The sequence below is a fragment of the Devosia sp. genome (assembly GCF_036563435.1).
Lineage (GTDB): Bacteria > Pseudomonadota > Alphaproteobacteria > Rhizobiales > Devosiaceae > Devosia.
On sequence record NZ_DATCMJ010000014.1, the window covers coordinates 110,255 to 220,739 of the forward strand.

115 protein-coding genes and 1 tRNA gene (2 of these 116 cut by a window edge) are annotated in these 110,485 nt (G+C 64.3%); 60 read left to right on the top strand and 56 right to left on the bottom strand.

Annotation, left to right across the window (positions count from 1 at the left end):
* The 16 genes from VIL88_RS08740 to VIL88_RS08815 form a co-directional block, all read left to right on the top strand.
* A protein-coding gene (locus tag VIL88_RS08740; protein ID WP_331987842.1) for an MBL fold metallo-hydrolase crosses the window boundary here: on the top strand, nucleotides 1-86 show its final stretch. The gene continues 688 nt to the left of window position 1, outside the view; only the last 86 of its 774 coding nucleotides appear in the window; its start codon lies beyond the left edge, outside the window; it ends in the stop codon at nucleotides 84-86.
* A gap of 232 nt (nucleotides 87-318) precedes the next feature.
* A complete protein-coding gene (rplU, locus tag VIL88_RS08745) occupies nucleotides 319-876 on the top strand; it encodes a 50S ribosomal protein L21 (protein WP_331987843.1) in 558 nt (185 codons plus the stop codon).
* 12 nt (nucleotides 877-888) lie between these two features.
* On the top strand, nucleotides 889-1,155 hold the full coding sequence (gene rpmA / locus VIL88_RS08750) for a 50S ribosomal protein L27 (RefSeq protein WP_331987845.1): 267 nt from the start codon (nucleotides 889-891) through the stop codon (nucleotides 1,153-1,155).
* Nucleotides 1,156-1,283: 128 nt separating this feature from the next.
* Entirely contained in the window at nucleotides 1,284-1,811 is a 528-nt protein-coding gene (locus tag VIL88_RS08755; protein ID WP_331987846.1) for a GNAT family N-acetyltransferase, read from the top strand.
* A complete protein-coding gene (locus VIL88_RS08760; RefSeq protein ID WP_331987848.1) occupies nucleotides 1,808-2,344 on the top strand; it encodes a GNAT family N-acetyltransferase in 537 nt (178 codons plus the stop codon). Before VIL88_RS08755 ends, VIL88_RS08760 begins: the two co-directional genes overlap by 4 nt.
* Entirely contained in the window at nucleotides 2,341-3,384 is a 1,044-nt protein-coding gene (obgE, locus tag VIL88_RS08765; RefSeq protein ID WP_331987849.1) for a GTPase ObgE, read from the top strand. The genes VIL88_RS08760 and obgE overlap by 4 nt, the downstream gene beginning before the upstream one ends.
* Nucleotides 3,372-4,523: a glutamate 5-kinase gene (gene proB, locus VIL88_RS08770; RefSeq protein WP_414650120.1), complete on the top strand. Its 1,152-nt coding sequence runs from the start codon at nucleotides 3,372-3,374 to the stop codon at nucleotides 4,521-4,523. Before obgE ends, proB begins: the two co-directional genes overlap by 13 nt.
* A complete protein-coding gene (locus VIL88_RS08775) occupies nucleotides 4,510-5,790 on the top strand; it encodes a glutamate-5-semialdehyde dehydrogenase (RefSeq protein WP_331987850.1) in 1,281 nt (426 codons plus the stop codon). Before proB ends, VIL88_RS08775 begins: the two co-directional genes overlap by 14 nt.
* Nucleotides 5,791-5,953: 163 nt before the next feature.
* A complete protein-coding gene (locus VIL88_RS08780; RefSeq protein ID WP_331987852.1) occupies nucleotides 5,954-6,595 on the top strand; it encodes a nicotinate-nucleotide adenylyltransferase in 642 nt (213 codons plus the stop codon).
* Between the two features lie 178 nt (nucleotides 6,596-6,773).
* Entirely contained in the window at nucleotides 6,774-7,166 is a 393-nt protein-coding gene (rsfS, locus tag VIL88_RS08785; RefSeq protein WP_414650121.1) for a ribosome silencing factor, read from the top strand.
* Nucleotides 7,167-7,174: 8 nt separating this feature from the next.
* On the top strand, nucleotides 7,175-7,657 hold the full coding sequence (rlmH, locus tag VIL88_RS08790) for a 23S rRNA (pseudouridine(1915)-N(3))-methyltransferase RlmH (RefSeq protein ID WP_331987853.1): 483 nt from the start codon (nucleotides 7,175-7,177) through the stop codon (nucleotides 7,655-7,657).
* Between the two features lie 112 nt (nucleotides 7,658-7,769).
* Complete coding sequence (locus tag VIL88_RS08795; RefSeq protein ID WP_331987855.1) at nucleotides 7,770-9,221, top strand: murein hydrolase activator EnvC family protein; 1,452 nt, start codon at nucleotides 7,770-7,772, stop codon at nucleotides 9,219-9,221.
* 7 nt (nucleotides 9,222-9,228) lie between these two features.
* Nucleotides 9,229-10,686 (top strand): S41 family peptidase, encoded by a 1,458-nt coding sequence (locus tag VIL88_RS08800; protein WP_331987856.1) that lies wholly within the window; start codon nucleotides 9,229-9,231, stop codon nucleotides 10,684-10,686.
* Between the two features lie 89 nt (nucleotides 10,687-10,775).
* Nucleotides 10,776-11,900, top strand: a complete 1,125-nt coding sequence (locus VIL88_RS08805; RefSeq protein WP_331987857.1) for a divergent polysaccharide deacetylase family protein — start codon at nucleotides 10,776-10,778, stop codon at nucleotides 11,898-11,900.
* Nucleotides 11,901-11,909: 9 nt separating this feature from the next.
* On the top strand, nucleotides 11,910-12,446 hold the full coding sequence (locus VIL88_RS08810) for an RNA pyrophosphohydrolase (protein WP_331987859.1): 537 nt from the start codon (nucleotides 11,910-11,912) through the stop codon (nucleotides 12,444-12,446).
* A 3-nt stretch (nucleotides 12,447-12,449) separates the two neighbouring features.
* On the top strand, nucleotides 12,450-13,136 hold the full coding sequence (locus tag VIL88_RS08815) for an aspartate/glutamate racemase family protein (protein ID WP_331987860.1): 687 nt from the start codon (nucleotides 12,450-12,452) through the stop codon (nucleotides 13,134-13,136).
* A gap of 74 nt (nucleotides 13,137-13,210) precedes the next feature.
* Here the strand turns inward: VIL88_RS08815 and VIL88_RS08820 are convergent, their stop codons facing one another.
* The 6 genes from VIL88_RS08820 to VIL88_RS08845 form a co-directional block, all read right to left on the bottom strand.
* Entirely contained in the window at nucleotides 13,211-13,636 is a 426-nt protein-coding gene (locus VIL88_RS08820) for a F0F1 ATP synthase subunit epsilon (protein ID WP_331987862.1), read from the bottom strand.
* 58 nt (nucleotides 13,637-13,694) lie between these two features.
* On the bottom strand, nucleotides 13,695-15,134 hold the full coding sequence (atpD, locus tag VIL88_RS08825; RefSeq protein ID WP_331987863.1) for a F0F1 ATP synthase subunit beta: 1,440 nt from the start codon (nucleotides 15,132-15,134) through the stop codon (nucleotides 13,695-13,697).
* Between the two features lie 21 nt (nucleotides 15,135-15,155).
* Nucleotides 15,156-16,043, bottom strand: a complete 888-nt coding sequence (locus VIL88_RS08830) for a F0F1 ATP synthase subunit gamma (RefSeq protein ID WP_331987865.1) — start codon at nucleotides 16,041-16,043, stop codon at nucleotides 15,156-15,158.
* A 24-nt stretch (nucleotides 16,044-16,067) separates the two neighbouring features.
* Nucleotides 16,068-17,603 (bottom strand): F0F1 ATP synthase subunit alpha, encoded by a 1,536-nt coding sequence (atpA, locus tag VIL88_RS08835; RefSeq protein WP_331987866.1) that lies wholly within the window; start codon nucleotides 17,601-17,603, stop codon nucleotides 16,068-16,070.
* Nucleotides 17,603-18,199, bottom strand: a complete 597-nt coding sequence (locus VIL88_RS08840) for a F0F1 ATP synthase subunit delta (protein ID WP_331987867.1) — start codon at nucleotides 18,197-18,199, stop codon at nucleotides 17,603-17,605. The genes atpA and VIL88_RS08840 overlap by 1 nt, the downstream gene beginning before the upstream one ends.
* 174 nt (nucleotides 18,200-18,373) lie before the next feature.
* Nucleotides 18,374-20,542, bottom strand: coding sequence for a primosomal protein N' (locus VIL88_RS08845; protein ID WP_331987869.1), 2,169 nt, complete (start codon nucleotides 20,540-20,542; stop codon nucleotides 18,374-18,376).
* A 115-nt stretch (nucleotides 20,543-20,657) separates the two neighbouring features.
* On the opposite strand from VIL88_RS08845, the gene VIL88_RS08850 reads away from it, so the two are divergent.
* The 3 genes from VIL88_RS08850 (at nucleotide 20,658) to VIL88_RS08860 (ending at nucleotide 23,904) form a co-directional block, all read left to right on the top strand.
* On the top strand, nucleotides 20,658-21,587 hold the full coding sequence (locus VIL88_RS08850) for a tyrosine recombinase XerC (protein WP_331987871.1): 930 nt from the start codon (nucleotides 20,658-20,660) through the stop codon (nucleotides 21,585-21,587).
* A 107-nt stretch (nucleotides 21,588-21,694) separates the two neighbouring features.
* Nucleotides 21,695-22,633 (top strand): DMT family transporter, encoded by a 939-nt coding sequence (locus tag VIL88_RS08855; RefSeq protein WP_331987873.1) that lies wholly within the window; start codon nucleotides 21,695-21,697, stop codon nucleotides 22,631-22,633.
* Between the two features lie 98 nt (nucleotides 22,634-22,731).
* On the top strand, nucleotides 22,732-23,904 hold the full coding sequence (locus tag VIL88_RS08860; protein WP_331987875.1) for a hypothetical protein: 1,173 nt from the start codon (nucleotides 22,732-22,734) through the stop codon (nucleotides 23,902-23,904).
* Nucleotides 23,905-24,342: 438 nt separating this feature from the next.
* On the opposite strand, the gene VIL88_RS08865 is transcribed toward VIL88_RS08860, so the two are convergent.
* The 8 genes from VIL88_RS08865 to VIL88_RS08900 form a co-directional block, all read right to left on the bottom strand.
* The gene (locus VIL88_RS08865) at nucleotides 24,343-25,125 is read right to left on the bottom strand and encodes a succinate dehydrogenase iron-sulfur subunit (protein WP_331987878.1); all 783 of its coding nucleotides are present in this window, start codon (nucleotides 25,123-25,125) and stop codon (nucleotides 24,343-24,345) included.
* A gap of 148 nt (nucleotides 25,126-25,273) precedes the next feature.
* Nucleotides 25,274-25,570 carry a hypothetical protein gene (locus tag VIL88_RS08870; protein ID WP_331987880.1) on the bottom strand — a complete coding sequence of 99 codons (297 nt, stop codon included), beginning with the start codon at nucleotides 25,568-25,570 and terminating at the stop codon, nucleotides 25,274-25,276.
* The gene (locus VIL88_RS08875; protein WP_331987882.1) at nucleotides 25,567-25,980 is read right to left on the bottom strand and encodes a type II toxin-antitoxin system VapC family toxin; all 414 of its coding nucleotides are present in this window, start codon (nucleotides 25,978-25,980) and stop codon (nucleotides 25,567-25,569) included. The genes VIL88_RS08870 and VIL88_RS08875 overlap by 4 nt, the downstream gene beginning before the upstream one ends.
* Nucleotides 25,981-25,982: 2 nt before the next feature.
* Nucleotides 25,983-26,225: a hypothetical protein gene (locus tag VIL88_RS08880; protein WP_331987884.1), complete on the bottom strand. Its 243-nt coding sequence runs from the start codon at nucleotides 26,223-26,225 to the stop codon at nucleotides 25,983-25,985.
* A 26-nt stretch (nucleotides 26,226-26,251) separates the two neighbouring features.
* On the bottom strand, nucleotides 26,252-28,063 hold the full coding sequence (sdhA, locus tag VIL88_RS08885; RefSeq protein WP_331987886.1) for a succinate dehydrogenase flavoprotein subunit: 1,812 nt from the start codon (nucleotides 28,061-28,063) through the stop codon (nucleotides 26,252-26,254).
* 4 nt (nucleotides 28,064-28,067) lie between these two features.
* The gene (sdhD, locus tag VIL88_RS08890; RefSeq protein WP_331987888.1) at nucleotides 28,068-28,460 is read right to left on the bottom strand and encodes a succinate dehydrogenase, hydrophobic membrane anchor protein; all 393 of its coding nucleotides are present in this window, start codon (nucleotides 28,458-28,460) and stop codon (nucleotides 28,068-28,070) included.
* Nucleotides 28,460-28,846 (bottom strand): succinate dehydrogenase, cytochrome b556 subunit, encoded by a 387-nt coding sequence (gene sdhC / locus VIL88_RS08895; RefSeq protein ID WP_331987890.1) that lies wholly within the window; start codon nucleotides 28,844-28,846, stop codon nucleotides 28,460-28,462. The genes sdhD and sdhC overlap by 1 nt, the downstream gene beginning before the upstream one ends.
* Nucleotides 28,847-29,013: 167 nt before the next feature.
* Nucleotides 29,014-29,370 carry a hypothetical protein gene (locus VIL88_RS08900; RefSeq protein WP_331987892.1) on the bottom strand — a complete coding sequence of 119 codons (357 nt, stop codon included), beginning with the start codon at nucleotides 29,368-29,370 and terminating at the stop codon, nucleotides 29,014-29,016.
* Between the two features lie 75 nt (nucleotides 29,371-29,445).
* On the opposite strand from VIL88_RS08900, the gene VIL88_RS08905 reads away from it, so the two are divergent.
* On the top strand, nucleotides 29,446-30,027 hold the full coding sequence (locus VIL88_RS08905; RefSeq protein ID WP_331987894.1) for an NUDIX domain-containing protein: 582 nt from the start codon (nucleotides 29,446-29,448) through the stop codon (nucleotides 30,025-30,027).
* Here VIL88_RS08905 and VIL88_RS08910 read toward each other — a convergent pair.
* Nucleotides 30,024-30,230 (bottom strand): DUF1737 domain-containing protein, encoded by a 207-nt coding sequence (locus VIL88_RS08910; protein ID WP_331987895.1) that lies wholly within the window; start codon nucleotides 30,228-30,230, stop codon nucleotides 30,024-30,026. The genes VIL88_RS08905 and VIL88_RS08910 overlap by 4 nt on opposite strands.
* Nucleotides 30,231-30,299: 69 nt before the next feature.
* Here VIL88_RS08910 and VIL88_RS08915 point away from each other — a divergent pair, with 69 nt between their 5' ends.
* Both VIL88_RS08915 and VIL88_RS08920 read left to right on the top strand, forming a co-directional pair.
* Nucleotides 30,300-30,941 (top strand): carbonic anhydrase, encoded by a 642-nt coding sequence (locus tag VIL88_RS08915; protein ID WP_331987896.1) that lies wholly within the window; start codon nucleotides 30,300-30,302, stop codon nucleotides 30,939-30,941.
* A 171-nt stretch (nucleotides 30,942-31,112) separates the two neighbouring features.
* Entirely contained in the window at nucleotides 31,113-31,403 is a 291-nt protein-coding gene (locus tag VIL88_RS08920) for a hypothetical protein (RefSeq protein ID WP_331987897.1), read from the top strand.
* 34 nt (nucleotides 31,404-31,437) lie between these two features.
* Here the strand turns inward: VIL88_RS08920 and VIL88_RS08925 are convergent, their stop codons facing one another.
* Genes VIL88_RS08925 through VIL88_RS08940 form a run of 4 tightly spaced genes read right to left on the bottom strand, consistent with a single transcriptional unit; the run spans nucleotide 31,438 to nucleotide 34,720 of the window.
* Complete coding sequence (locus VIL88_RS08925) at nucleotides 31,438-32,295, bottom strand: EamA family transporter (protein ID WP_331987899.1); 858 nt, start codon at nucleotides 32,293-32,295, stop codon at nucleotides 31,438-31,440.
* Nucleotides 32,295-33,170 carry an EamA family transporter gene (locus VIL88_RS08930; RefSeq protein ID WP_331987900.1) on the bottom strand — a complete coding sequence of 292 codons (876 nt, stop codon included), beginning with the start codon at nucleotides 33,168-33,170 and terminating at the stop codon, nucleotides 32,295-32,297. Before VIL88_RS08930 ends, VIL88_RS08925 begins: the two co-directional genes overlap by 1 nt.
* 8 nt (nucleotides 33,171-33,178) lie before the next feature.
* Complete coding sequence (locus tag VIL88_RS08935) at nucleotides 33,179-33,622, bottom strand: GNAT family N-acetyltransferase (protein WP_331987902.1); 444 nt, start codon at nucleotides 33,620-33,622, stop codon at nucleotides 33,179-33,181.
* 57 nt (nucleotides 33,623-33,679) lie between these two features.
* Nucleotides 33,680-34,720, bottom strand: coding sequence for an aspartate-semialdehyde dehydrogenase (locus VIL88_RS08940; protein ID WP_331987903.1), 1,041 nt, complete (start codon nucleotides 34,718-34,720; stop codon nucleotides 33,680-33,682).
* A gap of 389 nt (nucleotides 34,721-35,109) precedes the next feature.
* Here VIL88_RS08940 and VIL88_RS08945 point away from each other — a divergent pair, with 389 nt between their 5' ends.
* The 4 genes from VIL88_RS08945 (at nucleotide 35,110) to VIL88_RS08960 (ending at nucleotide 40,042) form a co-directional block, all read left to right on the top strand.
* Nucleotides 35,110-36,189: a hypothetical protein gene (locus tag VIL88_RS08945; protein ID WP_331987905.1), complete on the top strand. Its 1,080-nt coding sequence runs from the start codon at nucleotides 35,110-35,112 to the stop codon at nucleotides 36,187-36,189.
* Nucleotides 36,190-36,409: 220 nt separating this feature from the next.
* Entirely contained in the window at nucleotides 36,410-37,606 is a 1,197-nt protein-coding gene (locus VIL88_RS08950; RefSeq protein WP_331987907.1) for an NAD(P)/FAD-dependent oxidoreductase, read from the top strand.
* A gap of 86 nt (nucleotides 37,607-37,692) precedes the next feature.
* Nucleotides 37,693-38,703, top strand: a complete 1,011-nt coding sequence (locus VIL88_RS08955) for an LLM class flavin-dependent oxidoreductase (protein WP_331987908.1) — start codon at nucleotides 37,693-37,695, stop codon at nucleotides 38,701-38,703.
* A 157-nt stretch (nucleotides 38,704-38,860) separates the two neighbouring features.
* Nucleotides 38,861-40,042, top strand: a complete 1,182-nt coding sequence (locus VIL88_RS08960) for a GGDEF domain-containing protein (RefSeq protein WP_331987910.1) — start codon at nucleotides 38,861-38,863, stop codon at nucleotides 40,040-40,042.
* 2 nt (nucleotides 40,043-40,044) lie between these two features.
* Here VIL88_RS08960 and VIL88_RS08965 read toward each other — a convergent pair whose 3' ends face one another.
* The 3 genes from VIL88_RS08965 to argC form a co-directional block, all read right to left on the bottom strand.
* Nucleotides 40,045-40,434, bottom strand: coding sequence for a RidA family protein (locus tag VIL88_RS08965; RefSeq protein WP_331987911.1), 390 nt, complete (start codon nucleotides 40,432-40,434; stop codon nucleotides 40,045-40,047).
* Between the two features lie 9 nt (nucleotides 40,435-40,443).
* Complete coding sequence (leuD, locus tag VIL88_RS08970) at nucleotides 40,444-41,049, bottom strand: 3-isopropylmalate dehydratase small subunit (protein ID WP_331987912.1); 606 nt, start codon at nucleotides 41,047-41,049, stop codon at nucleotides 40,444-40,446.
* A gap of 230 nt (nucleotides 41,050-41,279) precedes the next feature.
* Entirely contained in the window at nucleotides 41,280-42,233 is a 954-nt protein-coding gene (gene argC / locus VIL88_RS08975; protein WP_331987914.1) for an N-acetyl-gamma-glutamyl-phosphate reductase, read from the bottom strand.
* Nucleotides 42,234-42,264: 31 nt separating this feature from the next.
* On the opposite strand from argC, the gene deoD reads away from it, so the two are divergent.
* The 5 genes from deoD (at nucleotide 42,265) to leuB (ending at nucleotide 47,450) form a co-directional block, all read left to right on the top strand.
* Nucleotides 42,265-43,071: a purine-nucleoside phosphorylase gene (gene deoD / locus VIL88_RS08980; protein ID WP_331987916.1), complete on the top strand. Its 807-nt coding sequence runs from the start codon at nucleotides 42,265-42,267 to the stop codon at nucleotides 43,069-43,071.
* A gap of 621 nt (nucleotides 43,072-43,692) precedes the next feature.
* Nucleotides 43,693-45,033: a hypothetical protein gene (locus VIL88_RS08985; RefSeq protein ID WP_331987917.1), complete on the top strand. Its 1,341-nt coding sequence runs from the start codon at nucleotides 43,693-43,695 to the stop codon at nucleotides 45,031-45,033.
* On the top strand, nucleotides 45,030-45,842 hold the full coding sequence (locus VIL88_RS08990) for a hypothetical protein (protein WP_331987919.1): 813 nt from the start codon (nucleotides 45,030-45,032) through the stop codon (nucleotides 45,840-45,842). Before VIL88_RS08985 ends, VIL88_RS08990 begins: the two co-directional genes overlap by 4 nt.
* Before the next feature lie 75 nt (nucleotides 45,843-45,917).
* Nucleotides 45,918-46,199, top strand: a complete 282-nt coding sequence (locus tag VIL88_RS08995; RefSeq protein ID WP_331987920.1) for a hypothetical protein — start codon at nucleotides 45,918-45,920, stop codon at nucleotides 46,197-46,199.
* 150 nt (nucleotides 46,200-46,349) lie between these two features.
* Nucleotides 46,350-47,450, top strand: a complete 1,101-nt coding sequence (leuB, locus tag VIL88_RS09000; protein WP_331987922.1) for a 3-isopropylmalate dehydrogenase — start codon at nucleotides 46,350-46,352, stop codon at nucleotides 47,448-47,450.
* A gap of 194 nt (nucleotides 47,451-47,644) precedes the next feature.
* On the opposite strand, the gene rpsP is transcribed toward leuB, so the two are convergent.
* The 3 genes from rpsP to VIL88_RS09015 all read right to left on the bottom strand — a co-directional run bounded on the left by rpsP (nucleotide 47,645) and on the right by VIL88_RS09015 (nucleotide 50,305).
* A complete protein-coding gene (gene rpsP, locus VIL88_RS09005) occupies nucleotides 47,645-48,031 on the bottom strand; it encodes a 30S ribosomal protein S16 (protein WP_331987924.1) in 387 nt (128 codons plus the stop codon).
* Nucleotides 48,032-48,060: 29 nt separating this feature from the next.
* Nucleotides 48,061-49,650, bottom strand: coding sequence for a signal recognition particle protein (gene ffh / locus VIL88_RS09010; protein ID WP_331987926.1), 1,590 nt, complete (start codon nucleotides 49,648-49,650; stop codon nucleotides 48,061-48,063).
* 235 nt (nucleotides 49,651-49,885) lie between these two features.
* On the bottom strand, nucleotides 49,886-50,305 hold the full coding sequence (locus VIL88_RS09015; protein WP_331987928.1) for a class I SAM-dependent methyltransferase: 420 nt from the start codon (nucleotides 50,303-50,305) through the stop codon (nucleotides 49,886-49,888).
* 1,126 nt (nucleotides 50,306-51,431) lie between these two features.
* Here VIL88_RS09015 and dapF point away from each other — a divergent pair.
* From dapF to VIL88_RS09035, 4 genes are all read left to right on the top strand, one after another.
* The gene (gene dapF, locus VIL88_RS09020; RefSeq protein ID WP_331988656.1) at nucleotides 51,432-52,283 is read left to right on the top strand and encodes a diaminopimelate epimerase; all 852 of its coding nucleotides are present in this window, start codon (nucleotides 51,432-51,434) and stop codon (nucleotides 52,281-52,283) included.
* Complete coding sequence (gene mtaB, locus VIL88_RS09025) at nucleotides 52,283-53,548, top strand: tRNA (N(6)-L-threonylcarbamoyladenosine(37)-C(2))-methylthiotransferase MtaB (RefSeq protein WP_331987930.1); 1,266 nt, start codon at nucleotides 52,283-52,285, stop codon at nucleotides 53,546-53,548. Before dapF ends, mtaB begins: the two co-directional genes overlap by 1 nt.
* A 25-nt stretch (nucleotides 53,549-53,573) precedes the next feature.
* Nucleotides 53,574-54,776: a signal recognition particle-docking protein FtsY gene (ftsY, locus tag VIL88_RS09030; RefSeq protein WP_331987932.1), complete on the top strand. Its 1,203-nt coding sequence runs from the start codon at nucleotides 53,574-53,576 to the stop codon at nucleotides 54,774-54,776.
* Nucleotides 54,777-54,869: 93 nt separating this feature from the next.
* Complete coding sequence (locus tag VIL88_RS09035; protein WP_331987935.1) at nucleotides 54,870-55,520, top strand: septation protein A; 651 nt, start codon at nucleotides 54,870-54,872, stop codon at nucleotides 55,518-55,520.
* 1 nt (nucleotide 55,521) lies between these two features.
* Here the strand turns inward: VIL88_RS09035 and VIL88_RS09040 are convergent, their stop codons facing one another.
* Genes VIL88_RS09040 through tsaD form a run of 4 tightly spaced genes read right to left on the bottom strand, consistent with a single transcriptional unit; the run spans nucleotide 55,522 to nucleotide 58,291 of the window.
* The gene (locus tag VIL88_RS09040) at nucleotides 55,522-55,956 is read right to left on the bottom strand and encodes an EVE domain-containing protein (RefSeq protein WP_331987937.1); all 435 of its coding nucleotides are present in this window, start codon (nucleotides 55,954-55,956) and stop codon (nucleotides 55,522-55,524) included.
* 3 nt (nucleotides 55,957-55,959) lie between these two features.
* Nucleotides 55,960-56,253, bottom strand: a complete 294-nt coding sequence (locus tag VIL88_RS09045; protein ID WP_331987939.1) for a YciI family protein — start codon at nucleotides 56,251-56,253, stop codon at nucleotides 55,960-55,962.
* 6 nt (nucleotides 56,254-56,259) lie between these two features.
* The gene (locus VIL88_RS09050) at nucleotides 56,260-57,246 is read right to left on the bottom strand and encodes an NAD(P)H-dependent glycerol-3-phosphate dehydrogenase (protein ID WP_331987941.1); all 987 of its coding nucleotides are present in this window, start codon (nucleotides 57,244-57,246) and stop codon (nucleotides 56,260-56,262) included.
* Nucleotides 57,236-58,291, bottom strand: a complete 1,056-nt coding sequence (tsaD, locus tag VIL88_RS09055) for a tRNA (adenosine(37)-N6)-threonylcarbamoyltransferase complex transferase subunit TsaD (protein WP_331988658.1) — start codon at nucleotides 58,289-58,291, stop codon at nucleotides 57,236-57,238. The genes VIL88_RS09050 and tsaD overlap by 11 nt, the downstream gene beginning before the upstream one ends.
* A gap of 119 nt (nucleotides 58,292-58,410) precedes the next feature.
* On the opposite strand from tsaD, the gene hemC reads away from it, so the two are divergent.
* The 5 genes from hemC to VIL88_RS09080 all read left to right on the top strand — a co-directional run bounded on the left by hemC (nucleotide 58,411) and on the right by VIL88_RS09080 (nucleotide 62,802).
* Complete coding sequence (gene hemC, locus VIL88_RS09060) at nucleotides 58,411-59,355, top strand: hydroxymethylbilane synthase (RefSeq protein ID WP_331987943.1); 945 nt, start codon at nucleotides 58,411-58,413, stop codon at nucleotides 59,353-59,355.
* Nucleotides 59,325-60,080, top strand: coding sequence for a uroporphyrinogen-III synthase (locus VIL88_RS09065; RefSeq protein WP_331987946.1), 756 nt, complete (start codon nucleotides 59,325-59,327; stop codon nucleotides 60,078-60,080). Before hemC ends, VIL88_RS09065 begins: the two co-directional genes overlap by 31 nt.
* 27 nt (nucleotides 60,081-60,107) lie before the next feature.
* A complete protein-coding gene (locus VIL88_RS09070) occupies nucleotides 60,108-61,349 on the top strand; it encodes a hypothetical protein (protein WP_331987948.1) in 1,242 nt (413 codons plus the stop codon).
* Nucleotides 61,346-62,713, top strand: coding sequence for a heme biosynthesis protein HemY (locus tag VIL88_RS09075; protein ID WP_331987950.1), 1,368 nt, complete (start codon nucleotides 61,346-61,348; stop codon nucleotides 62,711-62,713). The genes VIL88_RS09070 and VIL88_RS09075 overlap by 4 nt, the downstream gene beginning before the upstream one ends.
* 13 nt (nucleotides 62,714-62,726) lie before the next feature.
* Nucleotides 62,727-62,802: transfer RNA gene (locus VIL88_RS09080), tRNA-Thr, on the top strand.
* Between the two features lie 9 nt (nucleotides 62,803-62,811).
* Here VIL88_RS09080 and VIL88_RS09085 read toward each other — a convergent pair.
* The 5 genes from VIL88_RS09085 to VIL88_RS09105 all read right to left on the bottom strand — a co-directional run bounded on the left by VIL88_RS09085 (nucleotide 62,812) and on the right by VIL88_RS09105 (nucleotide 71,963).
* The gene (locus VIL88_RS09085; RefSeq protein WP_331987952.1) at nucleotides 62,812-63,576 is read right to left on the bottom strand and encodes an N-acyl amino acid synthase FeeM domain-containing protein; all 765 of its coding nucleotides are present in this window, start codon (nucleotides 63,574-63,576) and stop codon (nucleotides 62,812-62,814) included.
* Nucleotides 63,577-63,709: 133 nt separating this feature from the next.
* Nucleotides 63,710-65,992: a putative bifunctional diguanylate cyclase/phosphodiesterase gene (locus VIL88_RS09090; protein WP_331987954.1), complete on the bottom strand. Its 2,283-nt coding sequence runs from the start codon at nucleotides 65,990-65,992 to the stop codon at nucleotides 63,710-63,712.
* A gap of 166 nt (nucleotides 65,993-66,158) precedes the next feature.
* Nucleotides 66,159-69,614: an error-prone DNA polymerase gene (locus VIL88_RS09095; protein WP_331987956.1), complete on the bottom strand. Its 3,456-nt coding sequence runs from the start codon at nucleotides 69,612-69,614 to the stop codon at nucleotides 66,159-66,161.
* Nucleotides 69,611-71,275: a DNA polymerase Y family protein gene (locus VIL88_RS09100; protein ID WP_331987958.1), complete on the bottom strand. Its 1,665-nt coding sequence runs from the start codon at nucleotides 71,273-71,275 to the stop codon at nucleotides 69,611-69,613. The genes VIL88_RS09095 and VIL88_RS09100 overlap by 4 nt, the downstream gene beginning before the upstream one ends.
* Nucleotides 71,166-71,963, bottom strand: coding sequence for a hypothetical protein (locus VIL88_RS09105; protein WP_331987960.1), 798 nt, complete (start codon nucleotides 71,961-71,963; stop codon nucleotides 71,166-71,168). Before VIL88_RS09105 ends, VIL88_RS09100 begins: the two co-directional genes overlap by 110 nt.
* Before the next feature lie 248 nt (nucleotides 71,964-72,211).
* Between VIL88_RS09105 and VIL88_RS09110 the strand changes: the two genes are divergently transcribed.
* Complete coding sequence (locus VIL88_RS09110) at nucleotides 72,212-72,652, top strand: TerB family tellurite resistance protein (RefSeq protein ID WP_331987962.1); 441 nt, start codon at nucleotides 72,212-72,214, stop codon at nucleotides 72,650-72,652.
* Here the strand turns inward: VIL88_RS09110 and VIL88_RS09115 are convergent, their stop codons facing one another.
* Nucleotides 72,653-73,195, bottom strand: coding sequence for a hypothetical protein (locus tag VIL88_RS09115; protein ID WP_331987964.1), 543 nt, complete (start codon nucleotides 73,193-73,195; stop codon nucleotides 72,653-72,655).
* Nucleotides 73,196-73,305: 110 nt separating this feature from the next.
* Here VIL88_RS09115 and ppa point away from each other — a divergent pair, with 110 nt between their 5' ends.
* Nucleotides 73,306-73,839 (top strand): inorganic diphosphatase, encoded by a 534-nt coding sequence (gene ppa / locus VIL88_RS09120; protein ID WP_331987966.1) that lies wholly within the window; start codon nucleotides 73,306-73,308, stop codon nucleotides 73,837-73,839.
* A 61-nt stretch (nucleotides 73,840-73,900) separates the two neighbouring features.
* Nucleotides 73,901-75,280 carry a serine hydrolase gene (locus VIL88_RS09125; RefSeq protein ID WP_331987968.1) on the top strand — a complete coding sequence of 460 codons (1,380 nt, stop codon included), beginning with the start codon at nucleotides 73,901-73,903 and terminating at the stop codon, nucleotides 75,278-75,280.
* Here the strand turns inward: VIL88_RS09125 and VIL88_RS09130 are convergent.
* Nucleotides 75,277-75,813, bottom strand: a complete 537-nt coding sequence (locus VIL88_RS09130) for a cytochrome b (RefSeq protein WP_331987970.1) — start codon at nucleotides 75,811-75,813, stop codon at nucleotides 75,277-75,279. The genes VIL88_RS09125 and VIL88_RS09130 overlap by 4 nt on opposite strands.
* Before the next feature lie 76 nt (nucleotides 75,814-75,889).
* Between VIL88_RS09130 and VIL88_RS09135 the strand changes: the two genes are divergently transcribed.
* A complete protein-coding gene (locus VIL88_RS09135; RefSeq protein WP_331987972.1) occupies nucleotides 75,890-76,336 on the top strand; it encodes a MarR family transcriptional regulator in 447 nt (148 codons plus the stop codon).
* Here VIL88_RS09135 and VIL88_RS09140 read toward each other — a convergent pair.
* From VIL88_RS09140 to VIL88_RS09170, 7 genes are all read right to left on the bottom strand, one after another.
* A complete protein-coding gene (locus VIL88_RS09140; RefSeq protein WP_331987974.1) occupies nucleotides 76,326-76,691 on the bottom strand; it encodes a VOC family protein in 366 nt (121 codons plus the stop codon). The two genes, VIL88_RS09135 and VIL88_RS09140, sit on opposite strands and share 11 nt — an antisense overlap.
* 1,274 nt (nucleotides 76,692-77,965) lie before the next feature.
* Nucleotides 77,966-80,110 (bottom strand): sodium-translocating pyrophosphatase, encoded by a 2,145-nt coding sequence (locus tag VIL88_RS09145; protein ID WP_331987976.1) that lies wholly within the window; start codon nucleotides 80,108-80,110, stop codon nucleotides 77,966-77,968.
* Between the two features lie 269 nt (nucleotides 80,111-80,379).
* Entirely contained in the window at nucleotides 80,380-80,682 is a 303-nt protein-coding gene (locus tag VIL88_RS09150; protein WP_331987978.1) for a YggT family protein, read from the bottom strand.
* Nucleotides 80,683-80,960: 278 nt separating this feature from the next.
* Nucleotides 80,961-81,569, bottom strand: a complete 609-nt coding sequence (locus tag VIL88_RS09155; RefSeq protein WP_331987980.1) for a DedA family protein — start codon at nucleotides 81,567-81,569, stop codon at nucleotides 80,961-80,963.
* 138 nt (nucleotides 81,570-81,707) lie between these two features.
* A complete protein-coding gene (gene typA, locus VIL88_RS09160; RefSeq protein WP_331987982.1) occupies nucleotides 81,708-83,525 on the bottom strand; it encodes a translational GTPase TypA in 1,818 nt (605 codons plus the stop codon).
* Between the two features lie 332 nt (nucleotides 83,526-83,857).
* Entirely contained in the window at nucleotides 83,858-85,987 is a 2,130-nt protein-coding gene (locus VIL88_RS09165; protein ID WP_331987984.1) for a putative bifunctional diguanylate cyclase/phosphodiesterase, read from the bottom strand.
* Nucleotides 85,988-86,143: 156 nt separating this feature from the next.
* Nucleotides 86,144-87,367: an argininosuccinate synthase gene (locus VIL88_RS09170; protein WP_331987986.1), complete on the bottom strand. Its 1,224-nt coding sequence runs from the start codon at nucleotides 87,365-87,367 to the stop codon at nucleotides 86,144-86,146.
* A gap of 124 nt (nucleotides 87,368-87,491) precedes the next feature.
* On the opposite strand from VIL88_RS09170, the gene VIL88_RS09175 reads away from it, so the two are divergent.
* Nucleotides 87,492-87,956, top strand: a complete 465-nt coding sequence (locus tag VIL88_RS09175) for an Lrp/AsnC family transcriptional regulator (protein ID WP_331987988.1) — start codon at nucleotides 87,492-87,494, stop codon at nucleotides 87,954-87,956.
* Nucleotides 87,957-88,015: 59 nt separating this feature from the next.
* Nucleotides 88,016-88,663, top strand: coding sequence for a LysE family translocator (locus tag VIL88_RS09180; protein ID WP_331987990.1), 648 nt, complete (start codon nucleotides 88,016-88,018; stop codon nucleotides 88,661-88,663).
* Here VIL88_RS09180 and VIL88_RS09185 read toward each other — a convergent pair whose 3' ends face one another.
* The 7 genes from VIL88_RS09185 to thpR form a co-directional block, all read right to left on the bottom strand.
* A complete protein-coding gene (locus VIL88_RS09185; RefSeq protein WP_331987992.1) occupies nucleotides 88,664-89,041 on the bottom strand; it encodes a restriction endonuclease in 378 nt (125 codons plus the stop codon). It lies immediately after the preceding gene.
* Nucleotides 89,038-90,246, bottom strand: coding sequence for a 23S rRNA (adenine(2503)-C(2))-methyltransferase RlmN (gene rlmN / locus VIL88_RS09190; RefSeq protein WP_331987994.1), 1,209 nt, complete (start codon nucleotides 90,244-90,246; stop codon nucleotides 89,038-89,040). The genes VIL88_RS09185 and rlmN overlap by 4 nt, the downstream gene beginning before the upstream one ends.
* 89 nt (nucleotides 90,247-90,335) lie before the next feature.
* Entirely contained in the window at nucleotides 90,336-90,464 is a 129-nt protein-coding gene (locus VIL88_RS09195; RefSeq protein WP_331987996.1) for a hypothetical protein, read from the bottom strand.
* Nucleotides 90,461-90,685: an amino acid transporter gene (locus tag VIL88_RS09200; protein WP_331987998.1), complete on the bottom strand. Its 225-nt coding sequence runs from the start codon at nucleotides 90,683-90,685 to the stop codon at nucleotides 90,461-90,463. The genes VIL88_RS09195 and VIL88_RS09200 overlap by 4 nt, the downstream gene beginning before the upstream one ends.
* 85 nt (nucleotides 90,686-90,770) lie before the next feature.
* A complete protein-coding gene (locus VIL88_RS09205; protein ID WP_331988000.1) occupies nucleotides 90,771-91,274 on the bottom strand; it encodes an invasion associated locus B family protein in 504 nt (167 codons plus the stop codon).
* A gap of 88 nt (nucleotides 91,275-91,362) precedes the next feature.
* Nucleotides 91,363-91,884: an invasion associated locus B family protein gene (locus VIL88_RS09210; protein WP_331988002.1), complete on the bottom strand. Its 522-nt coding sequence runs from the start codon at nucleotides 91,882-91,884 to the stop codon at nucleotides 91,363-91,365.
* A gap of 209 nt (nucleotides 91,885-92,093) precedes the next feature.
* Nucleotides 92,094-92,633 carry an RNA 2',3'-cyclic phosphodiesterase gene (thpR, locus tag VIL88_RS09215; RefSeq protein ID WP_331988004.1) on the bottom strand — a complete coding sequence of 180 codons (540 nt, stop codon included), beginning with the start codon at nucleotides 92,631-92,633 and terminating at the stop codon, nucleotides 92,094-92,096.
* 204 nt (nucleotides 92,634-92,837) lie between these two features.
* On the opposite strand from thpR, the gene VIL88_RS09220 reads away from it, so the two are divergent.
* Entirely contained in the window at nucleotides 92,838-93,608 is a 771-nt protein-coding gene (locus VIL88_RS09220) for a Bax inhibitor-1/YccA family protein (protein WP_331988006.1), read from the top strand.
* A gap of 78 nt (nucleotides 93,609-93,686) precedes the next feature.
* Nucleotides 93,687-94,184: an N-acetyltransferase family protein gene (locus VIL88_RS09225; RefSeq protein WP_331988008.1), complete on the top strand. Its 498-nt coding sequence runs from the start codon at nucleotides 93,687-93,689 to the stop codon at nucleotides 94,182-94,184.
* Here the strand turns inward: VIL88_RS09225 and VIL88_RS09230 are convergent.
* The 5 genes from VIL88_RS09230 to acnA all read right to left on the bottom strand — a co-directional run bounded on the left by VIL88_RS09230 (nucleotide 94,179) and on the right by acnA (nucleotide 99,308).
* Entirely contained in the window at nucleotides 94,179-94,634 is a 456-nt protein-coding gene (locus VIL88_RS09230; protein ID WP_331988010.1) for a GNAT family N-acetyltransferase, read from the bottom strand. The two genes, VIL88_RS09225 and VIL88_RS09230, sit on opposite strands and share 6 nt — an antisense overlap.
* Nucleotides 94,631-95,107, bottom strand: a complete 477-nt coding sequence (locus VIL88_RS09235) for a hypothetical protein (protein ID WP_331988012.1) — start codon at nucleotides 95,105-95,107, stop codon at nucleotides 94,631-94,633. The genes VIL88_RS09230 and VIL88_RS09235 overlap by 4 nt, the downstream gene beginning before the upstream one ends.
* Entirely contained in the window at nucleotides 95,104-95,505 is a 402-nt protein-coding gene (locus VIL88_RS09240; RefSeq protein WP_331988014.1) for a DUF2794 domain-containing protein, read from the bottom strand. The genes VIL88_RS09235 and VIL88_RS09240 overlap by 4 nt, the downstream gene beginning before the upstream one ends.
* A gap of 256 nt (nucleotides 95,506-95,761) precedes the next feature.
* Nucleotides 95,762-96,496, bottom strand: coding sequence for a DUF1223 domain-containing protein (locus VIL88_RS09245; RefSeq protein WP_331988016.1), 735 nt, complete (start codon nucleotides 96,494-96,496; stop codon nucleotides 95,762-95,764).
* Nucleotides 96,497-96,635: 139 nt separating this feature from the next.
* Nucleotides 96,636-99,308 (bottom strand): aconitate hydratase AcnA, encoded by a 2,673-nt coding sequence (gene acnA, locus VIL88_RS09250; protein ID WP_331988018.1) that lies wholly within the window; start codon nucleotides 99,306-99,308, stop codon nucleotides 96,636-96,638.
* 170 nt (nucleotides 99,309-99,478) lie between these two features.
* Between acnA and ccmA the strand changes: the two genes are divergently transcribed.
* The 6 genes from ccmA to VIL88_RS09280 all read left to right on the top strand — a co-directional run bounded on the left by ccmA (nucleotide 99,479) and on the right by VIL88_RS09280 (nucleotide 102,532).
* A complete protein-coding gene (gene ccmA / locus VIL88_RS09255; RefSeq protein ID WP_331988020.1) occupies nucleotides 99,479-100,111 on the top strand; it encodes a heme ABC exporter ATP-binding protein CcmA in 633 nt (210 codons plus the stop codon).
* On the top strand, nucleotides 100,108-100,761 hold the full coding sequence (gene ccmB / locus VIL88_RS09260; protein WP_331988022.1) for a heme exporter protein CcmB: 654 nt from the start codon (nucleotides 100,108-100,110) through the stop codon (nucleotides 100,759-100,761). Before ccmA ends, ccmB begins: the two co-directional genes overlap by 4 nt.
* Nucleotides 100,762-100,880: 119 nt before the next feature.
* Complete coding sequence (locus VIL88_RS09265; RefSeq protein WP_331988024.1) at nucleotides 100,881-101,642, top strand: heme ABC transporter permease; 762 nt, start codon at nucleotides 100,881-100,883, stop codon at nucleotides 101,640-101,642.
* Complete coding sequence (gene ccmD, locus VIL88_RS09270; protein WP_331988026.1) at nucleotides 101,639-101,788, top strand: heme exporter protein CcmD; 150 nt, start codon at nucleotides 101,639-101,641, stop codon at nucleotides 101,786-101,788. The genes VIL88_RS09265 and ccmD overlap by 4 nt, the downstream gene beginning before the upstream one ends.
* A complete protein-coding gene (locus VIL88_RS09275) occupies nucleotides 101,788-102,321 on the top strand; it encodes a DsbE family thiol:disulfide interchange protein (RefSeq protein ID WP_331988028.1) in 534 nt (177 codons plus the stop codon). The genes ccmD and VIL88_RS09275 overlap by 1 nt, the downstream gene beginning before the upstream one ends.
* A gap of 67 nt (nucleotides 102,322-102,388) precedes the next feature.
* The gene (locus VIL88_RS09280; RefSeq protein WP_331988030.1) at nucleotides 102,389-102,532 is read left to right on the top strand and encodes a Flp family type IVb pilin; all 144 of its coding nucleotides are present in this window, start codon (nucleotides 102,389-102,391) and stop codon (nucleotides 102,530-102,532) included.
* Here the strand turns inward: VIL88_RS09280 and VIL88_RS09285 are convergent.
* Nucleotides 102,529-102,732, bottom strand: coding sequence for a DUF1674 domain-containing protein (locus tag VIL88_RS09285; RefSeq protein WP_331988032.1), 204 nt, complete (start codon nucleotides 102,730-102,732; stop codon nucleotides 102,529-102,531). The genes VIL88_RS09280 and VIL88_RS09285 overlap by 4 nt on opposite strands.
* A gap of 89 nt (nucleotides 102,733-102,821) precedes the next feature.
* On the opposite strand from VIL88_RS09285, the gene htpX reads away from it, so the two are divergent.
* The 6 genes from htpX to leuC form a co-directional block, all read left to right on the top strand.
* Nucleotides 102,822-103,802, top strand: a complete 981-nt coding sequence (htpX, locus tag VIL88_RS09290) for a zinc metalloprotease HtpX (protein ID WP_331988034.1) — start codon at nucleotides 102,822-102,824, stop codon at nucleotides 103,800-103,802.
* An 8-nt stretch (nucleotides 103,803-103,810) separates the two neighbouring features.
* On the top strand, nucleotides 103,811-105,112 hold the full coding sequence (locus tag VIL88_RS09295; protein ID WP_331988036.1) for an RsmB/NOP family class I SAM-dependent RNA methyltransferase: 1,302 nt from the start codon (nucleotides 103,811-103,813) through the stop codon (nucleotides 105,110-105,112).
* An 86-nt stretch (nucleotides 105,113-105,198) separates the two neighbouring features.
* Entirely contained in the window at nucleotides 105,199-106,797 is a 1,599-nt protein-coding gene (locus VIL88_RS09300) for a heparinase II/III family protein (RefSeq protein WP_331988038.1), read from the top strand.
* Between the two features lie 75 nt (nucleotides 106,798-106,872).
* Nucleotides 106,873-108,456: a bifunctional phosphoribosylaminoimidazolecarboxamide formyltransferase/IMP cyclohydrolase gene (gene purH / locus VIL88_RS09305; RefSeq protein ID WP_331988040.1), complete on the top strand. Its 1,584-nt coding sequence runs from the start codon at nucleotides 106,873-106,875 to the stop codon at nucleotides 108,454-108,456.
* A 106-nt stretch (nucleotides 108,457-108,562) separates the two neighbouring features.
* Nucleotides 108,563-109,921: a lipopolysaccharide biosynthesis protein gene (locus VIL88_RS09310; protein ID WP_331988042.1), complete on the top strand. Its 1,359-nt coding sequence runs from the start codon at nucleotides 108,563-108,565 to the stop codon at nucleotides 109,919-109,921.
* Nucleotides 109,922-110,007: 86 nt separating this feature from the next.
* Nucleotides 110,008-110,485: the 5' end (the start) of a 3-isopropylmalate dehydratase large subunit gene (leuC, locus tag VIL88_RS09315; RefSeq protein WP_331988044.1), read on the top strand. The gene runs 929 nt beyond the window's last position; only the first 478 of its 1,407 coding nucleotides appear in the window; the start codon lies at nucleotides 110,008-110,010; its stop codon lies off the right edge, out of view.

Below are 110,485 nucleotides of genomic sequence, written 5' to 3' on the forward strand. Positions count from 1 at the left end.
ATAGCGACCTCTCCGTGCTCGAGACGGAGGTCGGTCCCGACAGCGAAGTGCGGCTGCGCAACTGGTATCCCAACGGCCAAGGCTGAGCCATAAGCGCCTAGGCAAGGCTTGACTCCGAGCCTGTTTCCGCCGATAAGCGCCACCTGAAACACGCGCCGGCTTGCTGGCGCGCTTTTCTTTGTTGAAAACGCTGTTCGAGGCTGCCTGCCGGTTTGATCTCCGGCTGACTGTTCGAAGACCGCAGGGCTCAAGGCTTTGCCTGCGGCGCCACAGAGCGCGACAAAATGGGACCGGACGTTTGACGCGTTCAGGTAAGCAATGAATTTCGCCGTGATCAAGACCGGTGGCAAGCAGTACAAGGTTGCCGCCAACGACGTTCTCAAGATTGAAAAGCTCGATGCCGAAGCCGGCACCATCGTCACCTTCGACCAGGTTCTGATGGTCGATGGCGAAGTGGGCGCTCCGCTGGTTGAAGGCGCGCTTGTCGCCGCCGAACTGCTCGAGACCCGCAAGCAGAAGACGGTCATCATCTTCAAGAAGAACCGTCGCCACAACTACCGTCGCCGCAACGGCCACCGCCAGCTCCTTTCGACCGTGCGCATCACCGAGATCCTGACCGGCGGCGCCCAGCCGACCATCAAGGCCGCCGGCGTTGCCCAGTCGACTGAAAGCGTGAGCGAAGCCGCTCCGGCCAAGAAGGGCGCCAAGGCCCCCAAGGCTGAAGCTGCTTCCGCCGAAGCGACCGAAGCCAAGGCACCGGCAAAGAAGGCTTCGTCCAAGAAGGCCGCTGCCGAAACCAACGAAGACACCGCCGCTGAAAAGCCGGCGAAGAAGGCCCCGGCCAAGAAGGCCGCACCCAAGGCCGACCAGGAATAAGGAGCTCGATAGATGGCACACAAAAAAGCAGGCGGTTCATCCCGCAACGGTCGTGATACCGCTGGCCGTCGTCTTGGCGTGAAGAAGTTCGGTGGCGAAGCTGTCGTTGCCGGCAACATCATCATCCGCCAGCGCGGCACCAAGTGGCACCCCGGCACCGGCGTTGGCCTGGGCAAGGATCACACCATCTACGCACTCGTCGATGGCGCGGTGACCTTCCGCACCCGTGCAAATTCCAAGGTGTTCGTATCCGTCACCCCGGCAGAGGCCGCCGAATAACCCGGCAGGTCTAGCAACCCGGCCGGTGACCCGTTCCCCGGCTCGTGTTTTGCAAATGCAAGATTGATCAAGGGGAACCGGTCCGCCGGTTCCCCTTTTTCGTCTTTGGCCCATGTGGATGAATGCAGATGAGCAGCATGAGGGATCGCCTGCCGGCTGAATTGGTGACCGAGCGACTGGTGCTGGCCACGCCCACTCTGACCCACGTGCCGGAGATGGCGGTGCTTGCCAACAACAGGGCCATCTACGAAGTGCTGGCGCGCCTGCCCCATCCCTATGGCGAAAGCGACGGCCAATTCTTCGTGGAGCACATCGCCCGCGGACCAGAGGAGTTCGCTTGGTCGATCCTCCATGAGAACCGTTTCATCGGTGTGGTCGGCTTGAACATCTTGCCCGATGCGCTGCCCGAGCTCGGCTATTGGCTAGGCAAGCCTCATTGGGGGCAGGGCTTTGCCACCGAGGCCTCAACTGCAGTAGTCGCGGCTGCTCGCCAAGCTGGCTATCCCGCCCTCCGCTCCCGTGCGCTCTTGAGCAACCATGGTTCGCGTGGGGTCCTGCGCAAGCTCGGCTTTATCGAGACGGGTGAAGCCATAGATCAGGCCGGCACGCTTGAAGGCCGGACGTTGATGACCATGCGCCTGGACTTCGTCCGATGAATGTCACCCTGCAGACCGCCGGCTTCCTCCTGCGCCCCGCACAGGTGGGCGATGCCGAGCCCATTGCGCGCTACCTCAATGATCTCGACGTGTCCGGCAACTTGGCCCGGGTGCCTTTTCCCTACCACCTTGCCGATGCCAAGGCCTGGCTGCGCAGCCGCGTACCTGGTCTTCCGGCCGAGGAAACCAACCTCACCATCGAGCTGCCTGGGGAGGGGCTGGCGGGCCATGTCGGCTTTCACCGCGGCCCGCAGGGCCCGATCATCGGCTATTGGCTCGGCAAGCCCTTCTGGGGGCGGGGCATCATGACGGCAGCGGTGACGGCAAGCCTCGACTGGTTCTTTGACGCCACCAGCCACGACACCATCTATTCCGGCGTCTTTCACTTCAATGCCGCGTCCCTCGCCATCCAGCGCAAGCTTGGCTTCACCGAAACTGGACGCTCCCAGCTGCTCTGCCTTGCGCGCAACGCCGAGGTGGAGCATATCGACACAAAACTGACGCGCAGCGTCTGGAAGGCCAGAGCACAATGAAATTTCTTGATCAGGCCAAGGTCTATATCCGCTCGGGCGATGGCGGCGCTGGCGCCGTGTCGTTTCTGCGCGAAAAATTCGTCGAGTTCGGCGGCCCCAATGGCGGCAATGGCGGCCGCGGCGGCGACATCATCGTCGAATGCGTCGATGGGCTCAACACGCTGATCGACTACCGTTACCAGCAGCACTTCAAGGCCAAGACCGGCACCCACGGCATGGGCAAGCTGCGGACTGGTGCCGACGGCGCCGACGTGGTCATGCGCGTGCCGGTGGGCACCCAAGTCTTCGAGGACGACAACGAAACCCTGATCGCCGACCTCACCGAAGTCGGCCAGCGCGTCGTGCTGCTGTCCGGCGGCAATGGCGGCTTTGGCAATGCCCATTTCAAGACCTCGTCCAACCAGGCGCCACGCCATGCCAATCCGGGCTTGCCGGGCACGGAAAAGTGGGTCTGGCTTCGGCTCAAGCTCATCGCCGATGCCGGCCTCGTGGGCCTGCCCAATGCCGGCAAGTCGACCTTTCTCGCCGCCGTTTCTGCCGCCAAGCCCAAGATCGCCGATTATCCCTTCACCACGCTCCATCCCAACCTCGGCGTCGTATCGATTGGCGAGCGCGACTTCGTCCTGGCCGATATTCCCGGCCTGATCGAGGGCGCCAGCGAAGGCGCGGGTATCGGGGACCGGTTCCTGGGCCATATCGAGCGTTGCGGCGTCCTGATCCACCTGATCGATGGCACGCAGGACGATGTCAAGACCGCCTACCAGACCATCCGCAACGAGCTCGTCGCCTATGACGAGCGCTTAGGCGAAAAGCCGGAGATCGTGGTGCTCAACAAGGTCGACGCCATGGAGCCCGACGACATCAAGGAAAAGGTCAAGCTGCTCAAGAAGCTCAGCAAGGCCGATGTCCTTCAGGTCTCGGGCGTGACCGGCAAGGGCACCGACATGGTGCTTTATGGGGTCATCGAGACGCTGGACGCCGAAAAGGCAGCGCGGCTCGAAGCCGAACGGCGCAAGGTGGAACCCAATTGGACGCCGTGAACGCCCTCGCTTCCTATCGTCGTTTAACCATCAAGATCGGCTCGGCCCTTCTGGTCGACAGGACTGGCAAGTTGCGCGCTGAGTGGCTGGCGGGCCTTGCCGAAGACATCGCCGGGCTCAAGGCGGGTGGCTGCGAGGTGGTGATCGTCTCTTCGGGTGCCATCGCCCTGGGCCGCGGACTGCTGGGCCTGTCGGCAGTTGCATTGACGCTGGAGCAGTCGCAGGCGGCCGCCAGTGCCGGCCAGATCGCCCTGTCGCAGGCCTGGGCGGAAGCCCTCGGGCGGCACGGCATCGTCACTGGGCAAATCCTCATCACCCCCAACATCACCGAAGAGCGGCGCTACTATCTCAATGCCCGCACCACCATCGCGACGCTTCTGGGGCTCGGCGCCGTGCCGATCATCAACGAGAATGACAGCGTTGCCACCGCCGAGATCCGCTATGGCGACAATGACCGGCTTTCGGCGCGCGTCGCCACCATGATCGAGGCCGATTGCCTGGTGCTGCTGAGCGATGTCGACGGGCTCTATACTGCTCCGCCGGCGAAAGATCCCGATGCCCAGCATTTGCCGGTGGTCCGCCAGATCACCCCTGCCATCGAAGCCATGGCGGGAGGCGCTGCCAGCCACCTGTCGCGCGGCGGCATGACCACCAAGGTCGAGGCGGGCAAGATCGCAACGCAGGCAGGCACCGCCATGATCATCGCCAAGGGGACCGAAGACCACCCGCTGCGCGCGCTGACCGAGGGCACGAGGCACACCCTGTTCCACCCGGCTCAGACAAGGGCGCAGGCGCGCAAACGCTGGATCATGGGCAGCCTCGCCGTTGCCGGCACCGTGCAGGTCGATGCCGGTGCTGCCCGGGCCCTGCTCCAGGGCAAGTCATTGCTGCCGATAGGCGTTACCAAGGTCATAGGCGAGTTCGAGCGCGGCGACGCCATCGCCATCTGCAACCCGGATGGGCTGGAGATCGCCCGAGCCCTTGTCGGGCTCGACAGCGACGAGGCGCGGCTGGTCATGGGCAAGCGGAGCGATGCCGTGGTCGAACTGCTCGGCACCGGAAACCGGGCGGCCCTCGTGCATCGCGACAATCTGGTGCTGGTGGGCGCCAAGGAGGAAATGGCAGATGAGCTTGGCTGAAGTACAAGGCTCCATCAGCGACATCATGAACGCGATCGGTCGCAATGCCCGTCTCGGTGCCCGGGCGCTGGCGCTTGCCACCGCCCAGCAGAAGCAGATGGCGCTCACCGTCGCAGCGGGCGCCATCAACGCTCACCGCAAGGCCATTCTCCAGGCCAACAGCAAGGACATGGCCCTGGCCGAAGCCAAGGGCATTTCCAAGGCCTTCCTTGACCGGCTCCTGCTGACGGACGCCCGCATCGACGGCATCGTGGCGGCAGTCAAAACCATCGCCGAATTGCCCGATCCCGTTGGTGCCACCATCGCCGAATGGGACCGCCCCAACGGTCTCCATATCGAGCGCGTGCGCACACCGCTGGGTGTCATCGGCGTGATCTTTGAATCACGCCCCAATGTCACCGCCGATGCCGGCGCCCTCTGCATCAAGTCCGGCAATGCCGTCATCCTGCGCGGCGGCAGCGATAGCTTCCACTCCAGCAAGGCCATCGTCGACTGCATGCTGGACGGTCTCCATGCCGCTGGCCTGCCGGTGGAATGCATTCAGCTGGTGCCCACCACAGATCGCGCCGCGGTTGGCGAAATGCTGGGCGGCCTCGGCGGCAATATCGACGTCATCGTGCCGCGTGGCGGCAAGACCCTCGTTGCGCGCGTCCAGGAAGAAGCCCGCGTCCCGGTTTTCGCCCATCTCGAGGGCCTGGTGCATGTCTATATCGACAAGAGCGCCGACCTCGAGAAGGCGGTAAATGTTACCGTCAATGCCAAGATGCGCCGCACCGGCATCTGCGGCGCCGCCGAAACCCTCCTTGTGCACCGGGACGTCGCGGCCACGCACCTCAAGCCGGTCGTCGACGCGCTCGTCGCCAAAGGCTGCGAAATCCGCGGTGACGCGGCGGTGATGGCGCTGTTCCCCGAGGCCAGGCCAGCCGTCGAAGAGGACTGGAAGACCGAATACGAGGACGCCATCATCTCGGTGAAGGTGGTCGATAGCCTCCATGCGGCCATCGCCCATATCGAGCACTATTCGAGCCACCACACCGAGGCGATCATCGCCGAAGATCCGGCAGCGGTAGAAAAGTTCTTCAACCAGATCGACTCGGCAATCCTCGTCCACAACGCCTCCACCCAGTTCGCCGATGGCGGCGAGTTCGGCTTCGGCGGCGAGATCGGCATCGCCACCGGCAAGATGCATGCCCGCGGCCCGGTCGGCGTCGAGCAATTGACCAGCTTCAAATACCACGTGCGCGGCAACGGCCAGACACGGCCATAATGAAGGATTTGGGAGCACTAGGGCATCAGTCGTCTCCCTCCCCCTTGAGGGGAGGGATCAAGGGTGGGGGTTCTGGCCTTCCCACTCGCTCGACATTCAAAACTCCCACCCCAACTCCTCCCCTCAAGGGGGAGGGCGCGACAACCGTCCGCCCTGGTGCCGATTGACCCTGCGCCACCCCATCCGCATCCCCGGCATCACCGAACTGCCCCTTTCCAGCGCCGGCATGCGGATTGGCCTGTTCGGCGGCAGCTTCAATCCCGTCCATGAAGGCCACCGGCTCGTGGTCGAAGAAACTTTGCGCCGCCTCCGGCTCGACGCGCTCTGGATCCTGGTCACCCCCGGCAATCCGCTCAAGGACCACCGGGAACTCGCGCCCTTGGCCGATCGCGTCAGCGCCGCCCGAGCCATGCTCGATAATCCCCGGGTCCGCGTGACCGGTTTCGAGGCGGCACAGGGCTTTACCTATTCCTGGCAGACGGTGCGCTTCCTGACCCAGACCCTGCCCGACAGGCACTTTGTCTGGATCATGGGGGCCGACAACCTCGCCGACTTTCACCGTTGGGAGCGCTGGCGCAATATTGCCGCCATGGTGCCGATTGCGGTCTATGTCCGGCCCGGTTCGCAGCGCCGCGCGCCGGCCTCCATCGCGGCTCACTACCTCTCGCGCTGGCGCATCGACGAAGAAGAGGCACCGCGCCTCGCCACCACCAGGCCACGCGCCTGGGTCTATCTCCATGGCCGCCAGTCGGCGCTGTCGTCTTCGGCCATTCGGGCGCAACACCATCATGTTAAGGCAAAGTGAAGCACCAATCTTGCGAAACTGTCATGGAGAGCGCATATTGTTCCCGTGTGATACTAGTCACCGGAACAGGAACTGACTGCTTGCCGTTTCATCAAACGCCTGCGCATTCCGATCAACAACCAAGGATGCTGAACCCACGCATGACCCATGCTCTGGCATGGGCGGAAGGCCATTGCTGATGGCCACGCTGCCCGAGAACACCGTTTCCACGCCTGACGCCGTCAAGGCCAATCCGGAACGCCCCATGATCGATGTGATCCTCGAATGCCTTGACGATGCCAAGGCCGAGGAAATCGTTGCCGTCGACATCACCGGCAAATCCTCGCTGGCAGACCACATGGTGGTCGCTTCGGGCCGTTCGCAGCGTCACGTCGGCGCCGTGGCCGACCAGATGCTGACCGCCCTGCGCGATGCCGGCTTCGGCAAGCCGCGCATCGAGGGTCTGCCCCATTGCGACTGGGTCCTGGTGGATGCCGGCGACGTCATCGTCCACATCTTCCGTCCGGAAGTGCGCGAATTCTACAACATCGAAAAAATGTGGCAGGCCGATTTCGCGGCTGACGCGCACTAGGTTTCTTGGTGCGCGTTTCCATTGCGGCCATCGGCCGGATGAAGGCCGGGCCGGAGCGGGAGCTTGTCTCACGCTACCTTGACCGGGCGGCCGGCGGCGGCAAACCGCTGGCCCTGACCGGCTTTGACGTGATCGAGCTGCCGGAGTCGCGTGCCTCCTCCTCCCCCAGCCGCAAGGTCGACGAGGCCAAGGCCCTGCGGGCCGCCCTGCCGCAGGGCGTCGTCGTAATGCTCGACGAGCGCGGCAAGGCCATCGATTCCCAAAGCTTTGCCCAGCAGATCCTGCGGTGGCGCGACGAGGGCCGCCCCGCCATCAGCTTCGTGATCGGCGGCGCCGACGGCATCGATCCCGACTATGTGCGGACGGCCGACCTGTCGATCAGCTTCTCTCCCATGGTCTGGCCGCATCAGCTGGTGCGCATCATGCTAGCCGAGCAACTCTATCGCACCACCACCATTCTGAGCGGCCATCCCTATCATCGCAGCGACTGACCTGCTCCGTGGCTCGCCATCACGGCATGGTTAAGCAACGTTAACCTTCGGTTTTCCGGCAGCTTGCTATGGTGCAGCCGATGATTCGGGCTGAGGCCCTGTGGGAGAAAGCATGGCGCTGCGGCCCGGCACCAGATTGGCACTGCTGTTGGCGGCGGCTCTGCTTGCCGGCACGTCTGCTGTCCCTCTGCTGGCGCAAACGGAACCCCCGGCGGAAACACCGGCTCCTGCCGCCCAGGCCCCAGCGGCTGCTGACCCGGCTGCACCGGCAGCTCCCGTCGAAAATCTGCCGTTGCGCGGTCCCGTGGCCGATCCGGCACTGGACGCTGCCGCTCCAACCGAGCCCGCTGCAACACCGCTCCCGGTCGGCCCCGCAGTGCCGACCCAGGCCGATCTCGAGGCCATGGAAGCCAACCTGACGCTCAGCCAGGAGCGCATCGATGCGCTCAAGGCCGAGATCGCCGAAATGCAGGGCGACCAGACCCGGCAGAACGCCGCGCTGATTGCGGCGGCGCAACGGGTCAAGCTGGCCGAGATCGAGGTTGCCGATGTCGAGGAGCGGCTCTCGGCACTTATCGTGCAGGAACTCGACGTGCGCGGCCGGCTCGATGGCTCCAATGCCGAGATCGCCAACGTCCTGGCAGCGCTCGAGCGCATCACGCTCAATCCGCCACCGCCCCTGATCGTTGATCCCGACGATGCCCTGGGCTCAGCCCGCAGCGCCATGCTGATCGCCGCCATCGTGCCCCAGCTGCGCGCCCGCGCTGATTCCGTCACGGCCGACCTCCAGGCACTGACCGAAATCAAGAACCAAGCCCTGGCCGAGGAAGCAACGCTCAAGGCCAATTACCAGGTGCTCGAAGAAGAGCAGCTGCGCATTGCCACCCTGATCGCGGCCCGCCGCCAGGGCATCGATCAGCGCAGCGAAGAGCTCGCCGCCGCCGAAGCCGAGGCGGTGGCGCTAGCCGCGCGCGCCACAACACTGCAGGAGCTGATCGGCAGCCTTTCCGAACGGGCCACTGCCGTGACCACGCCCTCCGCCACCCCCGCCGATCCTGACGCACCTGCCCTGACCGAAGAGCAGATCCGGGTGGCACTTGCCAACACCGGCCGCACCGAACCGGCCATTCCCTTCCCGGCGGCCCGCGGCTATCTCACCATGCCCGCCAATGGCGTCAGCGTGGTCGAATATGGGGCCGGCGATGGCTTTGGCGGCATCAGCCAGGGCATTTCGCTGGTGACGCGGGCCGACGCGCAGGTCGTCGCCCCGGCCGACGGCTGGGTGCTCTATAAGGGCCCCTACCTCAATTACGGCCAAATCGTCATTCTCAATACCGGCCAGAGCTACACCGCACTTCTGGCAGGTTTGGAAACGATCACCGTTGATATCGGCCAGTTCGTGCAGATGGGCATGCCGCTGGGCACCATGGGCTCACGCACAATTGGCCGCTCGGTCACCACCAATGCTGGCGCCGACCAGCCCACCCTCTATATTGAACTTCGAGAAAACAACGAGCCTATCGATCCGACCGGATGGTGGGCGACCCCGACACAGAGTGGATAAAAATCCCATGCGCCTTAATCCCATAAGCACGCTGGCCATCGTGGTGGCGCTGTCTCTGCCTGCCGGTTTCCTGATCGCCCAGGAGCCGTCCGCGCCTGCTCCAACGGAGGACCTTGCGCCGACCGATGTCGACCAGTCCCCCGATGCTGCACCGGATGTCGAGCCTGCGCCGAGCGGCGAAGAACCCGAGCCGACTGCGGAAGAGAACGCCGCGGCGCCGCGCGACCCGCTCGAGATCTATGCCGACCTCAACCTTTTCGGCGAAGTTTTCGATCGCATCCGCGCCGAATATGTCGATCCGCCGGATGAAGAGGAACTGATCCGCGCCGCCATCCAGGGCATGCTGACCTCGCTCGACCCCCATTCGGGCTATCTGCCGCCGGCCGATGCCAGCGACTTCCGCGAGGATACGTCGGGCGAATTCGGCGGCCTTGGCATTGAAGTCACCATGGAAGACGAGGTGATCAAGGTTATCTCGCCGATCGACGACACGCCGGCCGCCAAGGCGGGTATCATGGCCAATGACCTGATCGTTCAACTCGACGGCGTGGACATTCAGGGCCTGACGCTGGACGAAGCCGTCGACAAGATGCGCGGGCCGATCGGCACCTCGATCAAGGTGACCGTGGTTCGTGAAGGCGTCGACGAGCCGATCGACTTCGACCTGACCCGCGCCACGATCGCCATGCGCGCCGTGCGCTGGAGCATGGAAGGCGGTGCTGAAGAGGGCCAGGGCGACGTTGCCGTTCTCCGTCTCAGCCGCTTCTCCGAACAGGCCTTTGTCGGCGTCGAGAATGCGCTCAAGGACATCTATGCCGAACGCGATGGCGTTGCGCCCAAGGGCATCATCCTCGACCTGCGCAACAATCCGGGTGGCCTCGTGGACCAGTCGGTCTATGTTGCCGACGCCTTCCTCAAGCAGGGGGCAGTGGTGCTGACCCGCGGACGTATTCCGCAGGAAAGCAGCCGTTATGATGCCCAGCCGGACTCGCTCGATGATCTAGTGGCTGATGTGCCTCTGGTGGTGCTGGTCAATGGCGGCTCCGCCTCGGCCTCCGAAATCGTCGCCGGTGCGCTGCAGGACCACAAGCGCGCAACCGTTGTCGGGACGCGCTCCTTTGGCAAGGGCTCGGTTCAGTCTATCATCTCGCTGGGACCCGATGGTGCCATGCGCCTGACCACGGCGCGCTACTACACCCCCAATAACCGCTCGATCCAGGCGCTGGGCATCACCCCCGACATCGAGATCAAGCAGGTCGTGCCCGAGGAATTCCAAGGCCGCGACGAAATCGTCGGCGAAGCGGGCCTGGCTGGCCACATCACCATCGAAGGTCAGGAAGAAGCGACCGTCGGCTCATCGGTCTATGTGCCCGCCGAGCGCTCGGAAGATACCCAGCTGCAATATGCCATCCGGCTGGTCATGGGCGAGGAGACCAACCCTGCCTATCCGCCCAAGGCCGAATAGCCACATAAGGTGGCATGCTATCAATGCTGGGGCGAGGCGGCTGATTCGCTGCCTCGCCCCTTGTGCTTCGCTGCTGCGGAACTTCCACGATGGCCAATGACCTTTCGACCCCGCTGACCGGGCGCAAGCGCAAGCCGGGGCAGCGTCCGCACCTCCCCATAGCGCGCATACTGTTCGGCGTGCTGACGCTGATCGCGGTGGCCTTCGTCCTGCGCCTGGTGCTGACCGACGATCCGAACGGCGGTTGGCCGAGTGCCGAAGTCGCCATCACCTCGACCCGCAACGGCAACCAGATCGCCAACGAAGTTTCTACTGGTCCGGTGACCATCACCGCCGACCCGCAGCAATATCCCGCAGATGGCTCTGCGCCACCTGACGCGGAGGCTCATGCCTCCGGCAGCGCTGTCGCCGGCCTCCCCGACGCATTCGGCGCGCTCCCGGACTTGAGCGAAGAAACCAGCGATGGTCCCATTCCGCGCATCGCGACCACCGGCCTCACGCCCTTTGCCGCCTATGCGCGCCCGGCTCAAGCCGCAGCCAGCAGTGGCAAGCCCATGGTCGCGATCATCGTCACGGGACTGGGCATCAACGAGCAGGGTTCGCTTGAGGCGATCGACCAGCTGCCCGACGACGTCAGCCTCGCCTTTGCCCCTTATGGCAAGACGCTGGCCACGACTGTGGCGGCAGCGCGCAGCGGCGGGCATGAAGTGCTCCTCGAAATTCCGCTCGAACCCTTCGACTTCCCGCAGAACGATCCCGGTCCGCAGACGCTGCTGACCGGCGAACCGCCCCGCGCCAATCTCGACAAACTGTTCTGGCTGATGTCGCGCTTCGGCGGCTATGTCGGCGTGATCAACAATATGGGCGCGCGCTTCACCGCCTCGGCGGCGGATTTCTCGCCCATCATGGAAGAACTCGGCGCCCGCGGACTGGGCTATGTGGATGACGGCTCCTCCAATCGCTCCCTGGCGCCGCAACTGGCCAGCGGCAACAAGGTGCCCTTCTCGCGCGCCGACGCCATGATCGACAGCAATCCATCGCGGCAAGCCATTCTCGAGGCGCTGGCCAGCCTTGAAGCCAAGGCACTGGAGAATGGCCAGGCGATCGGTATTGTCAGCGCCCTGCCCATCTCCATCAACGCCATCGCACAATGGTCGCGCGAGCTGGAGGACAAGGGTATTGCGCTGGTGCCCGCCAGCGCCTTGATGAAATAGAGAACCGCCATGCCCATTCCAGTCGACCGCACCGCCCTCCCCTACCGCGACTGCGTCGGCGTCGCCGTATTCAACGGCAAGGGCGAAGTCTTTGTCGGACGTCGCAAGGCAGACGTTCACCTCCAGAACGGCGACGAGATCGCCGCGCCGTGGCAGATGCCGCAGGGCGGCATTGACGATGGTGAGGATCCCCTGCGGGCTGCCCTGCGCGAGCTCCATGAGGAAACCAATATCAGCTCGGTGAGCCTCCTGGCTGAAGCTCCTGAATGGATCTACTACGACCTGCCCGACGACATGCTGGGTGTCGCGCTCAAGGGCAAGTATCGCGGACAGCGCCAGCGCTGGTTCGCCTTCGCCTTCACCGGCGATGACAGCGAAATCGACGTGATGGCACCGGGAGGTGGCAAGCACCATGCCGAGTTCGACGCCTGGCGCTGGGAAAAGCTGAGCCGGACGCCCGACCTGATCGTGCCGTTCAAGCGCGACGCCTATATGCAGGTCGCCACCGCCTTTGCCGACATTCCGCAGCGTTTCACCCAGGGCTGAACCATGAAGACCATCGGCCTTATCGGCGGCATGAGCTGGGAATCCACCGCTCATTATTATCGCGTGCTCAACCAGGAGACCGCCGCACGGCGTGGCGGGCTCCATTCGGCGCCCCTCATCGTTCACTCCGTGGATTTTGCCCCCATTGCCCAGATGCAATCGGCGGGCGAATGGGACCGGGCCGGCGAGCAACTAGCCGCGGTGGCACGGGGGTTGGAAGCGGCAGGGGCCGAACTGATCGGCCTTGCCACCAATACCATGCATATCGTTGCGCGGCAGATCACCGACGCCATCAGCGTCCCCTTCATCCACATCGCCGATCCCACCAGCGACGCCCTCATTGCCGATGGCTTCGACACCGTCGGCCTCTTGGGCACCCGTTTTACGATGGAGATGGGCTTCTACCGCGACGGCTTGACCGAGCGCGGCCTGACCTCGCTCATTCCCGAAGTTGACCGGACGAACCTCAACGGCATCATCTTCGAGGAACTGTGCCGCGGCATCGTGCGCGAGGAGTCGCGCAAGGTCTATGTCACGGCCATCGAGCGGCTGGCCGCGCGGGGCGCCCAGGCGGTGATCCTTGGCTGCACCGAAATTGCCATGCTGATCGACGACAGCAACAGCCCACTGCCTGTCTATGACACGACCGAGTTGCACGCCAAGGCCCTGGTATCGGCCGCCTTGGCCTAAGAGAACTCGGACTTCGAGAAGCAACAAAAAAGCCCGCGGCAATCCGCGGGCTTTTTGCTGGATCGCGTGCGATCCTAGTGGATGTGCGTGCCGTTCAATTGGCCGGCTTCGAGAGCCAGGTTCAGCAGTCCGCTCACGATTTCCTGCGCATAGGTCTTGTGCTCAGGCGTGGCGGCGGTGGCCAGCTCGGCTTCGGCGGCCTTGATCTGGGCCTGGAGGTCGGCGTGGTTGAACTCCGAGAACGGTGCTGACTGTTCCGCCAGGATCGTCAGGCCTTCCGGCGAGACATCGGCAAAGCCGCCCTTGACGAAATAGATAGCGTCCTGCCCGTTGAGGCCGTTCACGGTGATGAAGCCGGAACGCAGGGTCGTCATGAACGGCGCGTGGTCGGCCATGACGGTGAAATAGCCTTCGGTGCCCGGGACCGTGACCGAGGTCACGATTTCCGACAGCACCAGCCGCTCGGGCGACACGATCTCGATCTTGAGGCCATCAGCCATTTTTCAGAACCCTTAGCGGAAGAGGAGGCTCGCCGCGGACGGCAAGCCCGATATCATCTTAGGCGGCCTGTGCGGCCAGCTTCTGCGCCTTCTTGACGGCGTCTTCGATGGTGCCGACCATGTAGAAGGCGGCCTCGGGCAGGTGATCGTACTCGCCGTTCACCAGGCCCTTGAAGCCCTTGATTGTATCTTCGAGCTGCACGAACACGCCAGGCGAACCGGTGAACACTTCGGCCACGTCGAACGGCTGCGACATGAAGCGTTCGACCTTGCGCGCGCGGGCCACGACCAGCTTGTCCTCTTCGGACAGTTCGTCCATGCCCAGGATGGCGATGATGTCCTGCAGAGCCTTGTACTTCTGCAGCACTTCCTGAACGCGGCGGGCTACTTCGTAGTGTTCCTGGCCCACGGTCAGCGGGTCGAGAATACGCGAGTTGGAGGCCAGCGGATCAACGGCGGGGTAGATGCCCTTTTCCGAAATGGCGCGGTTCAGCACGGTCACAGCGTCGAAGTGGGCGAAGGAGGTTGCCGGTGCCGGGTCGGTCAAGTCGTCGGCGGGCACGTACACGGCCTGAACCGAGGTAATCGAGCCCTTGTTGGTGGTGGTGATGCGTTCCTGCATCGCGCCCATGTCGGTCGCCAGCGTCGGCTGGTAACCCACGGCGGAGGGAATGCGGCCCAAGAGAGCCGACATCTCGGCGCCGGCCTGGGTGAAGCGGAAGATGTTGTCCACGAAGAACAAGACGTCCTGGCCCTGGTCGCGGAAGTTCTCGGCGATGGTAAGACCAGTCAGGGCCACGCGGGCGCGGGCGCCAGGGGGCTCGTTCATCTGGCCGAACACCAGGGCGCACTTGGAGCCGGCAGCCGAACCACCGTTCTCTGCCGGGTCCTTGTTCACGCCCGACTCGATCATTTCGTGGTAGAGATCGTTGCCCTCGCGGGTACGTTCACCCACGCCGGCAAAGACCGAGTAACCACCATGCGCCTTGGCGACGTTGTTGATCAGTTCCTGGATCAAGACGGTCTTGCCCACGCCGGCGCCGCCCATCAGGCCGATCTTGCCGCCACGAGCATAGGGGGCAATCAGGTCCACGACCTTGATGCCGGTGACCAGCACCTGCGATTCCGGCGACTGCTCGGCAAATTCGGGTGCTTCCTGGTGGATCTCGCGGCGGTCTTCGCCCGAGATGGGGCCGGCTTCGTCGATCGGCTCGCCGATGACGTTCATGATGCGCCCAAGGGTCGCTTCGCCAACGGGAACCGAGATGGCGGTGCCCAGGTCGATCACTTCGGCGCCGCGCACCAGACCTTCGGTCGTGTCCATGGCAATGGTGCGCACGGCGTTCTCGCCGAGATGCTGCGCCACTTCCAGCACCAGGCGCTGCCCATTGTTGTTGGTTTCGAGTGCGTTGAGAATCGCAGGCAGGTGATCGTCAAACGTGACGTCGACGACGGCGCCGATGACCTGCGATACGCGACCGGCCTTTTTTTCTGCCATTTGTTCGTCCTCGCTAATGCGTTAGAGCGCTTCGGCGCCCGAAATGATTTCGATGAGTTCTTTGGTGATCTGGGCCTGGCGCTGGCGGTTATAGCTCAGCTGCAGCTTGCCGATCATTTCGCCGGCGTTACGCGTGGCGTTGTCCATGGCGGACATCTGCGCACCGTAGAACGAGGCGGAGTTTTCAAGGAGCGCCCTCAGGACCTGCACCGAGATATTGCGCGGCAGGAGATCCTCGACGATGGCTTCTTCGCTCGGCTCGTACTCATAGGGCACGGTAGAACCGCTGACGGCGCCCTCACCCTCCACGCGATCGAGCTTGGCCGGGATGATCTGCTGCGCGGTCGGTACCTGCGAGATCACCGAACCGAACTTGGCAAAGAACAGCGTCGCAATGTCGAACTCGCCGGCGTTGAACATCGCCAGCACCTTCTCGGCGACCTGCGAAGCCTGCGTGAAGCCGACCTGCTTGACGTCGCGGAAGTTGAACGTATCGAGGATCAGCTCCGGATACTGGCGGCGCAGGATGTCGTGGCCCTTGCGGCCCACGGTCAGGATCTTGACGGTCTTGCCTTGGGCGATGAGCTTTGCGGCATGTTCGCGGGCAAGGCGGGCGATCGAGGAGTTGAAACCGCCGGCAAGGCCACGCTCGCCGGTGGCAACCACCAGGAGGTGAACCTGGTCGCGGCCCGTGCCGGCCAGGAGCAGCGGGGCATCGGTCTGGCCTTCGTAGACGGCGCCGAGAGACGCGAGCACCTTCCCCATGCGCTCGGCATAGGGGCGAGCCGCCTCGGCTGCATCTTGGGCGCGGCGGAGCTTGGCCGCCGCGACCATCTGCATGGCCTTGGTGATCTTCTGGGTCGATTTGACCGAGTCGATCCGGTTCTTGAGGTCCTTTAGCGAAGGCATGGGCCCGTGCGCTCCTTGTTGGCCTTAGGCCGCGTAGGTCTTCTTGATCTCGTCGAGCGCGGCCTTGAGCTTGGCGCGCGAGTCGTCGGTGAGCTGCTTTTCGGTCGCGATGGTCTTGAGCAGATCGGCATGCTTGCCGCGCAGGGCCGACAGCACGGTCTTCTCAAAATCACCGACCTTGTTCACCGGAACGCTGTCGAGATAGCCGTTGGCACCGGCAAAGATCACCGCAACCTGTTCTTCCGTCTTGAGCGGAGAGAACTGGGGCTGCTTGAGCAGTTCGGTCAGGCGCGCACCGCGGTTGAGCAGGCGCTGGGTCGAGGCATCGAGGTCCGAACCGAACTGGGCGAAAGCCGCCATTTCGCGATACTGCGACAGCTCGCCCTTGAGCGAGCCGGCAACCTGCTTCATCGCCTTGATCTGGGCCGAACCACCGACGCGCGACACCGAGAGACCCACGTTCACCGCAGGACGGATGCCCTGGAAGAAGAGATTGGTCTCCAGGAAGATCTGGCCGTCGGTGATCGAGATCACGTTGGTCGGGATATAGGCCGACACGTCGTTGGCCTGGGTTTCGATAACCGGCAGCGCGGTCAGCGAACCAAGACCGTGGTCTTCGTTGAGCTTTGCGGCGCGTTCGAGCAAGCGGGAGTGGAGGTAGAACACGTCGCCCGGATAGGCTTCGCGGCCCGGCGGACGGCGCAGCAACAGCGACATCTGGCGGTAGGCGACGGCCTGCTTGGTCAGATCGTCATAGGCGATCACGGCATGCTTGCCATTGTCGCGGAACCACTCGCCGATGGCGCAGCCGGTAAACGGCGCGATGTACTGGAGCGGCGCTGGGTCCGAAGCGGTTGCGGCGATAACGATCGAGTAGGGCAGTGCGCCCGATTCCTCTAGCTGGCGCACGAACTGGGCAACGGTCGAACGCTTCTGGCCGACAGCCACGTAGATGCAATAGAGGCGGTCGGTGTCCGACGCGCCGGCATCATGTGCGGGCTTCTGGTTGAGGAAGGTGTCGAGGATGATGGCGGACTTGCCGGTCTGGCGGTCGCCAATGATCAGCTCGCGCTGGCCACGGCCGATCGGGATCAGCGCGTCGATGGCCTTGAGGCCGGTCGACATCGGCTCATGCACCGACTTGCGCGGCAGGATGCCAGGCGCCTTGACGTCGACGCGGCGGCGTTCGGTGTGGACGATCGGGCCCTTGCCGTCGATCGGGTTGCCGAGACCATCGACTACGCGGCCGAGCAGGCCAGGACCAACAGGGGTGTCCACGATGGAGCCGGTGCGCTTGACGACGTCACCTTCCTTGATCGACCGGTCGTTGCCGAAGATCACGACGCCGACATTGTCGGTTTCGAGGTTGAGCGCCATGCCCTTGATGCCGCCCGGGAACTCGACGAGCTCACCGGCCTGCACGTTGTCGAGGCCGAACACGCGGGCGATACCGTCGCCGACGCTGAGCACCTGACCGACTTCGGAAACCTGGGCTTCCTGGCCGAAATTCTTGATCTGGTCCTTGAGGATCGCAGAAATTTCCGCGGCTTTGATGTCCATTATCCGACCTCTTTCATGGCGATCTTCATCGCAGCGAGTTTTGTCTTGAGCGAAGAGTCGATCATCTGCGACCCGACCTTCACCTGAAGGCCGCCAATCAGAGAGGGATCGACGAATTGGTTAAGCGTGACGGTCTTGCCGATCTTGGCGCGGAGTGTCTCGCTGAGCGAAGTGGCCTGTTCGGCACTGAGCGGCGCCGCGGAGGTCACTTCGGCGGTGACTTCGCCCCGCGCTTTGGCAGCCAGTTCGCGAAAGGCGACGATGATGGCGTCGAGCGCGAATAGCCGGCCATTCTTGGCCACGAGACGGAGGAAATTGGCCACCAGCGGGTTGGTCGCGGTGCGGGCGAGAATAGCGTCGAGTGCCGTCGCCTTTTCGTCACCGGCAATGACGGGCGACCGCAGGAAGCGCGCGAAGTCGCTGCTTTCCCCGATCAGGCGTGACACGTCCGAGAGAGACGTTTCCACCGATGCCAGCTGATTCTCGCTCGAAGCGAGGTCGAACAGCGCCGACGCATATGGCCGGGCGATCTGGGTAAGCACTGAATTCTGCGCTGCCAATGCCTCAACACCCTCTTGTTTGCCTGCCTGCTTCACCGCCGCATTTCTCAAGGGAAACTTGGGCGGTTGCCGACGCTTGCGCTTGTTTGGAAAAGGAGCTTCCGGACAGCCCCTCGAAGTTGGGCCCGCTCTAGCACAAGCCTCGCGCGGCTTGCAAGGCTTGGGGTTCCGATTCAAAGCCTGCGAAAGTGTCGCAGGTGGTCCGGTGCGCTACATGAAGCTCATCGGGTCGATATCCACCTGCACCCGCAGGTTGCCGGTGATTTTCTCGGCCGAGCCGAGCCAGAAGCGGACATAGCCGGAGAGGTCGAAGTCCTTGCCCGATTGGGCGAGGAGGCGCACCCGGTGCCGACCGCGGATCATGGCGATCGGCGCATCGGCCGGGCCGAACAGGCGTACGCCTTCGGACATGGGCGCCGCCGAAAGCAGGCGCTTGGCATAGTTCATGGCGATGTCGTGCTCGTTGGCGGAAACGATCAGCGCGGCCAGCCGTCCGAACGGCGGCAGGCCGCCCGCCTCGCGCGCCATCAATTCATGCGCGTAGAAGGCTTCGCGGTCACCGCTGACCATGGCGCGCATCACGGCATGATCGGGATGGTAGGTCTGGAGGAAGGCCTTGCCGCTGCGCGAGGCACGGCCGGCGCGCCCCGCTACCTGGGTCAGGATCTGGAAGGTCTTTTCGGCCGCCCGCGGATCGCCATGTGCCAGCCCCAGATCGGCATCGAGCACCCCGACCACCGAGAGCTTCTCGAAATGGTGCCCCTTGGACACGAGCTGGGTGCCGATGATGAGGTCGTATTCGCCTCGCTCGATCTCGGCGAAACGCTCGCGCAGCTGTGCATTGCTGCCCATATCCGAGGACAGGATGACCCGCCGTGCATCGGGGAAGCGGATGGCGGCCTCTTCGGCAACGCGCTCGATCCCCGGTCCGACCGCCACGAGGCTTTCGGGATCCCCGCACTTGCCGCATTCCAGCGGCCGCCGTAGTTCATGGCCGCAATGATGGCACATGAGGACGCCGCGGAAGCGGTGCTCCACCATCCAGGCGGAACAGTCCGGGCACTGGTACTGATGACCGCACGACTTGCAGAGGGTCAGCGGCGCATAGCCGCGCCGGTTAAGGAACAGCAGCGCCTGTTCCCCCCGGTCAAGTGCCGAGAACACCTCGCGCGCCAGCGTCGGCGCGATCCATTGCCCCTTGTCAGGTCCCTCCATGCGCATGTCGATGGCGGTGATGTCGGGCAGTGCCGCTTCGGCAAAGCGCGAGGTCAGCATCACATGGCTATAGCGGCCGGAATTGGCGTTGTTGCGCGTTTCCACCGATGGCGTGGCCGATGACAGGATGACCCGCGCATTGCTGAGATGGGCCCGCACCACCGCCATGTCGCGGGCGTGATAGGTGATGCCGTCCGCCTGCTTGTAGGCGCCGTCGTGCTCTTCATCGAGCACCAGCATGCCCAGTTCGCGGAAGGGCAGAAACAAGGCGGAGCGGGCGCCCACCACCGCACGCACCGTGCCGTCGAGTACCCCGCGCCAGACGCGGGCACGCTGCACTGGCGTCATGTCCGAGTGCCATTCCGCGGGCTTGGTGCCGAAACGCCGGGTAAATCGGGCAATAAAGGTATTGGTGAGCGCGATCTCAGGGAGCAGGATCAGCGCCTGCCGCCCAGCGCGCAAAGTGTCCGCCACCGCTTCAAAGAACACCTCGGTCTTGCCGCCGCCGGTCACGCCATCAAGAAGGGCGACGCCGAACTGGTGCGGATCGAGCCGGGTGATCTGCGCCAGCGCGGCCGCTTGCGCCTCCGACAGCTGGGCGACGCTGCTTTCTGGATCGGGAGGCAGGACCACCGGAGGCGGCGGCATTTCCAGCCGCTCCACCGCTCCCGCCCGCTCAAGCCCCTCGATCACCGACGGCGATACGCCGGTCGCCCCGATCAGCGCCGGCTTTGGCCAGGGCATATCGTCCAGCAATGCGTCGAGCACGCGCAGCCGCGCCGGCGTGAGCTTTTCCGGCTCGCGGCCCGTGCGGCGATAGGCGACCACCGGCTTTGGCGGATCGAGCGCTTCGGTGGACCGGAGCACGGCGCGCAGCACCTGGCCGGGCGCCGCCAGCGTATAGCGCGCGACCCATTCCACCAGCTTGAGCAGTTCCTCGGAAAGCGGGAGCACATCGTAACGGTGCGCGATATCGCGCAGCCGGTTATGCGCCACCATGTCCTTGGGCGGTCCCCAGACCACGCCCAGCGTCAGCCGCGGGCCAAGCGGCACCGAGACAATAGAGCCGCGCTCCACCGCCATGCCGGGCGGCACGCGATAGCTATAAGGGCCGTCGACGGCGACCCCCACCATGACGGCAACGATGTCTGGGCGATCTTCCATTTGTGCTTGTTCTGTTCGCATTGGAACATAGGCAGCGCAAGTGATTCCGTTAAGGGCGGGAACACACAAGCGTGGGCTTAAGCATGCTTTTACCGCGGCTCACCACACTGGGCGCATGGTCGATTCCGCTTTTGCTACCGACGATTTCGTGCGCCGTCAGCTTGCCGCCTGGCAGCGCGACCTCGGCTCGGTGCGGCGCCTGGCTGACAAGACGCTTGAAGCCTATGGCCGCGATGTCGACCAGTTCATGCGCTTTCTGGCCGGCCACATGGGTGGGCCGGTTACCCTCGCCAGCCTCAAGGCCCTGCGCGCCGCCGATATTCGCGCCTTCATGGCGCAGCGGCGCAGTGAAAGCCTTGGTTCGCGCTCCTTGGCGCGGGTGCTTTCCGCGCTCAAGAGTTTCTTTGCCTTCCTTGAGCGGGAAAGCGTGGTCAGGACCGAGGCGCTCAACGTCATCCGTACGCCCAAGCTCCCAAAGTCCCTGCCTAAAGCTCTGACAGTGCTCGAAGCGCGCCAGACCATTACCACCACCGGCGAGATGGAGGAGCGTCCCTGGATTGCCGCTCGGGACATGGCGGTGCTGTCGCTTTGCTACGGCGCGGGCCTTCGCATTTCCGAAGCCTTGGCACTGACGGGCGCGGACCTCGAGGCGCAGGTGCTGCGGGTGACTGGCAAAGGCGGCAAGGTGCGGCTGGTGCCGCTGATCGAGGCGGTGCGCAAGAGCATCGACCTTTATCTAAGTCTCTGCCCCTACAAAGTAAAAGCGGATGAACCGCTGTTCCGCGGCCTGCGGGGCGGGGTGTTGTCGCCGCGGCTGATCCAGCTGCGGGTGCAGCAACTGCGCGGCGCGCTCGGCCTGCCCGCCTCGGCGACGCCGCATGCCCTGCGGCATTCATTCGCCACCCATTTATTGGGGCGCGGCGGGGACTTGCGTGCCATCCAGGAACTGCTTGGACACGCCAGCCTCTCCACCACGCAGATCTATACGGCGGTCGATACCGACCGGCTGCTGGAGAGCTATCGGAGCGCACATCCTCGCGGATAGGTGCTCAATATGCTGACACGGTGCTAGCACCTCACCCGATAGCAAACCGAACCCTTTTCGGCTCTTCGGACTTGTGACCGGCGCCCCGGCGCTCCTATCACAACGGCATGTCCACCTCCACCATCCCCTCCCGCAACGACCCCCTCGGTTACGGCTTTGCCGTCGCCGGCGCCATCCTCTTTTCCACCAAGGGCATCTTCATCAAGCTCGCCTATGGCGAAGGCGTCTCGAGCGAGATGCTGCTCAGCCTTCGCATGATCGTGGCGCTGCCCGTCTACCTCGTGATCCTCGTGACGCTCTTGCGCCGTTCACCCGAAGCGCGCGCCATGTTGAACCCGCGCGTGGTGCTCGTGAGCATGGCCGTGGGAATCCTGGGCTACTACATTTCGAGCTACCTCGATTTCCTCGGGCTCAACTTCGTTTCGGCCCAATATGAGCGGCTGGTGCTCTTCACCTACCCATTCTTTGTGGTGCTGTTCGGCGTCTGGTTCTTCGGCGACCGCATGGTCTGGGCCGTCCTGCCGGCCATGCTGGTGAGCTATGGCGGCCTCTTGGTGATCTTTGGCTGGAATCTTACCGTCGCCCCGGATGGTCTCGTGGCCGGCACGCTGCTGGTGCTGGGTTCGGCCATCACCTTTGCGCTCTACCAGCACCTGGCCAAGCGGCAGATGCTGGTAATCGGCGCCGGGCTCTTTACCTGCCTCGGCATGTCAACGGCCGCCGTCTGCGCCATCGGGCAGAACCTCGTCGTGGCAGGTCCTGGCAGCTACCTGGCCCTCCCGCCGGAGATCTGGGCCTATGGCCTGGCGCTCGGCGTCCTCGGCACGGTTCTGCCCAGCTTCCTGATGAATGCCGGCATGGCCCGTATCGGCGCGCGTGCGACCTCGTCGACAGCCGCCTTCGGGCCGCTCGTCACCATCGTCTTTGCCGTCATCGTCCTGTCAGAACCCTTTACTCTATTCCACCTCATCGGCACGGCACTTGTGCTGGCCGGCTCGATCCTGTTCACCCGGGCCGAAAAAAGGGCGCGGCGCTTAAATGGATAAATTTGTTCGCCCTATTCGCTTTTGAGTGCCGCAAAGCCGCTGTAATCTCTCGCCACCACTGGCGATCTCCATGCGGGAAGGGACAACCGATGAAATCAATGCACAGTTTGTTGGGCAGCGCTGCGCTGGCCTTGGCGCTTGCTGCGGGCCTTTCGGCGCCGGCACTGGCGCAAAAGACCACGACGCCCGGCAACGAAGCGGCCGCCGATGTCGACTTCGGCGACGATTCGAGTGAATGGGCCAATGACGGCGAATGCGACGATCCGCGCTTCACCGGTGAAGGCAGCGCCGACGAACTGGTGGACGAGGACATCCGCAAGGACGCAACCGACTGCCGGACCGCCTTCGAGGAGGGCAAGGTAACGCTGGTCGAGGACACGGCTGCCACCGAGGACGCAGCAGCGACAGACGACACGACCACGCCGGACGAAGTCGAGATCGCCTCTCCCATCGATGCCATCGACTTCGGCGATGATACGAGCGAATGGGCCAATGACGGGGAATGTGACGATCCGCGCTTTACCGGCACCGGCTCGGCAGACGAATTGCTTGAGGCCGACATCCGCCACGATGCCACTGACTGCAAGGCCGCCTATGAGGCTGGCACCGTAACCCTGGCTGACGAGTCCGGCACGGCTGCCAACACCGAGAGCGGCGACAAGTCCGATCTCGCGATCCTTGCCGAGCGGATCAATTTCGGCGACGATTCCAGCGAATGGGCCAAGGACGGCGAATGCGACGACCCCAGCTTCAGCGGCTCGGGCATGGCCGCCGAACTGACCGATGAAGGCCGCATGGCCGACGCCACCGACTGCAAGGCAGCCTTTATCGCCGGCACCATCACCCTGGGCAGCGGCGGCTCGGGCACCGCAGCAGTTGCCGCCTTCGACTATGGCGGCGACTGGAGCAAGTGGGCCAATGACGGCGAATGCGACGACCTCCGCTTCGAAGGCGAAGGCACAGACAAGAAGCTCCTCAGCGACGACACGATGGGCGACGCCACCGATTGCCAGACGCTGGAAGCCGAAGGCAAGGTTTCGATCCGCAAGGTCTATACGCCCGAATATGCCGCCGGCGCCCCCTATGACAGCTCGGACATCGACTTTGGCGACAACAGCTCCGACTATGCCAATGACGACCAGTGCGACGACCCGCGCTTCCAGGGACCGGGCGCGGCCCTGACCCTTTTGGAAAGCGACCTGATGCACGACAGCGCCGACTGCAAGGCCGCCTACGAGGCCGGCACCATCATCCTCAACGAAGACGCGTAAGCGGTTGAAATGGAATGAAAGCGGCGGGCCTGGTGCCCGCCGTTTTGTTTTGGGTGCTCTGCGTTAGCCCCGTCGCGCACCGATCGTCACCCTCGGGCTCGACCCGAGGGCCCTGAACTTGTGGACCGCGCCTAAGTGAAACGCCCTCGGGTCAAGCCCGAGGGTGACGGCCGGCGGGTGTGGCTGTCGACTCCCTCCCCCTTGCGGGGAGGCTTCGGAGCGTCCCGCAGGGCATATCGATCCTGTGGAGCGATATGAGCAAAGAAGGCCATGAGAGCTATGCTCGAATGGCTGATCCCGACATCGGGGCTCTCCCACCCCCTCCCACCCTCCCCCGTCGAGGGGGAGGTGCCGCCCTGTGACTGGCGCAAGATCGTGCCCATGGGTGAAGAGAAACCTCGCCCTCGACGGGGGAGGCAGCAGGGACGAATGCCGGCACTAAGCCGCCTTGCGTTCCACCATCATCTTCTTGATCTCGGCGATGGCCTTGGCCGGGTTCAGGCCCTTGGGGCAGACCTTGGCGCAGTTCATGATCGTGTGGCAACGATAGAGCTTGAACGGGTCCTCGAGGTCGTCGAGGCGCTCCTGCGTGGTCTGGTCGCGCGAGTCGATCAGCCAGCGATAGGCCTGCAGCAGCGCCGCGGGACCCAGATACTTTTCGCCATTCCACCAATAGCTCGGGCAGGAGGTGGAGCAGCAGGCGCAAAGGATGCACTCATAGAGCCCGTCGAGCTTGGCGCGCTGCGGCACCGACTGGGTCCATTCCTTGTCCGGCGTGGGCGAGGTGGTCTTGAGCCAGGGCTCGATGGCGCGGTGCTGGGCATAGAAGGTGGTGAGGTCGGGCACCAGGTCCTTGACCACCGGCATGTGCGGCAGCGGGTAGATCTTGATGGCACCCTTGCTATCGTCCATGCCCTTGGTGCAGGCCAGCGTATTGAGCCCGTTGATGTTCATCGAGCACGAACCGCAAATGCCCTCGCGGCACGAGCGGCGCAGCGTCAGCGTGGGATCGACCTTGTTCTTGATCCACAACAGGGCATCAAGGATCATCGGGCCGCAATCGTCGAGGTCGACGAAATAGGTGTCGATGCGCGGATTGGCGTCCTGATCCGGATCATAGCGGTAGATGTGATATTCCCGCAGGCGCTTTGCCCCGGCGGGCTTTGGCCAGGTCTTACCCTTGGTGGGGCGATCGGCCTTGGGGAGCATCAGTTCGACCATGGGTCGCATCCTTTCCTCGTGCCGCTCAACCGGCACTCAATTCTGTTCGGCGTCATCCCCGCGCAGGCGGGGATCCCACTTCACCGGGCGAGGGAGATTCCCGCCTGCGCGGGAATGATGCCGTGGCTGTGGCGGGTCCGTTTCACCATCAATAGTTCGGCTTGCACACCTGGTTCGATTTGGCGACATAGGTGTTGTAGGCGTCGTACTGTTCCTGCGGCACTGAGCCGCCCTGCATGGCCGAGATCACCAGCGCCATGAAGCGCTCGTCGATCAGCGTCACCGCCGCATCGGCCTTGCAGGAACAGAGCGCCTGGTCCTGCGCAATGCTCATGCAGACCTGGTAAAACTCCGTCTTCTGCGCCTCCGTCGGTGTCGCCGCGTGGGCGGGCATGGTTATCGCAAGGCTGGCGAAAGCCAGCGCGTATCGGCTAAGCGCGGTCATGCTTCACCTATGTAGGACACGGATTTGATGAAATCGCCGTAGCCGGCCTCGATCGAGCGTTTGATGAGCGGCTCGTCGCGCGTCACCAGCGGCGCCTTGTGGCGCTCGGCACAGGCCAGGAAGATACAGTCATAGACGGGGTGCGACAGTTCAACCGAAAGGTCCAGTGCCCGCACGGTAAGGTCGCGGCTGGGCAGCAATTGCGGGACGACCTTGGCGATGAAGTCCAAACCTTCGTATGCGACTTGGGTGTCGATCTGATCCCTGCGCAGCTTGCGGGCGAGCACATTGGCAGCTTCCACCAGCAAGATGTCTGGCGCGATCATATCCGTGCGCGTCAGCAAGCGCTCGGACGCCTCTGCATCGTCTTCGGGCAGGACCCACTGCAAGGCTACGGACGTATCGATCACGATCACCGGTTCCGATCTTCCCGCAAGAGCAACAGGCTGTCGGTTTGAGCGACGCCGGGACGAGCCATGGCACGCAAGGCACGCGATTGGGCAATCAGATCTGCCGCATCCGCACGCGTCACGTGCAGATACCCATGCAGGATCGCCGCAGCCTCTTCGGCGACGGAACGACCATTGGCACTGGCCCGCTCTTCGAGAGCGGCCCGATCGTCAGCTTCCAGGTCCAATTCGATCTTTTGGTCCATCCTTGCCTCCTGTGTCGCCACAGAGCCTAATACACCCGCGCCTTGGGGGCGATCTTCTTGAGGTCGATGCCGCCCTCTTCATAGGGTGTCAGAGGGTCGACATGCACCGGGCGGTAGCCGAGCTTGACCGCACCGGTTTCGATGTCGATCCAGCTCAGCGTGTGCTTGCGCCAGTTGACGTCGTCGCGGTTGGGATAGTCCTCATGCGCATGGGCGCCGCGGGATTCCTGCCGCGCTTCGGCCGAGACGACGGTGACCATGGCGCAGGCCATGAGGTTTTCGAGTTCCAGCGTTTCCACCAGGTCCGAATTCCAGATCAGCGACCGGTCGGTGACCTTGACGTCGGGGAGGCGCGAATAGATCTCGCTCATCCGCTGCACGCCCTGCTTGAGCGACTCGTCGGTGCGGAACACGGCGGCGTCAGACTGCATGGTGCGCTGCATCTCGTCGCGCAGCTTGGCCGTGGGCTGGGAGCCCGCCGCGTTGCGCAACCGGTCGAAGCGGGCGAGGATCTTGTCGTCCTGCGCCTTGTTGATCGGCGGGATCGGCGCGGCACGGTCGATCACCTTGCCGGCGCGAATGGCGGCGGCACGGCCGAAAACTACGAGATCGGTTAGGGAGTTCGAGCCCAGGCGATTGGCGCCATGAACCGAGGCACAGGCCGCTTCACCTACCGCCATCAGGCCGGGCACGACGCGGTCGGGATCGTCCTCGGTCGGGTTCAGCACTTCGCCATGATAGTTCGCGGGAATGCCGCCCATATTGTAGTGCACGGTCGGCAGCACCGGGATCGGTTCGCGGGTGAGGTCGACGCCGGCGAAGATCTTGGCACTCTCGGTGATGCCCGGCAGGCGCTCATGCAGCACCTTGGGGTCGAGGTGATCGAGGTGGAGGTAGATGTGGTCCTTGTTGGGACCGACGCCCCGGCCTTCGCGGATTTCCAGCGTCATGCAGCGCGAAACCACGTCGCGCGACGCCAGGTCCTTGGCATTGGGGGCATAGCGCTCCATGAAGCGCTCGCCTTCCGAATTGGTGAGGTACCCGCCCTCGCCGCGCGCGCCTTCGGTGATGAGGACGCCGGCGCCATAGATGCCGGTGGGGTGGAACTGCACGAATTCCATGTCCTGCAGCGGCAGACCGGCACGGGCCACCATGCCGTTGCCGTCGCCGGTGCAGGTATGGGCCGAAGTGGCAGAGAAATAGGAGCGGCCATAGCCGCCGGTTGCCAGCACCACCAGCTTGGCGCGGAAGCGATGCAGCGTGCCGTCATCGAGCTTCCAGGCGATCACGCCCTGGCAGGCGCCGTCGTCGCCCATGATCAGATCGAGCGCAAAATACTCGATATAGAATTCGGCATTGTTGCGCAGCGACTGGCCATAGAGGGTGTGGAGAATGGCGTGGCCGGTGCGGTCGGCGGCGGCGCAGGTGCGCTGCACCGGCGGGCCTTCGCCGAACTCGGTCATGTGGCCGCCGAACGGGCGCTGGTAGATGCGGCCATCCTGCGTGCGCGAAAACGGCACGCCGTAATGCTCGAGCTCATAGATGGCGGCCGGCGCTTCGCGCGCCAGGTATTCCATGGCGTCGTTGTCGCCCAGCCAGTCCGAGCCCTTGACCGTATCGTACATGTGCCACTGCCACGAATCGGGGCCCATGTTCTGGAGCGAAGCGGCAATGCCGCCCTGGGCAGCCACCGTATGCGAGCGGGTGGGAAACACCTTGGTGATGCAGGCGGTCCTGAGGCCTTGCTCGGCCATGCCCAGCGTTGCGCGCAGCCCGGCGCCGCCGGCGCCCACCACCACCACGTCGAATTCGTGGTCGATGAGTTCGTAAGTGGCCATCAGGCTAACCCCAGAAGACGAGCTTGAGAATGGAAAGGACGCCCGTCAGGGCGATGGCGATACAGAACAAGGTGTTGAGCATCATCAGGAGGTCATAGCTGCGGCCATGGAAGTAGTCTTCGAGCACGTCGCGCATGCCGTTGCGCATGTGGATGGTGACCACGGCCAGCAGCACCGCGAAGGGAATGCCGATCCAGCCATTGCCCAGCACCGACACCATGTCCGGGCGGTCCTGCCCGGCAAGGCGCACCACGATGAAGAGGAGAAAGCCCAAGAAGACGATGTTGTTCAGCCCCGTCAGGCGCTGGGTCAGGAAGTGGCGGGTCGAGGCCTTCTTGGCGCCATAGACCGACTTGGGATTGGCGACGACGTCGCGGGTGATGATCTGTTCGCGCATCATGCCATCCAGATGAAAAGCGTCCAGACCAGGAGGGTCAGGACAACCGAAGCGGCAACATTGGCCCAGGCCAGCAGCTCGCGCTGCCCCGGCTCCATGCCCAGAATAAAATCCCACACATAGTGGCGGATGCCGCCCAGCATGTGGTGGATCAGGCTCCAGCTATAGCCGAAGAGGACGATCTGGCCGAACCAGGAGGCATAGATCTCGTTGACCGCGTTGAGCGGTTCCTGGCCCAGGGCGGCGGCGCCCAGCCAGAACACCAGCAGCACCGTGCCCACGTAGTTGGCGATGCCTGTCGCGCGGTGGGCGATCGACATGGCCATGGTGATGGTCCAGCGATAGACCTGGAGATGGGGAGATAGAGGGCGGGAGCGAACCGTCATGAAGCCTCGCTGGCGCACGCGTGAACGCGCGCAGTTTGGAATGGTTCGAGACTTCTAGCGGGCAAGTGTTACGAAATCAAAGCACCAAAAGCGGCGGGGCGGCAAGTTTTGGCGCAAAGCGCACTTTGTTCGTATGTCGAACAGCGTGTGCGCTGCCCGCATGTGCGTCAGAGGCCGGGGCCGCTCCAACTGTCGGCTGCCGCTTCCGGACGCGGGCACTTGAACGGCAGAAAGGTGCTCGCCGTGCCGCTGTTCATCATGGCCAGCGTCAGCGCATCGGCGATGTCGAGTTCCTGCTGCGATTGCGGGCAGATCATGCCGCCTTCCGTGCAGCCGCCGGCGATGAAGTTCTCGTTGCCGGCCAGAAAGGCATAGTTCATGTCGTCACTGCCGAACTGGTCCAGCGCCTGGTTCCACGCCTCTTCGTAAAGCGCGCATTTCTGCGCCGGCCAGTCGCCTGCCGGTGCTTGTGCCGCGGCGGGGCCAGCGAGAAGCAGGGAAAGGGCAAGAAGGGAGAGACGCATGGGGGTCCTGTGGGGTTGACGGCTGGTGCCGGCGAGAGCTTTGCGGCAAGACTGCCGCGCGCATGGAGACAACAGATGGACGATACGATCAAGATCGATGGCGTGACCCCGCTTGCCCGCAACTGGGGACGCTTCGACCGCTACGAGGTGACCCATGACCGCCGCGACGGCTCGCGGCAGACGGTGAGCCGCGAGGTCTATGACCATGGCAGCGCCGCGGCCGTACTGATGTATGCGCCGACCACGGGCAGCGTCATCCTGGCGCGCCAGTTCCGCCTTCCGCCCAATCTCAACGGCGATCCCGCGTGGATGATCGAGGCCCCGGCGGGCATGCTGGACGGCGAAACGCCGGCCGTTGCCGCACGGCGCGAGGCGATCGAGGAAACCGGCTACGAGCCACAGGCGCTGCAGTTCCTGTTCAACGTCTATATGAGCCCCGGTTCCCTCACCGAAAAATGCGCCTGTTTCCTCGCGCACTACACGCCGGGCGAAAAGCTGGCCGAGGGCGGCGGACTCGCCGCCGAGGGCGAGGATATCGAGGTGTTCGAGATCGCCTTCGACCAGGCGATGTCCATGATCGGCACTGGAGAAATCTGCGACGCCAAGACCATCCTCATGCTGCAGGCCCTGGCGCTGCAGCTTCAGGCTGGACGCTAGTAGTCGACGAGCTTCTTGTCCGGGTCATAGGGCTGGTCGCGGGCGATGCGGGTGACGGCCTGGCCGCATTTCATCTTCTTGCTGACCGCATCATAGGCATAGCTGGGCGAGCCATGCAGCGACCAGCCCTCGCTCAGCGCCTTGGTCACCTTGTGGCAGAAGCTGGCATCGTCCTCGCCGGTCAGGAAGCGGTAGATAAGCATCGGTGTCCCCGTCGGGCGCCTTGTGCGCCGCAGTTGATCTCGCCCCTTCTTATCGCTAATCCATGGGCCATGAACAGTTTTCCTCAACACCTGCTCGACGGCCACGCCAACTTCATGGCGGGCCGCTATGTCCGTGAGAAGGACCGCTATCGCGAACTGGCGTCCATTGGGCAAAGCCCCAAGACCATGATCATTGCCTGCTGCGACAGCCGCGCGGCGCCCGAGATGATCTTCGACGCCGAGCCGGGCGAGGTCTTCGTCCTGCGCAACGTGGCCAACCTCGTGCCCACCTATCAGCCCGACGCGGGCCAGCACGGCACCTCGGCGGGCATCGAGTTTGCCGTCAAGGCACTCAATATCAGCAACATCGTCATCATGGGCCATGGCCGCTGCGGCGGCATCAAGGCAGCGCTCAACCCCGATCAGAGCCCGCTCGACGAGGGCGACTTCATCGGCAAGTGGATGAGCATGCTGGGCGACCTGCCGAGCCAGCTCAGCACCAATTCGGTGATGACACCGGCCGAACGGCAGACGGCGCTGGAGCGGATTTCCGTCCGGAACTCCATCAATAACCTGCGCACCTTCCCCTATGTAGCCGAGCTTGAAGCCGAAGGGAAACTGGCCCTGCACGGCGCGTGGTTCGATATCTCGACCGGCGAACTCTGGGTGATGGATACCGACACAGGCGACTTCTACCGCCCGCAGTTGTGAGGCCTTCCGGGCGCCACGTTCTGCCCGAATGTTTCCCGCCCGGGGCCGATTTTCCGGCCCGGGGAGAACACATTGCCTTTCCATGCTTGGTGCACGGGGCGCAGGAGAGCACCCCGTCGGAGACCGGCTAACCGGTCGCCGCCCAAACTCCCACATTGGAGCCCAACTCCCATGAAGAAGATCCTTGTTTCGTCCATGTTCGTGCTCGGCCTGTCCACTGCCGCCTTCGCGCAGACGCCCACCACCTTTGCCGATGTCGACGCCGACGCGAATGGCGAGCTGAGCCTGAGCGAACTGCAGACGGTCTGGACGGACCTGACGGAAGACGAATTCACCAAGGCCGACGCCGATGGCAGCGGCGGCCTCAGTGCCACCGAGCTCAACACCCTCCAGCCAGCCTCGGTGCCGGCGGCACCTTCCGAACCGGCAGCGCCGGCCGAACCGGCAGCGCCCGCGCAGTAAAGCAGTGGCCGCCCTTCGGGGCGGCCATTTCGTTTCAGGCCGGGCGGCGCAGCACGGTCACGACAAGACCGGCAATGACGAGGACGGCACCGGCCACTTCGATCGGGGTGATCACCTCGCCCAGGACGAGATAGCCCGAAAGCAGCCCGGTAATCGGCACCAGCAGCGTGAAGGGCGCCACCACGGAGGCCGGGTGACGGCCTAGGAGCCAGGCCCAGATCGCCCCACCAAGCAGCGTCGCCGGATAGGCTAGGAAAGCGATCAGCGCCGCATCGCTCCAGCCGAAACCGCTGATGGCGCCCACCACAGCCTCGGGCCCTTCCACCATGAGCGACAGCGCCAGCAGCGGAACGGGCGCCACCAGCGAGCCCCAGACGGTGAAGCCCACGGCGCTGACCTTGCCCGCCTTCTTGGTGAGGACATTGGCCAGTCCCCAGCTGAGCGCGGCCAGCAGCGTCATTATCAGCGGCAGCAATGCGGTCGCCGCAAGGCGCTCCAACGCGATCACGGCGATGCCGGCAAAGGCCACCAGCGCCCCGATGATCTGCATGCGCCGCGGCCGCTCGCCCAAAAGCACGAAGGCAAGCGCCATGGTAAAGAACGCCTGCGTCTGCAGCACCAGCGAGGAGAGACCCGCCGACATGCCCCAGGCCAGGGCCAGGTTGAGAAAGCCATAAAGCGCAAAGCCGAAGGCCAGGCCAAACCCCACCACCAGATACCATGGCGCCCTGGGCGGCCTGACGAAGAACACCGCCGGCAGCGCGGCTGCGGTGAAACGGAGGCAGGCGGCCAGGATCGGCGGCAGCGCCTCGACGCTGAGCTTGATGACGACGAAGTTGAAGCCCCAGATGGCAACGACCAGGAGGGCGAGGAGCACGTGGCGGAACGGCATCAGGCCACCCGCATCCGACCAAGCAGGCGCGGCCCAAAGACGTTGAGCAGCAGTCCGGCAAAAATCAGGAGGCTCCCCACCACTTCCAGCGCCGTCATCGCCTCACCCAGAAACACGAAGGCCGCGGCAAAGCCGACCACCGGCACGAGGAGCGAGAACGGCGCCACCGTGCTCGCCGGATACCGCCCCAGCAGCACCGCCCAGGCGCCATAGCCCATCAGCGTCGAGCCATAGGCGATGAACAGCACCGAGAACACGGCCTGCGGGCTGATGGTGAGGAGATCGGCAAAGGCCTGCGGGCCCTCGAAAAGGAGGGTCAGGCCGATCATCGGCAGGGGTGGCACGAGGCTCGCCCAGACGACGAAGGCCAGCATGTCGATCTTGCCGGCGCGCTTGTTGACGATGTTGGAACTGGCCCAGGAAAAGGCCGCGACCAGCGTCAGCAGCAGCGGCACCAGCACCGCGCCGCCGAGATGCTCGGCCCCGATCGTGCCCAGCCCGAGCAGGGCAATGGCCGCGCCGCCAAGCTGCAGCGGCGTCGGCCGGTCGCCCAGAAGGAGAATGGCCAGCGCCATGGTGAAGAACACCTGCATCTGCATGACGAGACTTGCGAGCCCGGCCGGCATGCCGAGGCGGATGGCGGTGAACAGGAAGCTGAACTGGAGGACGCCCACAGTCATGCCGTAGGCGAGGAGGATTGGCCAGCCCACCTGCGGCCGCCGGACAAAGAACACGGCCGGCAGGGCGCAGCCGAGATAGCGCAGCGCCGTCAGCAGGAACGGCGAGATCTCGTCCACGCCCCATTTGATGGCCACGAAATTGAGCCCCCAGATCAGGACGACGCCGAGGGCAAGAGCGATGTCGCGAGGCGGCATGGGAGACCTTAGAGTGCAGCGCCGGCTTGCCAGCGCAGAAGAATGTCAGGCAGACCTGCCTCATTGTCGCCTTGCGTGCCACCGATCTCGGCGAAACCCTGCGCTGCGTAAAATGCACGCGCCGCGTGGTTTTCCGCAAAGCACCAGAGATCGAGCTGGTCGGCCTCCATCTTGGCATGCGCCATGAGCGCCTGCCCGATGCCGCGCCGGCGCAGTGCCGGATCGAGATAGAGATGCTCGATCCAGCCCGGCGTCTGTGCCAGGAACCCGGCCACCGCGCCGTCGACGCGCGCCAGGGTCATCTGGCCCCGTTGGATGTAACCGCCAAAGAAATCGAGGTCCTCCTCCCGGCTATGCAGCACGGGAAGAAAGGGCAGGCAGACCTGGCGCGAACGCGCAAACAGGTCGACCACCGCCTCGAGGTCGGCGTTTTCGGCTTGGGCGAGCATCATGGGATCAGGATCAGGGAGCCGAGCACCGCAGGAGCCGCGATGCTCGTGCCGTCCGGACTAGGCCGCCTTGCGCGATTCGAGGCCGCGGGCGATCAGCTCTTCGGCGATCTGGATCGTGTTGAGCGCGGCGCCCTTGCGCAGGTTGTCCGAGACCACCCACATGGCAAGGCCGTTTTCGACCGTGTTGTCTTCGCGGATGCGCGAAACGAAGGTGTCGTATTCGCCCACCGCTTCCACCGGGGTCGCGTAGCCACCCGGCTCGCGCTTGTCGAGCACCGAAATACCTGGCGCCTCGCGCAGGAGGTCGCGGGCCTCGTCGGCCGAGATGGGATTCTCGAACTCGAGGTTGACGGCTTCCGAATGGCCGACGAAGACCGGCACGCGCACGGCGGTGCAGGTCACCTTGATCTTGGGATCGAGGATCTTCTTGGTTTCGGCCAGGACCTTCCACTCTTCCTTGGTGTAGCCATCCTCCATGAACACATCGATATGGGGGATGACGTTGAAGGCGATCTGCTTGGGGAACTTGCCGGGGGTCGCCGAGTCGTTGACGAAGATGCCCTTGGTCTGGTTCCAGAGCTCGTCGACGCCTTCCTTGCCGGCGCCGGACACGGATTGATAGGTGGAGACGACGACGCGCTTGATCTTGGCTGCGTCATGCAGCGGCTTAAGCGCCACGACGAGCTGGGCCGTCGAGCAGTTGGGATTGGCGATGATATTGCCGCGCTTGGGGTCGGCCAGCCAGCGCTCGAGCACATGGCCGTTCACTTCCGGCACGATCAGCGGCACGTCGGAATTGTAGCGCCAGTAGCTCGAATTATCGATGACGATGCAGCCCGAATTGGCGATCCTGGGCGCCCATTCCTTGGAAATGGAGCCGCCCGCCGACATGATGGCGAAATCGACGCCCTTGAAGTCGAAGTCGTCGAGGTTCTTGGCCTTGAGGATCTTGTCACCATAGGAAATCTCGCGGCCGATCGACTTCGACGAGGCCAGCGCGATGACCTCGTCGGCCGGGAACTTGCGCTCCGCCAGGATATTGAGAACTTCACGGCCCACATTGCCCGTGGCTCCGACGACAGCGACGCGATAACCCATTTTGGAACTCCAGTCCCTTGCCAGTTTCCGCCCCGCGCGATGCTTGGCATCGCGGCCAGTGCTTTGCGGCCTCTCCCCGGCGGGGAGAAGGACCCGGGGAAAAGCGTCAGGCGGTTTTGGTGGTTTTGGTCAACATGGCAGCGACGCCACCAGCAAAGGGCCGGAGGCACGGGCGATCGGCAATGGAAAAGGCGCTGATCATCATCGACTGCATAGTGATTGCAGGCGAAGTCATACTCCCAAATAGGAAATAGTCAATTACCCACGGCAGCCGGCGCTTACTGATGCCTGGCTGCAACAAGGCAGGTGTTAAGCAGCGCTTAACGCAGTATGTTGTTGCCGCGTTAGCGTCTCCTGCGGGAGATAGCGCCAGGTTAGAGGACGTTTCGATGCGCAAGACGATTGCTGCCGGTCTGGGTTTGTCGCTGCTTCTGGCAGCCGGTGCCGCGGCGCAGGACAACGCCGTCTTCTTCGATCCGGCCCTCAGCACCGCCTTCACCGCACCCTCGGCCTTTGACGGTCTTTATGCCGGCGTGCTGGCCGGCCCGATCTCGGCCCGCAAGAACAACTTTAACGCGATCGGCGCCGATATCCGCCCCGAAATCGGCGGTGTCGTGGGCTGGAACCAGCCGGTTGCCGATGGTCTGGTCGTGGGCGGGGAAGTGCAGGCAACCCTCGCCACCGACTTTTCCTCCGCCTACCTGCGCCTGATGGCGCTGGCGCGGCTGGGTTTCGCCGCCGGCGACAATAGCCTGATCTATGTGCTGGGCGGCGCCGGCCGCCTGGGCGAGAGCTGGGCTTTCGAGGCAGGCCTTGGCGCCGAAGTCATGGTCACCGACAACATGGCCCTGCGCCTCGAAGCGGCCGGCATCGGCCAGCTCGGCCCAGTGCCCAATGGCAACAACGTGCCCGCCGTGTCTGCCATGCGCATCACCTCGGGCGCCATCTGGCAGCTCGACGGCGCGCCTGCCGCGACAACCTTCAATTCCGGTCCGGTTACGGACTTTTCCGGCCTTTATGCCGGTCTCAACATCGGCGGCTTCACCGATCCGCAATACAACTTCTTCAACGACTACGGCTATGGCTGGCACCTCAGCCGCTTCGAAATGGGCGGCTTTGCCGGCTATTCGCATGCGCTCAACGACACGTTCCGCGCCGGCGTCGAGGCGCAGCTGGGCATCAACTACGACACGTCGGGTGATGCCGGCGCCGACCTCCTGGCGCTGGCCCGCGTTGGCGTCGTGCCGACCGAAGGGGTGCATGTCTATGCCGCGGGCGGCCTCGGCCTTGCCGAGGGCCGCGGCGCCTATGCGCTAGGCGGCGGCGTCGAATATGCCCTCTGGGGCCAGGCGAGCCTGCGCGGCGAAGCCCTGCTGCTGGGCCGCCTCGACGGCACGCCAGGCCTGAGCGGGGTCACAGGCCCGTCAACCAGCAAGGTCACCATTGGCACGGTGTGGCACTTCGACTAAGACGCTCGACAATCCTCAGTAGCCTCATGGTGAGCCTGTCGAACCACGAGGCGTGGCAGCATCTTGCCACGCCCTCATGTTTCGAGGCTCGGCAAGGGCCTCGCACCTCACCATGAGGGCTACTGACAAAATCGCTCAACAGCCCTCATGGTGAGGCGGGAGCGCAGCGACCCTCGAACCACGAGGGCGTGGCACCATTTCCACCCGTTCAGGACCACCCATGCCCCATTATGATGTCGTGATCCTTGGTGCCGGTGCGGCCGGCATGATGGCGGCGATAGAGGCGGGAAAGCGCGGCCGGCAGGTGCTGGTGGTCGACCATGCCAAATATGCCGGCGAAAAGATCCGCATCTCCGGCGGCGGGCGCTGCAACTTCACCAATGTCAACGCCACGGTGGACAAGGGCCGCGACCGGTTCCTCAGCAACAATCCGCGCTTCGCCCTCTCGGCCCTGTCGCGCTACACGCCCGACATGTTCATCGCCATGGTACGCGACCATGGCATCAGCTTCCACGAAAAGACGCTCGGCCAGCTGTTCTGCGACGGGCCGGCGACCCAGATCAACACCATGATGCTGGGTGAGATGCGCAAGGCCGGCGTCACGCTGGTGCTGGAAACAGGGATCGAAAAGGTCGAGCGCGACGAGAGCGGCGATGGCTTTGCCCTGAGGCTCACCACCTCCTCGGTCACCTGCGACAGCCTTGTCGTCGCGACCGGCGGCAAGTCAATTCCCAAAATGGGCGCGACGGGCCTTGGCTACCAGGTGGCGGCGCAGTTCGGCCTACGGGTGACGGACACGCGGCCTGCCCTCGTGCCGCTGACCTTCGAAACCGGGGCTCTGGAGCGGCTCAAGGAGCTCTCGGGCATTGCCGCCGACGCCATCGTGCGCCACGGCAAGACGGCCTTCGAGGAAGCGCTGCTTTTCACCCATCGTGGCCTCTCGGGTCCGTCGATCCTCCAGATTTCCTCCTATTGGCGCGAGGGCGACCCGATCGCTGTCGACCTGCTGCCGCACCAGGATGCCGCCGAAGTGCTGCGTCAGGCGCGCAAGACGACGCCCAAGGTGCAGATCCAGACGGTGCTGGCCAGCGTCCTGCCCAAGAAGCTCGCGCAGCTCTTGGGTGACGAGCTCGACCTCGGCGGCATGGTGGGCGACTTTTCCGACAAGAAGCTGGCGCTGGTCGAGCAAAAGCTCAAGAACTGGACGCTGAAGCCCGTCGGTTCGGAAGGCTACCGCACGGCGGAAGTGACCCTGGGCGGCGTCGATACGCGCGATCTCGATGCCAAGACCATGGCCGCCCGCAATGTCCCCGGCCTGTTCTTTGTCGGCGAAGTGGTCGATGTCACCGGCTGGCTGGGCGGCTACAATTTCCAGTGGGCCTGGGCCTCGGGCTGGGCCGCCGGCCAGGTGGCCTAGGCCCCCCAGTAGACCTCAACGAGAAAGCCTCGCTTTCATCGCAATTTGCCGATAGAAGGCCCGCATGTCTTCTAGAGGATATTGCCATGGCCGCTCCCTTCGCCCTGTCGCTGCAGGATCTTGCCCCCATTGCCGAAGGCACCTCGACGGCCGAGGCCATGCGCGAAACCATCCTCCTGGCGCAGGAGGCGGACCGGCTGGGCTATACCCGCCTCTGGTATGCCGAGCATCATGGCATGCCCTCCATTGCCTCCTCGGTTCCCGAAATCCTGATCGGCAGCGCCGCGGCGCATACGCAAAACCTCCGCGTCGGCTCGGGCGGCGTCATGCTGCTCAACCATGCGCCGCTACGCATCGCCGAGGCCTACCGGACGCTGGAAGGGCTCTTTCCGGGCCGCATCGACCTCGGCATCGGCCGCGCGCCGGGCGGCGACGGCTATGCCATGCGCGCCTTGCGCAGTGGTGGTGGCGAGGAGTTTTCCGCCTACCTGGCCGAACTCATGGCCTTTGACGAAGAAACCTTCCCGCCCGAGCATCCCTATTCGCGGGTGCCGGTTTCGCCCGGCGGTATCCGCCTGCCGCCCATGTGGCTATTGGGCTCCTCGGGCGCCAGCGCTTCGGCCGCAGGGCAGCTGGGCTTCGGCTATGCCTTTGCCGCCCATTTCAGCCACACGCCCCCTGCCCCCGCCTTTGAAGCCTACCGCTATGCCTTCAAGGCGAGCGATGCCTTCCCCAAGCCCCGGACCATGATGTGCGTCTCGGTGGTCTGCGCCCCGACCGACGAGGAGGCGCAATACCTTTCCTATTCGCAGGCGGTGCAATGGGCCCTGTTCATGACCGGTCAGCAGCGCCGGCTGATGAGCCCGGAAGAAGCCCACAAGGTGGTGCTGACGCCTCAGCAGCAGGCGGTGATCGACCACCAGTCGACCCTCTGGATCGTGGGTTCGCCCACCACCGTGCGTGACGCGATCCTCGAAAAGGCGGGCGCCAGCGAGGTGGACGAGGTGATGATCACCACCACCATCCACAGCTATGAACTGCGCCGCCGCAGCTACGCGCTGATCGCCGAAGCCTTCGGCATTCAACCCCGCAAATAGGCTCAACAGATCCTTACCACCAAGCCCGTCGCTTGCGGCTAACCTGTTGGCGACAAGCGAAGTGTTTCCTCATCACGGGGAAAAGGGATGACCGGCCGTTAACCCAGCCTTTGGCCGGGGCGTGTTACGGAAAGCCATTGCGGTTCCCGGAAGGACCATGAGCGCCGCCACCTTCGTTCTGGCCATCAGCCTGTTTGTCGCCTTTACCTTCGCCACGGCCTTTGGCGTTGCGAGCCTTTACGCCCGCAGTGCCACCAGCGCCCGCTGGTTGGCGGCAGGCTATGGCCTGGGCATGCTCAACCCCTTGCTGGAGATCCTGCTGCCGCTGCAGGCCGACCCCCGCCCGGTGCAGGTGGGCGTGGCGCTGAGTCTGCAATATGCCGCAGCCCTGGGCGTGATTGGCCTCGCGCGTCACTACCGCCTGAGCCCGCCGTGGCGCACCATGATCGGCTTCGCCATCGCCGCCCTTTGGCTCAACATCGCCATTCTGGACATGCCGCGCGGCTCGGTCCTGCGCAACGTCCTCTACCAGCTGCCCTATTTCGTGGTGCATGTCCTGGGCGTCATCACCATCCTGCGCTTTCCGCGCCGTCAGGTGCTCGACAATGCGCTGGTCTCGCTGTTCGCGCTGAGCGCCATCCAGTTCCTGCTCAAACCCATCTTTGCCGTATCCATGGGCAATGGCGCGACGGCACGGGACTATATCGGCTCGACCTATGCCGCCGTCTCGCAAAGCGTGGGCAGCATGCTGCTGATCGCCACCGGCCTGCTGCTATTGCTGATCATTTTGCGCGACGTCCTGGCGGAGATCACGGCGCGCTCGGAAACCGACACCTTGTCGGGCTTGCTCAACCGCCGCGGCTTCGAAGCACGGGCGGAGCAGTTCGTGGCCTATGCCGTGGTGGTGGCCGATCTCGACCACTTCAAGATGGTCAATGACAGCTATGGTCATGCCGCGGGCGATGGCGTGATCGGCGCCTTTGCCGAGATCCTCCAGCGCGAGGCGGGCGCCTATACGATTCTTGGTCGCATGGGTGGCGAGGAATTCGTGGCCCTCCTCCCTCTGGCCGATGCAGACACGGCCTGGTGCTATGCGGAAACGGTGCGGCAGCGTTTTGCCGCGCTGGCCATGGAGAGCATCGGCCATCGCAGCCTTAGCGCCAGCCTGGGCGTGGCCGTGCGCGAGGGCCACGAGCCGCTCGCCGACCTCCTGCGCCGCGCCGACGTCGCCCTCTATGAGGCTAAAAGAGCGGGACGCGACCGCGTCTGCGTGGCAAGATCATCGAAACAACAAACCCCTTCCGGCGCAAGCCAGGAGGGGTTTCGCAACATCGCTTGATCTTACGAGTTCGCGGCGCCGATCCGGGCGGTGACCTCGATCTCGATCTTCATGCCCGCCTCGATCATCTGCACGATCAGCATGGAGGCGGCGGGGCGGATGTCCTTGAACACCGGACCGACCGCCTGGACCACCGCATCCACATCGCTGCGGTCGCCCACATAATAGACCACCCGCACCGTATCCTCGATCGAGCAGCCGGCTTCCTTGAGGGCCTTGTCGATGGTGGCCAGCGCATTGCGCGCCTGGGCACCGACATCTTCGGGCATGGTCATTGTGGCATAGTCATAGCCCGTCGTGCCCGACACATAGACCGTATCCTCGTGCCGCACGGCACGGGAATAGCCAAAGGTCGCCTCGAACGGGGAGCCGGTGGAAACGCGCTGCACCATGGGAGCCTCTCAGAGCCAGGGGCGGTCGGCCGCCATCTTGTTTTCGAACGATGTGATGGACGGATCCGAGCGCAGCGTGCCGGCGATATCATCGAGGCCCTCGAGCAGGATCTGCTTGCGCGTCGGGTCGATATCGAAATGGATGGTGCCGCCATCCGGTCCCTGGATGGTCTGCGCCTCGAGGTCGATGGTCAGCGTCGCATTGGAGCCGCGCTCGGCATCGTCAAGGAGGAGCTTGAGCTGCTCGGGCGAGACCACCAGCGGCAGAATGCCGTTCTTGAAGCAGTTGTTGTAGAAAATGTCGGCAAAGCTCGTCGAGATCACGCAGCGGATGCCGAAATCGAGCAGTGCCCACGGCGCGTGTTCACGCGACGAGCCGCAGCCAAAGTTGTCGCCGGCGACAATGATCTGCGCCTGGCGATAACCGGGCTTGTTAAGGACGAAATCGGGGTTCTCGGTACCATCCTCGTTGTAGCGCATTTCGCTGAACAGCGCGGTGCCGAGGCCCGTGCGCTTGATGGTCTTCAAGTACTGCTTGGGGATGATCATGTCGGTGTCGATATTGATGATCGGCAGGGGCGCCGCGACACCGGTCAGGGTGGTGAACTTTTCCATGAGGGATCCTCGCTTTGCGCCCGGTTTCGCGCAAAGTCGGGTCGTGGTCAAGCGGAAACCGTACCGATGGGTACGGCAACCCACCAGCCGCCACCCTCGCACCCGTCAGCCGTCACCTTCGTACCCACCGGCCGTCACCCTCGGGCTTGACCCGAGGGCACTTCACTTGACGGGCGTGCAGCAAGCACAGACCCCTCGGGTCAAGCCCGAGGGCGACGATCAGTGTGTAGTCACTCCGCCAGGCTCTCCCGAGGATCGACCCCCAGCATCAGGTTGAGGTTCTGCACCGCCGCGCCCGAGGCGCCCTTGCCGAGATTGTCGTAGACCGCTGCCAGCACCGCCTGCCCCCGCCTGTCATTGGCAAAGACATGAAGTGTCATCGTATTGGTGTCGTTATGCGCCTGCGGATCGAGCGCCGGCGTCTTGCCCAGCTCCGGATCGAACGGCGCCACTTGGACGAAGCTGCCGTCGATGGCGGCATAGTGGTCGGCCAGCGCCTCATGGAGCTGCTTGCCCGTCGGCACGCTCGCCAGCTGCTCGAGCTGCAGCGGCACGAAAGTGGTCATGCCCTGGGCGAAGTCACCCACGGTCGGCACGAATAGCGGTGCCTTGGCCAGCCCCGTATAGCGGGTCATTTCAGGCACGTGCTTGTGGTTGAAGGTCAGACCATAGGGCATGAAGTGGCTCGCCGCCGCGCCCGCCGCCTCGTATTCGGCGATCATCTGCTTGCCGCCACCGGTATAGCCCGAAATGCCGTGATAGATGGCCGGCAGATCGGCGGGCAGCAACCCGGCGGCAATTAGCGGGCGTAAATTGGCAATAAGCCCCTGCGGCCAGCATCCCGGATTGGCGACGAACCGCGCCCGCGCGATTACCTCGGGCTGCTCCTTGTCCATTTCGGCAAAGCCATAGGCCCAGTCGGCATGGACGCGGAAGGCGGTCGACGCGTCGATCACCCGGGTCGTCTCGTTCTCGATCAGGGACACGCTCTCCTTGGCCGCATCGTCGGGCAGGCAGAGGATGGCCACATCGGCTTCATTGAGGAGGCGCTTGCGCTCCGCGAGGTCCTTGCGCTTGTCGGGCGCAATCGAGAGCACTTCGAGATCGCGGCGCCCTTCGAGGCGCTCGCGGATCTGCAGACCCGTGGTTCCCGCTTCCCCGTCGATGAAAATCCTGGCGACCATCGCGCGCTCTCCATGTTTGCCAGAGCCGTAGATGGACTGCAGCCATGACGGGGTCAAGACGCCGGCGCTTGCCGAGCGGCCGCCGCAATGCCAAAGCTTTGCCGATCGCAACAAGCAAGGACCAGCCATGACCCCTCATAACCACGCCAAGACGGGCGACTATGCCGAGGCCGTGCTGCTGCCGGGCGACCCGCTGCGCGCCAAGTGGATTGCCGAAAATTTCCTCGATGACCCCAGGCTGGTCAATTCGGTGCGCAATTGCCTGGGCTATACCGGCACCTGGAAGGGCAAGCCGGTTTCGGTGCAGGCCACCGGCATGGGCCAGCCTTCGCTCTCGATCTATGTGCATGAGCTGATCAACGTCTATGGTCTCAAGACACTGATCCGCGTCGGCACCTGCGGCGGCCTCAACAGCAAGGTCAAGGTGCGCGACCTCGTGCTGGCCCAGGCCGCCTCCACCGACAGCGCCATCGTCCGCGACCGCTTCGGCCCCTACAATTTCGCCCCCATCGCCGATTTCGAACTTCTGCGCGCCGCCGTTGGCAAGGCCGAGGAGAAGGGCATGCGCTTCCACGCCGGCAACATGCTGAGCTCCGACATCTTCTACCATGCCAATGGCATGGAAGGGTACGACAAGCTCCCCCAGCACGGCATCCTCGGCGTCGAAATGGAAGCGGCCGCCCTCTATACCCTCGCCGCCCGCTTCGCCGTCCGGGCACTCACCATCTGCACCATGACCGACTGCCTGATCACCGGCGAAGAAATCGACGCCGAACAAAGGCAGACCTCCCTGCGCGACATGGTGGAAGTGGCGCTCGATGTGGCGGTGGAGGGGTAACATTGAAGGTAGGGCAAGCTTCCCTCCCCCTTGCGGGCTTCGACCCGTCCCGAAGGGCAAATCTCTCCTGAGGAGAGATTTGAGGGGAGAAGGAGAGCGAGATAGGACTTAGCTTCAGCTAAGTCCGTCATCGAGCAGGGTGGGGGTGCGAGAGCCCCGATATCCGGGCTAAACTCACCCCCACCCTTGATCCCTCCCCGCAAGGGGGAGGGAGACGACTGCAATGCCCGTCGAAACTACGATCGACGATCGCCCCCCGGCCGTCACTTTCGGGCCTGACCCGGGGGCTCTTCACTTTGCCAGAACTCCGGTAAGCACAGAGCCCCCGGGTCAAGCGCGGGGGTGACGATCCGGATTGAACCCCTCCCCGCAAGGGGGAGGGAGACGACTGAAACACCGGTCCCCACGCCTCCTAACCCCCATGAAGCGGAAGGTTGGGATGGGGTAAGGTCGGAACCACAATCAAAGATCACCCCCGGCCGTCACCCTCGGGCTTGACCCGAGGGCTCTTCACTTGCCCAGCGCCGCCGAGCCCAGGCCCGCTGGTAACCATCCCGATTGCGCCCCTATTCCGCCGCCATCGCCGTGTTAAGCTGCGCTTAACATCCGGGGCCCGAACATATGCAGCTCAAGCCGAACGCCTATCGCCTTAACGAGACCGTCAAGGGCGTCGAGACGATGACCCGCTTTGCCCTGGCCGTCCTGGCCCTGGCATCGGGCGTCTATACCTATCTGGGCGTGCGCGGCATTCTCGACGGCTCGGCCACCTTCGTCTTCTTTGCCGCCATCATCTATTCGGCAGCCGTGTCGGTGGCCATCTACGCCTTCTGGAGCTTCATGCTCCGCTTCGTGCCGCTGGTGACCTCGGGCGTGCAGCGCATGGCGCTGTTTGCCACCATGGCGATCGGCTGCCTGATGATCATGGCCATGAGCTCCTGGCTCAATGCCGCGGCTCTTGCGGGCTCGGCCGCCACCGAGCAGCACATGGCGGTGACCCTCCAGGGCTATGCCGAAGACCTTGATCGCGCCCATGCCAATGCCCTGTCCGCCCAGTCGCTCCTGCCCGACGTCGAGCGTGCCGCCGAGCGCTTCTCGGGCCTTGCCGCCGACGAGCGGGAGTCCGGGGCGCTGACCGGCACCACCGGCTCGGGCAGCGTCGTGCAGCTGCTCCAGCAGATGGGCACGCAGATGAACCAGCTGGCCACGACCATTACAGGCTCGCGCGAGGAAGTGGCGACGCTGTTCGAGCAGGGATCGGCCCGCCTTGCCACTATGCGCGAACTGGTTTCGACCCCCGGCGCCATCGAGCCGCGCGCCGATAGTTTCCAGGCCGAGGCCGTGCAACTGACCGCGGTGATCGCCGCGCTGCAGCAGACCGGCGTTGCCGCCTCGGTCAAGCGTGCCGCGGCCGATCTGTCCGCCGGCTTTATCGCCCCGGTGGCTGACGGAACGGTGGGCGACCTTGCCAACCGGCAGAACCAGGTCATGGAAACCGTGCGCGCTTCGGTCGCCGCCCAATCGACAGCCCTGGCGGCCGCGGCCGACGAAATCCTCGCCACCGAAGCGGTGCCGCAGCGCCGCTTCGTGCCGCTGTCCAGCGCCGAAGCCGTTCTCCGTTATTGGCAGGATTTCATCCCCTCCTGGGCCGGCGCCATTTCCATCGACCTGCTTCCGGTCGTCCTGGTCCTGGTGCTGATGATCGTCAACGACGCCATGCGCCGCGACTCCGAGTCGCTGGAAGAGGCCGAGAACATCACCGCGGCCGAAATGCTGCGCGCCATGAGCCTTTATCGCCAGATGGAAGCGGCGGGCATCGACGTGACGACCGGCCAGCCCAGGGTCGCCGAACCCGCCGAGCCCATCGAAACGGCCGCCGTGGCCGAGCCGGCGCCCGAAGCCACCACTGTCACCCCGATCGACGCGGCGCAGCGCAAGCGCACCGATGGGCCCCGGCCGGCATGAAGACGGAGGCCAATGCCCGCAAGGCTTCCAACGCGCCGTTCTATCGGGGTGTGGTCGAGCGCATCGCTGCCCTGGAAGACGGCAATATTCTGCGCGTGGCCTTCTTTGCCCTGCTCGCCGGCACCGCCTCTGTGCTTTATGTCGACTTTCGCGAACTGACGGCCAATGAGGGTGCGGCCCTCAGCATGCCGCAGCGCCCGATCCTTCCGCCTTTCGACCCGGAAGGGCCCGCGGACGGCGCAACGCCGCAGATCACCACGAGCCCGGACCTGCTTGAGCAGCCGCTCGAGATTGCGCTCTCGCCCGGTGGCGAGCTCAAGCTCACCGGCTCCATCGATCCCGGCTCGGCCGAGCGCTTCCGGGCCGAGATTGAAGCGCGCGGCGAATATGTCCAGACTGTGGTTCTCGATTCGCCCGGAGGATCGGTCGTGGATGCACTCGCCATCGGCAGTCTGATCCATGACAAGGGCCTTGCCACCAAGGTCGCTGCCGGTTCGCTGTGTGCCTCCTCCTGCCCCATCATCTTTGCCTCCGGCGCCACGCGCATCGCCAGCCCCGAGGCGGCCATCGGCGTGCACCAGATCTATGCGGCGGCCCTGACGGGCGGGACTGGGGACGCGCTGCGCGTGGCCGGCACCGCCATGAGCGGCGCCCAGACCACGACGGCCGAGATCATCACCCACCTGACCAGGACCGGGGTCGACCCGGCCATGTGGCTGCATGCGCTGCAGACGCCGCCGGACCGGCTCTACTACTTTTCACCGGAGGAGATGACCGAGCTCAAGCTCGCAACGGAACTCGCCGAATAATTGGCGAGGGCGATGGAACCGGAAGAGGACCGGTTTCATTGCATGAGGTTAGAACAACATTGGCGGGGAGGCCAAATGACCCACACTTTGACACGCCATCGCGACATCCAGAACTGGGTGACCGACCGCCACGGCATTCCGGCGATCGCCCGGGTGCGCAACCGCTTTGGCGAGGAGCGGGCCCAGCTCAAGCTCAGCTTCCAGCGCCGCCGCAAGCCCGATATCGAGAGCCAGGACGACGGCATGAGCCCCTGCTCCTGGTCGGCCTGGCTGGCCGAACTCGACCGCCAGCAATTGGCGCTCGAGGTCAGCACCAGCGACGATTTTGCCCTGGTGGAGCGGCGCCAGGCCAACTGACGACTTGAACTACTGATCAATCAGGCAAGCGCGGGCCCTCGGACCCGCGCTTTTCATTTGCTCGCCAGCGCAGGCCAACGCTTGCGTCCGCTGCCGATATGACGCTATGTGCCCTTCAAGCGTAACCACCAGTACGGCGAGGAGCACACCGTGGCGACCCATTCCCTTTTTCTGCTGCCGGGCGACGGCATCGGCACCGAGATCATGGTCGAGGTGGAAAAGCTGATCAGGTGGACCAATAGCGAACAGCTGACCGATTTCTCGACCGATACGGGCCTGGCCGGCGGCGCCGCCTATGACAAGCACCAGGTCGCCATCACCGACGAGGACACCGAAAAGGCCAAGGCGGCCGATGCGGTGATCTTTGGCGCCGTGGGCGGCCCGAAGTGGGACAACGTCCCCTATGAGCACCGGCCGGAAGCCGCGCTCCTGCGCCTGCGCAAGGAAATGGCCGTGTTCGCCAATCTGCGCCCCGCCATCTGCTACCCGGCTTTGGCCGATGCCTCCTCGCTCAAGCGCGAGCTGGTGGAAGGCCTTGATATCCTGATCGTGCGCGAGCTGACCGGCGGCGTCTATTTCGGCGAACCGAAAACCATCACCGATCTTGAGAACGGCCAGAAGCGCGCCGTCGATACCCAGGTCTACGAGACCTACGAAATCGACCGCATCGCCCGCGTCGCCTTCGACCTCGCCCGCACCCGCAACAACAAGGTCCACTCGGCCGACAAGAAGAATGTCATGAAGTCCGGCGTCCTCTGGGATGAAGTGGTCAAGGGCGTGGGCAAGGATTATGCCGACGTCGAGCTCCACCATATCCTCGCCGACAACGCCGCCATGCAACTGGTGCGCAATCCCAAGCAGTTCGACGTCATGGTCACCGACAACCTCTTCGGCGACATCCTCTCCGACGTTGCGGCCATGCTCACCGGTTCGCTCGGCATGCTGCCCTCCGCCTCGCTCGGCGCCCCCGATCCGGTCACCGGCAAAAGGAAGGCCTTCTATGAGCCCGTCCATGGCTCGGCCCCCGACATCGCCGGCAAGGGCATCGCCAACCCCATTGCCATGATCGCCTCCGTCGCCATGGCCCTGCGCTACAGCTTCGGCATGATCGAACTGGCCACCCGCATCGAAAATGCCATCTCCGCCGTCCTCAGCGATGGCCTGCGCACCGGCGACATCGCCCAGGACAACCGCAAGACGGTCGGCACGGAAGAAATGGGCGCCGCCATCCTGGCAAAGCTGCGGGCGTAAGCCGTAGTACTCCCACCCACTCGATCGTCACCCTCGGGCTTGACCCAAGGGCTCTTCACTTGAGGGCCGTTCGGCAAGTTAAGTCCCCTCGGGTCAAGCCCGAGGGTGACGGCCGGAGATTGTGCCGTGCCCTCGGCAACAAACAAAAAGCCCCGGTGTCACCACCGGGGCTTTCGTATTCCCAACCGCCAATCTTACTCGGCAGCGGCTTCTTCGGCCGGGGCGTTCTTGGCTTCCTCGGCGGCAGCGGCCTTGGCGGCGCGTTCTTCGGCGCGCTCGGTCGCCTTGGCGCCCGGCTTGGCCTTCTCAGGGTTGTTGCGCGGATCGCGCTTCACGAGGCCAGCGGCATCGAGGAAACGCAGGACACGGTCGGTCGGCTGCGCGCCGACGCTCAGCCAGTGCTGGGCGCGCTCGGTGTTGAGCACGACGCGGTTTTCCGCATCCTTGGCCAGGAGCGGGTTGAAGGTGCCGACCTTTTCGATGAAGCGGCCGTCGCGCGGCGAACGGGCGTCAGCGATGACGATGTGGTAGAAGGGGCGCTTCTTGGTGCCAGCGCGGGCAAGACGGAGCTTGAGGGCCATTTCAGTAATCCTGGAGTTTGGTTGAACGGTTATTTCTTCTTGCCCAGGCCGGGAAGGCCGGGGAAACGGGGAGCGCCACCGGCGCCGAGACCGGGCAGCAGCGGGCTGCCGGAATTCTTGAGGAGCGCGCCGACATCGCTGGGCAGCGCCTTCTGCTGCGGCAGGTCGGCCGAAGGCAGGCCCTTGAGCGCTGCCGGGTCGATCCCCGCCTGGCGCGCCATCTGCTCGAGCTGCGCCGGGTCCATCTTGCCAAGATCGGGCATGCCGCCGAGCATGCCGCCCATCTTGCCGCCGAACATGCCACCAAGCGCGCCCATGCCGCCCTTGGAGACCTTTTTCATCATGTCGGCCATCTGCCGGTGCTGCTTGGCGAGCTTGTTGATCTCGCTGACATCGACGCCTGCACCGGCCGCGATGCGCTTGCGGCGCGACGCATTGAGAAGGTCGGGATTGGCCCGCTCCTTCTTGGTCATCGAGTTGATGATGGCAATCTGCCGGTCGAAGACCTTCTCGTCTATATTGGCGCCGGCCATGGCCTTCTTGACCTGGCCCATGCCGGGCATCAGCCCCATGAGCCCGCCCATGCCGCCCATCTTCTTCATCTGGATGAGCTGGGCGCGCAGGTCCTCGAGGTCGAAGGAGCCCTTCTTGAGCTTCTTGGCCATCTTCTGCGCATCTTCGGCAGAAACGTGCTCGGCGGCCTTTTCCACGAGCGAGACGATGTCGCCCATGCCCAGGATGCGGTCGGCAATGCGCGAGGGATGGAAATCCTCGAGCGCATCCATCTTTTCGCCGACACCGATCAGCTTGATCGGCTTGCCGGTCGCCGCGCGCATGGAGAGCGCCGCGCCACCACGGCCATCGCCGTCGACGCGCGTCAGCACGATGCCGGTGACATCGAGGCGCGTATCGAAGGAGCGCGCGACATTGATCGCGTCCTGGCCCGTTAGCGCATCCACGACGAGGAGGATTTCGTGCGGATTGCTGATCGACTTGATCTCGGCCGTTTCGGCCATCAGCTCTTCGTCGATATGGGTGCGGCCGGCTGTATCGAGGATCAGGACGTCATAACCGCCCAGGCGCCCCTCGCGCTCGGCGCGGCGGGCGATCTGCACCGGCGTCTCGGTTTGGACGATCGGCAGCGTATCGACGCCGACCTGTTCGCCCAGCACGCGCAGCTGCTCCATGGCCGCCGGGCGGCGCGTATCGAGCGAGGCGAGCAGAACCTTCTTGCGCTGCCGGTCCGTCAGGCGCTTGGCGATCTTGGCGGTGGTCGTGGTCTTGCCCGAGCCCTGAAGACCCACCATCAGCAGGGTCACGGGCGCCTTGGCATTGAGGTCGATGGTGACCGTGTCCGAACCCAGAACGGCGACCAGCTCGTCATGGACGATCTTGACCACCTGCTGGCCCGGCGTCACCGAACGGGTAACTTCGGCGCCAACGGCGCGGTCCTTGACCTGCTCGACAAAGGCCCTGACCACTTCGAGCGAAACGTCGGCCTCGATCAGCGCGCGGCGGATTTCGCGCAGCGCCGCATCGACATCGGCCGCATTGAGCGCGCCGCGTCCACGAAGACCCTCGAAAATTTTGCCAAGCCGGTCGCTTAAGCTGTCAAACATCGGTTTTCCTTGTTCTCGCCGCTCGATGCGGCAGAGATAGGGTTCATCGCGGCAAACGCCAAACCCACCCGCGGGCGCAACGCGCTGGCGGATGTTGGCCTCCGGGATCGTGGAACCCTTGCGGGGCCCCGGTCGGCTGGTCAGGAGCAAGGCCTGATGAATGGCCGGGGTTTAGGGGAAAGCGCGCGCCGAGTCAAGGAATGGCGCTGACATCCTCCGGGCTAGGCCCGGCCGGTCACTTCAACGTCGCGCGGATCAGCGTGATCCTGCCGTGGGCAGGCAGCAGCACGGCGTCAAAGCCGGCCTGTTCCAGCCGCTCGAGCGACCTGCCGATAAAGGCGTGGCCCTTGCCCGTGTCGGGCGGCGGATCGAAGGCGAGGACCAGCCGGCCGGTTGGCTTCAGCAAGGCTTTGAGCATGGGCGGCCAGCGCGTGCCCAGGCGCAGGTTGAAATCGACATTCACGGCAAAGATGGCGTCAAAGGTTTCACCGGCAAAATCCGCCTCCTCCAGCGCCTCCGCCCGCGTCCGCAGCCGCTCGGAAGGCCCTACACTGGCCTTGACCGCCTCGATCATCTTTTCCGAGCGGTCCAGCGCCGTGATGGCGCCGGTCTCCAGCTGATCGAGCACCAGCCGCACGGCAACGCCATGCCGCAACCAATCTCCAGCACCGCCTCATCCCCCCTGAGGGCCAGCGCCGAAACGGCAGCACTATGTCGCGGCGCAATGGCCATGGGGACCTCGTGTGAATGGTTCAGGAACGATATCATTCCCGAAAGGCTCCACCCACCAGCCGTCACCCTCGGGCTCGACCCGAGGGCCCCGCACTTACCGGACGCCGGCTGAAGCAAAGCCCCCTCGGGTCAAGCCCGAGGGTGACGATCTGGGATTGGCTGGACTCCGTGCGCTCACAGAAGAAAGTCCTAGCTTCCTCTAGCCGCGATGCAGAAGTCGTCTCCCTCCCCCTTGAGGGGAGGGATCAAGGGTGGGGGTTCTGTGCCTTCCACCAACTCAGGCGTCAGTCAATCCGCCGGAACCCCCACCCTCACTCCCTCCCCGCAAGGGGGAGGGAAGCCCGTGCTGTGGATGTTGCAAGATCGTGCCACCAACACCGCGCGGCACCTCCCCCTTCGAGGGGGAGGATGGGAGGGGGTGTGGTTTACCCACCATGGGCCTGCTCCATTCACCATTCCCCCACCCCACCCACCAGCCGTCACACTCGGGCTCGACCCGAGGGCTCTACACTTGCGGAGCGCCGATTGAAGGAAAGCCCCCTCGGGTCAAGCCCGAGGGTGACGTTCAGCGATTGCCACCAACAAACTTATCCCCGCCCCCTCTTCCCCAGCATATCCTCCCCCCCATCCACCCCGCGCAGGCGGCCTGCAGGCGACAGTGGCGGGAGTGGGCCGGGCGCCTGGCAACGTCAGCCAGGGCGGGTCGAGGCATGGGCCGGTATCTCCGCGAGCGTTGGAGATCCCGCGAGTCCCGTGTCCGGCATAAAACCGGACGTCCCGAGGCGGCGATCGTCTCACACTATAATCCCACAGAGGCGAAAGCCGTCTCGGGATCCGCCTTCGCGGCCGGACTGCGGAGAAAACCATGAGAGCTAGCACGGAACCGGAAGCCTTGGGGCCATCCGGAGCCTTGTCATGCCGGGTTGCGGTGCCACGGCAATGCCACCCCATCACCCCCCGCACTGGCAATTCGGGCGCGTATCCGCCATATAGGGCCCAACCACCAACCTTTGCGGAACCGGCAAGTGAGCGCTGTCCCCTTTTTCAAGATGAACGGGCTGGGCAACCAGATCATCGTCGCGGACATGCGCGGGCAGCAGGGGCGCGTATCCGCGGAGGCCGCGATCGCCATCAATGCGACGCCCGGCACCAGGTTCGACCAGATAATGGCCATCCACGATCCCAGGGTCGACGGCACCTTTGCCTATATCGACATCATCAATTCCGACGGTTCGCGCGCCCAGGCCTGCGGCAACGGCATGCGCTGCGTTGTGCAGGCGCTGACCCAGCAAGGGGGCCGGCAACTCTTCACCTTCGAAACCATCGCCGGCATCCTGTTTGGCGAGGAGCGCGACGACGGACTGATCACCGTCGACATGGGCACGCCCAAATTCGCCTGGTACGACATTCCCCTGAGCGAGGAATTCGCCGATACGCGCAAGATCGAGCTGCAGATCGGGCCGATCGACGCGCCGGTGCTCCATTCGCCCTCGGTGGCTTCCATGGGCAACCCTCATGCCACCTTCTGGGTCAACCAGGACGTCTGGTCCTATGCGCTCGATCGCTTCGGGCCGATGCTCGAGAACCACCCGATCTTTCCCGAACGCGCCAATATCTCGATCGCCCAGGTCGTGGCGCAGGACAAGATCATCCTGCGCACCTGGGAGCGCGGCGCGGGCCTCACCGAAGCCTGCGGCACCGCCGCCTGCGCTGCCGTGGTCAACGGTGCCCGCACCCGCCGCACCGCGCGTGCAGCCACGGTGACCGTGCCGGGGGGCGAGCTTTTCATCGAGTGGCGCCATGACGACCATGTGACCCTGACCGGCGCGGCCGAACTGGAATGGACCGGCACGCTGGATCCTGTTTCCGGCCTTTGGACCCGCAACGGGGTTGCCGCCTGATGCCGGTCGAGACCGTCACCTTCGGCTGCCGCCTCAACGCCTATGAGGCCGAGGTGATGAAATCGGAGGCGCAGGCCGCCGGGCTCGACAATGCCATCATCATCAATACCTGCGCGGTGACCGCCGAGGCGGTGAAGCAGGCCAAGCAGGCGGTGCGCAAGGCCCGCCGCGACCATCCCGAAGCGCGCATCATCGTCACCGGCTGCGCCGCCCAAACCGAAGGCCGATCCTTTGGCGACATGGCGGAAGTCGACCTTGTCATCGGCAACGACGACAAGATGAAGGCCGGGAGCTATGCGCCGCTGGTCTTTGGCACCGCGCTCAACGACAAGGTTCAGGTCAACGACATCATGAGCGTGCGGGAAACCGCCGGCCACCTGATCGAGGGCATGGACGGGCGCGCCCGCGCCTTTGTCCAGGTGCAGAACGGCTGCGATCACCGCTGCACCTTTTGCATCATTCCCTTCGGTCGCGGTCCCTCGCGTTCGGTGCCCATGGGCATGGTGGTGGAACAGGTCAGAAAGCTCGTCGCCAATGGCTATCGCGAAGTGGTGCTGACCGGCGTCGACATCACCTCCTATGGCCCCGACCTGCCCGGAAGCCCGACCCTGGGCAAGCTGACACAGGCCATTCTGCGCCATGTGCCCGACCTGCCGCGCCTGCGCATTTCCTCCATCGATTCGATCGAGGCCGACGAGGCGCTCTATGACGCCGTGGCCAGTGAGCGCCGCCTGATGCCGCATCTGCATCTGTCGCTGCAGTCGGGCGACGACATGATTTTGAAGCGCATGAAGCGCCGCCATGGGCGCGACGATGCACTGGCCATTGTCGAAAAGCTCCGAGGCCTCCGGCCCGACATGGTGTTTGGCGCCGACATCATCGCCGGCTTCCCCACCGAAACCGACGCCATGTTCGAAAACACCCTCCGCATCGTCGGCGAGGCGGACCTGACCTATCTCCATGTCTTCCCCTATTCGCCGCGCGAAGGCACGCCCGCGGCCCGCATGCCGCAGGTCAACAAGCGCGTGGCCCGCGACCGCGCCACCCTGCTGCGGGCCGAGGGGGACAGGCAGTTCGCCAAGCTCTGTGGAAGCCGCGTCGGCAAGGTCGAGCAGGTGCTGGTCGAGCGCAACGGCCTTGGCCGCACCGAGCAGTTCGTGCCGGTCGCGGTGCCCGGAACGCAACCGGGCGAGTTGCTGGCCGTTCGCATTACCGGCACCGCCGCCGACGGGCTGGTGGGCGAAGCCCTGCGCGAAGCGGCGTGATCAGGGCAGGGACGAGGGGCAGACAATGACCGACAAGAAACCCGGCTTCTTCAAGCGACTTTGGGACAATCTGACCGACGAGCCGGATAGCCCCGCGCCGCCTGAGACCCAGCCGCAACAGGCTCCGGCGCCCGAACCCGTTCCACCCACCCCAGAGCCCGCCCCTGCCCCGGCACCGCCGGAAGTGCCGCTGCCGGGGCCGCCCGAAACCACGCCCGACTATGTCGAAGAGGTGGAAGAACGGGAGGCCGCCACCGCCTTTGTGCCGCTCGATCCGCCCGCCGTCGTGGAAGTGCCCGTCGAGGCGCCGCGGCAGAGCTGGTTCGGCCGGCTGACCACAGGGCTCAAGCGCTCGTCCGACCAGCTGACCGGCTCGATCACTTCCGTCTTCACCAAGCGCAAGCTCGACAATGCAACGCTCGACGAACTCGAGGACATCCTGATCCAGGCGGACCTCGGCATCGAGACGGCCATGGCAATCACCGAAAGGCTGCGCCAGGATCGTTTCGACCGCGACGTCTCCGGCGACGACGTCCGTGCGGTGCTGGCGGCGGAGGTGGAAAGCGTTCTGGGCCCGGTGGCGCGGCCGCTGGTGATCGAGGGGGGCCACAAGCCCTTCGTCATTCTGATGATCGGCGTCAACGGCTCGGGCAAGACCACCACCATCGGCAAGCTGGCCCAGAAGCTGACGGCTGAAGGCAAGTCGGTCATGCTGGCCGCCGGCGACACCTTCCGCGCCGCGGCGATCGAGCAGCTCCAGGTGTGGGGCCAGCGCACCGGGGCACCGGTTATTTCCCGTCCCGCCGGCGCCGACGCGTCGGGCCTCGCCTTCGATGCCGTGACCGAGGCGCGGGCGGAAGGGCGCGACGTCCTGATCGTCGACACGGCCGGTCGCTTGCAGAACCGCGACGAGCTGATGAGCGAACTCGAAAAGGTCATCCGCGTCATCAAGAAGGTCGATCCGACGGCGCCGCACGCCACCCTTCTGACGCTGGACGCCACTACCGGGCAGAATGCCTTGCGCCAGGTGGAGATTTTCGGACAGCGCGCCGGCGTCACCGGCCTTGTCATGACCAAGCTCGACGGCACGGCACGCGGCGGCATTCTCGTGGCCATTGCCCGCAAGTTCGGCCTGCCGGTGCACTTCATCGGCGTCGGCGAAAGCGTGGGCGATCTCGAACCCTTTACCGCCAGCGACTTCGCACGGGCCATTGCCGGGCGCGACTAGCCCAAATCTGACCATGCTTGGGCGCTACCCCGAACTTGCCTGATGCGGCAATTGCCTCCACTGTGCCGCTGCGTCGCTTCCAGAGTTTTATCAATGACCGAGAAAACCGCCGACCCCGAGATCAACTGGGAAGAACTGCGTCCCCAGCTCATCAAGATGGGCCTCGAACTGGGCCCGTTGGTGATCTTCTTTGTCGCCAATGCGCGCGCCGATATCTTCGTGGCCACGGCCTGGTTCATGGGCGCCATGCTGGTCTCGCTGGCTTTGACCTGGTTCATCCTCAAGAAGATCGCCATCATGCCGCTGGTGACCGGCGTCGTGGTCTTTGTCATGGGCGGGCTGACGCTGTGGCTGCAGGACGACACCTTCATCAAGATCAAGCCCACCATCACCAACTCGCTCTTTGCGGCGGTGCTGCTGGGCGGGCTCCTGTTCCGGCACTCCCTGCTCAAATATGTCTTTGGCGACGTCTACAAGCTCAAGCCCGAGGGCTGGAGCAAGCTGACGCTCAACTGGGGCCTGTTTTTTGTCGTTCTTGCCGTGCTCAACGAGGTAGTCTGGCGCGGCGCCAATGCCTATTTCCCCAGCGACGCCAAGGCCGCGACCGACCTTTGGGTGTCGTTCAAGACCTTCGGCATCATGCCGCTGACGGTGATCTTCTCGATCAGCCAGGTGTCGCTGCTCAACAAATATGCGCCGGACTCGGAAGGCAAGCACGTACCGCCGGTCGTGGTGGAGACCTGAGCTAGAGGCCGCCCATCGCGCAGATCAGCGTCCACTCTTCCGGCGACACTTTCGACACCGACAGCCGCGACAGCTTGATCAGTTCGAGATTGGCCAGTTCGGGCGTCTGCTTGATGGTGGCAAGGGTCACCGGCTTTGGCAGCGGCTTGACCGCTTCCATGTCGACGCATTCCCACACCACCTCGCCCTTGGCGTTGAGCTCGGCGGTGGAATCGGGATGCGCCAGGGCCACCACCTTCATGATGCCCACGATCTCCTTGCCGATATTGGAGTGGTAGAAGAAAGCCTCATCCCCCACCGCCATCGCCTTCATGTTGTTGCGCGCCGCATAGTTGCGCACCCCATGCCACTCCTCGACCTCGCCGCGCTTGTTCTTGGCAACCAGATCATCGAACGAAAAGACGTCCGGCTCGGACTTCATCAACCAATAGGCCATTGCTTACGCCTTCGGCGACATGTGGTCATAGGCAAGCCGCCACGGCTTGATCTCGACACTGGCAAAGAGCCCCTCCTTGAAGAAGGGATCGGCTTCAAACATCGCCGTAGCCGCCTCGATGGTCTCGGCCTCGATCACCACGAGCGACCCCTCCGGCCTGCCGTCGGCATCGAGCAGGGCGCCGGCCAGGCGCAGCTGCTGACCCAGGCTGTCCAGGTGCTCGAGATGAACCGGACGCACCGCCAGGCGCTGGTCCAGCGCGTTCGGCTTGTCCTTGGCGATCATGGCAAACAGCATGAAATGTCAGTCCTCTCTCTTGAGCGGGCGGGACATCAACCCCGCCACGACCGTAGCGATATCGGCTTGGCTTGTGAGCACCGCTTGCATGGCCGCAATCAGCGGTGCATCGACACCCAGGTCTCGCGCCAGCGCGTCGGCGACCGGCGTCGTGGCCACGCCTTCGGCAAGCTTGGCGCCGGAAGTCATGATCTCGTCCACGGTCTGGCCGCGACCCAGCGCCATGCCGAATTGATAATTGCGCGACTGCACCGAGGTGCAGGTCAGCGTCAGGTCCCCAAGACCGGCAAGCCCCGTCAACGTAGAGGCAGAGCCGCCCATGGCCGAGACCATGCGGCTCATTTCGGCAAAAGCGCGAGCGATCAAGGCCGACCGGGCCGAGGCTCCGAGCTGGGCCCCCTCCACAGCGCCGCAGGCCAGCGCATAAACGTTCTTGAGCGCCCCCGCGATTTCGACCCCGATCCGGTCGTCGGCGGCATAGGGGCGGAACGTCGGACCGGCCAGCGCAGCCGCCAGCAACGACGTGGCCTCGGCGTCGTCACCGGCAAGCGTGACAGCAGTGGGACGGCCGGCGGCCACATCGGCAGCAAAGCTCGGGCCCGAGAGCACATAGCCTGTGGCCTCGGGGGCGATGTCGGCAAGGATCTGGCTCTGGCGCAGCAGGGTGCCGGTTTCGAGGCCTTTGGCCGAAAGTACGACCGGCTTGCCGGCGAGCAGCGGGGGCGGCAGCGCGCCCAGTGCCGTGCGGCTCGATTGTGCCGGCACGGCCAGGATGACGATGTCGGCTTCCGTTGCCATGTTGGCCGCCGTGATGCGCTCGTGCAGCACCTGCGCACCGAGATACCGCGCATTGGTGCGCCGGCTGTTGATTTCCTCGACCTGTGCAGTGTCCCGTACTATGAGCTGGACAGAGCGGCCGGCCATGGCCGCCGCCTGCGCCAGCGCCGTACCCCAGCTGCCGCCGCCGATGACGCTGACCGTCTCAAGAGCCATGTGTGGCAACCTTCATGTCGTCGAGGTCCAGCGGCCACCGCGGCCGGGCAGTGAAATCTAGCCCGTCCTTAGCGCCAAGGGCAAAGCGCTCCGCCCCGGCCCAGGCGATCATGGCGCCATTATCGGTGCACAGCGCGATCGGCGGCACTACGAGGCTGGCGTCAGACTCGGCACAGACGTGCTCCAGGGCTGCGGCAATGGTGCGATTGGCCGCAACCCCACCGGCCACTACCAGCCGTATCGGCTCTCCGGGGAACAGCCCGGCAAACTGCTCGAGCGCCTGTCGGGATCGTACGGCAATAATCTCGGCCACGGCAGCCTGGAAGCTGGCGGCGATATCGGCCACATCCTGGTCACCCAGAGGCGCCAGTGCTTCAGCCTGCAGCCGCACCGCGGTCTTGAGGCCAGAAAAGGAAAAATCGAGCCGCGCCTCACGCAGCAGTGGCCGGGGGAAGCGAAAGCGCTTTGGGTCCCCACCCTTGGCGATGTGTTCCACTGCCGGACCACCAGGATGGCCAAGGCTGAGGAGCTTGGCCACCTTGTCAAAGGCTTCGCCCAGCGCATCGTCGATGGTTGTGCCCCAGCGCTCGTAGTCACCGACGCCGCGCACCAGGACGAATTGCGAATGCCCACCGGAGACCAGGAGCATCAGATAGGGAAAGGGCACCTGATCGGTCAGGCGCGCCGTCAGCGCATGACCTTCTAGGTGGTTGACCGCAATCAGGGGCTTGTTCAACGCTGCGGCTACGGCCTTGGCCGTCGTGAGACCCACAAGGACGCCGCCGATCAGCCCCGGACCAGCCGTCGCGGTAACGGCATCCACATCGGCGAGGGCAATGCCTGCTTCTCGGCATGCTTGCGCAATGATGTGATCGAGGTAGGTCACATGCGCCCGCGCCGCCAGTTCCGGCACCACGCCGCCGAAGGCCGCGTGCTCGTCCAGCTGGCTACGCACCACGTTGGAACGGATCGAACCCCTGCCGGATTGATCGCGCACAACGATAGCTGCGGCGGTTTCGTCGCAGCTGGTCTCGATACCAAGGATGGTGGCTTGCGCTTGCCCGGTCACGACGAACTGGTTACTCCCTGAGCAGCCTTTGCGGCAAGCTGACGGCTTCCCGCAGCGTAAGCTCGAGCTTCTGCCTACTATAGGATATTCCGCCTTTGCAATCGCCAGCCCCCTTCACCCGCATCGGAACACGTGGCAGCCCGCTGGCGCTGGCGCAGGCCCGCCTGGTGCGGCAGCGGCTGAGCCAGGCCCATGGTGTGCCGGAGGAGGACATTGCCATCGAGGTGATCTCGACGGGCGGCGACCGGTCCCAGGCCAGCAATGTCAGCCTTGTCGAGATCGGCGGCAAGGGCCTGTTCACCAAGGAGATCGACGAGGCCATGCTGGCGGGGCGCGTCGATATCGGCGTTCATTCCTCCAAGGATGTGGCCACGCGCCTGCCCGACGGCATACACCTTGCGGCCTTCCTCGAGCGCGAGGACGTGCGCGATGCCTTCATGTCGGTCAAGGCTGCAAGTCTCGATCAGATGGCCGAACGCTCACGCTTTGGCACCTCTTCCATTCGCCGCGCCGCGCAGGTCCTGCGCGTGCGGCCCGACCTTGAGATCGTGCCCTTCCGCGGCAATGTCGGTACGCGACTGCAGAAGCTGCTCGACGGTGTGGCCGACGGGACCATGCTGGCTATGGCCGGGCTCAACCGGCTGAACGAAGCGCATCGCGCCACTGCTCCGCTCGACCCTCATATCTTCATGCCCGCACCCGCCCAGGGGGCGATCGGCCTCGCCGTGCGCAGCGATGACTCGCGCAGCGCAGCCCTGGTCGCCAGCCTCGATCACCGCGAGACCAATGCTGCCATAACCGCCGAACGCGCCATGCTGGCCGTGCTGGATGGCTCCTGCCGCACGCCGGTTGGGGCGCTGACGAGCCGAGCGGGTGAAACCCTGACGCTCAAGGGTCAGATCCTCAGCCTGGACGGCAAGACTGCATTCGAAAGCGAGGCAGCCGGCGAGGACCCGCTGACGCTGGGCATGGCCGTGGGTGAGGACCTGATCAGGCAGGCGGGAACGGAATGGCTGGCGCAATGGGCCGCTCATCCATGAAGATGCTGGTGACCCGGCCCGAGCCCGATGCCCAATCGACCTTGGCGCGGCTGCGTGCCATGGACATCGAATGCGTGGCAGCGCCCGTCATGGTACGCCAGCCGCTTGGCGCGAGCCTGCCCCCGCCTGAGGGCTTCACCGCTATGGTCGTGACCAGCGCCAACGCGGTGCGGACACTTGTCGAACGCGGACAGGCCGAGCCCTATCGTCACCTGCCGGTCTTTGCCGTGGGCGACCGGACCGCTGCGGAAGCCACCGATGCAGGTTTCGTCCGCGTCAGCAGCGCCGCCGGTTCGTTCCAGGACCTGGTCAATGCAATGACCATTGCCCGGATGTGCGGCCCCATCTTCTATCCCTCGGGCAAGCACCAGAGTGCCGACCTGGCCAAGGCGCTGGCGCCACTCGGGGTCATGGTGGCGACGGCCAAGATCTATGAAATGGTTGCCGTGGAGGCCCTGCCGCAGAGCATCACTGCGGAACTGGCCGACGGAACGATCGCAGCCGTACTCAGCTATTCCCGCCGCACCGCCGAACTCTTTGCCCACCTCGCATCTGGTCTCGGCCAGCACCAACGGCGGCGCCTGGGCATGCTGTGCCTCAGCGAAGCCGTGGCCGTGCCGCTGCTCGAGGCACACTTCACCCGCATCGGCCTGGCAGACCGGCCGGACGAAAATGCCATGATGGCCTTGGCCTTGGCTTTCGCGCGCGAGCAAACTGGGCCATGATCGGCTCTCAAGAGAGGACACCCTGCGATGGCGGACACGACAGGTAACGATCCCAAGGCTCCGGGTAAACCGGAGCCCGCAAAGCCCGAAGCCAAGTCCGGCGCGGTCAAGCCGCCCGTTCTCGACATGAAGGCGCGCGACAGCGCTGCCGGTGCTGCAGGCAAAAGTGAGCCGAAACCGTCGACCACAAGCGGCCCCAAGCCAGCTGTCGCTGAAGCGCCCAAGCCTGCCAGGCCTTCGCCTGCTCCTGCCGCTGCGCGTCCGGGTTTTCCTGTCGGGGCGACGCTTGCCGGAGGCGTATTGGGCCTTGCTGCCGCCTATGGTCTGGCCTGGGCGGGGCTCTGGCCAGACCAGCCTGCGCCCACACCTCCAGCCGATCCGCGGCTTGCCCAGTTCGCCACTTCTATCCCCGAACTCGAAACGGTGACGCAGACCACCCAGTCCGAACTGGCGACGCTCAACCAGCGCATTGCCGCCCTGGAAGAAGCTGAACCGGTCAGCACGGCCGAAGCCGCTCCGGTGGATCTTGGACCCATCGAGCGACAGCTTGCCGATCTCGCCGCGCGTGTCGACACGGTCAGCAATGCGCCGGCAGAGCAAGTCGATAGCGGCGAACTGAATGCCCAGATCGCCGGGCTGACGGGACAGCTCGACGAACTGTCGGCGCGGCTCGGCACGGCGGAAGCCAATCTGCGCACGCTCGATACATCCGTTACGGAAGCCACGGCAGCCCTGGCCGATCAGCCCAGCGACATTGGCGCCGTCTTGCAGCTGCCGCTTGTGCTATCCGGCCTCGAAACAGCATTCGAAACCGGCCGCCCCTATGAGGCTGAACTGGCCGCCCTGCGCGCGGCAGCCCCGGATGCGTTGATCCCCGGCGCCATTGCCAACAATGCCGCGAACGGCCTCCCCCGCCCTGACCTGATCGCCAGCCGCTTTGCCGAGGTTCTTCCCGCCATGCTTGCGGGCACGCCGGCCGATCCTAATGCGCAATGGCAGGACGGCGCCCTCGACTGGTTCCGCTCGGCCATCGCCCTGCGCCCCACCGGCGAGATCGAAGGCGACACGCCCGAAGCGATCATGTCGCGCCTGGAAGGCGCCGTGGCGCGCCGCGATTTCGCCGCGGCCGATGCATTGCTGCAGCAACTGCCCCAGCCCATGCTGGCCGCTGCCGGGGAAGTGCCGGCAATGATTACCAGCCAGGCAGAAGCGGCCAACTTTCTCCAGTCCGTACGGACCAGCGCCCTCTCCGGTGAGGCCCAGCAATGATCCGTCTCGCCTCCTGGATCGTCGGCAGCCTCCTGATCACGGCACTTGCTGCCTGGATGATTTCGCTTCCGGGTACCCTGACCCTGGAAGTGGCCAATTACCGCATGCAACCCCGCCTCGGCGCGGCCGTGCTGATCTTTCTCGTCATTGCCATTGCCGTCATCATCATCTGGACGATCCTGCGCCGTATCCTGGGCGCGCCGCGACACTTGGCGCGCCGCAACCGAGAGCGGCGCAAGGAGCAGGGCGTCCAAGCCCTGTCCGACGCGGTGATCGCCCTGCAGGCCGGAGACCCGGCGCGAGCCCGGCACCTGGCGCGGGAGGCTCAGGCGCGCCTGCCCACCAATGCCGCGGCCCGGTTGCTGGAGGCGCGTGCGGACCTGGCCCTTGGTGACATGCCGGCCGCTCGTGAGCACTACCGGGCGCTGATCGCTAGCGAGAAAACAGCCGTGGCCGCCCTGACCGGGCTTTATGACCAGGCCCGGGCACAGCAGCGCCCCGAGGCGGCGCTGACCTTTGCGCGCAAGGCCATGGCCCTGGCGCCTTCCAGCGGCTGGGCCGCCGATGCCGTGTTCGATGACATGACGCAACGCGGCCAATGGGCCGAAGCGGTGGCCATGGTCAACAACGAGCAGGCCGGCAGCCGCGCCGAGCGGGCCCGCAAGCGGCGGCGCCAGGCGGTGATCGAGACGGCCCGTGCGCGCGAGGCGGAAAACAGCGCGCCTCTGGCGGCACTCGACCATGCGCTGACGGCGCTGAAGCTCCTTCCCGACTTTGTTCCGGCCGCCCTGATTGCGGCGCGCGTCCACATCAATCGAGGCGAGACTCGCCGCGCCATGAGCCTTCTCCGCCGCATCTGGCGCGCCACAAGTCATCCGGATATCGCTGCCCTCTATGCCCATGCCCAACCCGGTGCCTCGGCACTGGAGCGGCTCAAGCGCCTGCGCGAGATCATTGACGTGCCGCCGCCGCATCGCGCCGCCGGCATGACCCTGGCCCGGGCCGCCATCGACGCCTATGACTGGCCGCTCGCCCGGCAGGCCCTTGCTCCCTTTGTCGACGGAGATGTCACGCAGGGCGTGGCAAGTCTCATGGCCGAAATCGAGGAAGGCCAGAGCGGCGATCAGGGCAAGGCCCGTGAATGGCTGTCGCGGGCAGTGCGGGCGCCGCGCGACCCGGCCTGGACCGCTGACGGCATCGTGAGCGACGAATGGGAGCCCATCTCGCCGGTGACCGGCCGGCTCGATGCCTTCGAGTGGAAGGTGCCGGTGACGGTCACCCACCGCGCCGCCGAAGCGGCTCCCTTGCCGCAATTGCCGGCCGAGGCCGCCTTGCCTCTTGCACCCGCCACAAACCCAACGTAAAAGGCCACCCGTTGCCGCTTTAGCTCAGTTGGTAGAGCACATCATTCGTAATGATGGGGTCACGTGTTCGAGTCACGTAAGCGGCACCACTCCCCCTCCTAGTCGACCTCTGCGTGCTGGTTCTCGATGACGCGCAGCCGGTGCGCCAGACGTGCGCTGGGTGAGACGATCCTGCGCGGTCCCGAATCCGGGGCAAACAGTGCGGCACGCTCCTCGGGCGTCGACATGAAGAACGGGAACCGGTCGGCCACCCGGTTGCGGATGGTGGGCACGTCGGCTGCATAGAGGCAGACGGGAAAGCGCAACTCGCCCCAGAAGCGCTCATCACCCAGCCGTTCCGATCCGAAGACTCGCCGGTAGAAGGCTGCATGCTCCGCCCGAACCGAGGCGATGCAGTAGCGGACGGCGAAATGCTCGCTGGCCATGGCGACGATGCGCAGCGTCAGGTAGGGCAGCGCCGGCAAGGCAAGGGAGGCATCGTGATCGGCGGTGAAGCGGCTGGGGTCGATATAGCTGTCGCCGCGATCCAGTGCCGGATCGAGGATCTCCGGCCAAATGGTGCGGCTGGGGGACTGCCGGTTCTCTGGCGTCACATGGTGAAAGCGCAGCGAGCTTACCAGGTTACCATCGATATAGACGCCGAAGCAGTAGCAATTGTCGGCATCATCGTAGCTGTCGCGGGTCACCTGCTGCGAGTTGACCGGGATGAAGTCTTCCCGCCGATAGGCCTCGTAGCGAAGGCGATAGACGGGATCAAACTGCTGGTCCACCGACACCCGCCGGTATTCCACCCGATCCAGCAGGTCGATCAGCGTCTCGGCAAAGCGCGACGAACTGGATTGGCCTTGAAGCGCAGAACTCATGCAAACGAACCTCTTGTAACGAGGTTCACGGTAACGCTTGGTTAGCTATGCGGGTACGGATAAATTTTCCGCTGCAACGGCCAAGTCCATGAATTCACGGTGAAAAGCGTTATCTGGCAGGCGTTAACGACCGTTAACCACAGCGGAGGTTTGCCTCGCCTGCATCGAGGCCGCTGTTTAGATGTTCGATCACACAGCCGATCTGCTGCTCCGGCACCGGCCGGCTGAAATAGTAGCCCTGCACCTGCTGGATTTCGGTTCCCGTTCGGATGAGATTGCACTGCGCCTCGGTTTCCACGCCCTCGGCCACCACTGTGAGTTCGAGATCGCGACCGAGCTTGGCAACGTTTGCCAGGAGCCGCCGCGACCGTTCGTTGTGCTCGATGTCGCCCACAAAGGACTGGTCGATCTTGAGCTTGGTGAAGGGCAAGGCGTGCAGGTAGCTCAGGGCGGAATAGCCGGTCCCGAAGTCGTCGAGCGCAATGCCAATGCCGCGCTTGGAAAAGTCGCTAAGAACGCGCTGCGCAATCTCCCGTTCTTCGATGACGGCGGTTTCCGTCACCTCGATTTCCAATCGGTCCGGCGTCAGGCCGGAGAAGGCCAGCGCGCTGTCGACGAGGTCGTTGAGATCGCGCACCCGGAAATCGCGCGCTGATATATTGATGGCAACAGCCACGTCGTCGGGCCACTGACTGCACTGGAGTGTCGCCCGGCGCAACACCCATGCCGTGATATCCGAGATCAGCCCGATTTCCTCGGCCAGCGGGATGAACACCGACGGTGCAATGGGGCCAAGTTCGGGATGGTCCCAGCGTGCCAACGCCTCGCAGGCAACGACCTTGCGGCTCTGGATGTCGAGCAGCGGCTGGAAGGCGAGGCTCAATCCGTCGGACTGCACCGCGCTGCGCAGGTCGGCCTTGAGCCGCTGCCGATAATGGTAGTCGACGTCCATTTGGGCATGGAACACCTGGCTGCGGGCCTTGCCGTCGCCCTTGGCCGAGTAGAGGGCCAGATCCGCCTTGGTCAAAAGCGTGTCGAGCGCCTCCTCCCGGTCAACGCTGAGGGCAATGCCCAGGCTGACAGTCGCGGTAAGGGTCAGCTCCTCGAGCACGAATGGCTCGGCAAAGGCCTGGAGAATGGCGGTGCAATCTTGTTCCACCCGCCGCTCGTCGCCCGCATCGCCGCGATAGACGACGAACTCGTCGCCGCCAAGCCGCGCCAGAACGGAGTCAACGGGCAGAGCCTGGCGGAGTCGTCGCGACACTTCCACCAGGAGCTTGTCGCCCACCATGTGCCCGAGCGTATCGTTGACATGCTTGAAATCGTCGATGTCGATCAGCGTCAGCGAGACCAGGCGTTCGGCGGCTTCGGGGCGCTGGCGCTCCAGCAGGTCTTCGCTGGCAAGATCGCCGAAATAGGTACGGTTGGGCAACTGCGTCAGCGCATCGTGGCGCGCCATGAAATTGATCTTCTCCTCGGCGGAGACGCGTTCGCTGATGTCTTCAAACAAGAGGACGCAGCGCTCCTTGCGGGCGCTGACGGTCACTTCGAGGTAGCGGTCTTCGCCAAAGCACAGGAGGACCTTGCCGGGCGCGCGCGTGCTGATCAGATCGGCGAGGCGATCGACGGCGGTCCGCGGCAGCATTGTGCTGTCGGTCAGATCGGCAAGAACCGAGCCAAAGGGTTGGCCGATAAGGTTGGGCTGACCCAGCTCGGCAAAGAGGCGGATCGCGCGCTCATTGGCCACCGAGATCACGCCGCGCTCGTCGAGCATGCAGAGGCCATGTTCGAGCGTGGCCATGGCCATATCGAGTTCGGCAGCCAGGCGCGAGGCTTCGACCCGGCCATGAACGGCACTGAGCAAAAGGCTTCGGATGTCGCCGGCGAGCTTGCGAAAGCTGCTGAGCATGACGATCAGCAAGATGGCCAGTACTGGATGGTAGACATCGTTGCGCAGCAGCAGGCCCAAGGACAGTGGTGAGATGACCAGAGCCATCTGCAGCGTCACCAGCCGGTCGAGGCCAAAATTGCGGGTACAAATGCCCACCATCACGGCGATGGTCAGGGTCGAGCTAACGAGTTCGGCATAGGGATCGCGCACCACCAGCATGCTGACCAGGCACCAGAGGCCATAGACCAGTGCCAAGGCGCTGCCGATGGCGACGGCCCGGTTTTCCCAAGCCTCTGCCGCCAGGGCATCGTCGCTGTCGATGGCCGCAAGCCAGAAGGCGCGCATGTTGAGGTAGCGCAGCAAACCGATGACGATGAAGGCAAGGGCGAAGATATAAAGGGCGATGGAGTTGGTGTGGAAAGCCGAAATGCCGGCAGCGAAGGCACTCGCGAAAGCCCCGGCCAGCATCGCGCCCCGATCGGCATAGACCGAGCGGATCACCGACACATAATCGAGTGCCGGCATTGTCTTGCGCGCTGAGCTAAACAACCAATTCCCCTGTCATGACGAACTACAACGCTCGATGGATGAAGAACGGCTTGGGCGAAAGCATCTGGTCCGCTCCATAAGATCTTTTCCCTAGGGGAGAGTGAACAGCGGATTAATGCCGTTGCCAGCCGATGATTGCGCCTCAATGAAAATTCCGGCCGCTGGGCAGGGCGGCATAGGCCCGTCGCCGTGCCATTTCGATCTCCCGAATAGCATTGCGATCCCGGCTCTGGCTGCCATGCGGCCCCGACTTGCCTTCGTCGGCACGGGCCACCACGGCGTCGCCAATATCCACGCCATGCGACAAATCGAGCAAATGGGGCGTCAGATCGACCATGTCCTCGACGATGACGTGGATGACCACCCCTTCACGCTGTACCTTGCCGCGAACCGCCAGCATGCGGCTCGACAGCAGCGTCTTGCGCATCTGGTCATCGTTGAACAGCTTGGGCCAGACCACGAGATTAGCCACCCCGGTCTCGTCCTCGAGCGTGACGAAAATCACCCCGCTCGCCGTACCCGGCCGCTGGCGCACCAGCACCAGTCCCGCCACTTCGATCCGCACATCTGGATTGACAGTGCCCAAGTTGGCTGCCCGCGTCGTGCCCCGGTCATCCAGCATGGGCCGAAGGAACTGCACCGGATGGCCCTTGAGCGACAGCGACAGGGTGGAGTAGTCGTGGATGACCTCTTCGCCCGGCGACATCGCAGGCAGGTTGGCAGCATCCTCAACTGGTGAACTTGAGGGCAGACCCGAAGTCGAAAAGAGAGGCAGCATTTCTGCGCCGTGCGTACCGACGAGTCCTTTCACGACCCATAGCGCGTCACGCCGGCTCAGCCCGAGCGATCCGAAGGCATCGGCACGTGCCAGTTTTTCAAGGCTGGCAATCGGCACGCCTGTACGAAGCCAAAGATCGCGCACCGAGGCATAGCCTTCGCCCCGCCCGGCAACAATCTTCTCCATGTCCTTCTGCGCCAGTCCTTCCACAGCGTGCAGCCCGAGACGAACCGCCTTATTGGTGAGGATGTAGTCTGCCATCTCGACATGTCTTGGCCAGATATGCTGACGCAGCTCATGGGTGGTCTGTTCCAGCGTGCTGTCCTTGGGAGAAAGATTGATATCGGCTGGCAGCACCTTCACCCCATGTTCGGTGGCATCGCGAACCAGCTGGCTTGGCGCATAAAAGCCCATCGGCTGTGAGTTGAGCAGCGCGCACAAGAACACATCGGGATAGTGGCACTTGAGCCAGCACGAGGCATAGACAAGCAGGGCAAAGCTTGCGGCATGGCTTTCCGGAAAGCCATATTCGGCAAATCCCTCGATCTGGGAAAAGCAACGCTCGGCAAACTCCCGGCTGTAGCCGCGGACATTGTTCATCATGCCGGTAATGAACTTGTCCCTGAACCCCCCGATCTTGCCGGTGCGGCGCCAGGCCGCCATGGCCCGGCGCAAGTGATCCGCCTCTCCGGCAGTAAAGCCGGCGCCCTTAATGGCCATCTGCATGGCCTGTTCCTGGAACAGGGGGATGCTCAGCGTCTTTTTCAGCACCTGGTCCAGGGGATCATCGGGATTGGCGACCCACTTTTCCTTGCCCTCACGCCGCTTGAGGTAGGGGTGGACCATGCCCCCTTGAATCGGACCGGGCCGGACAATGGCTACCTCGATGACGAGGTCATAGAATTCCTTGGGCTTGAGGCGCGGCAGCATGGTCATCTGCGCCCGGGACTCGATCTGGAACACCCCGACCGTATCGGCCCGATGGGTCATCTCGTAGACGGGTCTGGCGCGCTCGGGATGATCATATTCCTCCGTTTGTAACTGGGCGAGTTCGACCTTGTGCCCGTAATGCTGCTCCAAAAGGCCAAAGGCCCGCCGGAGGCAGGTCAGCATGCCAAGCGCCAGCACGTCGACCTTGAGTATCTTCAGGGCGTCGATGTCGTCCTTGTTCCATTCGATAATGGTACGGCTATCCATTGCCGACTTGCTGATCGGCACCAGGCTTTCGAGGCTGTCGCGGGTGATGACGAAGCCACCAACATGCTGTGACAAGTGGCGTGGAAAACCTCGCAGGACCTTCACCACTTCAAACATCTGCGCCAGCACCGGGTCGTCCGGATTGAGGCCCAACGTCCTGACCTTGCCCAGATCGAGCTTTGACCCCCAGCCCCAATGAAGCTGGTTGAAAGCAGCAACGGTGTCTTCGGACACTCCGAACACCTTGGCTACTTCCCGAATGGCACTTTTGGAGCGGTAGCAGATGACATTTGCCGTCAGACCGGTGCGCTGTCCGCCATACTTTTTGTAGATGTATTGCATCACCTCCTCGCGCCGCTCGTGTTCGAAATCGACGTCGATGTCGGGCGGCTCGTCGCGCTCGGTGGAGATGAAGCGGCCAAAGACCAGGGTCGCCTTGCGGGGGTCGACCTCTGTTATTTCAAGACAATAGCAGACGGTGGAGTTGGCCGCCGAGCCTCGCCCCTGACACAGAATACCGAGGTCATAGCGCGCATAGCGCACAATATCCTGCACGGTCAGGAAATAGGCGGCATAGCCCTTGTCATTGATGAGCTTGAGTTCCTCAAGGATTTGCGCCCGGGTTTCTGCTGGCAGGCCATCGGGGAAGCGTTTTTCCGCACCCTGCCAGGTCAAGCGCTCCAGCGTCTCCTGCGCTGTTTCGCCATTGCCTACGGTTTCTTCGGGATAGTTGTATTCCAGCTGATCGAGCGAAAATCCGATCCGGTCAGCAAACAGCTTGGTCTGAGCAATGGCATCTGGATGCTCTGCAAACAGCCTTGCCATCTCCGCTGGGAGCTTGAGATGCCGTTCGGCATTGGCCGACATCAGCCAGCCGGCATCCTCCAAGGTGGTGCCTTCACGAATGCAGGTCACCACATCGGCAATCACCCGGCGGCTCGGTTCGTGGTAGAGCACGTCATTGCTGGCTATCATCTGCGCCCCATGGCGCCGCGCCAAAGCCGCGACGCGATTGAGCCTGGCCCGATCCTCGCCATCCAGACGCGGCGTCCCGGCCACCCAGACCCGGCCCGGCGCGGAGCGGCTGAGCTGGCCGAGAATGTTTTCCGTATGCGCCCAATCGGTTTCATCGGGCATAAGGATGAAGAGCTGCCCCTGGGCATGGTGTTCCGGCGGACCCTGGTGGTCGGCCGAGACGCTGGCGGCGCCGAACAGATCGGCAAAATGCAGGATCGGCTTGCCCTTCTCTCCACGCTGATTGGCAATGGTCAGCAGCTTGCACAGCCTTCCATAGGCCACACGGTTACTTGGATAGGCGATGATGTCGGGCGTGCCATCGGCAAAGCAGAGCCGAACCCCGACAAGATAGCGGAAATGGGCGGGACGCTCCTGATGGTCTCGCGCTGCCACATAGCCTCGCACCACGCCGGCAAAACTGTTGCGGTCGCAGAGACCAAAGGCGCTGAGGCCCAGATGAATCGCGGCCGAAACCAGCTCCTCGGGATGGGAAGCGCCGCGCAGAAAGGAAAAATTGCTGGTTCCGATCAGCTCGACATAGTCCGGCGTCCGCAGGACCGGCAGACGAACCGAACGGGACGGCGGCAACGTGATGACCTGGCTCATGAGAAAAACCCATGCAGATACCAGGTCGGCATGGCCGGGCCGCCATAGAACCCAAGGCGGAAGAGCCAGAAGCGCCGGCCGTCTTCGTCTTCGACACGATAGTAGTCACGCACCTTCTGGTCCGGCTCATGGAGGGGGAGTTCAGGAATGTAAGGCGGCGGCTCGAGTTTCTCGCCTGGCTCGGGCTGCTTGGGCTCGGGTGGCGGCACAAGTTCGAGTCGTTCCGCAAAACGCCACCACTCTTCTTCCAGCCGCTCCGGACCGGCCCCCTTGACCAGCCGGTATTGCTGGCGGCGCCAGATCATCAATGCAGGCAGCCCGTCGGGCACTTCAGCGCTAATGGCTACATATTCCGGCACGGGCAGCAATCGCACCGGACGCGTGAACAAACGCGGTGCGGCCACGGCCGGCTTGCCACCCTGGGTCGGAACCAGCCGGGCGCTGCGTTCCGGCATATGGCTGGCCACCATCTGAGTCCGCAGCACCGCCATGGCGCCAAGACGGCTGGCCATGCGATCATTGAGCTGATCGAGATCCTGCGTCCCGTCGTCGCCAGAAAATGCCCCCAGCTGGCTGGGCTCGAGCATGTCGAGCGAACTGGCGGCCAGCCGGATCATGTCGATCCCAAACCCCGCGTCATAATCTCCCGAAAGCCGTTCGGCCCGATGGACGAACAACTGGGTGATGTGATGGGGATCGCGGGTCACTCTGGCCGAATTGACCGACAAAGACATGACCTTGTGATCGACCCGATACAAAAACAGATGAAAGGCCTGAGCGCCCTTGCCGTCAGCCTCGAGCCGGTAGGCGAGTTGGATGGCAAGGTCATGTGCGCAGGCCAACACGTCATCCATCAGTCCGATGGGATCGGCAAAGCGCCGCTCGACATGGTGTTCGGCAACCGGCAGGCGCGGCGCCATGCGCTCTTCGATGAGGCCATAGGCCTGATCGAGCCTGGTCAGCAAGGATAACCCGAAGCGCGCCTGCAATGGTTTGCGCGGGCGCTGGCGCAACTGGCCGATAGTCTTGAGACCCATCTGGGTCAGGGTGGCAACCTGCTGCTCGTTGAGCCTGAGAGCGGAGACCGGCAAAGCATTGAGCAGGGGGACAAGCTCCTCCGCCTCGATGACCCGGCTGGACAAAAAATGGCTGGCCGCCCAAGCCGCACCGATGGTGGGAGCGATTGCGCCGGTAACGCTGTAGCCGAGGAGGCGCAGCCGGGTCAGGAGCAGGCGCAGCATGGCGCGTTCACCGCCGAACAGGTGATCCACCCCGGTTATGTCGAGCACCAGATCGCCGAAGCGGCTGACATCGTCTAGCACCGCCACCATGGGACTGGCATTGGAGTGCCAATCGGCAAAGTCGGCAAAACCGGCTTCGAGCAGCGGCCAGTTGATTTCCCGGGCCGTCAAAGTGGGTACCAGGGCTCGGGCATTGACCAGGGTTTGGCCAAGCATAATGCCAGCCTGGGCGGCCTCGCTATCAAATGCAACGATCCTGAGGCCGCCCTTGATCTTTTCGTAAAGTGCCAGCGGACCTGCAAGCGCTGGGTCAGCCCGCTTGAGATAGTCGGTGGGCCAGGTGCTCAGGAACAGCACGAGAAAGCGGCGCTGCCGGACGGATGGACTGATCGGTTCGAGAAGTGAAGTTTGAAAATCCATTTTCGGTCCATCCCAGCACCCATTCGGCATGCTGTTTGATCAATGAGCCGCGTTCGAGCCTAACCTTCCATCGCGCCGGGCCTGGCGCTCGATCATCAAATTGCTTGCGCCCGCTGCGCGTCGGCATCAGATGCCAGCGCAATTGCGCCGCACTGGTCTGGCGCTGGGTGCCATAGCGAAGCACAAACACCGAACTGCCAGCTTCCGCGGCCCTCAGGCTGAGGCGCCGACTGGCAGTGAAATCGAGCAGCTTTTGATGCCCGGCAATATCGGCCACCACGCCGGCCACCGCCTGGCAGGCGATCGCCTCCTCGGCCGCCCATAGCAGTTCGGCCATATTGGCGGGACGCACCAGGATCATGGCACTTGGGTCGAGCCCGAAATGCTTGAACCCCGGTCCATAGGGCATGCCCAGTTTTTGCGCTTCGTCCGCCAGTTGCAGATAGATAACGGCAATGCGTTGGTCACTTAAAAGGCCGCGCAACTGTCCCAAGGCAAAACCCAGGCTTGCCCCGGCATTGCGCCGGTCATCGGTGAACACTTCCTGCAGCAGGCCGCCAGCAAGCATGGGGAATCGTCCGTCCTCTTCCACCCTTGCCCGGGCTTCGGCCAGCGCTGGTTTGCGCTCGATATCGGCAATGGTGTCCCGCAGCGCGGCGATGCGCTGTTGGCGATCGGGCGAGATCATCGCGCCAATCCTTTCGAAGTGAACAAAACAGGAACATGGTGACTCCGAATCTTTCGAGAGTCGAGTCCCTTTTCTTGCTTTCCTCATCAGGCTGGTGTGGCGCCGCGGCATCAAAGGCGGTCAAGAGCGCGTGACAGCACCACTGAGCCATTGAGCGAATCGGGGAGGCTGCTAACTGTTTGAGGCCTGCCTCCCGGCGTGCAAACCCGTTTCGCTGCTCGATTCGCTCCCCGAAGGAGGCTTTCGCCATGTTCGAGGCCATCACCCGTCTGTTTACGCGTCCCGAGGAAACCCTGGACGTCCATGATCCCAAGCTTTCGGTCGCGGCGCTGCTGGTACACCTAGCTGCCGTCGACGGGCAGATGAAGGACACCGAACGGGACGCCATCAAGGCAGCTTTGCAGAGCCATTATGGCCTGGATTCGACCAGCGTGGATAAGTTGGTCAAACAGGCGGCGCTCCGCGATGCGGAGGCCGTGGATTTCTATACCTTCACCGCCGCTATCACCCAGCTCGAGATGGAAGACCGCATCGAGATCATCCGCATGATGTGGACCGTGGTCTTTGCCGACAGCAAGAATCACGAGCTGGAGGACAACATGGTCTGGCGCATCGCCGAACTGATCGGCGTCTCCAGCCGCGACCGCACCATTCTGCGCAACCAGGTCAAGACCGCCTCGGCCCCCTAGCTACCAGGCCGAAAAGGCGCCGATGATCTCCACCTCATCGGTTGCGCAGTCGAACGTGCCCGAGGCATCGGCTGCCTGGCGCGCCAGTTCGTTGGCATCCTTGTTGGCCAGGGCATCCACATAGGCGATGTGGCACGAATTGCCCTCCACCAGCTGCGTCACCACGAGGACTTCGCCCTTGTCCTCACCGGTTTCGGGATCAGCCGTATGGTAGCGCACGATGGTGGCAATGGGCATCCAGCGGCCCAAGGCATTGCTTAGCCGCCACTCGAGCTTGGGACCCAGATAGTTGAAGGGCGGCAGGGTCTGCCCGTCCGCCATCTTGGCGCCAAAGCCGTAGATCAGCGAAAACCGGAGGTCGCCTTCGGTGACCATCAGCGGATAGCCCTTGTAGCCCGGACAGGCCCAGCTGGCGCCAAAGTCGTCGGCATCGAGCACGAGGCAGAGGTCAAGATCGAGATCGGTATAGGCGCTGTTGAACGCGGCCATTGCCGGTGTGGCACAGCCCAGCATCATCAGAGCGGCGGCGGCAATCGGCTTCATCCTGACTTCCTTTGCATGGCACCTCGGCGCAAACTGGCTTGCCTTTGCGGCCTGTTGTGGGCACAACCCACCGACTTTGTCGCTTCCCCGATGAACGAGAGCCAAGCCCAATGAATATCGACGCGATCCCAACCGGCAAGAACCCGCCCGACGACCTCAACGTGATCATCGAAGTGCCGCTGGGCGGCGAGCCGATCAAATACGAGATCGACAAGGATTCCGGGGCGCTGTTTGTGGATCGCTTCCTCTATACGCCGATGCGCTATCCCGGCAATTACGGCTTCGTGCCCCATACCCTCTGCGGCGACGGCGACCCGCTCGACGTCATCGTCATGAATTCGCGCCCGCTGGTGCCCGGCGCCGTGGTGCGCTCGCGCCCCGTCGGCGTCCTCTACATGGAAGACGATGGCGGACAGGACGAAAAGATCATTGCCGTGCCGGTATCGAAGCTCACGCGCATGTATGACAACATCCAGGACATCGGCGATTTCCCCGAAATCCAGCTCGAGCGCGTGAAGCACTTCTTCACCCATTACAAGGATCTCGAGCCCGGCAAGTGGGCCAAGATCGACCGCATCGGCAACCTCACCGATGCCCGCAAGGTGATCCTCGACTCCATCGAAATGGCCAAGGCGGCCAAGTAGCGATCCTATCCCGGCCTCTGGCGTTGTGCTCTGAACCAGGACACGATGCCGGAGGCCGCCCATGACATACCGCCCTGTCGCGCTGGCGCTGCTGGCGCTGCTGGCGCTCCTTGCCAGCCCTGCCCTGGCACAAGAGGCGCCGGACCCTGCCCGGATCATTGCCGACCGGATCGACCGTGACGGGCACGGCACCGGGCTCGTCACCGCCGTCGTCCAAGACGGAACGCCCGCCTTTGCCAGCCATGGCGTGACCGAGGCCGGCAGCTCGACGCCGGTGGACGAAACCACGCTGTTCGAGATCGGCTCGCTGAGCAAGATTTTCACCAGCCTCCTCCTGGCGCAAATGGTGCTCGACGGCACGATGGACCTCGACAGCGCGGTCGAAGACTACCTGCCCGAGGGCACGGACATGCCCGACTTCGAAGGCACGCCTGTTACGCTCTTCGACCTTGCGACCCATTCGGCCGGCCTGCCCCCGATCCCGCCCGAACTCGCCTTTGCCGATCCGGCCAATCCCTACCCTGCCTATACGCAGGACATGCTGCTCGACACCGTGGGCAAGCTGCCGCTCGCCAGCGAACCGGGCATCCATTACAGCTACAGCAATACCGGCTATGCCCTCCTTGGCGTCGCCATCGCCCATGCTGCGAACCGCTCCTATGGGGAACTCGTGACGGAGCGCATTCTCGAGCCCCTGGGGATGGAGGATACGCTGCTGGTGGTGAGCGGGGATAAAATAGCGCGCTTCGCCGGCGGCCATGACGCGGCGGGAGAGCCTGTGCCGCACTGGGATTTCGACGTGTTTGCCGCCGCGGGCGGCTGGCGCTCCAGCGCGAGGGACATGGCCAGGTTCATTGCCGCGGCGAGCGGGCAGATCGAGACGCCGCTGGCCCCAGCCTTCGCGCTGATGCTGGAGCGCACCCGCCCCGCAGGATCGCCCGGCATGTCGATCGGGCTGGGCTGGATGATCCGCGAACGCGAGGGCGGCAGCACGGTCTGGCACAATGGCATGACCGGGGGCTTCAACAGCTTTGCCGGCTTCGACCGCCAGAGCGGACGGGCCGTCGTGGTGCTGGCCAACCAGCTGACTGCGACCGGCATCGAGGATATCGGCTTTCACCTGATCGATCCCGCCGTGCCATTGGTGCCACAGCCGCCCCAGCGGGAGGCGGTGGAGATCGATCCGGCCCTGCTCGACAACTATGTCGGCACCTATGAACTGGGGCCGGAATTTTCCATAGCCGTTACCGCCGAGAACGGGCGCCTCTTCGTGCAGGCCAGCGGGCAGGATCGCCTGGAGGCCTATCCCGAAAGCGACAGGCGCTTCTTCCTCAAGGCCGTGGACGCCCAAATCAGCTTCGAGACCGGCGCCGATGGCGTCGCCACGGGCCTGGTCCTCCACCAGAACGGCCAGGACGTCCCCGGCACCAGACGCCCCTAGCGGCCCAACCCCATGCGGGCCAGCAGCCGGTCGCCGCGGACGAACTGGTGCCAGAGTGCGGCGCCGATATGGACGACAAGCAACGCGATCAGGAGGCGCGCGATGATGCCGTGGACGGTGAAGGGTGGCGCCAGCGAGAAGTCGGGCAATGGCAGGGGCGCATTGCCGAACAGTTGCAGATTGGCGCCCGTCAGGATCACCGTGGCAAAGCCGCTCGACACCATGACGAGGATCACGACATAGAGGCCCAAATGCACCAGCCGCGCCGCCCAAAGCTGCGGCGCCGGCATGCCCGGCGGGTTCCCCGGGTGCTTGTCGAAGACGAGCCACCACAGGATCCGCAACAGCGTCAGCACGCCCACCAGCATGCCGGTTATGGCATGAAAGCGCAGCAGGCCGAGCTTTTGCGCGCCATCGGGCATGTTCGCGGCATTGAGGCCGCTGGCCAGCATCAGGACAATGGCCAGGGCCGTCAGCCAGTGGATGGCGATGGCGACGCTGCCGTATTTCTGCGCGGAACTCCGTAAAGGCATGGTCCTGCTCCCTTGGAACATCGATGGAAGGTGCATATAGTGAGCCAACTATATACTTAGATAGTGTGCTATGTAAATGCCCCTGCTGCGTGAGACCTCCGTCGGCTACCTGACCAATTGGGCGGGGCGCCTCCTGGTGCGCGAACTCGACCGCCACCTCTCCCCCATCGGCCTGTCACCGGCCCATATGCCGGTGCTGCTGGCGCTCGAGCATGGGGAGGCGACGCAAAAGGAGATCGCCGAGCGCGCATCGGTCAAGCAGGAGACCATGACGGCGACGCTCAACCGCATGGAGCGCGACGGGCTGGTGTCGCGCCGGCCCAATCCCGACGACGGGCGCTCCATGCTGGTGGCGCTGACGCCGCTGGCGCGCGAGAAGCTGCCCGAGGTGGAAGCGGCGGCGCTGGCGGTCAATACGCTGGTGCTCGAACAGCTGACGCCCGGGGAGCGCCGGCAATTCCTCGATCTTCTCGGCCGCGTCATCGGCGTGCTGGAAGCGCAGGACGACGCCCCTAGACGTTGACGAAGCCCTTGGGCGGCTCGGCCAGGGTAATGCGATTGCCCTCCGGATCGGTCACTTGCCGGATCACGCCGAACGCGCTGTTGCCGAGGTCTGGGCCCGCCACGATGCCGGCCTCGGCCAGCCGCGCCACTTCGACCTCCATGGCCGGCACGACAATGGTCATCTGCCCATGGCCGGCATGTTCGGGCTCGTGCCAGAGCTGGACGCCCGCTGCCCCCATATTGCGCCACTGCGCCATGCCGGGAAATGGCTGGTCATCGGGCTGACGGCCCATCAGCTTGCCGTACCAGGCCAGCGCCCGCTCGAAATCGGACACGGCGGCACAGGCATAGATGCCCTGAACGGTGATCGGCATGGTGTTTCCTCCGGGAGTTGGTAACGAGACGACGAGCGAATTTGATCGCTTTCGACACGCCCGAGTCAAACGGGCGCGACAAGGCTCCGGATGGCCTTGACGCTTCCGGTTGCAAAGAGGCAGCGGATCCCGAGACGGCTTTCGCCTCTTGAGATGATTTATGTGAGACGATCGCCGTCTCGGGACGTCCGGTTTTATGCCGGACACGGGACTCGCGGGATCTCCAACGCTCGCGGAGATTCCGGCCCATGCCTCGACCCGCCCTGGCTGACGTTGCCATGCGCCCGGCCCACTCCCGCCACTGTCGCCTGCAGGCCGCCTGCGCGGGGTGGATGGAGGGAGGATATGCTGGGCAAGAGGGGGTGGGGATAAGTTTGTGTGGGCGGTGACACTCCAAGCAGCCCGATTGCCTTTCGCCACCACTGAACGTCACCCTCGGGCTTGACCCGAGGGGGCTTTACTTCAACCACGTTCCGCAAGTGCAGGGCCCTCGGGTCGAGCCCGAGGGTGACGGTTGGTGGGTGGGCCGACGGCTGGGGGATGGAGCCGGTCGATGGTGGCTAAACCACACCCCCTCCCATCCTCCTCCTCGAGGGGGAGGTGCCGCTCGGTGGTTGGGCACGATCTTGCACCATCCACAGCACGGGCTTCCCTCCCCCTTGAGGGGAGGGAGTGAGGGTGGGGGTTCCAGCGTTCGACTAGCACCTGAGCGGGTGGATTGCGCAGAACCCCCACCCTTGATCCCTCCCCTCAAGGGGGAGGGAGACGACTGCCACATCGCGGTTATAGGAAGCTAGGACCTTCTTCTGGTGAACGCAGGGAGCTAGTTGCCCCGCCCCGGAACGTCACCCTCGGGCTTGACCCGAGGGATCTTTGCTTCAGCCAGCGCTCTGCAAGTGCAGGGCCCTCGGGTCGAGCCCGAGGGTGACGGCTGGTGGGTGGGCCGACGGATGGTGGGTTAGCCGGTCGATCGGGGCTAAACCACACCCCCTCCCATCCTTCCCCGTCGAGGGGGAGGTGCCGCTCAGTGGTTGGGGCACGATCTTGCACCATCCACAGCACGGGCTTCCCTCCCCCTTGAGGGGAGGGAGTGAGGGTGGGGGTTCCAGCGTTCGACTAGCGCCTGAGCGGGTGGATAGCGCAGAACCCCCACCCTTGATCCCTCCCCTCAAGGGGGAGGGAGACGACTGCCACATCGTTGTCAGAAGAAGCCTGATCATTGTTCAGGTTGGCGCCGAGCCCGAGGGTGACGGCTGGTGGGTGGGGCCGCCGCCCTAGCCCAGATGCGCCAGCACCGCGAGCAGCAGCAGGGCCACGATGTTGGTGATCTTGATCATCGGGTTGACCGCGGGGCCGGCGGTGTCCTTGTAGGGGTCGCCGACGGTGTCGCCGGTGACGGAAGCCTTGTGGGCGTCAGATCCCTTGTGGTGGACCACGCCGTGCGAATCGGTGAAGCCGTCTTCGAAGCTCTTTTTGGCATTGTCCCAGGCGCCGCCGCCGGCGGTCATGGAGATGGCGACGAAGAGCCCGGTGACGATGACGCCCATCAGCATGGCGCCGAGGGCGGAGAAGCCGGCGGCGGCACCGGCGATCCAGTAGATCACGAAGAAGACCACGATCGGCGACAGCACCGGCAGCAGCGAGGGCACGATCATTTCGCGAATCGCGGCCTTGGTCAGCATGTCGACGGCGCGGCCATAGTCGGGCCTTTCGGTGCCGGCCATGATGCCGGGATGTTCGCGGAACTGGCGGCGCACTTCCACCACCACCGCCTGCGCGGCACGGCCGACGGCCGTCATCGACATGCCGCCAAAGAGGAAGGGCAGCAGGCCGCCGAACAGGAGGCCTACCACCACGTAAGGGTCGGCCAGCGAGAAGCTCAAGTTGCCCACGCCCTGGAAGATCGCCGGCGCGTCGGGAAGCGACGAGAAATAGATCAGGTCCTGCGTATAGGCGGCGAACAGGACGAGAGCGCCAAGGCCTGCCGAGCCGATGGCATAGCCCTTGGTGACGGCCTTGGTGGTGTTGCCGACGGCATCAAGCGCGTCGGTATTGTGGCGCACCTCGTCGGGGAGGCCCGCCATTTCGGCAATGCCGCCGGCATTGTCGGTGACCGGGCCGAAGGCATCGAGCGCCACGACGATGCCGGCCAGAGCCAGCATGGTAGCGACGGCAAAGGCAATGCCGAAGAGACCGGCAAGGTTATAGGTGACGATGATGCCCGCAATGATCACCAGCGCGGGGAGCGCGGTGGATTCGAGCGAGACGGCGAGGCCCTGGATGACATTGGTGCCGTGGCCGGTGACCGAGGCCTCGGCGATGGAATTGACCGGACGGCGGTTGGTGCCGGTATAGTATTCGGTGATGACGATGATGAGGCCGGTGATAATGAGGCCCGCCACGCCGCACCAGAACAGGGCCCAGGGGGTGAAGGTCTTGTCGGTGGCCTCGATGGCGACGTTCATGTCGCCAAAGATCAGCCAGAGCACCGGCAGCAGGGCGACCAGCGACAGGACGCCGGTGGCGATGATGCCCTTGTAGAGGGCGCCCATGATGTTGTTGTCGGCGCCGAGCTTGACGAAATAGGTGCCGATGATCGAGGTCACCACGCAGGCGCCGCCGATCGCCAGAGGCAGGACCATGCCGATCAGCTTGAAGGCGTCGGGCAGGATGATGGCCGCCAGGACCATGGTGGCGACGATGGTGACTACATAGGTCTCGAAGAGGTCCGCGGCCATGCCGGCGCAGTCGCCGACATTGTCGCCCACATTGTCGGCAATGGTGGCCGGGTTGCGCGGATCGTCCTCGGGAATGCCGGCTTCGACCTTGCCCACCATGTCGCCGCCCACGTCGGCGCCCTTGGTGAAGATGCCACCGCCCAAGCGGGCGAAGATGGAGATTAGCGAGGCGCCAAAGCTCAGCGCCACCAGCGCGTCGATCACGGTGCGCGAGGTGGGATCAAAGCCCAGGAACTGGGTGAGGATGATGAAGTAGAGCGTGACGCCGAGGAGGCCGAGGCCCGCGACCAGAAGGCCGGTGACGGCACCGCTCTTGAAGGCGAGGTCGAGCCCCTTGCCGAGGGAGCCGATGGCGGCCTGGGCGACGCGCACATTGGCACGCACCGAAACATTCATGCCGATAAAGCCGGCCGCGCCCGAAAGCACCGCGCCGAGCAGGAAGCCGATGGCGGCATAGATGCCGAGCAACAGGAAGGCGGCGACCAGGATCACCAGACCGACAATGCCGATGGTGGTATATTGCCGCTTGAGATAGGCCGACGCGCCCTCCCGCACGGCGGCCGAGATTTCCTGCATGCGAATGGTGCCGCTATCGGCGGCCAGCAGTTGTTGCGTCGTCATAACGCCGTAAACGATGGACAGAGCGCCGCATACGACGATCAGCCAGAGTGCCAAAGTCATAGAAAGTCCCTCTAGATTTCCTCCGGGGGACTCCGTGCAGGCCGGCCGGTCCTCCAACCGGCGTGGCCTGCCCTCCTAGGCGCCCCCTCCACGTGCGAGATTAGCGGGATTGGCGGCTTAGGCAATGGCGATTGCGCTAATTTGTCGCGGCCGCATAAGGCGTTGGGGCAACAAAAAGCCCAGCCGGATGGCTGGGCCCCGTGAGCGTCGGCGAGTGCAGCGCCCTCGGGTCAAGCCCGAGGGTGACGGCCGGTGGAACCGGCGCGCGCCTAGAGGCCGGCGGCGCGCGCGGCGGGGAACAGGTAGATGCGGATCACCTGGTCGATAAAGAAGATCAGGATGAAGGCGATGATGGGGGAGATATCGAGGCCCGAGAAATTGGGCATGACGCGGCGGATGGGCCGCAGCACAGGCTCGGTCAGCTGGTTGAGGACGCGCCACAGCCCTTCCACGAACTGGTTGCGGGTATTGATGACGTTGAACGAGATCAGCCAGCTCATGATGATCATGGCGATCAGCACCCAGCGATAGATCTCGAGAATATAGAGGATGACGGCGAGGACGGCTTGCATCGAAAAACTCCAGGGTCCGCGTCTATCTAGTGGCTCGGCCGGTGGGCGGCAAGCCGCCCGGAGGCATGAGAGCCTCGCTCCGCCCGGCGGAACGAGGCTCCAATGGTTTGGTCCGGTACGCAAAACAACACTCTCCGGACGAGGCGTACATTGCACGAAGCGTGCCAGATCGGCGGCCGCGGAAACCGGGCCGGAGAGGTTACGGGGGGATGAAGATTTGCAGATTGCCTCGGCCGCTGCGTTGCAGATTGCGAGAGGATTGCAAATTGCGAGGAGCCTTAGCCGATATCCTTGATCGGCTTCCAGGTCACGAAGCGCCAGATATAGATGACGACCGCCAGGACGACGACACCAGTGGAGACCGGGTCGATCCAGGCTTCCACCACATGGTAGCCGGCCTGGAGCAGATAGCCTGCCGCTGTCAGCACCGCGGTCCAGAGAAGCGTACCGGCCGTAGAGATGAGGAGGAAGCGCGGGAACGGCATGGCGGCAAGGCCGGCCGGTACCGAGATCAGCGTGCGGATGGCGGGGATCAGGCGGCCCAGGAACACGGCCAGCCAGCCGTGCTTTTCGAACCAGTGGTGGGCCTTGTCGATGTCGTCTTCGCTCAGCGTCGCAAAGCGGCCGAGCTTGTTGCAGAGCCAGACGAAGCGTTCGAGACCCAGCATGCGGGCGACCACGTACCAGGCCGAGGTACCCACCAGGGAGCCGAGCGTGCCGGCGACGAGGACGCCGAAGGCGTTGAGATCGCCATTGGCGGCCACATAGCCGGCAAAGGGCATGATCAGTTCGGACGGAATAGGGGGGAAGATGTTTTCCGCCACCATGAGGAGGAAGATGCCGAGATAGCTCCACTGGGTGATCAGGCCAATGATGAAATCGCTCATGTATCTCTTCCCAAGAGCCCCCACCTAGCCTCCCCCTTCAGGGGGAGGGACCGTCCGGTGGTGAGCCGTGATTGTGCCACAGGCAGGATCGGCTCCTCCCCCTATGAGGGGGAGGGTGGGTGGGGGTACGCTCTAGGCTTACGCCGTCTTGGCCGAGGCGCGGCTCATGCGCTTGCGGTCGTTGGGGTCGAGCCAGATCTTGCGCAGGCGGATCGACTTGGGGGTGACCTCGACATACTCGTCTTCGGCGATGTAGCCGAGACTCTGTTCCAGCGTGAGCTTCTTGGGCGTGGTCAGGCGCACCGCTTCGTCCTTGGAGGTCGTGCGGATATTGGTGAGCTGCTTGCCCTTGAGCGGATTGACCTCGAGGTCGTTCTCGCGGGAATGCTCGCCGATGATCATGCCTTCATAGACGTCGACGCCGGCGTCGATCATCATCGGACCGCGGTCCTCGAGGTTCCACAGCGCGAAGGCGACGGACTGGCCGGTGCTGTTGGAGATCAGCACGCCAGTGCGGCGGCCCGGCAGGTCGCCCTTGTAGGGCACGAAGGAGTGGAACAGGCGGTTGAAGATCGCCGTGCCGCGGGTGTCGCTGAGCAGTTCGGGCTGATAGCCGATCAGCGCGCGGGTGGGGACCAGGAGCTTGATGCGGGTGCGGCCGACACCCGAGGGGCGCATGTCGGTGAGCTCGCCTTTGCGCTCTGTGAGCTTCTGGACGACGGCGCCGGTGAATTCATCGTCGACGTCGATGATGACTTCTTCGACCGGCTCCAGCGTCTGCCCGTTCTCTTCCTTGAACAAGACCTTGGGGCGGCCGATGGTCAGCTCGAAGCCTTCGCGGCGCATGTTTTCGATCAGGACGGCGAGCTGCAATTCGCCGCGGCCGGCCACGTCGAAGCTGTCATTGTCGGTGCCGGGAGTGACGCGGATCGCGACATTGCCTTCGGCTTCGCGCATCAGGCGTTCGCGGATGACCCGCGACTGCACCTTGTCGCCTTCGCGGCCGGCCAGCGGGCCGTCATTGATGCGGAAGGTGACCGACAGGGTCGGAGGATCGATCGGCTTGGCGGCGATCGGGGTGGCAACCGAGGTGGCGCAGATCGTATCGGCAACGGTGGAGGTCACGAGACCGGCAATGGCGACGATATCGCCCGCCTCACCGACATCGACGGGGGTGCGCTCAAGGCCGCGGAAGGCGAGGACCTTGGAGACGCGGCCCTTTTCGACTTCCTTGCCGTCGCGGTTCAGCGTGTGGATCGGATCGTTGGCCTTAACCGAACCCGAAGCGATCCGGCCGGTGAGGATACGGCCGAGGAACGGATTGCGCTCGATGGTGGTGACCAGCATGCGGAAGGCGCCTTCTTCCACCTGCGGCTCGGGCACGTGGGCCACGACCTTGTCGAGCAGCGGCGCCAGCGATTCCTTGGGACCGGCCGGATCTTCGGCCATCCAGCCCTGCTTGGCCGAGCCATAGAGCACGGGAAAGTCGAGCTGTTCGGGCGTGGCATCGAGGGCGATGAAGAGGTCGAAGATCTCTTCGAGCACTTCGAGGTGCCGCTCGTCGGCCTTGTCGATCTTGTTGATGGCGACGATGGGACGGAGGCCCTGCGCCAGCGCCTTGCCGAGCACGAACTTGGTCTGCGGCATCGGTCCTTCGGCGGCGTCGACGAGGATCACCACGCCGTCGACCATGGACAGGATGCGCTCGACTTCACCGCCGAAGTCGGCGTGGCCGGGCGTGTCGACGATGTTGATGCGGGTTTCGTTCCAAAGCAGCGAGGTGACCTTGGCCAGGATGGTGATGCCGCGCTCGCGCTCGATGTCATTGCTGTCCATCGCGCGCTCTTCGACGCGTTCGTTTTCGCGGAACGAGCCGGACTGCTTGAGCAGGACGTCGATCAGCGTGGTCTTGCCGTGGTCAACGTGGGCGATGATGGCGATATTGCGCAAAGACATGGGGGATCCGGCCTCTTTGGCATGATCCCAAAACCGCGGGCCGCGAAAGGGGCGGCAGGAAACGGCTGAACCATGCAGGAAACAACAGGCGCGATCCCATTTCGAGGCGAGATCGTCGCATTTGCGGCTGCCTTACAGGAAGATCGCTTTTTTCACAAGCGCAGGGGATGCAGGGGTGGGTTGCGGGGTTAATGACGAAGGACCGTCCAAGCTCGATGGTCACACTCGGGCTTGACCCAAGGGCACTGTACTGGACCGGACCTGCAGCAAGTGCAGAGCCCTCGGGTCAAGCCCGAGGGTGACGCCTGGTGAATGGCAGAGCGTCCGCGGGCCTACGACGCCTTTTTGTTGCCGGCCTGGCGCATGGCGGCTTCGGAGTGGAGGAGATTAGACAAGGCCGCGGGGAGAAGAGGTGGGGAGAAGAGGAAGCCCTGAACTTCGGAGGCACCGTGGGCGCGCACCATTTCGAGCTGCTCTTCAGTTTCGACACCTTCGGTCGTGGTCGACATGCCCAGGGATTGGCCGAGGCCGATAATGGCCTTGATGATGGCCTGCGAGTCGCCGCGCGTGGTGAGGTCGCGCATGAAGGAGCGGTCGATCTTAATCTTGTCGAAGGGGAAGGAGCGCAGGTAGCTCAGGGACGAATAGCCGGTGCCGAAATCGTCCATGGAGATGCGGACGCCCAGGGCACGCAGATCGTGCAGGACCTTGAGATTGGTGTCGTTCTCAGCCAGCAGCAGCGACTCGGTGATTTCGAGTTCGAGCCGGGTAGGCGCCAGGCGTGCATCGGCCAGGGCCGTCTTGACCAGACCCAGGAGATCGCGCGTCTTGAATTGGATAGGCGATAGGTTCACGGCCACGCGCACCTCGCCCGGCCAGGCCGCGGCGGCCTTGCATGCTTCCCGCAGCACCCATTCGCCGATGGCGACGATCAGCCCGGTTTCCTCGGCGATGGGGATGAACTCGGCAGGGGAGATGGTGCGCCCATCATGGTCCCATCGCAACAGGGCCTCGACGCAGGTGACGCGGTTTTCCGCAAGACCCAGCAGGGGCTGGAACATCAGGCGCAGTTCGTTGCGCTGGAGGGCCAGCCGCAGCCCGGCCTCGATGGAGCGGCGCTGCTGCAGGTCGGCATCCATGCCCGCTTCAAAGAAGTGGTAGGTCGAGCGGCCCTCGCTCTTGGCCTTGTAGAGGGCCAGGTCGGCGTTCTTGACCAGGGTATCGGTCTTGACCCCGTCGCCCGGCCCCACCGCGATGCCGACGCTGGCGCCGATCTCGATCTGCTGCCCGCCGATCAGCATAGGGGCGCCGATAGCCTTGATGATGCGGTCGGCAACCTTGGCGGCGGTGTCGGCGCCATCGATGGGCCGCATCAGCAGGGCGAACTCGTCGCCGCCCAGCCGCGCCAGGACGTCGGTTTCGCGCGTCGTGCCCCATAGCCGGGCCGAGGCCTGCTTGATGACCTCGTCGCCGACAGCATGCCCCAGCGTATCGTTGACGGCCTTGAAGTGATCGAGATCGATATAAAGCACGGCCGCCATTTCACCGCGCGAGAGCCCCGCCTCTGTCTTGGCCATCTGCTCGAGGAACTCGATGCGGTTGGGCAGGTCGGTCAGGGCATCGTGACGCGCCAGGTGCCGGATGCGTGCCTCGTTCTGCCGCTGCTCGGTAATGTCCTCATGCGTCGAGACCCAGCCGCCATCCTTCATCGGATGGTGCTGCATCATGATGGTGCGGTTGTTGAGCTCGTGGATGTTCTTGCCATATTCGCGGCGCGCGATGACGTCGCGGCGCCAGGCGATATATTCGTCGCGCGTCGAGCCCGCTTCCATGCCCTGGTCGAAGAGGTGGCTGAGAATGTCGTCGAGTTGCGTGCCGGGACGGAGCAGCTCGGGCGGCAGGTTGTAGATGCGCGCATAGGGCTCGTTGCAGATGACGAGGCGCCCCTTGGCGTCCATCATGCAGAGCCCCTGCGAGATATTGTTCACCGCCGCATCGAGACGGATATTGTGCCGCTCGAGCTCGAGCTTGCGCTTTTGCACCACCTCGGTGCGCGCGAGCTCGTCGGTGATGTCCTCGTGGGTGACGACCCAGCCCAAAGCCGGCGAGTAGACATGGGCGGTTTCAACCGTGCGGCCGCCGTGAACCATTTCCTGGCTCTTGACCCGCGCCCCGGTGCGGTTAGCGAGGAGCTGCTCGGTATAACTTTCGTAGAAGGCGTTGGCGTCCTGACCGGGATGGTTGCCGAGCTGGTCGCTGAGCTGCACGGCCTCTTCCAGCGTCATGCCGCGATAAACGGCGTCGGCGCTGAAGCCATAGATGTCGCGCCAGTTCTTGTTCCACATGACAAGGCGGAATTGCGGGGACCAGACGCAAAAGCCATAGGGAATGTTTTCGAGCGCAGCATCGAGCAGCAGCGCCTCAGCCATTTCGCCCAAGCTGCCGGTATCGTCTGATCGCACGTGCCGCTTCCCCTGCCCTCTGCCCCGAGCAAAGGTCTGTGGAAAGCTAGAGCGATCCCGTTAAAGGTGGATTAAGTTCGTCTTCCGAAGTGATCGGGGTCTCTTGATGATGTGTGAGGCCCGCCCCCGGCAGGGGCGAACCTCATGTCGCTTGGGCTAACGGCGTGCCTTCTGGTTGCGGGCGGCCCAGGTCTTGAGGCGCAGACCATTGAGGCGGATGAAGCCCGCTGCGTCCTTGTGGTCATAGGCCACCGCGCCTTCTTCGAAGGTGACGAGGTCCATGTTGTAGAGCGAGTGGGGCGAGCTGCGCGCGATCACGGTGGCCGAGCCCTTATAGAGCTTCACCGTAACCTCGCCGGTGACATAGTGCTGCGACTGGTCGATCAGCGCCTGCAGCATGTCCCGCTCGGGCGAGAACCAGAAGCCGTTATAGATGAGCTCGGCATATTTGGGCATGAGCTCATCCTTGAGATGGGCTTCGCCGCGATCGAGCGTGATCGACTCGATGCCGCGATGCGCCACAAGGAGGATCGTTCCGCCCGGCGTTTCATAGAGGCCGCGCGACTTCATGCCGACAAAGCGGTTTTCGACGAGGTCGAGGCGGCCAACGCCATGTTTGCCGCCGAGTTCGTTGAGCCTGGTCAGAAGCGCAGCTGGCGACAGCGTTTCGCCATTGATCGAGACCGGATCGCCCTTTTCATAGCCGATGGTGATGATCTCAGGCGTGTCGGGCGCCTTTTCGGGATCGACGGTGCGTTGCGCGACATAGTCGGGCGCCGGCACGGCCGGATCTTCGAGCACCATGCCCTCCGAGGAGGTGTGGAGGAGATTGGCATCGACCGAGAAGGGCGCCTCGCCGCGCTTGTCCTTGGCAATCGGGATCTGGTTGCGCTCGGCATAATCAAGCAGCTGGGTGCGCGAGCGGAGGTCCCACTCGCGCCAGGGCGCGATCACCTTGATGGAGGGATCGAGGGCATTGGCGGTCAATTCGAATCGCACCTGGTCATTGCCCTTGCCGGTGGCGCCATGGGAAATGGCATCGGCGCCGGTTTCCTGCGCGATTTCGACAAGGCGCTTGGCGATCAGCGGCCGGGCGATCGAGGTGCCGAGAAGATACTGTCCCTCATAGACGGTGTTGGCGCGGAACATGGGAAACACGAAGTCGCGCACGAATTCCTCGCGTAGGTCTTCGATGCGGATGTCCTTGATGCCGAACATCTCGGCCTTCTTGCGCGCCGGTTCGAGCTCCTCGCCCTGCCCCAGATCAGCGGTGAACGTTACCACCTCGCATTGGTAGGTTTCCTGCAGCCACTTGAGGATGATCGAGGTGTCGAGGCCGCCGGAATAGGCCAGCACGACCTTCTTGATGTTGTTTGCCATGAGATCCGCTCCGAGTGATGGGAACAGGATAGATCAAAGGAAGCGCAACATTCTTGCCATTATCGCGCGTGAGGCGCAAAGAGTGGCATATTCTGCTAAACAGTCAAACTTGAAGTTCCTGAACATGCCAGAAACGCTCAGCCCCGTTGATCGCCGCATACTGGCTGCCTTGCAGCGCAATGGCCGCATGTCCAACGTGGAACTGGCCAACGAGGTGGGCCTCTCTCCCTCCCCCTGCCTTCGGCGCGTGCGGCTGCTGGAAGAGCGCGGCGTGATCGACCGCTACGTTGCCGTGCTTAATCCGGCCAGCGTCGGGCTGGGCCTCACGGTCTTTGCTCGCATCTGGTTCAAGACGCAGGATGCCGAAACCACCAACCAGTTCGCCGAGACGGTGCGGAAGTTTCCCGAGGTGGCGGAGTGCTACCTGACCACGGGGGAATGCGACGCCATCATGCGCATCGTTACCACGGACCTCCACGCCTATTGGCGCTTCCAGTCCGACTACCTGATGCGCATTCCCAGCGTGCAGAGCGTCAAGACCGACGTGCCGATGGAAACCATCAAACGCAGTTTCGAGCTGCCGGTATAGTGTCCTCGACAGGGTTCGCGCTTTGGGGCAAAGCTCGGTCGTCCACCTGAGGCTTTGCCATGCCCGACTTCGTCCCCGACCTCTCCGTCATCCTAGGCTTTGCCCTGGCTGGCTTCGTGCTCGCCGTGACACCTGGGCCCGACATGGCGCTGTTTGTGTCGCGCACCATGAATTTTGGTCGAGCGCACGGCTTTGCGGCGGTGTTGGGCACCAGCACGGGCATTGCCGTCCATACCATGCTGGTGGCCTTCGGCATTTCGGTGCTGATCGTGGCGGCGCCGGCTGCCTTCTGGGCGCTCAAGGTCGCGGGCGCGCTGTACCTGGTCTGGCTGGCCATTCAGGCGATCCGCGCCGGCGGCGGGATCCTGGTGACCCGCGCGGCCGGCAAGCAGCCAACGCTCGTCCAGAGCTACATGACGGGCCTTGCCATCAACCTCACCAATCCCAAGGTGGCGCTGTTTTTCGTGACCTTTTTACCCCAGTTCATCTCGGCCTCCGACCGGGCGGCGGCCAGCAAGCTGCTGTTTCTGGGTGCCGAGTTCATCATCGTGTCGCTGCCGGTCGTGGTCGCGACGGTTCTATTTGCCGAATGGCTGACCACGACGCTGCGTGACAAGCAATGGATCAGCAAGGCCCTGAACTGGAGCTTTGCCGCCGTGTTCATGGCCTTCGCCGCAACCATTCTGCTGGCCCAGGGACGGAAGTAGCTAGTCCCGCTGCCGGCGGCTTTCGCGCCGTTCGCGGGTCATGCGGGTGGGGGCGTGGAAGCTGGGGGGCTTGGTGCGGACCCAGGCGATGAAGGCCGCCAGTTCGGGGTCCCGGCGCAGCTCTTCGACGTCTGCCAACCGGGTGGCGAGTTCGGTTTCACTGAAGCGGACGTGGATGGCGCTGTGGCAGATCTGGTGAAGGCGCACCGTGCCCTTGTGGGTGCCGCCCTTGAGGCGCGGCACCAGATGGTGGCGGCTCGACTTGGCCTCAGGCGGGATCGGCCGTTCGCAGAGGGGGCAGATGACCGGCGCGCGCAGGGCTGCGGCATGTTCGGACGCCGCGATTGCTGCCTCGATCCGCCGCGCCGATGGCCTCATACGGTCGCCAGTGCGTCCCGGTCCTTTTTGGAGAGCCGTTCGCTTTCGCTCTTGAGCTGGCCGCAGGCGGCAAAGATGTCGCGGCCGCGCGGCGTGCGCACCGGGGAGGCATAGCCCGCCTTGTTGACGATGTCGGCAAAGCGCTCGATGCGCGACGAGGGCGAGGTGCCGTAGTTCGAGCCCGGCCAGGGATTGAACGGAATAAGGTTGATCTTGGCCGGAATGCCGGCGAGGAGCCGCACCAGTTCGCGCGCCTCGGCATCGCTGTCGTTGATGCCGTCCAGCATTACATATTCGAAGGTGATGCGGCGGGCATTGCTGAGCCCCGGATAATTGCGGCAGGCTTCCAGCAGTTCTTCCAGCGGCCACTTCTTGTTGATCGGCACGAGGACGTCGCGCAGGTCGTTGTTCGTGGCATGGAGGGAGATCGCCAGCATCACGTCGATCTCGCGGCCGGTCGGCTCGATGAAGGGCACGACGCCGGAGGTCGACAGGGTGATCCGGCGCTTGCTCAGCGACATGCCGTCGCCGGCCGAGGCGATCAGCAGCGCCTGCTTGACGTTCTCGTAGTTGTAGAGCGGCTCGCCCATGCCCATCATCACGATATTGGTGATGGCGCGGGTGTCGCCGGATGGAACGAGGCCGCCGTCATCGGGACGCCGGCCGCCAGGGAAGTCGCCGAGACGCTCCCGCGCCATCAGCACCTGGCCCAGGATTTCCCCGGCGGTGAGGTTGCGCACCAGCTTTTGCGTGCCGGTATGGCAGAAGGAGCACGTCAGGGTACAACCCACCTGCGAGGAGACGCAGAGCGTGCCGCGGTCCTGCTCGGGAATATAGACGGTTTCGACCTCGACCGGCGGGTAGAGGGGATTGGCCGGATCGCGGAAGCGAAACAGCCACTTGCGCGTGCCGTCGCTCGAAACCTGCTCGGAAACGATCTCGGGGCGGTCAAGGATAAAGGTATCGCCCAGCTTCTGGCGCACCGGCTTGGCCACATTGGTCATGCGGTCAAAGTCGGTCGTGCCGTTGACGTAAAGCCAGTTCCAGAGCTGGGAGGCGCGCATGCGCGCTTCCTTGTCGGACGCGATGCCGGCCGTGGTCAGCGCTTCGGCGAGCTGCGGCTTGCTGAGGCCGATCAGCGACGGCCGGCTGGCTGCCTGTGGGCGGACGGCGGTCGAATGGTCAAGGTTCAGCGCAATGCTCATGGGCTGGCGAAATGTCCGGAAGATGCGGGATTGGCGAGGCCAATAGCATATGGGGACCGATTTCGCAAAGTCACCCTCTGGAGAGGGAGCTATTCGCCAGGCGCGGGGTGGTCACCCTCAGGCTTGTTGCGTCGGTCCAGCCATACCAAGAACAGCGCAGAACCCAGCGTTCCGCTGAAGAAGATCACATAGCTCCAGATAAAGATCGGGTCATTCATTCTTCCAATCTCCCTGAAACCAGCTTTGCCAATAGATGTAGGCCGACGCTGACACCAACACAACCCGGCACCAAAATCAGCACAGCTGGGGAAAGCGGACCTGACAGCGTCATGGCAATGATCGGCGCGAAGCCACCGATGCCCGACAGGGCCATCGCCAAACCGTTGAGATAGGCAGCTGTCAGCTTGCGCTGCTCGTTCCAAACCAGCTTGTTGCTCATCAGCACCCGCCCCCCGCGGCCGCTGTACGACGGTCATGAGCGCCGTCGTCTTGAACTCAGCATCGCTCGGATTTGGCTCGCATGTCTAGCACTCGGCGCCGATGGACTGCTGGGCGGCGGTGGCGCCGGAGAGGGAATAGGTCTGGGTCACCTTGATGCCGCCGGCAGTGGTGCCTTCGATCACCAGCGAAGAGCCGGCGCGGATGGCGCTGGCAAGGTTTGCCGACTGCCCGGCATCATCAAGCCAGGCCGCATCGTTCTGGGTGAAGAGATTGAAGGTCTCGCCGCCAACGGCGACGGTGGCAAGGCTGTCGGCCTGGAACGGGAAGCCGGCGACCAGGTTGAACTCGCCCTCGACATTCTCGGAAGGACGGTTGGAGATATAGATGTAGGCTTGCGTGTAACCATCGGGCGTAGGTGCCACATTCTCAGGCTTGCTCATGGCAAAGCAGACCTTGCCCCCCGCCTCGTCGGCGGCATAGCTGGTCCAGGCGCGATGTTCACCCAAGATCCGCACTTGCTGCGCGCTGGCACTTCCAACGACGGCAAGGCTGGCGACAAGGGCGAGCGCTAGCGTTGATCTGAGCATCGGGACCTCATCAAAAAAGCGAAATGGTGACGGGCAGGACCTGCCCCTCACCAGATAGGATGTGTCGCTCACTGCGAGCAACCTGAAATTACTTGCAGGCCGCGTCGATGGCGTTGACGGCAGCCGTGGCGCCCGAGAGCGAGTAGGTGTCGGTGGTGTTGGTGCCGCGCTGGCTGGTGCCCTTGACCACGAGATTGCTGCCGGCCTTGAAGGCCTGCACGAACCCGCCTTCATCGCCCGTGGAAGCCAGCCAGGCGGCCGAGCCTTCGGTGACCATGGGATAGCTCTTGCCGTCGATCGAGGCGCTGGCATTGGCGGACGTGGTGTTGAACGGATAACCGATAATGGTCTGGACTTCGTTCTTGGTGCCCATGCCCTTGCGGTGGATGATCATGAAGTGGATCGGGTCGCGGTTGGCGCCGGCCGGCTCGCTCGACGTCGGAGTCGCCGACACGTAGCAGATCACGCCCGAAGCATCGGTCGCCTGCCAGGCTGTCCATGCGTTGAAAGTGCCAAGCTCCGTGGCCTGCTGCGCCTGTGCGGCGGGGGCCAGAGCCATGATCGCGCCGACCGCCAGACCAAGTACCAGGCCACCGGTTTTCGTCGTCATCGCTAATCGTCCTCTTAACTGAAGTTCCATCCTGGAAGAGCTGCCCGCCAACTCTGCACCAACATGGTTACCAAGGTGTCAAACGCCGCCACGCTCGACAGGATTTGCATCAAGTGCGAGGTAATCGCGGCGGCAATTTGGCACTTTCGCCATGAGGGGCCGGGTTTGCCCCGAACGGGTTAACAGCGGGCTAACACCTGCGTGACCGCTCAAGCGGCCAGTGGATAGCTCTGTTCCACCACATAGGGTCCGCCGCCAACGGAGTCCTTGCTCGAATAAAGCACGAAGCGGCCGACGGGAAAGCTCAGCGGTTCGAACCGGCCAGCCTCGGCGATGAAGCGGGCGACTTCGGCCGGTTGCCCGCCGCGCAAGCGGGCCAGGGTCACATGCGGCACGAACTTGCGTCCCTCGGGGGCAAGGCCCGTCCGCTGCAGGACCCGCTCCTGCGCGGCCTGGAGTCGGGTCAGCTCCTCGCTCGGTTCGACGCCGGCGAACAGGGCCCGCGGCTTGTCGCCACCAAAGGTGCCAAGATGGGTCAGCCGGACGGAAAAGCGCATGGAGTTCGACAGCCGGTCGAGACTGTCAGCCACGTCATTGGCGGTCTGCCGGTCGACATCACCGATGAAACGGAGGGTGATATGGTAATTGTCCGGATCGATCCAGCGGGCGCCGCCGAGGCCGCCGTGCTTCAGCGACAGCGCAAATCCGATATCGGCCGGTATTTCGAGGCCGGTAAAGAGCCGGGGCATCTGGCCCTCCTCTCCGCAAGATTTCGGTTCGCGATTCGCACCCGACCCTAACATAACCCACTGGGTGGACCAGCCTATTCGTCGCAGGCCCCATGACCTCTCTTGTAAAGACTGGGAGCCCAATCCATATTGTCTCATTAAGTGGCAACCAATGCCCACCGGCGGTAGCAAAGACCGCTTTTCAATTGGGAAAGGAAACCGACTATGGCTGGATATGACCGTCAGACCCTCGGTGCGCGGGCCGGCTCGGCCTTGGCCATCGACGAGGGCCTGCGCAGCTACATGCTGCGCGTCTACAATTACATGGGTATTGGCCTGGTGGTCACCGGCGTCGCGGCCTATTTCGCCGCCGCTGCCGCCATCACCACCGATCCGAATGCTGCCGTTGGCCAGCTCGCCAATGGCCAGCTCGTCACTCAGTGGGGCGCCCTGCTCTATGCAAGCCCGCTGCAGTGGGTCGTGATGCTGGCTCCGCTGGCCTTCGTGCTGGTGCTGAGCTTCGGCATCAACAAGCTTTCCGTGCCGGCTGCCCAGGCGACCTTCTGGGCCTTCTCGGCCGTGATGGGCCTGTCGCTGAGCTCGATCTTCCTGGTCTATACCGACGCGTCCATCGCCAAGGTGTTCTTCATCACCGCAGCGACCTTCGGTGCGATGAGCCTTTACGGCTACACCACCAAGCGTGACCTCACCGGCATGGGCAACTTCCTGATGATGGGCCTGATCGGCCTGATCATCGCCTCGGTGGTCAACATGTTCTTCTACAACGGGATGCTCGAATTCATCATCTCGATCGTGGGCGTGCTGATCTTCACCGGCCTGACCGCCTATGACACGCAGAAGATCAAGGAAGGCTACTCGGAGTCCTATGGCGCCGACGTCCTGGCCAAGGGTGCCATCATGGGCGCGCTCAACCTCTACCTCGACTTCATCAACCTGTTCCTGATGCTGCTCCGCCTCTTTGGCAACCGCGAGTAAGCCTCGCCGGCACAGCTGGACGAATGAACCGACCGCAGCCTACAAAGGCTGCGGTTTTTCTTTGTCCGGATGCCAGCCTTGTCAGACGTTTTGCTTCGCCCCTTCCGCTGGGATGACGTGCCCGCCATCACCGCCATCTACAGGCACTATGTGGAGGAAACGGCGATCACCTTCGACACCGAAGCCCCCGGCGAAGAGGCGATTGCGGAAAAGTATGCGGGCCTCAAGCGCCTGGGCCATCCGCTGATCGTGGCGGAGCGCGCGGGGCGCTGCATCGGCTATGCCTATGCCAGCTTCTACCGGCCCCGGGCGGCCTATCGCTTCACCTGCGAGGATTCGATCTATCTCGATCCGGCCGAACGCGGGCGCGGCGTGGGCAAGATGCTGCTCACCGAACTCCTCGAGCAGTCACGCGCCTTCGGCTTCAAGCAGATGCTGGCCGTGATCACCGCCGACACGGCCGGGTCCATCGCCATTCATGAGAAGTTCGGTTTCCGGCGCGTGGGCTACTACGAGGCCGTGGGGCTGAAATTCGACCGCTGGCACGACATCGTACATCTGCAGCTGGCGCTATAGCAGGTCCTTGCTCATGGGCTGCTGCCCGCTTTCCGGATCGGCCGGGCCGTCCTTCTGCCAACCGATGGCCTGGTAGAAGCGCAGGGCCGTGACGCTGGAGTCGAGAACGCCGCGCAGGACTCCATGGGCCACCATGCGCGATTCCAGGGTCTGCATGATGGCCTTGCTGACGCCGCGGAAGCGGAAATCGGGATGGACATAGTTGAGCGTCACGCGGTCGCCGCTCATGGCGCCGAGGCCGGCCAGCTGGTCATCGAGTTCCACCACGATAATTGCCAGGTCGTCGCGCGCCAGCAACTGCTCGAACTTGTCATCCGCGCCGATCCACCTCTTGATCGTGGCCTCGTCGCCATGGTGATCAGGCTCGCAGAGCGCGCGGATGGAGGCTGCGCGCAAGGCCGCCATGCTCCTGGCGTCGGCCTTGGTCGCCTCCCTGATGTTGAGGTTCATGACTCGAGGCAGACCTCGACGCCATCGAGCGCAGCGCCGGCGCCTTCAAGACCGATGCGGGCGAGGTGCTCTCCATCGGCGGTGACCACCAGTTCCTCCCCCGTTTCGAGGAGATCGATCAGCTGTGTCGCCTGATCGAGCGTTTCGGGCATCTTGCTGAAGACAAAGGCCTCGCCGCCTTCCCGCGTCACCGGCAGGACCACATCGGTGCCGTCGACGGAAAAGGTCAGCTCTGTCGCCGCAGCGTCGGCGCCTTCGGCGCGGACGGCGGGATTGAGGAAGATCGAGAGCGAACCCTGCGGCACGACGGCATTGCCGGATTCAGCGCAGTCGATGCTGATCGTGCCGTCGGCTTCGGTGCCGCCCAAGACGCCGATCGAGCCCATATTGTAGTCGCTGCCCCATTCCTGGGCGAAGCTGGGAAAGGCCGCCAGCATCAGGCCGGCCGCAACGAGAAACGTGCTTTGCTTCATCCTATCACCGCGAGTTGGGGGTCGAGCACCCGCAGCACCACGGCCAGGTCATGGCCGCGCTTGAGAATGCGCCCCTGCTGGTTGGTAACAGCATACTGGCCCTGCCGGTTGCGCAGGCGGGGCGTCTTTTCGATCAGAAACAGCGGCCGTTCGGACACGCGGGCATAGATGGAAAACACCGCCCGCTCGCGCAGGAAATCCATGGCATAGTCGCGCCATTCGCCCTGCCCGACCTTGCGGCCATAGACATTGAGGATGAGCGACAATTCCTTGCGGTCGAAGGTGACCACGACCGGCATCTTGCCGGGCGAAGCGGCCGCCGGAGCGCCCCCGCCCTGAACCAGCGAAAGATGAACGGTCTTGTCGTTGGGTGTGCGGCCCTGCACCGTGGAAGGCACCTGTTTGTCACGGGACGGTCATGATTGCGGCATTTGGCCGAGGATGCAAGTGCTGATGCCCGCAGGGGCAAAAACCCTGTTTCCGACACATTTTGATCCTCACAGCGCCAGATTGCGGGGTCAGATTACAACCATTGCCTCCAGTGGCTGGCGCCAGGGCCACCTGAGCCCCCAACCTTAGGCCCGGGTGCCGGCCATTCCAAAGTTAGCGAACATCTCCCCGTTCCTGTGTTTAAGGGACGGGATTTTTTTCGCCTCAGCGTTCGAATGTGGCAGCGCCCAGGATGGGGCCCGGCAGTCCGTCATGCTCCTGCTGGACGACGACGGCGATGCCACTGCTGCCGGCGGCCAGCGCCTCGCCCATCGGCAGCTTGAGGTCGGCGCCGCTTGCGCCTTCCCACATGCCCAGTGCCTGCCGCCCGGTCACGACCTGGGTGTACACCATGGACTTGCCGGCATTTTCGCCCTTGTCGATGCTGACATCGACGCGATCGAGATAGGTCACGAGCCAGACCACGGCATTTTCGAAATCGAGGTCGGGCGAGATGTCGATCTTGAGCATGTCGCCATGCTGGGCGATATCGACCGTCAGCGGCAGGCTCGCGCCCTGCAGCGCCCCATGGACCTCGCCACGGCGGGAGCCGACCACGCCCTTGGCGCCGTTGACCACCATCTGCGGCGTATAGATGCGCGACGAGCCCCAGCCCTTGGCATAGTCGCGCTGCCGGTCCGAATAGTCGCCATTGCCGAACGTGTCCTTCCAGCCGGCATAGTCCCAGTAGTCGACATGGTAGGCCAGCGCCACGACGTCGTGCTGCTCGGCCAGGCTGGTGAGGAGGGCATCGGCCGGCGGGCAGGAGGAGCAGCCCTGGCTGGTGAACAGCTCGACCACCGCCCTGGGACGCGACACAGGTTCAGCGCTGGCCGGAGCGGCCAGAGCGGCAAACGAGAAGGCAGCCAGAGCCGCGCCAAGGAAGGGTCTAAGCGTCATGGGCTCGGTTGTAAGCCGCCCCCACTCACCCCCGCTAGTCAAAAGAGGGTGAGACGCGGCTGAATCTTCTTTGTCTCTGCTGCCCCAAAGAAAATGGCGGCCCCGGGGGACCGCCATTTCTGCACCTAGGGCGCTGCGCTTAAGCCGCGACGAGGCTGCGCAGCACGTAGTGGAGGATGCCGCCATGCTTGAAGTAGTCGAGCTCGTTGGCAGTATCGATGCGGCAGAGGGTTTCGACATTGACCACTTCGCCATTGGCGCGGGTGATCTTGACGTTGACCTTGGCGCGCGGGGCGATCTCGGTCACGCCCTCGATGTCGATGGTTTCGGTGCCGTCGAGGCCCAGCGTCTGCCAGCTCTCGCCCTCCTTGAACTGCAGCGGGATCACGCCCATGCCGACAAGGTTGGAGCGGTGGATACGCTCGAAGCTCTGGGCGACCACGGCGCGGACGCCGAGGAGATTGGTGCCCTTGGCGGCCCAGTCACGCGAGGAGCCGGTGCCATATTCCTTGCCGGCAAAGATCACCAGCGGCGTGCCCTGCGCCTGGTAGGCCATGGCGGCGTCGTAGATCGGCATCTGCTCGCCCGAAGGACCCTTGGTGAAGCCGCCTTCGACGCCAGGCAGCATCTGGTTCTTGATACGGATATTGGCGAAGGTGCCGCGCATCATCACTTCGTGGTTGCCACGGCGGGCGCCATAGGAGTTGAAGTCGCGCGGGGCGACCTGGCGTTCTTCCAGATACTTGCCCGCTGGGGTCGACGGCTTGAACGAGCCGGCCGGCGAGATGTGGTCGGTGGTGATGGAATCAAGGAACAGCGCCAGGACCTTGGCCCCGGCGACATTGGTCACGGGCTTCGGTTCCATCGACATGCCCTCGAAATAGGGCGGGTTCTGCACATAGGTCGAGGAGGAGTTCCAGCCATAGGTTTCGCCGCCTTCGATGGCGATGTTCTGCCAATGGGTGTCGCCCTTGAACACGTCCGAATAGCGGCCTTGGAACATTTCCTTGGTGACGTGCTTGCGCACGATCTCGGCCACTTCGTGGTTGGAGGGCCAGATGTCCTTGAGATAGACCGGCTGGCCGTCCTTTCCGGTGCCGAGCGGCTCGGTCGTGATATCGACCTTGACCGAACCGGCTAGCGCATAGGCGACCACCAGCGGCGGGGAGGCGAGGAAGTTCGCCTTCACATCCGGGTTGATGCGGCCTTCGAAATTGCGGTTGCCCGACAGGACCGAGGTAGCGACGAGGTCGCCGGCCTGCACGGCCTTCGAGATTTCAGCCGGCAGGGGACCGGAATTGCCGATGCAGGTGGTGCAGCCATAGCCGACGAGGTTGAAGCCGAGGGCATCGAGATCGTCCTGCAGGCCCGCGGAGGTCAGGTAGTCGGTGACCACCTGCGAACCGGGTGCCAGCGAGGTCTTGACCCAGGGCTTGCTCTGAAGGCCGAGCTCACGCGCCTTACGGGCAAGGAGGCCGGCGGCCACCAGCACGGAGGGGTTGGAGGTATTGGTGCAGGAGGTGATGGCGGCAACTACCACGTCGCCATGGGTCAGGGTGTAGTCCTGGCCTTCGACCTGGACGGCGGGATCGTCGCTCTTGCCGAATTCCTTGGGCAGCAGCTCGATGAACTTGGCTTTCGCTTCGGACAGCACGATACGGTCCTGCGGGCGCTTGGGGCCCGAGATCGAGGGCACGACGGTGGAAAGGTCGAGCTCGAGCGTCGAGGTGAAGACCGGGTCTGGCGTATTGGTCTCGCGGAACATGCCCTGGGCGCGCGAATAGGCTTCCACCAGGGCCACGCGCTCGGCATCGCGGCCGGAGGTGGTGAGGAATTTGAGCGTATCGCTATCGACCGGGAAGTAGCCGCAGGTGGCGCCATATTCGGGCGCCATGTTGGCGATGGTCGCCTGGTCCTCGAGGCTGAGGTAATCGAGGCCGGGGCCATAGAATTCGACGAACTTGCCGACCACGCCCTTCTTGCGCAGCATTTCGGTGACGGTCAGCACCAGGTCGGTGGCGGTGATGCCCTCGTTGATCTTGCCGGTGAGCTTGAAGCCGACGACTTCGGGGATCAGCATGGTGACCGGCTGGCCGAGCATGGCCGCCTCGGCCTCGATGCCGCCCACGCCCCAGCCCAGCACGGCCATGCCGTTGACCATGGTCGTGTGCGAGTCGGTGCCCACCAGCGTGTCCGGATAGGCGACGGTTTCGCCGTTCTCTTCCTTGGTCCAGACGGTCTGGGCCAGGTACTCAAGGTTTACCTGGTGGCAGATGCCGGTGCCGGGCGGCACGACGCGGAAATTGTCGAAGGCCGATTGGCCCCAGCGCAGGAACTCGTAGCGCTCGCCATTGCGCTCGTATTCGAGCTCCACATTGTCATTGAAGGCGGTCGGCGAGCCGAAATTGTCCACCATAACCGAGTGGTCGATGACGAGGTCGACGGGTACCAGCGGGTTGATCTTTTGCGGATTGGCACCGAGCTTGGCGGTGGCGTCGCGCATGGCGGCAAGGTCCACCACGGCCGGAACGCCGGTGAAGTCCTGCATCAGCACGCGGGCCGGGCGGTAGGAGATTTCGTGTTCGGAGGTGCGGGTCACCAGCCACGTGGCAACGGCTTCAATATCGGCCTTGGTGACCGTGCGGTTGTCTTCGAAGCGCAGGAGGTTTTCCAGCACCACCTTCATGGAGGATGGCAGCGCCGATACGCCCTTGAGGCCGTTCTTTTCGGCTTCGGCGATGGAATAATAGGTATAGGTCTTGCCGCCGACCGTGAGGGTCGATTTCGACTTGAAGCTGTTTACCGAGGTCATGGTGTTCCGCCCTAGTTCTGTCGTTGCGGCAGGCGCGCCGGCCGGGCCGAAAGCCCCGCAAACCGCTCAACTGCGCTGCCTTTGCTGGAATGACTCCAAACTATGAGGCGTTATAGAGAACAACATGGGGGCTTGCCAGCCCGACCTGCGCTTCAATACGAGAAGGGGTCATGACCCAACGGCACCTCTTCCCCCCGCTTACGCTGTGCGCCGAGGCTCTCCAATGCGGCCGTGGGGGCATGGCGCTGACGGCGCCGCTGAGCTTAACGGTCGAAAGCGGCCAGTGCCTGCTGCTGCGTGGCCCCAACGGGACGGGCAAGACCACATTGCTCCTGACCCTGGCCGGCATCGTGCCGCCGCTCGAGGGAAAGCTCGCCATCAAGGGCCGAGACGAGGATGCGCGCGTGCTGCACTATTGCGGTCACCGCAACGCCATCAAGCCGCGCCTTACCGTGGCCGAGAACCTCGATTTCTGGGCCGAGGTGAACGGACCATCCGGAACTTCGGTAGACGAAGCGCTGGGCGAGGTCGGGCTGGGGCACCTGGCCGAACTTGACGCCGGCTATCTCTCGGCCGGTCAGGGACGGCGCCTGGCGCTGGCGCGCCTCCTGGTGTCTCAGCGACCGCTCTGGCTGCTCGACGAACCCACCGCCGCCCTGGATGTGGAAGGTCATGCCTTGGTGACGCGCCTGCTGGATCGGCATTTGAGCCTGGGCGGCATGGCCATTGCCGCAACGCATGACGCGATCACCCTGCCCGACAGCGACCGCGTCCGGACGCTGTTTCTGGGGGTGGGGCGGTGACGGCATTCCGGGCGCTCCTCCGGCGCGAACTGCGCCTCGCCTTGCGCGGCGGCGGCGACATGCTGACGCTGGTGCTGTTTTTCGTGATCGTGGGCGCCATCGTGCCCTTTGCCGTGGGGCCTGACCAGGAACTGCTCGCGCGCATCGCACCCGGCATTGTCTGGATCGCGGCCTTTCTTGCCATGCTGCTGGGTCTCGACCGGCTGTTCCGGCCCGACCATGAGGATGGGACCATGATCCTTCTGCGCCAGGCGGAATTGCCGCTCAGCGCCATTGTTGCCGCAAAGTTGATCGTCCATTGGCTGGTGACGGCGCTGCCGCTGATCGTGGCCAGTCCGCTGCTGGCCGTGCTCCTGGCCATGGAGGGCGATGCCCTCTGGCGTACCATCTGTTCGCTGCTTCTGGGCACGCCGGCTTTGGCGGCCTTCGGCGCCTTGGGGGCTGCGGTAACGGTCAGCATCCGGCGCGGCGCCTTGATTTCGCCGATACTTCTCGCGCCGCTTTCCATTCCGGTGCTGATCTTTGGCACGGGTGCCGTATCGGTGGGGCAATCGGGTGCCGCCATGCTGTTTCTTGCGGCATTGAGCCTCATGGCCGTGGCGCTGGCTCCCTTCGCCGCGGCCCTTGCGATAAGTTCGGCTGAAGACTAGAGCATCAGATACCCGCGAAACCTCATGGTGAGCCTGTCGAACCACGAGGTCGGGCGAGTGGAGGCCACGTGCCACGCCCTCGTCCTTCGACAAGCTCAGGATGAGGGCTACTCAACGGCATGACTCTCGACACGACACCCAAGCAGCGCTGGTGGAACCGGCTGGCCCATCCGGGGCAGTTCGTCGCCTGGACCAGGCCGCTGCTGTGGCCGCTCACCGTGGTGACGGCGCTGCTGTTCGTGGCCGGGCTCTATTTGGCCCTCTTCCAGTCTCCCGAGGACTACCAGATGGGCCACACCGTGCGCATCATGTATGTCCACGTGCCCAACGCCTGGCTGTCGCAATTCGTCTACGCCACCATGGCCGTTTCGGCGCTAGGCACCCTGGTCTGGCGCCATCCCATGGCCGATGTGTCGATGAAGGCCGCCGCGCCGCTCGGGGCGCTGTTCACCGCCCTCGCCCTTTTTACCGGCGCGCTTTGGGGCCGCCCGACCTGGGGCACGTTCTGGGAATGGGACGGGCGCATGACCTCGACCCTGGTGCTCCTGTTCATCTATCTCGGCCTCATCGCCCTCTGGCGCGCCTTCGACGACCAGCTGCGCGCTGCCCGCGTCATTGCCGTCTTTACGCTGGTCGGCGCGGTCAATATCCCGATCATCAAGTTCTCAGTCGATTGGTGGTCAACGCTGCATCAGCCGGCCAGCGTCTTCCGGGCGGACGGGCCGCGCATGCCCGGCTCGATCCTGCTGCCGCTGTTCGTGATGTTCTTCGCGTTTACATTCCTGTTCATCACGCTGCAGCTCAAGGCCATGCATACCGAGGTCAAGCGGCGCCGGGTGATGGGGCTGCAGCGGCGCCTCGCACAGGGGAACGCCGCATGATCGATCTGGGACCGCACGCCACCTATATCGTCTGGGCCTATATCGGCGTTGCCTTGGGCCTCCTGGCCCTGATCGGCTGGACGCTTCATGACGCCCGCGTCACGGCGCGCAAGCTCCAGGCGCTCGAAGCGCGGCGGGGCAAATAATGCGCTACGTCCTCTTTGCCTTGCCGTTGTTGGCGCTGGCGGCGCTGGTTGCCGTCTTTGCCATGTCGATGAACCGCGACCCTAACCTCGTGCGCAGCGTCCTCATCGACAAGCCGGCGCCCCAGTTCGCCCTCGAGGAAGTGCCCGAACTCGGCGTGCCGGGCTTCGACACGGCAGCGCTCAAGGGCGAGGTGACGGTGGTCAATGTCTTTGCCTCTTGGTGCATTCCCTGCCGCGACGAGCATCCGCTGCTGGTGGCGCTCAAGGATGTGTCGGGGATTCGCCTCTTCGGCATCAACCAGGCCGACGCACCGGAAAATGCCCGCGCCTTCCTCCGCGAACTGGGCAATCCCTATGATGCGGTGGGGGCGGACCGGGACCGCCGAGTCTCCATCGATTGGGGCGTCTATGGCGTGCCCGAGACCTTTGTGGTCGATGCGGACGGGGTGATCACCTTCAAGCATGTGGGGGCCCTGTCGCCCGAGGCCGTGCAGGCCGAACTCCTGCCCGCCATCGCCGCCGCGCGCTCCTAGCCGTTCAGCCTGGGTTCAGCTGGGCGGTGACAGAAAGTGGCCATAGTAAGCGCGTAGCGGTGGCCCCATGTTCGATCTTTTTTCCAGGTTCAGGCGGGACCAAGCCGGCATCATGCCAGTGGAATTCGCGCTGATCGCCGCGATCGTCATCGTCGCCATGACCGTCGCCGCCTCAGCCGCCGGCTTCAGCCTCGCGGACCTTGTCGGCTAGAAGTCGCTGGTCAGGCCTTTAATCTCCCAATCGCCATAGCGGACGGGCTCGAGGCCGCCGCGGCCGCCTTGCTCCTTGGGGGCGAAGGCGCCTTTGGCGTCGATCTCGGCCCGCCTTGCCTGGGCTTCCGCCAGCGCCCGCTTGGCCGCGTCGCTGAGGGGTGGGCGCCGTTCGTCCGGCGCTGTGTCCTCGTCGCTCATTGTATTACCTTACGATTTGGTATGCCGCTTGCATGGAACCCTTGGCGACACAACATAATTGCCCATCAAGGCGAACCCAAGGGCTCCTGATGTTCAACGCGTTTCGGACCACATTGCTGCTGGCGGCGCTGACCGCGCTTTTCATGGTCGTGGGCTACTTCATCGGTGGCACGAGCGGCATGATGCTGGCTTTCGGCTTCGCGCTCATCACCAATTTCATCGGCTACTGGAATTCCGACAAGCTGGTGCTGCGCATGCAGAACGCCGTGCCGGTGGAGCGCTCCCGCGTGCCCGAACTCTATGACATGGTCGACACGCTGTCGCGCAAGGCCGGCATCCCGACGCCTGCCGTCTATGTGATCAACACCGACCAGCCCAATGCCTTTGCCACCGGTCGCAACCCGCAAAACGCGGCGGTTGCGGTATCGACGGGCCTCCTGCGCCATCTCGATACGCGCGAAGTTGCCGCCGTCGTGGCGCATGAACTGGCCCATATCCGCTCGCGCGATACGCTGACCATGACCATTACCGCGACCTTTGCCGGTGCCATTTCGGCTTTGGCGCAGTTCGGCCTGTTCTTTGGCGGCGGCAACAATCGCGACAATCCGCTGGGCGGCATGGGCGCGCTCCTTATGGTGTTCCTTGCCCCCGTCGCCGCCATGGTGGTGCAGATGGCGGTGAGCCGCACCCGCGAATACGAGGCCGACAAGGACGGGGCCGAAATTTCGGGCGACCCGCTGGCGCTTGCCTCGGCGCTCGAAAAGATCGCGACGCTCGCCGGGCGGCACGTCAATGTCGCGGCCGAGCGCAATCCGGCCATGGCGCATATGTACATCATCAATCCCCTATCGGGGCAGCGGATGGACAACCTCTTTTCCACCCATCCCGACACCGGCAACCGCATCATGGCGCTGCGCCAGCTTGCAGGGACGATGCAGGTGAACGATAAGGGCGCACGGCTCCAGCCGCGCCGCGCCCCGGTTACCCCCGGTGCAAGCCGCAGCGGCTGGCGCGTGCCGACCGTCGGGCGAGCCGATGAGGACGGCGGACAACGCGGTCCCTGGGGATAAGACAAAGCGTGGCGCATCACAAACCTGATCCGGCGGGGCTCAAGCTCCGCCTTGTTGCTGCAGAGCGGTTGAAGGCGGTTTTGGCGGGGGACAATTTTGTGCCCCTGTCGAGCCAGGAGCTGGCCGACGGGCGCGATCGGGCGCTGGCCAACCGGTTGATCACCACCGCCCTGCGCCGCCAGGGCCAGCTCAACTTCATCATCCATGCGCTCCTGGAAAAGGGCATGCCCGGCAAGTCGGGCACCTTCGAAGCCGTCCTGCGCCTGTCGCTGGCGCAACTGGTCTTCCTGCCCGATCTGGGTGCCCATTCGGCGCTGTTTTTGGCGGTGGAAGCGGTCAAGCGCGACCCCAAGGCGCGGCACCTGTCGGGCCTGATGAACGCGGTGCTGCGCTCGGCACAGGCCAACTCGGCCAGGTTCGGCATGCTCGACGACGACCTGCTGATCCCCGATACCTTCGGCGACACCTGGCTCAACGCCTATGGCGAGGAAGCGATCGACGGCTTCACCGCAGCCTTGCTGGCCGGCGCGCCGCTCGACCTGACGCTCAAGAATGACGATCCGGATCTGATCGATGCGCTGGGCGCCGAAAAGGTGATGGCGGACACCGTGCGTATCGACCAGCGCGACCGCCCGGTCGAGGCGCTGCCCGGCTATGATGAGGGTAAGTGGTGGGTGCAGGATGCCGCCTCGGCCATTCCGGCGCGCCTCCTCGGCGCCAAGACCGGGGGCCGCGTGCTCGATCTTTGCGCCGCGCCCGGCGGCAAGACGGCGCAATTGCTCAAGGCCGGTTATGCCGTGACGGCGCTCGACAGCGACGCCACGCGCATGGAGCGGCTCAAGGGCAATCTCAAGCGCCTCGACTACAATGCCGAGATCATTGTCGGCGATGCGGGCACCTTCGCCCCCAATTCGCTCTACGATGGCGTGCTGCTCGATGCGCCCTGCTCGGCGACGGGCACCTTCCGCCGCCATCCCGAGGTGATCTGGCACCGCTCCGTGGGCGACGTGGCCGGACGGGTACGGCTGCAAAAAGCATTGCTCACCAATGCTTTCCGCTGCCTTGAAGTGGGCGGCGTGCTGATCTATTGCGTGTGTTCGCTGGAACCGGCCGAGGGCGAGGAGCAGGTCGAGTGGGCGCTGCATTCCCTGCCGGGGCTGGAGCTGTGGCCGGTTACGCCCGACGAACTGCCGGGCCTCGAACAGGCCGTGAGCGACAGGGGCCTGGTACGCACTCATCCGGGGATGGCGCCAGGCGGCCGCGAGGGTGGTATGGATGGGTTCTTCGTGGCCCGCTTCCGCCGCCGCTGAACACTGGCCTCAAGGCCAATTGCGAGGACTGAACTTGTGACGGGCACCAATGGGGCAAAGCCGGCCATGACCGGACGGGCGCAGTGATGGCGCCGCGTCTGCCCCATGCCATGCGCAGGGCTGCGCTTGGCCTTGCCGACGCCATGGTGACGCTGCCCATCGCGCGCTGGACCTGGCGCAGCCTGGCCGACGATGCCTTTGCCGGTGACATTCCCGAGCTGCGGCCGGCCGACCGTGAAACCGTGCGCGACATGATGGCGGGGCGCTATCTCCTCGCCAGCAAGCTGGTGGAGACCGACGGGGCTTCGCCCTTTTCCCTCGATGTCTCCCATCCCGACTGGTGGCTGAGCCTCCATGGCTTTGCCTGGCTGCGTCATTTCCGCGATGTGCGCGATGCGGGCGAACGGCTGTTTGCCCGGCTCCTCGTGCTCGACTGGATCGGCCATGAAGGCCAGTTCCAGCACGACACCTGGGCCCCGGCCCTGACGGCGCAGCGTGTGCTCAACTGGTTGCGGCACCTGCCGCTGCTGCTGGACGGTGCCAACCCCGCCGAACAGCGCACCATCCAGCGTCTCCTCGGCGCGCAGATTCAGAGCCTAAAGGTCCGTGCCGGCCTCACCAGCGAACCGGCCGAGGCAATCCTGGTCGCCACCGCATTGCTCGCCGCCGAATTCTGCGAACAGAACGAGCGCACCGACATTGCCTCGCGGGTGGAGCGGCTCAATGCGCTTCTGGCCGAACAGCTCGACAGCGACGGCATGCACCTGTCCCGCAACAGCAAGCTGCAGTTGCAGCTGCTGGTGGAGCTGGTCAGCATCCGCTCGGTCGCAGCTTCCGCCAAGTCCGAGGCCGGCAACGAGCTGATGGCGCAGATCGACCGCATGCACGAGGCGCTGGACGCGCTGACGCTGTCGAGCGGCGAACCGGCCTATTTCAACGGCTGCGGCCATCTGGCCCATGACGTGCTGATTGCCATCCAGGCCAATGGTCCGGTACGCAAGCGCCGCTCGCGGCTGCTGGGTGGCTACGGCATCCTGCGCGAGGGGCAAACCGTGGTGGTCGCCGATAGCGGCATCGCGCCGCCCGTGGGCATGGACGCGGACCGCCACAACAGCGCCCTGGCCTTTGAATTCTCCCATGGCTCGGAGCTGATCCTGGGGTCCTGCGGACCGGCACCTTCCGACCTGCCCGACAGCAAGGCCTTGTTCCGGCAGGGCATCGCCCATTCGGGTCCGACCATCGATGCCGAAGATATCCCGCCGCCGCGCGCGCCGATGCTGGAGCTTGTGCCGGCCGACAACCTCCTGACCTTGACGTCGAGCGGCTTTGCCAAGCGCTTCGGCGTGGAGCTGGAACGGCGGATCACGCTCCTCTCGGGCGGCACGACGCTGGTCGGGCAGGACCGGATGATCGGCAAATCGACGCCATCGGGGCTGCTGGCCATCCGTTTTCACCTGGCACCCAATGTCATGGTCCGCCGCAATGGCGGCGAAGGCCTGGTGCGGCTGGTGCTGCCGAGCGGCGCCGTCTGGAGCTTCCTTTGGGAAGGTGCGCAATGCCGCGAAGAGGAAAGCGTCCGCCAGTCCGCCTATGTCGGCTTCCACAAGACGCGGCAGCTGGTGCTGGAGGCCGATGTCGTCGCCGACGCTGAAGTGGCGTGGATCTTCACGCTGGAACAGGCTTAAGGCCCGCGGGAGGTTGGCGCGCCCGCCGCTTCGTGCTAGCGAGCCGGCAACTTCATCACGAGCGGGAACATCCTCATGGGCAAGACGGTCAAGGTCGGGCGGGCGCTGCTTTCGGTATTCGACAAAACCGGCATGGCCGATTTTGCCCGGGGGTTGAGTGAAGCGGGAGTCGAGCTCGTGTCCACCGGCGGCACGCACAGACTGATCAGCGAGGCCGGTCTTCCCGTGCGCGAGATCGCCGACCTTACCGGTTTCCCCGAAATGATGGACGGTCGCGTCAAGACGCTGCATCCCAAGGTGCATGGCGGGCTCCTGTCGGTGCGCGACAACCCAGCTCATGCTGCATCGATGGATGAGCACGGGATCGGCGCCATCGACCTCGTCGCGGTCAACCTCTACCCCTTCGAAAAGACCGTCGCTTCAGGCGCCGGTTACGACGACATCATCGAAAATATCGACATCGGCGGTCCGGCCATGGTGCGCTCGGCTGCCAAGAATCATGCCTATGTGACCGTGGTCGTCGACCCGGCCGATTATCCGGAAATCCTCGAAGCCATCCGCAATGGCGGCATTCCCTTTGCCCTGCGCCAGAAGCTCGCTGCTAAGGCCTATGCCCGTACGGCGGCCTATGACAGCGCCATCTCGTCGTGGTTTGCCCGCGAGATCGACTATCCGGAAGTGAGCTATCGCAGCTTCGCTGGTTCCCTGCGCGAGGTGATGCGCTATGGCGAGAACCCGCATCAGTGGGCTGCCTTTTATGGCAATGGCGAGGATCGCCCCGGCGTCGCCACCGCCCAGCAGGTGCAAGGCAAGACGCTGAGCTACAACAATATCAACGACACCGATGCCGCCTTCGAACTGGTCAGCGAGTTCGATCCAGCGCAAGGCGCTGCCGTTGCCATCATCAAGCACGCCAATCCGTGCGGTGTTGCCGTTGCGGCTGATCTGGTGACAGCCTATCGCAATGCGCTGCGCACCGACCCTGTTTCGGCCTTTGGCGGCATTGTCGCCACCAATCGCGAGATCGATGCCGAAACGGCAACCGAGATCGTCAAGGTCTTCACCGAGGTGATCGTCGCGCCCTCCGCCACGCCGGAGGCGCAGGAGATCATCGCCGCCAAGAAGAACCTGCGCTTGCTTCTGACGGGCGGCCTCGCCGACAGCAAGGCCGAGGGTCTCCTGGTGAAGTCGGTGGCCGGCGGACTTCTCGTGCAGTCGCGCGACAACCGCAATGTCGACGATTGCGAGCTCAAGGTGGTGACCAAGCGGCAGCCGACCGAGGCCGAGATGGCCGACCTCAGGCTGGCCGCCAAGGTGGCCAAGCACGTCAAATCCAACGCCATCGTCTATGTGAGGGGCGGCGCCACCGCGGGCATCGGTGCCGGGCAGATGAGCCGTGTGGATTCGGCGCTGACCGGCCATCGCAAGTCGATCGATGCGGCCAAGGCGGCGGGCATCGAGGGGGCATTGACGCAAGGGTCCGTTGTCGCGTCGGACGCCTTCTTCCCCTTCGCCGATGGGCTCGAGGCGCTGGTCGCTGCCGGCGCCACCGCGGTGATCCAGCCGGGCGGCTCGATGCGCGATGACGAGGTGATCGCCGCCGCCGATGCGGCTGGGATCGCCATGGTCATGACCGGCATGCGCCACTTCCGGCACTAAACCACCGCGACGGCGGGAAAACCGGGGCCTGGCAGTAAGACCTTCTTGAGATTGCCATGCGAGATTGCGCGAGGCCGCGGCCAGTGCCGGCGGCCTCGAGGCATTGATGCGGTTCACGATTCCCCATGATCTTTCGGCGGTGCTGCGGGCTGGCCTCTGGCGGTCGGTAGCGTCGCTGGGCATCAAGGTGGCCACCGCCGGCCTCACCTATCTGACCTATGTGGTGCTCTCGCGCACCATGTCGCCGGACGAATACGGCCACTTTGCCTTCGGCCTCGCGCTCGCCACCGTGCTGGCCATCGGCGCCGGTGTCGGCCAGCCCCTGGCCATCCTCCGCCTGTGGTCGCAGGAAACCGTGGCCAACCGTCCCGAAGCGGCCGTGGAAGCGGTGCGCGCCGGTTCGACATTGACCATTGTAGCCAGCCTCGCCACTGCCGCGGCCCTCTGCCTCCTGGTGTTTGTCACCTGGAAGGTGGCGCCGCTCAGCGACACGCCGAACCACTTCTATGGCGCGGCCTTCCTGATCCTTCCCATGGCCATGGCCGAATACAATTCCTCGGTGCTGCGGGCGCAGGGGTCGGTTTGGACAGCGCTGGTGCCGCGCGACATCTTCTGGCGCCTCGCCCTGCCCGGCTCGGTGCTGGCGCTTTTCGCGGTCGGCGTGGTGCTGAGCGGTCCCGACGCCTTGGTGCTGGCCGCCGCGCTCCTGGCGCTGATGCTGGTGCTGCAGTTCTGGCGCGCCGAGACGGGCAAATATGTGCTGCTGCCGGCGCTGGGGGCGGTGCGGCGCTTCTGGCGGCAATGGGGCGGCATCAGCCGCTGGCTGATGCTGGGCGCGCTGATCGAAACCGCGGCGCTTAATGCCGATGTAATCCTTGTGGGGCTGATGCTGGATCTGGAAAGCTCCGGCATCTACTTCAACGCTTTCCGCACGGCGGGGCTGATGACGCTTTTCACCTTCGCCATTGAGCTGGTGATTGCCCCCATGGTGGCGCAGCATTTCCATGCCGGGCAGATGCGCAAGGCGCAGGCGATCACCGCCCTCGCCTCCACCGCCGGCTTCCTCTTTTCGCTCGGCATCTTCGCCGCCTTTGTCGGTTGGGGCGACTGGATCCTGTCGCTGTTCGGCGACAGCTATGCCGAAGGGCAATTGGTGCTGGTGCTGCTGGCCTTTGGCCTCCTGTTCGACGCTGCCACCGGGCCGTCCAAGATCGTGATGATGATGACCGGCCACGAGCGCGCCTATGTGGCGATCTTCGGCTCGATCATGGCGCTGGGATTCCTGGTTCAGTTCCTCGTGATCCCCACCTATGGCATTGTCGGTGCGGCGGCGGCCAACATGGGTGCGCGCATTGCGGCGCAGGTGGCTATCGCCCTCTGGTGCCGCCTGAAGATCGGCCTCGATACCAGCCTCCTGGGCATCTTTGCCGTGCGCGGCATGCGCGACATCCGGCAGCCAGCCTAGTGCCGTACCCGTGAGTACGGTTATGCTTGACCGGCATGTCGGTCCTGCCTTAGAACCACTCCAATCTTTCCTGCCGGAATAGCGCCATGACCAAAGCCCGCACGCTCTATGACAAGATCTGGGACGACCATCTGGTCCAGAACAACGAGGATGGCACCTCGCTGATCTATATCGACCGTCATCTCGTCCACGAAGTCACGAGCCCGCAGGCCTTCGAGGGCCTGCGCATGAACGGGCGCAAGGTGCGCCACCCCGAGCGCACCCTAGCCGTGGTGGACCACAATGTCCCCACCACCGACCGCACCCTGCCCAACCCCGATCCGGAAAGCGCCATCCAGATCGAAACGCTGGCGGAAAACACGCGCGATTTCGGCATCGAATATTTCGACCCCTTCGACAAGCGGCAGGGCATCGTCCACATCGTGGGCCCTGAACAGGGCTTCACCCTGCCCGGCATGACCATTGTCTGCGGCGATAGCCATACCTCGACCCATGGCGCCTTCGGCGCCCTGGCGCATGGTATCGGCACCTCGGAAGTCGAGCACGTGCTGGCGACGCAGACGC

Bases quoted from the DNA above. Each gene is read 5' to 3' on its own strand.
- rplU (WP_331987843.1), top strand. From the start codon at position 319: ATGAATTTCGCCGTGATCAAGACCGGTGGCAAGCAGTACAAGGTTGCC.
- rpmA (WP_331987845.1), top strand. From the start codon at position 889: ATGGCACACAAAAAAGCAGGCGGTTCATCCCGCAACGGTCGTGATACC.
- VIL88_RS08755 (WP_331987846.1), top strand. From the start codon at position 1,284: ATGAGCAGCATGAGGGATCGCCTGCCGGCTGAATTGGTGACCGAGCGA.
- VIL88_RS08760 (WP_331987848.1), top strand. From the start codon at position 1,808: ATGAATGTCACCCTGCAGACCGCCGGCTTCCTCCTGCGCCCCGCACAG.
- obgE (WP_331987849.1), top strand. From the start codon at position 2,341: ATGAAATTTCTTGATCAGGCCAAGGTCTATATCCGCTCGGGCGATGGC.
- VIL88_RS08775 (WP_331987850.1), top strand. From the start codon at position 4,510: ATGAGCTTGGCTGAAGTACAAGGCTCCATCAGCGACATCATGAACGCG.
- rsfS (WP_414650121.1), top strand. From the start codon at position 6,774: ATGGCCACGCTGCCCGAGAACACCGTTTCCACGCCTGACGCCGTCAAG.
- VIL88_RS08795 (WP_331987855.1), top strand. From the start codon at position 7,770: ATGGCGCTGCGGCCCGGCACCAGATTGGCACTGCTGTTGGCGGCGGCT.
- VIL88_RS08800 (WP_331987856.1), top strand. From the start codon at position 9,229: ATGCGCCTTAATCCCATAAGCACGCTGGCCATCGTGGTGGCGCTGTCT.
- VIL88_RS08805 (WP_331987857.1), top strand. From the start codon at position 10,776: ATGGCCAATGACCTTTCGACCCCGCTGACCGGGCGCAAGCGCAAGCCG.
- VIL88_RS08810 (WP_331987859.1), top strand. From the start codon at position 11,910: ATGCCCATTCCAGTCGACCGCACCGCCCTCCCCTACCGCGACTGCGTC.
- VIL88_RS08815 (WP_331987860.1), top strand. From the start codon at position 12,450: ATGAAGACCATCGGCCTTATCGGCGGCATGAGCTGGGAATCCACCGCT.
- VIL88_RS08820 (WP_331987862.1), bottom strand. From the start codon at position 13,636: ATGGCTGATGGCCTCAAGATCGAGATCGTGTCGCCCGAGCGGCTGGTG.
- atpD (WP_331987863.1), bottom strand. From the start codon at position 15,134: ATGGCAGAAAAAAAGGCCGGTCGCGTATCGCAGGTCATCGGCGCCGTC.
- VIL88_RS08830 (WP_331987865.1), bottom strand. From the start codon at position 16,043: ATGCCTTCGCTAAAGGACCTCAAGAACCGGATCGACTCGGTCAAATCG.
- atpA (WP_331987866.1), bottom strand. From the start codon at position 17,603: ATGGACATCAAAGCCGCGGAAATTTCTGCGATCCTCAAGGACCAGATC.
- VIL88_RS08845 (WP_331987869.1), bottom strand. From the start codon at position 20,542: ATGGAAGATCGCCCAGACATCGTTGCCGTCATGGTGGGGGTCGCCGTC.
- VIL88_RS08850 (WP_331987871.1), top strand. From the start codon at position 20,658: ATGGTCGATTCCGCTTTTGCTACCGACGATTTCGTGCGCCGTCAGCTT.
- VIL88_RS08855 (WP_331987873.1), top strand. From the start codon at position 21,695: ATGTCCACCTCCACCATCCCCTCCCGCAACGACCCCCTCGGTTACGGC.
- VIL88_RS08860 (WP_331987875.1), top strand. From the start codon at position 22,732: ATGCACAGTTTGTTGGGCAGCGCTGCGCTGGCCTTGGCGCTTGCTGCG.
- VIL88_RS08865 (WP_331987878.1), bottom strand. From the start codon at position 25,125: ATGGTCGAACTGATGCTCCCCAAGGCCGATCGCCCCACCAAGGGTAAG.
- VIL88_RS08870 (WP_331987880.1), bottom strand. From the start codon at position 25,570: ATGACCGCGCTTAGCCGATACGCGCTGGCTTTCGCCAGCCTTGCGATA.
- VIL88_RS08880 (WP_331987884.1), bottom strand. From the start codon at position 26,225: ATGGACCAAAAGATCGAATTGGACCTGGAAGCTGACGATCGGGCCGCT.
- sdhA (WP_331987886.1), bottom strand. From the start codon at position 28,063: ATGGCCACTTACGAACTCATCGACCACGAATTCGACGTGGTGGTGGTG.
- sdhD (WP_331987888.1), bottom strand. From the start codon at position 28,460: ATGCGCGAACAGATCATCACCCGCGACGTCGTCGCCAATCCCAAGTCG.
- sdhC (WP_331987890.1), bottom strand. From the start codon at position 28,846: ATGACGGTTCGCTCCCGCCCTCTATCTCCCCATCTCCAGGTCTATCGC.
- VIL88_RS08900 (WP_331987892.1), bottom strand. From the start codon at position 29,370: ATGCGTCTCTCCCTTCTTGCCCTTTCCCTGCTTCTCGCTGGCCCCGCC.
- VIL88_RS08905 (WP_331987894.1), top strand. From the start codon at position 29,446: ATGGACGATACGATCAAGATCGATGGCGTGACCCCGCTTGCCCGCAAC.
- VIL88_RS08910 (WP_331987895.1), bottom strand. From the start codon at position 30,230: ATGCTTATCTACCGCTTCCTGACCGGCGAGGACGATGCCAGCTTCTGC.
- VIL88_RS08915 (WP_331987896.1), top strand. From the start codon at position 30,300: ATGAACAGTTTTCCTCAACACCTGCTCGACGGCCACGCCAACTTCATG.
- VIL88_RS08920 (WP_331987897.1), top strand. From the start codon at position 31,113: ATGAAGAAGATCCTTGTTTCGTCCATGTTCGTGCTCGGCCTGTCCACT.
- VIL88_RS08925 (WP_331987899.1), bottom strand. From the start codon at position 32,295: ATGCCGTTCCGCCACGTGCTCCTCGCCCTCCTGGTCGTTGCCATCTGG.
- VIL88_RS08930 (WP_331987900.1), bottom strand. From the start codon at position 33,170: ATGCCGCCTCGCGACATCGCTCTTGCCCTCGGCGTCGTCCTGATCTGG.
- VIL88_RS08935 (WP_331987902.1), bottom strand. From the start codon at position 33,622: ATGATGCTCGCCCAAGCCGAAAACGCCGACCTCGAGGCGGTGGTCGAC.
- VIL88_RS08940 (WP_331987903.1), bottom strand. From the start codon at position 34,720: ATGGGTTATCGCGTCGCTGTCGTCGGAGCCACGGGCAATGTGGGCCGT.
- VIL88_RS08945 (WP_331987905.1), top strand. From the start codon at position 35,110: ATGCGCAAGACGATTGCTGCCGGTCTGGGTTTGTCGCTGCTTCTGGCA.
- VIL88_RS08950 (WP_331987907.1), top strand. From the start codon at position 36,410: ATGCCCCATTATGATGTCGTGATCCTTGGTGCCGGTGCGGCCGGCATG.
- VIL88_RS08955 (WP_331987908.1), top strand. From the start codon at position 37,693: ATGGCCGCTCCCTTCGCCCTGTCGCTGCAGGATCTTGCCCCCATTGCC.
- VIL88_RS08960 (WP_331987910.1), top strand. From the start codon at position 38,861: ATGAGCGCCGCCACCTTCGTTCTGGCCATCAGCCTGTTTGTCGCCTTT.
- VIL88_RS08965 (WP_331987911.1), bottom strand. From the start codon at position 40,434: ATGGTGCAGCGCGTTTCCACCGGCTCCCCGTTCGAGGCGACCTTTGGC.
- leuD (WP_331987912.1), bottom strand. From the start codon at position 41,049: ATGGAAAAGTTCACCACCCTGACCGGTGTCGCGGCGCCCCTGCCGATC.
- argC (WP_331987914.1), bottom strand. From the start codon at position 42,233: ATGGTCGCCAGGATTTTCATCGACGGGGAAGCGGGAACCACGGGTCTG.
- deoD (WP_331987916.1), top strand. From the start codon at position 42,265: ATGGACTGCAGCCATGACGGGGTCAAGACGCCGGCGCTTGCCGAGCGG.
- VIL88_RS08985 (WP_331987917.1), top strand. From the start codon at position 43,693: ATGCAGCTCAAGCCGAACGCCTATCGCCTTAACGAGACCGTCAAGGGC.
- VIL88_RS08990 (WP_331987919.1), top strand. From the start codon at position 45,030: ATGAAGACGGAGGCCAATGCCCGCAAGGCTTCCAACGCGCCGTTCTAT.
- VIL88_RS08995 (WP_331987920.1), top strand. From the start codon at position 45,918: ATGACCCACACTTTGACACGCCATCGCGACATCCAGAACTGGGTGACC.
- rpsP (WP_331987924.1), bottom strand. From the start codon at position 48,031: ATGGCCCTCAAGCTCCGTCTTGCCCGCGCTGGCACCAAGAAGCGCCCC.
- ffh (WP_331987926.1), bottom strand. From the start codon at position 49,650: ATGTTTGACAGCTTAAGCGACCGGCTTGGCAAAATTTTCGAGGGTCTT.
- dapF (WP_331988656.1), top strand. From the start codon at position 51,432: ATGAACGGGCTGGGCAACCAGATCATCGTCGCGGACATGCGCGGGCAG.
- mtaB (WP_331987930.1), top strand. From the start codon at position 52,283: ATGCCGGTCGAGACCGTCACCTTCGGCTGCCGCCTCAACGCCTATGAG.
- ftsY (WP_331987932.1), top strand. From the start codon at position 53,574: ATGACCGACAAGAAACCCGGCTTCTTCAAGCGACTTTGGGACAATCTG.
- VIL88_RS09035 (WP_331987935.1), top strand. From the start codon at position 54,870: ATGACCGAGAAAACCGCCGACCCCGAGATCAACTGGGAAGAACTGCGT.
- VIL88_RS09040 (WP_331987937.1), bottom strand. From the start codon at position 55,956: ATGGCCTATTGGTTGATGAAGTCCGAGCCGGACGTCTTTTCGTTCGAT.
- VIL88_RS09045 (WP_331987939.1), bottom strand. From the start codon at position 56,253: ATGCTGTTTGCCATGATCGCCAAGGACAAGCCGAACGCGCTGGACCAG.
- VIL88_RS09050 (WP_331987941.1), bottom strand. From the start codon at position 57,246: ATGGCTCTTGAGACGGTCAGCGTCATCGGCGGCGGCAGCTGGGGTACG.
- VIL88_RS09065 (WP_331987946.1), top strand. From the start codon at position 59,325: ATGGCTGGCGCAATGGGCCGCTCATCCATGAAGATGCTGGTGACCCGG.
- VIL88_RS09070 (WP_331987948.1), top strand. From the start codon at position 60,108: ATGGCGGACACGACAGGTAACGATCCCAAGGCTCCGGGTAAACCGGAG.
- VIL88_RS09075 (WP_331987950.1), top strand. From the start codon at position 61,346: ATGATCCGTCTCGCCTCCTGGATCGTCGGCAGCCTCCTGATCACGGCA.
- VIL88_RS09085 (WP_331987952.1), bottom strand. From the start codon at position 63,576: ATGAGTTCTGCGCTTCAAGGCCAATCCAGTTCGTCGCGCTTTGCCGAG.
- VIL88_RS09090 (WP_331987954.1), bottom strand. From the start codon at position 65,992: ATGCCGGCACTCGATTATGTGTCGGTGATCCGCTCGGTCTATGCCGAT.
- VIL88_RS09095 (WP_331987956.1), bottom strand. From the start codon at position 69,614: ATGAGCCAGGTCATCACGTTGCCGCCGTCCCGTTCGGTTCGTCTGCCG.
- VIL88_RS09100 (WP_331987958.1), bottom strand. From the start codon at position 71,275: ATGGATTTTCAAACTTCACTTCTCGAACCGATCAGTCCATCCGTCCGG.
- VIL88_RS09105 (WP_331987960.1), bottom strand. From the start codon at position 71,963: ATGATCTCGCCCGATCGCCAACAGCGCATCGCCGCGCTGCGGGACACC.
- VIL88_RS09110 (WP_331987962.1), top strand. From the start codon at position 72,212: ATGTTCGAGGCCATCACCCGTCTGTTTACGCGTCCCGAGGAAACCCTG.
- VIL88_RS09115 (WP_331987964.1), bottom strand. From the start codon at position 73,195: ATGAAGCCGATTGCCGCCGCCGCTCTGATGATGCTGGGCTGTGCCACA.
- ppa (WP_331987966.1), top strand. From the start codon at position 73,306: ATGAATATCGACGCGATCCCAACCGGCAAGAACCCGCCCGACGACCTC.
- VIL88_RS09125 (WP_331987968.1), top strand. From the start codon at position 73,901: ATGACATACCGCCCTGTCGCGCTGGCGCTGCTGGCGCTGCTGGCGCTC.
- VIL88_RS09130 (WP_331987970.1), bottom strand. From the start codon at position 75,813: ATGCCTTTACGGAGTTCCGCGCAGAAATACGGCAGCGTCGCCATCGCC.
- VIL88_RS09135 (WP_331987972.1), top strand. From the start codon at position 75,890: ATGCCCCTGCTGCGTGAGACCTCCGTCGGCTACCTGACCAATTGGGCG.
- VIL88_RS09140 (WP_331987974.1), bottom strand. From the start codon at position 76,691: ATGCCGATCACCGTTCAGGGCATCTATGCCTGTGCCGCCGTGTCCGAT.
- VIL88_RS09145 (WP_331987976.1), bottom strand. From the start codon at position 80,110: ATGACTTTGGCACTCTGGCTGATCGTCGTATGCGGCGCTCTGTCCATC.
- VIL88_RS09150 (WP_331987978.1), bottom strand. From the start codon at position 80,682: ATGCAAGCCGTCCTCGCCGTCATCCTCTATATTCTCGAGATCTATCGC.
- VIL88_RS09155 (WP_331987980.1), bottom strand. From the start codon at position 81,569: ATGAGCGATTTCATCATTGGCCTGATCACCCAGTGGAGCTATCTCGGC.
- typA (WP_331987982.1), bottom strand. From the start codon at position 83,525: ATGTCTTTGCGCAATATCGCCATCATCGCCCACGTTGACCACGGCAAG.
- VIL88_RS09170 (WP_331987986.1), bottom strand. From the start codon at position 87,367: ATGGCAAACAACATCAAGAAGGTCGTGCTGGCCTATTCCGGCGGCCTC.
- VIL88_RS09175 (WP_331987988.1), top strand. From the start codon at position 87,492: ATGCCAGAAACGCTCAGCCCCGTTGATCGCCGCATACTGGCTGCCTTG.
- VIL88_RS09180 (WP_331987990.1), top strand. From the start codon at position 88,016: ATGCCCGACTTCGTCCCCGACCTCTCCGTCATCCTAGGCTTTGCCCTG.
- VIL88_RS09185 (WP_331987992.1), bottom strand. From the start codon at position 89,041: ATGAGGCCATCGGCGCGGCGGATCGAGGCAGCAATCGCGGCGTCCGAA.
- rlmN (WP_331987994.1), bottom strand. From the start codon at position 90,246: ATGAGCATTGCGCTGAACCTTGACCATTCGACCGCCGTCCGCCCACAG.
- VIL88_RS09195 (WP_331987996.1), bottom strand. From the start codon at position 90,464: ATGAATGACCCGATCTTTATCTGGAGCTATGTGATCTTCTTCAGCGGA.
- VIL88_RS09200 (WP_331987998.1), bottom strand. From the start codon at position 90,685: ATGAGCAACAAGCTGGTTTGGAACGAGCAGCGCAAGCTGACAGCTGCC.
- VIL88_RS09205 (WP_331988000.1), bottom strand. From the start codon at position 91,274: ATGCTCAGATCAACGCTAGCGCTCGCCCTTGTCGCCAGCCTTGCCGTC.
- VIL88_RS09210 (WP_331988002.1), bottom strand. From the start codon at position 91,884: ATGACGACGAAAACCGGTGGCCTGGTACTTGGTCTGGCGGTCGGCGCG.
- thpR (WP_331988004.1), bottom strand. From the start codon at position 92,633: ATGCCCCGGCTCTTTACCGGCCTCGAAATACCGGCCGATATCGGATTT.
- VIL88_RS09220 (WP_331988006.1), top strand. From the start codon at position 92,838: ATGGCTGGATATGACCGTCAGACCCTCGGTGCGCGGGCCGGCTCGGCC.
- VIL88_RS09230 (WP_331988010.1), bottom strand. From the start codon at position 94,634: ATGAACCTCAACATCAGGGAGGCGACCAAGGCCGACGCCAGGAGCATG.
- VIL88_RS09235 (WP_331988012.1), bottom strand. From the start codon at position 95,107: ATGAAGCAAAGCACGTTTCTCGTTGCGGCCGGCCTGATGCTGGCGGCC.
- VIL88_RS09245 (WP_331988016.1), bottom strand. From the start codon at position 96,496: ATGACGCTTAGACCCTTCCTTGGCGCGGCTCTGGCTGCCTTCTCGTTT.
- acnA (WP_331988018.1), bottom strand. From the start codon at position 99,308: ATGACCTCGGTAAACAGCTTCAAGTCGAAATCGACCCTCACGGTCGGC.
- ccmA (WP_331988020.1), top strand. From the start codon at position 99,479: ATGACCCAACGGCACCTCTTCCCCCCGCTTACGCTGTGCGCCGAGGCT.
- VIL88_RS09265 (WP_331988024.1), top strand. From the start codon at position 100,881: ATGACTCTCGACACGACACCCAAGCAGCGCTGGTGGAACCGGCTGGCC.
- ccmD (WP_331988026.1), top strand. From the start codon at position 101,639: ATGATCGATCTGGGACCGCACGCCACCTATATCGTCTGGGCCTATATC.
- VIL88_RS09275 (WP_331988028.1), top strand. From the start codon at position 101,788: ATGCGCTACGTCCTCTTTGCCTTGCCGTTGTTGGCGCTGGCGGCGCTG.
- VIL88_RS09280 (WP_331988030.1), top strand. From the start codon at position 102,389: ATGTTCGATCTTTTTTCCAGGTTCAGGCGGGACCAAGCCGGCATCATG.
- VIL88_RS09285 (WP_331988032.1), bottom strand. From the start codon at position 102,732: ATGAGCGACGAGGACACAGCGCCGGACGAACGGCGCCCACCCCTCAGC.
- htpX (WP_331988034.1), top strand. From the start codon at position 102,822: ATGTTCAACGCGTTTCGGACCACATTGCTGCTGGCGGCGCTGACCGCG.
- VIL88_RS09300 (WP_331988038.1), top strand. From the start codon at position 105,199: ATGGCGCCGCGTCTGCCCCATGCCATGCGCAGGGCTGCGCTTGGCCTT.
- purH (WP_331988040.1), top strand. From the start codon at position 106,873: ATGGGCAAGACGGTCAAGGTCGGGCGGGCGCTGCTTTCGGTATTCGAC.
- VIL88_RS09310 (WP_331988042.1), top strand. From the start codon at position 108,563: ATGCGGTTCACGATTCCCCATGATCTTTCGGCGGTGCTGCGGGCTGGC.